The sequence below is a fragment of the Pseudoxanthomonas sp. SL93 genome (genome assembly GCF_026625825.1).
Taxonomy (GTDB): Bacteria; Pseudomonadota; Gammaproteobacteria; order Xanthomonadales; family Xanthomonadaceae; genus Pseudoxanthomonas_A.
The window spans coordinates 2885582-2998468 of the sequence record NZ_CP113065.1; the positions used below are offsets into that span (position 1 = coordinate 2885582).

105 protein-coding genes (2 of these 105 only partly in view) are annotated in these 112887 nt (G+C 67.9%); 53 read left to right on the forward strand and 52 right to left on the reverse strand.

Features of this window, described 5'->3' with window-relative positions:
* The 3 genes from aceK to OVA13_RS13535 all read left to right on the forward strand — a co-directional run.
* Window positions 1-1596: the 3' portion of a bifunctional isocitrate dehydrogenase kinase/phosphatase gene (gene aceK / locus OVA13_RS13525; RefSeq protein ID WP_267790988.1), read on the forward strand. The gene continues 135 nt to the left of window position 1, outside the view; 1596 of the gene's 1731 nt are visible here — the last part of the coding sequence; the start codon falls outside the window, past its left edge; it ends in the stop codon at window positions 1594-1596.
* Window positions 1597-1677: 81 nt separating this feature from the next.
* On the forward strand, window positions 1678-4383 hold the full coding sequence (locus OVA13_RS13530) for a bifunctional acetate--CoA ligase family protein/GNAT family N-acetyltransferase (protein WP_267790989.1): 2706 nt from the start codon (window positions 1678-1680) through the stop codon (window positions 4381-4383).
* Window positions 4380-5273 carry a hypothetical protein gene (locus OVA13_RS13535; protein ID WP_267790990.1) on the forward strand — a complete coding sequence of 298 codons (894 nt, stop codon included), beginning with the start codon at window positions 4380-4382 and terminating at the stop codon, window positions 5271-5273. Before OVA13_RS13530 ends, OVA13_RS13535 begins: the two co-directional genes overlap by 4 nt.
* Before the next feature lie 26 nt (window positions 5274-5299).
* Here the strand turns inward: OVA13_RS13535 and OVA13_RS13540 are convergent, their stop codons facing one another.
* The gene (locus tag OVA13_RS13540) at window positions 5300-6322 is read right to left on the reverse strand and encodes an NADPH-dependent curcumin/dihydrocurcumin reductase (RefSeq protein WP_324288290.1); all 1023 of its coding nucleotides are present in this window, start codon (window positions 6320-6322) and stop codon (window positions 5300-5302) included.
* 188 nt (window positions 6323-6510) lie between these two features.
* On the opposite strand from OVA13_RS13540, the gene OVA13_RS13545 reads away from it, so the two are divergent.
* The 4 genes from OVA13_RS13545 to OVA13_RS13560 all read left to right on the forward strand — a co-directional run bounded on the left by OVA13_RS13545 (window position 6511) and on the right by OVA13_RS13560 (window position 9742).
* The gene (locus tag OVA13_RS13545) at window positions 6511-7371 is read left to right on the forward strand and encodes a class I SAM-dependent methyltransferase (RefSeq protein ID WP_267790992.1); all 861 of its coding nucleotides are present in this window, start codon (window positions 6511-6513) and stop codon (window positions 7369-7371) included.
* 45 nt (window positions 7372-7416) lie between these two features.
* On the forward strand, window positions 7417-8517 hold the full coding sequence (locus OVA13_RS13550; protein WP_267790993.1) for a catalase family peroxidase: 1101 nt from the start codon (window positions 7417-7419) through the stop codon (window positions 8515-8517).
* Complete coding sequence (locus OVA13_RS13555; RefSeq protein ID WP_267790994.1) at window positions 8514-9110, forward strand: cytochrome b; 597 nt, start codon at window positions 8514-8516, stop codon at window positions 9108-9110. The genes OVA13_RS13550 and OVA13_RS13555 overlap by 4 nt, the downstream gene beginning before the upstream one ends.
* Before the next feature lie 95 nt (window positions 9111-9205).
* On the forward strand, window positions 9206-9742 hold the full coding sequence (locus tag OVA13_RS13560; protein WP_267790995.1) for a pseudouridine synthase: 537 nt from the start codon (window positions 9206-9208) through the stop codon (window positions 9740-9742).
* Between the two features lie 119 nt (window positions 9743-9861).
* Here OVA13_RS13560 and OVA13_RS13565 read toward each other — a convergent pair whose 3' ends face one another.
* Window positions 9862-10251, reverse strand: a complete 390-nt coding sequence (locus tag OVA13_RS13565) for a hypothetical protein (protein ID WP_267790996.1) — start codon at window positions 10249-10251, stop codon at window positions 9862-9864.
* Between the two features lie 110 nt (window positions 10252-10361).
* Between OVA13_RS13565 and OVA13_RS13570 the strand changes: the two genes are divergently transcribed.
* Complete coding sequence (locus OVA13_RS13570; protein WP_267790997.1) at window positions 10362-11021, forward strand: Fe2+-dependent dioxygenase; 660 nt, start codon at window positions 10362-10364, stop codon at window positions 11019-11021.
* 15 nt (window positions 11022-11036) lie between these two features.
* Here OVA13_RS13570 and OVA13_RS13575 read toward each other — a convergent pair whose 3' ends face one another.
* Window positions 11037-12050, reverse strand: a complete 1014-nt coding sequence (locus OVA13_RS13575; protein ID WP_267790998.1) for a sulfotransferase family protein — start codon at window positions 12048-12050, stop codon at window positions 11037-11039.
* 289 nt (window positions 12051-12339) lie between these two features.
* A complete protein-coding gene (hrpB, locus tag OVA13_RS13580) occupies window positions 12340-14826 on the reverse strand; it encodes an ATP-dependent helicase HrpB (protein ID WP_267790999.1) in 2487 nt (828 codons plus the stop codon).
* Window positions 14827-14977: 151 nt separating this feature from the next.
* On the opposite strand from hrpB, the gene OVA13_RS13585 reads away from it, so the two are divergent.
* Complete coding sequence (locus OVA13_RS13585; RefSeq protein ID WP_267791000.1) at window positions 14978-15790, forward strand: TatD family hydrolase; 813 nt, start codon at window positions 14978-14980, stop codon at window positions 15788-15790.
* Window positions 15791-15833: 43 nt separating this feature from the next.
* On the opposite strand, the gene OVA13_RS13590 is transcribed toward OVA13_RS13585, so the two are convergent.
* Window positions 15834-17108, reverse strand: a complete 1275-nt coding sequence (locus OVA13_RS13590; RefSeq protein ID WP_267791001.1) for a vanadium-dependent haloperoxidase — start codon at window positions 17106-17108, stop codon at window positions 15834-15836.
* 105 nt (window positions 17109-17213) lie between these two features.
* The gene (locus tag OVA13_RS13595) at window positions 17214-17540 is read right to left on the reverse strand and encodes a hypothetical protein (RefSeq protein ID WP_267791002.1); all 327 of its coding nucleotides are present in this window, start codon (window positions 17538-17540) and stop codon (window positions 17214-17216) included.
* Between the two features lie 182 nt (window positions 17541-17722).
* Here OVA13_RS13595 and OVA13_RS13600 point away from each other — a divergent pair, with 182 nt between their 5' ends.
* Complete coding sequence (locus tag OVA13_RS13600) at window positions 17723-19714, forward strand: winged helix-turn-helix domain-containing protein (protein ID WP_267791003.1); 1992 nt, start codon at window positions 17723-17725, stop codon at window positions 19712-19714.
* A 6-nt stretch (window positions 19715-19720) separates the two neighbouring features.
* Here the strand turns inward: OVA13_RS13600 and OVA13_RS13605 are convergent, their stop codons facing one another.
* From OVA13_RS13605 to OVA13_RS13620, 4 genes are all read right to left on the reverse strand, one after another.
* Window positions 19721-20236: a hypothetical protein gene (locus OVA13_RS13605; RefSeq protein ID WP_267791004.1), complete on the reverse strand. Its 516-nt coding sequence runs from the start codon at window positions 20234-20236 to the stop codon at window positions 19721-19723.
* A 78-nt stretch (window positions 20237-20314) separates the two neighbouring features.
* The gene (gene panE, locus OVA13_RS13610) at window positions 20315-21253 is read right to left on the reverse strand and encodes a 2-dehydropantoate 2-reductase (RefSeq protein WP_267793536.1); all 939 of its coding nucleotides are present in this window, start codon (window positions 21251-21253) and stop codon (window positions 20315-20317) included.
* Window positions 21253-22062, reverse strand: coding sequence for an ABC transporter permease (locus OVA13_RS13615; RefSeq protein ID WP_267791005.1), 810 nt, complete (start codon window positions 22060-22062; stop codon window positions 21253-21255). Before OVA13_RS13615 ends, panE begins: the two co-directional genes overlap by 1 nt.
* Window positions 22059-23030: an ABC transporter ATP-binding protein gene (locus tag OVA13_RS13620; protein ID WP_267791006.1), complete on the reverse strand. Its 972-nt coding sequence runs from the start codon at window positions 23028-23030 to the stop codon at window positions 22059-22061. The genes OVA13_RS13615 and OVA13_RS13620 overlap by 4 nt, the downstream gene beginning before the upstream one ends.
* A gap of 36 nt (window positions 23031-23066) precedes the next feature.
* Between OVA13_RS13620 and OVA13_RS13625 the strand changes: the two genes are divergently transcribed.
* The 4 genes from OVA13_RS13625 (at window position 23067) to OVA13_RS13640 (ending at window position 27470) form a co-directional block, all read left to right on the forward strand.
* The gene (locus OVA13_RS13625) at window positions 23067-23888 is read left to right on the forward strand and encodes a ferredoxin--NADP reductase (protein WP_267791007.1); all 822 of its coding nucleotides are present in this window, start codon (window positions 23067-23069) and stop codon (window positions 23886-23888) included.
* A gap of 96 nt (window positions 23889-23984) precedes the next feature.
* The gene (locus tag OVA13_RS13630; protein WP_267791008.1) at window positions 23985-25490 is read left to right on the forward strand and encodes an alpha/beta hydrolase; all 1506 of its coding nucleotides are present in this window, start codon (window positions 23985-23987) and stop codon (window positions 25488-25490) included.
* Between the two features lie 55 nt (window positions 25491-25545).
* Window positions 25546-26292, forward strand: coding sequence for an ABC transporter ATP-binding protein (locus OVA13_RS13635; protein ID WP_267791010.1), 747 nt, complete (start codon window positions 25546-25548; stop codon window positions 26290-26292).
* A complete protein-coding gene (locus tag OVA13_RS13640) occupies window positions 26289-27470 on the forward strand; it encodes an ABC transporter permease (protein ID WP_267791011.1) in 1182 nt (393 codons plus the stop codon). The genes OVA13_RS13635 and OVA13_RS13640 overlap by 4 nt, the downstream gene beginning before the upstream one ends.
* Before the next feature lie 59 nt (window positions 27471-27529).
* Here OVA13_RS13640 and OVA13_RS13645 read toward each other — a convergent pair whose 3' ends face one another.
* The 6 genes from OVA13_RS13645 to rpmH form a co-directional block, all read right to left on the reverse strand.
* Window positions 27530-27847 (reverse strand): hypothetical protein, encoded by a 318-nt coding sequence (locus tag OVA13_RS13645; protein ID WP_267791012.1) that lies wholly within the window; start codon window positions 27845-27847, stop codon window positions 27530-27532.
* 459 nt (window positions 27848-28306) lie between these two features.
* Window positions 28307-29311: an energy transducer TonB gene (locus OVA13_RS13650; RefSeq protein ID WP_267791013.1), complete on the reverse strand. Its 1005-nt coding sequence runs from the start codon at window positions 29309-29311 to the stop codon at window positions 28307-28309.
* A gap of 330 nt (window positions 29312-29641) precedes the next feature.
* Window positions 29642-30985, reverse strand: coding sequence for a tRNA uridine-5-carboxymethylaminomethyl(34) synthesis GTPase MnmE (gene mnmE / locus OVA13_RS13655; protein WP_267791014.1), 1344 nt, complete (start codon window positions 30983-30985; stop codon window positions 29642-29644).
* A gap of 87 nt (window positions 30986-31072) precedes the next feature.
* Window positions 31073-32782 carry a membrane protein insertase YidC gene (gene yidC, locus OVA13_RS13660; protein ID WP_267791015.1) on the reverse strand — a complete coding sequence of 570 codons (1710 nt, stop codon included), beginning with the start codon at window positions 32780-32782 and terminating at the stop codon, window positions 31073-31075.
* Window positions 32783-32795: 13 nt separating this feature from the next.
* Window positions 32796-33236, reverse strand: coding sequence for a ribonuclease P protein component (gene rnpA, locus OVA13_RS13665; protein WP_267791016.1), 441 nt, complete (start codon window positions 33234-33236; stop codon window positions 32796-32798).
* Between the two features lie 88 nt (window positions 33237-33324).
* A complete protein-coding gene (gene rpmH / locus OVA13_RS13670) occupies window positions 33325-33465 on the reverse strand; it encodes a 50S ribosomal protein L34 (RefSeq protein ID WP_097123437.1) in 141 nt (46 codons plus the stop codon).
* A 273-nt stretch (window positions 33466-33738) separates the two neighbouring features.
* On the opposite strand from rpmH, the gene dnaA reads away from it, so the two are divergent.
* The 12 genes from dnaA to OVA13_RS13730 all read left to right on the forward strand — a co-directional run bounded on the left by dnaA (window position 33739) and on the right by OVA13_RS13730 (window position 46658).
* Entirely contained in the window at window positions 33739-35067 is a 1329-nt protein-coding gene (dnaA, locus tag OVA13_RS13675) for a chromosomal replication initiator protein DnaA (RefSeq protein WP_267791017.1), read from the forward strand.
* A 455-nt stretch (window positions 35068-35522) separates the two neighbouring features.
* Entirely contained in the window at window positions 35523-36623 is a 1101-nt protein-coding gene (dnaN, locus tag OVA13_RS13680; RefSeq protein WP_267791018.1) for a DNA polymerase III subunit beta, read from the forward strand.
* A 183-nt stretch (window positions 36624-36806) separates the two neighbouring features.
* Window positions 36807-37922 (forward strand): DNA replication/repair protein RecF, encoded by a 1116-nt coding sequence (gene recF, locus OVA13_RS13685; RefSeq protein ID WP_267791019.1) that lies wholly within the window; start codon window positions 36807-36809, stop codon window positions 37920-37922.
* Between the two features lie 127 nt (window positions 37923-38049).
* A complete protein-coding gene (gyrB, locus tag OVA13_RS13690) occupies window positions 38050-40488 on the forward strand; it encodes a DNA topoisomerase (ATP-hydrolyzing) subunit B (protein ID WP_267791020.1) in 2439 nt (812 codons plus the stop codon).
* 10 nt (window positions 40489-40498) lie between these two features.
* On the forward strand, window positions 40499-41332 hold the full coding sequence (locus tag OVA13_RS13695) for a CPBP family intramembrane glutamic endopeptidase (protein ID WP_267791021.1): 834 nt from the start codon (window positions 40499-40501) through the stop codon (window positions 41330-41332).
* Window positions 41333-41403: 71 nt separating this feature from the next.
* The gene (locus OVA13_RS13700) at window positions 41404-42210 is read left to right on the forward strand and encodes a M48 family metallopeptidase (RefSeq protein WP_267791022.1); all 807 of its coding nucleotides are present in this window, start codon (window positions 41404-41406) and stop codon (window positions 42208-42210) included.
* Between the two features lie 133 nt (window positions 42211-42343).
* Window positions 42344-43534 (forward strand): heme biosynthesis protein HemY, encoded by a 1191-nt coding sequence (locus tag OVA13_RS13705; protein WP_267791023.1) that lies wholly within the window; start codon window positions 42344-42346, stop codon window positions 43532-43534.
* A 159-nt stretch (window positions 43535-43693) separates the two neighbouring features.
* Window positions 43694-44368, forward strand: a complete 675-nt coding sequence (locus OVA13_RS13710; protein ID WP_267791024.1) for an energy transducer TonB — start codon at window positions 43694-43696, stop codon at window positions 44366-44368.
* Window positions 44369-44447: 79 nt separating this feature from the next.
* Window positions 44448-45203 carry a TonB-system energizer ExbB gene (exbB, locus tag OVA13_RS13715; RefSeq protein WP_267791025.1) on the forward strand — a complete coding sequence of 252 codons (756 nt, stop codon included), beginning with the start codon at window positions 44448-44450 and terminating at the stop codon, window positions 45201-45203.
* 46 nt (window positions 45204-45249) lie between these two features.
* Complete coding sequence (locus OVA13_RS13720) at window positions 45250-45675, forward strand: ExbD/TolR family protein (protein WP_267791026.1); 426 nt, start codon at window positions 45250-45252, stop codon at window positions 45673-45675.
* A gap of 3 nt (window positions 45676-45678) precedes the next feature.
* Complete coding sequence (locus tag OVA13_RS13725; RefSeq protein WP_267791027.1) at window positions 45679-46089, forward strand: ExbD/TolR family protein; 411 nt, start codon at window positions 45679-45681, stop codon at window positions 46087-46089.
* A 173-nt stretch (window positions 46090-46262) separates the two neighbouring features.
* Window positions 46263-46658: an ExbD/TolR family protein gene (locus OVA13_RS13730; RefSeq protein WP_267791028.1), complete on the forward strand. Its 396-nt coding sequence runs from the start codon at window positions 46263-46265 to the stop codon at window positions 46656-46658.
* Window positions 46659-46664: 6 nt separating this feature from the next.
* On the opposite strand, the gene OVA13_RS13735 is transcribed toward OVA13_RS13730, so the two are convergent.
* From OVA13_RS13735 to cls, 3 genes are all read right to left on the reverse strand, one after another.
* The gene (locus OVA13_RS13735) at window positions 46665-47447 is read right to left on the reverse strand and encodes a pyridoxine 5'-phosphate synthase (protein WP_267791029.1); all 783 of its coding nucleotides are present in this window, start codon (window positions 47445-47447) and stop codon (window positions 46665-46667) included.
* A 22-nt stretch (window positions 47448-47469) separates the two neighbouring features.
* Window positions 47470-47733: a hypothetical protein gene (locus OVA13_RS13740; protein ID WP_267791030.1), complete on the reverse strand. Its 264-nt coding sequence runs from the start codon at window positions 47731-47733 to the stop codon at window positions 47470-47472.
* 66 nt (window positions 47734-47799) lie between these two features.
* Window positions 47800-49254: a cardiolipin synthase gene (cls, locus tag OVA13_RS13745; RefSeq protein ID WP_267791031.1), complete on the reverse strand. Its 1455-nt coding sequence runs from the start codon at window positions 49252-49254 to the stop codon at window positions 47800-47802.
* A gap of 56 nt (window positions 49255-49310) precedes the next feature.
* Here cls and OVA13_RS13750 point away from each other — a divergent pair, with 56 nt between their 5' ends.
* Window positions 49311-50399, forward strand: coding sequence for a PA0069 family radical SAM protein (locus OVA13_RS13750; protein WP_267791032.1), 1089 nt, complete (start codon window positions 49311-49313; stop codon window positions 50397-50399).
* A 10-nt stretch (window positions 50400-50409) separates the two neighbouring features.
* Here OVA13_RS13750 and OVA13_RS13755 read toward each other — a convergent pair whose 3' ends face one another.
* Together OVA13_RS13755 and OVA13_RS13760 are read right to left on the reverse strand one after the other, a co-directional pair.
* Window positions 50410-51123 carry a 2OG-Fe(II) oxygenase gene (locus OVA13_RS13755; protein WP_267791033.1) on the reverse strand — a complete coding sequence of 238 codons (714 nt, stop codon included), beginning with the start codon at window positions 51121-51123 and terminating at the stop codon, window positions 50410-50412.
* A 34-nt stretch (window positions 51124-51157) separates the two neighbouring features.
* On the reverse strand, window positions 51158-52189 hold the full coding sequence (locus OVA13_RS13760) for a class 1 fructose-bisphosphatase (RefSeq protein ID WP_267791034.1): 1032 nt from the start codon (window positions 52187-52189) through the stop codon (window positions 51158-51160).
* Between the two features lie 96 nt (window positions 52190-52285).
* On the opposite strand from OVA13_RS13760, the gene OVA13_RS13765 reads away from it, so the two are divergent.
* On the forward strand, window positions 52286-53518 hold the full coding sequence (locus OVA13_RS13765) for an MgtC/SapB family protein (protein WP_267791035.1): 1233 nt from the start codon (window positions 52286-52288) through the stop codon (window positions 53516-53518).
* A gap of 171 nt (window positions 53519-53689) precedes the next feature.
* Here the strand turns inward: OVA13_RS13765 and OVA13_RS13770 are convergent, their stop codons facing one another.
* The 9 genes from OVA13_RS13770 to phhA form a co-directional block, all read right to left on the reverse strand.
* A complete protein-coding gene (locus OVA13_RS13770) occupies window positions 53690-54319 on the reverse strand; it encodes a response regulator transcription factor (RefSeq protein ID WP_267791036.1) in 630 nt (209 codons plus the stop codon).
* A complete protein-coding gene (locus OVA13_RS13775; RefSeq protein WP_267791037.1) occupies window positions 54316-55422 on the reverse strand; it encodes a sensor histidine kinase in 1107 nt (368 codons plus the stop codon). Before OVA13_RS13775 ends, OVA13_RS13770 begins: the two co-directional genes overlap by 4 nt.
* A gap of 84 nt (window positions 55423-55506) precedes the next feature.
* Entirely contained in the window at window positions 55507-56700 is a 1194-nt protein-coding gene (gene prpF, locus OVA13_RS13780; RefSeq protein WP_267791038.1) for a 2-methylaconitate cis-trans isomerase PrpF, read from the reverse strand.
* 14 nt (window positions 56701-56714) lie between these two features.
* Window positions 56715-57356 (reverse strand): hypothetical protein, encoded by a 642-nt coding sequence (locus tag OVA13_RS13785; RefSeq protein WP_267791039.1) that lies wholly within the window; start codon window positions 57354-57356, stop codon window positions 56715-56717.
* Entirely contained in the window at window positions 57353-57817 is a 465-nt protein-coding gene (locus tag OVA13_RS13790; protein ID WP_267791040.1) for an SRPBCC family protein, read from the reverse strand. Before OVA13_RS13790 ends, OVA13_RS13785 begins: the two co-directional genes overlap by 4 nt.
* A gap of 43 nt (window positions 57818-57860) precedes the next feature.
* Window positions 57861-60476: a Fe/S-dependent 2-methylisocitrate dehydratase AcnD gene (gene acnD / locus OVA13_RS13795; protein WP_267791041.1), complete on the reverse strand. Its 2616-nt coding sequence runs from the start codon at window positions 60474-60476 to the stop codon at window positions 57861-57863.
* Window positions 60477-60600: 124 nt separating this feature from the next.
* On the reverse strand, window positions 60601-62694 hold the full coding sequence (locus tag OVA13_RS13800; protein ID WP_267793537.1) for a TonB-dependent receptor domain-containing protein: 2094 nt from the start codon (window positions 62692-62694) through the stop codon (window positions 60601-60603).
* 29 nt (window positions 62695-62723) lie between these two features.
* The gene (azu, locus tag OVA13_RS13805; protein ID WP_267791042.1) at window positions 62724-63179 is read right to left on the reverse strand and encodes an azurin; all 456 of its coding nucleotides are present in this window, start codon (window positions 63177-63179) and stop codon (window positions 62724-62726) included.
* Between the two features lie 85 nt (window positions 63180-63264).
* Window positions 63265-64149: a phenylalanine 4-monooxygenase gene (phhA, locus tag OVA13_RS13810; RefSeq protein WP_267791043.1), complete on the reverse strand. Its 885-nt coding sequence runs from the start codon at window positions 64147-64149 to the stop codon at window positions 63265-63267.
* Between the two features lie 127 nt (window positions 64150-64276).
* On the opposite strand from phhA, the gene OVA13_RS13815 reads away from it, so the two are divergent.
* From OVA13_RS13815 to OVA13_RS13835, 5 genes are all read left to right on the forward strand, one after another.
* On the forward strand, window positions 64277-64756 hold the full coding sequence (locus OVA13_RS13815) for an Lrp/AsnC family transcriptional regulator (RefSeq protein WP_267791044.1): 480 nt from the start codon (window positions 64277-64279) through the stop codon (window positions 64754-64756).
* Between the two features lie 83 nt (window positions 64757-64839).
* Window positions 64840-65241, forward strand: coding sequence for a GFA family protein (locus tag OVA13_RS13820; protein WP_267791045.1), 402 nt, complete (start codon window positions 64840-64842; stop codon window positions 65239-65241).
* A gap of 1 nt (window position 65242) precedes the next feature.
* A complete protein-coding gene (locus tag OVA13_RS13825; protein WP_267791046.1) occupies window positions 65243-65638 on the forward strand; it encodes a putative quinol monooxygenase in 396 nt (131 codons plus the stop codon).
* A gap of 154 nt (window positions 65639-65792) precedes the next feature.
* Window positions 65793-66404 (forward strand): HD domain-containing protein, encoded by a 612-nt coding sequence (locus tag OVA13_RS13830; RefSeq protein WP_267791047.1) that lies wholly within the window; start codon window positions 65793-65795, stop codon window positions 66402-66404.
* A complete protein-coding gene (locus tag OVA13_RS13835) occupies window positions 66401-66847 on the forward strand; it encodes a hypothetical protein (protein WP_267791048.1) in 447 nt (148 codons plus the stop codon). The genes OVA13_RS13830 and OVA13_RS13835 overlap by 4 nt, the downstream gene beginning before the upstream one ends.
* 7 nt (window positions 66848-66854) lie before the next feature.
* Here the strand turns inward: OVA13_RS13835 and OVA13_RS13840 are convergent, their stop codons facing one another.
* Entirely contained in the window at window positions 66855-67889 is a 1035-nt protein-coding gene (locus OVA13_RS13840) for a patatin-like phospholipase family protein (RefSeq protein ID WP_267791049.1), read from the reverse strand.
* A 73-nt stretch (window positions 67890-67962) separates the two neighbouring features.
* Window positions 67963-68889 carry an AraC family transcriptional regulator gene (locus tag OVA13_RS13845; protein WP_267791050.1) on the reverse strand — a complete coding sequence of 309 codons (927 nt, stop codon included), beginning with the start codon at window positions 68887-68889 and terminating at the stop codon, window positions 67963-67965.
* A gap of 206 nt (window positions 68890-69095) precedes the next feature.
* Between OVA13_RS13845 and OVA13_RS13850 the strand changes: the two genes are divergently transcribed.
* Genes OVA13_RS13850 through OVA13_RS13865 form a run of 4 tightly spaced genes read left to right on the forward strand, consistent with a single transcriptional unit; the run spans window position 69096 to window position 71514 of the window.
* Window positions 69096-69398, forward strand: coding sequence for a BufA2 family periplasmic bufferin-type metallophore (locus OVA13_RS13850; RefSeq protein ID WP_267791051.1), 303 nt, complete (start codon window positions 69096-69098; stop codon window positions 69396-69398).
* A gap of 22 nt (window positions 69399-69420) precedes the next feature.
* Complete coding sequence (locus tag OVA13_RS13855; protein ID WP_267791052.1) at window positions 69421-70266, forward strand: MNIO family bufferin maturase; 846 nt, start codon at window positions 69421-69423, stop codon at window positions 70264-70266.
* Entirely contained in the window at window positions 70263-71033 is a 771-nt protein-coding gene (locus OVA13_RS13860) for an HvfC/BufC N-terminal domain-containing protein (protein WP_267791053.1), read from the forward strand. The genes OVA13_RS13855 and OVA13_RS13860 overlap by 4 nt, the downstream gene beginning before the upstream one ends.
* Before the next feature lie 19 nt (window positions 71034-71052).
* Window positions 71053-71514 (forward strand): DoxX family protein, encoded by a 462-nt coding sequence (locus OVA13_RS13865; RefSeq protein WP_267791054.1) that lies wholly within the window; start codon window positions 71053-71055, stop codon window positions 71512-71514.
* Window positions 71515-71552: 38 nt separating this feature from the next.
* On the opposite strand, the gene OVA13_RS13870 is transcribed toward OVA13_RS13865, so the two are convergent.
* The gene (locus OVA13_RS13870) at window positions 71553-72572 is read right to left on the reverse strand and encodes a TIGR00266 family protein (RefSeq protein WP_267791055.1); all 1020 of its coding nucleotides are present in this window, start codon (window positions 72570-72572) and stop codon (window positions 71553-71555) included.
* 262 nt (window positions 72573-72834) lie between these two features.
* Between OVA13_RS13870 and OVA13_RS13875 the strand changes: the two genes are divergently transcribed.
* Window positions 72835-75123 carry a TonB-dependent receptor gene (locus tag OVA13_RS13875; RefSeq protein WP_267791056.1) on the forward strand — a complete coding sequence of 763 codons (2289 nt, stop codon included), beginning with the start codon at window positions 72835-72837 and terminating at the stop codon, window positions 75121-75123.
* Window positions 75124-75271: 148 nt separating this feature from the next.
* Here the strand turns inward: OVA13_RS13875 and OVA13_RS13880 are convergent, their stop codons facing one another.
* Complete coding sequence (locus tag OVA13_RS13880; RefSeq protein ID WP_267791057.1) at window positions 75272-76057, reverse strand: rhomboid family intramembrane serine protease; 786 nt, start codon at window positions 76055-76057, stop codon at window positions 75272-75274.
* A gap of 90 nt (window positions 76058-76147) precedes the next feature.
* Window positions 76148-77107: a TerC family protein gene (locus OVA13_RS13885; RefSeq protein ID WP_267791058.1), complete on the reverse strand. Its 960-nt coding sequence runs from the start codon at window positions 77105-77107 to the stop codon at window positions 76148-76150.
* A gap of 241 nt (window positions 77108-77348) precedes the next feature.
* On the opposite strand from OVA13_RS13885, the gene OVA13_RS13890 reads away from it, so the two are divergent.
* Together OVA13_RS13890 and OVA13_RS13895 are read left to right on the forward strand one after the other, a co-directional pair.
* A complete protein-coding gene (locus tag OVA13_RS13890) occupies window positions 77349-78518 on the forward strand; it encodes a class I SAM-dependent rRNA methyltransferase (protein WP_267791059.1) in 1170 nt (389 codons plus the stop codon).
* Between the two features lie 2 nt (window positions 78519-78520).
* Window positions 78521-79210: a 3-keto-disaccharide hydrolase gene (locus OVA13_RS13895; RefSeq protein WP_267791060.1), complete on the forward strand. Its 690-nt coding sequence runs from the start codon at window positions 78521-78523 to the stop codon at window positions 79208-79210.
* Between the two features lie 186 nt (window positions 79211-79396).
* Here OVA13_RS13895 and fabV read toward each other — a convergent pair whose 3' ends face one another.
* The 3 genes from fabV to OVA13_RS13910 form a co-directional block, all read right to left on the reverse strand.
* Entirely contained in the window at window positions 79397-80614 is a 1218-nt protein-coding gene (gene fabV / locus OVA13_RS13900) for an enoyl-ACP reductase FabV (protein WP_267791061.1), read from the reverse strand.
* Window positions 80615-80781: 167 nt separating this feature from the next.
* Window positions 80782-82218 carry an amino acid permease gene (locus OVA13_RS13905; protein WP_267791062.1) on the reverse strand — a complete coding sequence of 479 codons (1437 nt, stop codon included), beginning with the start codon at window positions 82216-82218 and terminating at the stop codon, window positions 80782-80784.
* A 163-nt stretch (window positions 82219-82381) separates the two neighbouring features.
* Complete coding sequence (locus OVA13_RS13910; RefSeq protein ID WP_267791063.1) at window positions 82382-83038, reverse strand: suppressor of fused domain protein; 657 nt, start codon at window positions 83036-83038, stop codon at window positions 82382-82384.
* A 172-nt stretch (window positions 83039-83210) separates the two neighbouring features.
* On the opposite strand from OVA13_RS13910, the gene rmuC reads away from it, so the two are divergent.
* Window positions 83211-84554: a DNA recombination protein RmuC gene (rmuC, locus tag OVA13_RS13915; protein WP_267791064.1), complete on the forward strand. Its 1344-nt coding sequence runs from the start codon at window positions 83211-83213 to the stop codon at window positions 84552-84554.
* 148 nt (window positions 84555-84702) lie between these two features.
* On the opposite strand, the gene OVA13_RS13920 is transcribed toward rmuC, so the two are convergent.
* Genes OVA13_RS13920 through OVA13_RS13945 form a run of 6 tightly spaced genes read right to left on the reverse strand, consistent with a single transcriptional unit; the run spans window position 84703 to window position 88830 of the window.
* Entirely contained in the window at window positions 84703-85749 is a 1047-nt protein-coding gene (locus tag OVA13_RS13920) for an MlaA family lipoprotein (protein ID WP_267791065.1), read from the reverse strand.
* A gap of 37 nt (window positions 85750-85786) precedes the next feature.
* Entirely contained in the window at window positions 85787-86089 is a 303-nt protein-coding gene (locus OVA13_RS13925; RefSeq protein ID WP_267791066.1) for an STAS domain-containing protein, read from the reverse strand.
* Window positions 86073-86732 carry an MlaC/ttg2D family ABC transporter substrate-binding protein gene (locus OVA13_RS13930; RefSeq protein ID WP_267791067.1) on the reverse strand — a complete coding sequence of 220 codons (660 nt, stop codon included), beginning with the start codon at window positions 86730-86732 and terminating at the stop codon, window positions 86073-86075. The genes OVA13_RS13925 and OVA13_RS13930 overlap by 17 nt, the downstream gene beginning before the upstream one ends.
* Before the next feature lie 8 nt (window positions 86733-86740).
* Window positions 86741-87286: an outer membrane lipid asymmetry maintenance protein MlaD gene (gene mlaD, locus OVA13_RS13935; RefSeq protein WP_267791068.1), complete on the reverse strand. Its 546-nt coding sequence runs from the start codon at window positions 87284-87286 to the stop codon at window positions 86741-86743.
* Window positions 87287-87289: 3 nt separating this feature from the next.
* On the reverse strand, window positions 87290-88042 hold the full coding sequence (locus OVA13_RS13940; protein WP_055938560.1) for an MlaE family lipid ABC transporter permease subunit: 753 nt from the start codon (window positions 88040-88042) through the stop codon (window positions 87290-87292).
* Window positions 88042-88830 (reverse strand): ABC transporter ATP-binding protein, encoded by a 789-nt coding sequence (locus OVA13_RS13945; RefSeq protein ID WP_267791069.1) that lies wholly within the window; start codon window positions 88828-88830, stop codon window positions 88042-88044. Before OVA13_RS13945 ends, OVA13_RS13940 begins: the two co-directional genes overlap by 1 nt.
* A 311-nt stretch (window positions 88831-89141) precedes the next feature.
* Here OVA13_RS13945 and recC point away from each other — a divergent pair, with 311 nt between their 5' ends.
* The 3 genes from recC to recD are packed head-to-tail and all read left to right on the forward strand — an operon-like array spanning window position 89142 to window position 98028.
* On the forward strand, window positions 89142-92456 hold the full coding sequence (recC, locus tag OVA13_RS13950; protein WP_267791070.1) for an exodeoxyribonuclease V subunit gamma: 3315 nt from the start codon (window positions 89142-89144) through the stop codon (window positions 92454-92456).
* Window positions 92453-96103, forward strand: a complete 3651-nt coding sequence (locus OVA13_RS13955; protein WP_267791071.1) for a UvrD-helicase domain-containing protein — start codon at window positions 92453-92455, stop codon at window positions 96101-96103. The genes recC and OVA13_RS13955 overlap by 4 nt, the downstream gene beginning before the upstream one ends.
* A gap of 5 nt (window positions 96104-96108) precedes the next feature.
* Window positions 96109-98028, forward strand: a complete 1920-nt coding sequence (gene recD, locus OVA13_RS13960) for an exodeoxyribonuclease V subunit alpha (protein ID WP_267793538.1) — start codon at window positions 96109-96111, stop codon at window positions 98026-98028.
* A 219-nt stretch (window positions 98029-98247) separates the two neighbouring features.
* On the opposite strand, the gene OVA13_RS13965 is transcribed toward recD, so the two are convergent.
* Window positions 98248-99030 carry an autotransporter outer membrane beta-barrel domain-containing protein gene (locus OVA13_RS13965; protein WP_324288215.1) on the reverse strand — a complete coding sequence of 261 codons (783 nt, stop codon included), beginning with the start codon at window positions 99028-99030 and terminating at the stop codon, window positions 98248-98250.
* 439 nt (window positions 99031-99469) lie between these two features.
* Window positions 99470-99853 carry a MerR family transcriptional regulator gene (locus OVA13_RS13970; RefSeq protein WP_267791073.1) on the reverse strand — a complete coding sequence of 128 codons (384 nt, stop codon included), beginning with the start codon at window positions 99851-99853 and terminating at the stop codon, window positions 99470-99472.
* A gap of 74 nt (window positions 99854-99927) precedes the next feature.
* Between OVA13_RS13970 and OVA13_RS13975 the strand changes: the two genes are divergently transcribed.
* Window positions 99928-100716: a glutaredoxin family protein gene (locus tag OVA13_RS13975; RefSeq protein ID WP_267791074.1), complete on the forward strand. Its 789-nt coding sequence runs from the start codon at window positions 99928-99930 to the stop codon at window positions 100714-100716.
* Window positions 100717-100777: 61 nt separating this feature from the next.
* Here OVA13_RS13975 and OVA13_RS13980 read toward each other — a convergent pair whose 3' ends face one another.
* Window positions 100778-101125, reverse strand: a complete 348-nt coding sequence (locus tag OVA13_RS13980; RefSeq protein ID WP_267791075.1) for a response regulator — start codon at window positions 101123-101125, stop codon at window positions 100778-100780.
* Between the two features lie 166 nt (window positions 101126-101291).
* On the opposite strand from OVA13_RS13980, the gene OVA13_RS13985 reads away from it, so the two are divergent.
* Complete coding sequence (locus OVA13_RS13985) at window positions 101292-104096, forward strand: PAS domain-containing hybrid sensor histidine kinase/response regulator (protein WP_267791076.1); 2805 nt, start codon at window positions 101292-101294, stop codon at window positions 104094-104096.
* Between the two features lie 450 nt (window positions 104097-104546).
* Here the strand turns inward: OVA13_RS13985 and OVA13_RS13990 are convergent, their stop codons facing one another.
* Complete coding sequence (locus OVA13_RS13990; protein WP_267791077.1) at window positions 104547-105698, reverse strand: NADH:flavin oxidoreductase; 1152 nt, start codon at window positions 105696-105698, stop codon at window positions 104547-104549.
* Window positions 105695-106093: a RidA family protein gene (locus tag OVA13_RS13995; protein ID WP_267791078.1), complete on the reverse strand. Its 399-nt coding sequence runs from the start codon at window positions 106091-106093 to the stop codon at window positions 105695-105697. The genes OVA13_RS13990 and OVA13_RS13995 overlap by 4 nt, the downstream gene beginning before the upstream one ends.
* Here OVA13_RS13995 and OVA13_RS14000 point away from each other — a divergent pair.
* The gene (locus OVA13_RS14000; RefSeq protein ID WP_267791079.1) at window positions 106092-107123 is read left to right on the forward strand and encodes a LysR substrate-binding domain-containing protein; all 1032 of its coding nucleotides are present in this window, start codon (window positions 106092-106094) and stop codon (window positions 107121-107123) included. The two genes, OVA13_RS13995 and OVA13_RS14000, sit on opposite strands and share 2 nt — an antisense overlap.
* Before the next feature lie 188 nt (window positions 107124-107311).
* Here the strand turns inward: OVA13_RS14000 and OVA13_RS14005 are convergent, their stop codons facing one another.
* Both OVA13_RS14005 and OVA13_RS14010 read right to left on the reverse strand, forming a co-directional pair.
* Window positions 107312-108436 carry an alpha/beta hydrolase family protein gene (locus OVA13_RS14005; RefSeq protein WP_267791080.1) on the reverse strand — a complete coding sequence of 375 codons (1125 nt, stop codon included), beginning with the start codon at window positions 108434-108436 and terminating at the stop codon, window positions 107312-107314.
* Window positions 108437-108473: 37 nt separating this feature from the next.
* Window positions 108474-109022 (reverse strand): DUF2058 domain-containing protein, encoded by a 549-nt coding sequence (locus tag OVA13_RS14010; protein WP_267791081.1) that lies wholly within the window; start codon window positions 109020-109022, stop codon window positions 108474-108476.
* 75 nt (window positions 109023-109097) lie between these two features.
* On the opposite strand from OVA13_RS14010, the gene OVA13_RS14015 reads away from it, so the two are divergent.
* Window positions 109098-109598, forward strand: a complete 501-nt coding sequence (locus OVA13_RS14015) for a M48 metallopeptidase family protein (RefSeq protein WP_267791082.1) — start codon at window positions 109098-109100, stop codon at window positions 109596-109598.
* Window positions 109599-109644: 46 nt separating this feature from the next.
* Here the strand turns inward: OVA13_RS14015 and OVA13_RS14020 are convergent, their stop codons facing one another.
* Window positions 109645-110103: a LuxR family transcriptional regulator gene (locus tag OVA13_RS14020; protein WP_267793539.1), complete on the reverse strand. Its 459-nt coding sequence runs from the start codon at window positions 110101-110103 to the stop codon at window positions 109645-109647.
* Between the two features lie 209 nt (window positions 110104-110312).
* Here OVA13_RS14020 and OVA13_RS14025 point away from each other — a divergent pair, with 209 nt between their 5' ends.
* The 5 genes from OVA13_RS14025 to OVA13_RS14045 form a co-directional block, all read left to right on the forward strand.
* Entirely contained in the window at window positions 110313-110654 is a 342-nt protein-coding gene (locus OVA13_RS14025) for a cupin domain-containing protein (RefSeq protein WP_267791083.1), read from the forward strand.
* A 19-nt stretch (window positions 110655-110673) separates the two neighbouring features.
* Complete coding sequence (locus OVA13_RS14030; RefSeq protein ID WP_267791084.1) at window positions 110674-111168, forward strand: DUF421 domain-containing protein; 495 nt, start codon at window positions 110674-110676, stop codon at window positions 111166-111168.
* A gap of 62 nt (window positions 111169-111230) precedes the next feature.
* Window positions 111231-111779 (forward strand): YdeI/OmpD-associated family protein, encoded by a 549-nt coding sequence (locus tag OVA13_RS14035; protein WP_267791085.1) that lies wholly within the window; start codon window positions 111231-111233, stop codon window positions 111777-111779.
* Between the two features lie 197 nt (window positions 111780-111976).
* On the forward strand, window positions 111977-112582 hold the full coding sequence (gene folE / locus OVA13_RS14040; RefSeq protein ID WP_267791086.1) for a GTP cyclohydrolase I FolE: 606 nt from the start codon (window positions 111977-111979) through the stop codon (window positions 112580-112582).
* A gap of 143 nt (window positions 112583-112725) precedes the next feature.
* Window positions 112726-112887 carry the start of a YchJ family protein gene (locus tag OVA13_RS14045; protein ID WP_267791087.1) on the forward strand. Its footprint extends 222 nt past the window's final position, so only the first 162 of its 384 coding nucleotides appear in the window; its start codon is at window positions 112726-112728; its stop codon lies off the right edge, out of view.

Below are 112887 nucleotides of genomic sequence, written 5' to 3' on the forward strand. Positions count from 1 at the left end.
GCCGGCGCGCGCCAGGATGCGGTCGAACGCATCGCGCTGTACGACCAGTGCATCGCGGAGTGTGCGCTGCGCCTGCAGTCGGTGCTGCTGGAACACGCGCACGACCGCGCATTGTGGTCGCAGGTGCGCGACGGCTACGAGCGACTGCTGGGCGACCTGATCGACCGCGAGCTCTACAAGACCTTCTACAACACGCTCAGCCGCCGCTTCTTCAAGACCCGCGGCGTGGACCCGGCCATCGAGTTCGTCGCGCTGGACATCGAACCCACCGACGCCATCACCCATCCGGTGGCCCGGCACAGCTATGCCATCTCCGAACTCCGCCCCACCGACACGCTGGCGCGGATGCTGGGCGACTACCGCTTCGACATTCCCTACGCACACCGCACCCGCTGCGCGGCGTCCATCGTGGTGCGGCTGCAGGACGACCTGGCGCACTGGGGCGAGCATCCGGTGCGCTCCATCGAACTGCTGGACACGGTGTTCTACCGGGAACGCCGCGCCTACCTGGTGGGCCGGGTGTTCGGTGAGCATCGCTTCTCGCCCTGCGTCATCGCCCTGGTCAACGACAACGGCCAGCTGCGTGCGGAAGCGGTGCTGACGCGGCGCGCCGACGTGGCGCAGCTTTTCAGCTACGCCCGCAGCTACTTCCATGCCGACCTGTCCACGGTGGGCGACGCGGTCGTGTTCCTGCGCACGCTGATGCCGAACAAGCCGATCGACGAGCTCTACACGGTGCTGGGCCGTGCCAAGCAGGGCAAGACCGAGCGCTACCGCACCTTCTTCCGCCACTTCGCCGCGCACGCGGACGAACAACTGGTGCACGCGGAAGGCACGCCCGGCATGGTGATGGCGGTGTTCACGCTGCCCAGCTACCCGCTGGTGTTCAAGGTGATCCGCGACACGTTCGCCTACCCCAAGCAGATGAGCCGGCAGGACGTCGAGGACAAGTACGCGCTGGTGTTCCAGCTCGACCGCGTGGGCCGGTTGCTCGATGCACAGCCGTACCGCTCGCTGCGTTTCCCGCGGGCACGCTTTTCGCCCGCGCTGCTGCAGGAACTGACGACCGGCTGCACGCGGAGCATCACCGAGGAAGGCGACGACATCATCGTGCAGCTCTGCTACGTGCAGCGCCGGCTGCGCCCGCTGAACCTGTACCTGCGGGAACAGAAGCCGGAGGCGGCGCGGGCGGCGGCCATCGACTACGGGCAGGCGATCAAGGACATGGCGCGCAACAACATCTTTCCCGGCGACATGCTGCTGAAGAACTTCGGCATGTCGCGCCACGGGCGCGCGGTGTTCTACGACTACGACGAACTCTGCCTGGTAACCGACTGCCAGTTCCGCGATTACCCCGTGCCCGAATCCCACGAGGACATGCTGTCCGATGGGCCGTGGTTCCATGTGGGGCCCAAGGATGTCTTTCCGGAACGCTTCCCGCAGTTCCTCGGCCTGCCGGAGCCACTGGCGAAGGCCTTGAAGGCGCTACACGGCGACCTGTTCCGCGCGTCGTGGTGGCGCGACCTGCAGCAGCGGCTGGCCGAGGGCGACTACCCGGACACGCCGCCGTATCCGGATGCACTGAAGCTGGCCTAGGCGGAACGCGGCGCGCAACGATCACGCGTTGCCGCCACCCACACGCTACCCTAGGCACGCCATGAACGCGCCCTCGCCAGCATGAGCACCTATCGTCTCGGTTCCATCTTCCAGCCGCGGTCCGTGGCGGTGGTGGGCAGCCAGTCGCGTCCGCGTTCGGTCGGGCGCGCGGTGGTCGGGAATCTGCTGGCGGCGTCGTTCCCCGGGCCCATCGGCCTGGTCAACCGGCACCCGGCGCCGTGGGACGGCGTCACCACCGTTCGCCACCTGCGCGACCTGCCGTGGACGCCGGACCTGGTGGTGATCGCGACGCCGGCGGAATCGGTGCCGCAGCTGGCCGCGGAAGCCGCCGAGAAAGGCGCCGGTGCCGTGGTCGTGCTGACCGCGGCGATGGGACAGGGGCCGGGATCGCCGGCCGAGCGGCTGCACGCCCTGACGCGCGAGAAAGGCCTGCGCGTGCTGGGCCCGAACTGCCTGGGCGTGATCGCGCCGCATGCGCACCTCAACGCCAGCCTGGCCAGCCGCTTCCCGAAAGCGGGCGACCTGGCGCTGATCTCGCAGTCGGGTGCCATCTCCGGCGGGCTGGTGGAATGGAGCATGACCCAGCCGGTCGGCTTTTCCGCCGTGGTGTCGCTGGGCGATGCGCTGGACGTGGATTTCGCCGACCTGCTGGACTACTTCGCCACCGACCACCGCACGCGCGCGATCCTGCTGTACGTGGAAGCGATCCGCGACGCGCGCAAGTTCATGTCGGCGGCACGGGCGGCGGCGCGCACCAAGCCGGTCGTGGTGGTGAAGTCGGGCCACGGTGGCGCGGCATCGGTGACGCCGGCGGGCAGCACGCACACGCAGAACCTTGCCCGCCCCAATGCCGTGTACGGCGCCGCGTTCCGACGTGCCGGGCTGCTGCGCGTGCGGTCGCTGGACGAACTGTTCGCCGCCGCGCGCACGCTGGGGCAGGTGCGCCCGTTCGATGGACGCCGCCTGGCCATCCTCACCAACGGCGGCGGCGTGGGCGCCTTGTCGGTCGACCACCTGCATCTGCTCGGCGGCACGCTGGCCGCGCTGTCGGACGAGACCCGGCAAGCCCTTGATCGCACGCTGCCGGTGGGCTGGTCGCGCACCAACCCGGTCGATCTGCTCACCGACATCGACGCCGGACGTTACGCAGCCACCATCGAAACCCTGTTGGACGACCCCGCGAACGACGCCCTGCTGGCGGTCAATGTGCCCACCGTGCTGTCGTCCTCCGTCGAAGCCGCCGAAGCGGTGGCCGACGTGCTGCGGCGCCGGCCCGCGCATGCGCCGCGCAAGCCGGTGTTCTCGGTCTGGCTGGGCAACGACCCCAGCGCGGAGGCCGTGCTGGATGCGGCGCACGTGCCGCGCTACCCCAACGAATCGGAGGCGGTGGCCGGCTTCATGCACCTGGTCCGGCACCGCGAAGTGCAGGCGGCACTGAGGGAGACGCCGCCCAGCCTGCCCGAGGACTTCAGCGCCGATGTCGTCACCGCACGCGCGCTGGTCGGCGCTGCGCTGGAGGCGGGCCAGACCTGGCTGGACCCGCTGGCCACCACGCAGCTGCTGGCGGCGTACGGCATCCCGATGGCACCGCTGTGGCGTGCCGACGATGCGGAACACGCGGTGCAGCTGGCCGCTCCGCTGCTGGCGGAAGGCGCCACCGTCGCGGTGAAGATCCTGTCGCCCGACATTCCGCACAAGTCGGATGTCGATGGCGTGCGCCTCAACCTGCCGCATGCGAACGCGGTGCGCGAAGCGGCGGCCGGCATCCTGCAGCGCGCGCGCGAACGCCGCCCCGATGCGCGCATCGAAGGCGTGCTGGTGCAACCCACCCTGCAGCGCCCGAAGGCACGCGAGCTGATCGCCGGCATCGCCGACGATCCGGTCTTCGGCCCTGTCATCGCCTTCGGCCGCGGGGGTACCGCGGTGGAAGTCATCAACGACCAGGCCGTGGCGCTGCCGCCGCTGGACCTGCGCCTGGCGCACGAACTGATCGCGCGCACCCGTGTTTCGCGCGTGCTCAAGGCTTATCGCGACGTGCCCGCGGCCGATGAGCGTGCGGTGGCGCTGGTGCTGGTCAAGCTGGCGCAGCTGGCGGCCGACATTCCGGAAATCCTGCAGCTGGACATCAACCCCCTGCTGGCCGACCGCGACGGCGTCATCGCGGTGGATGCGCGCATCGCGGTGGCGCGGGACCGTCGCCTGCACAAGGGCCGCGGCCATCCCCGGTTCGCGATCTTCCCGTATCCGACCGAGTGGGAGCGGACCATCGAGCTGGCGGACGGCCAGCGCGTGCTGGTGCGCCCGGTGCGGCCCGAGGACGATGCGATGTTCCGCGAGTTCTTCACCCACGTCACCGACGAAGACCTGCGCCTGCGTTTCTTCCAGTCCGTGCGCCACTTCAGCCACGAGTTCATCGCCCGCCTTACCCAGCTGGACTACGCGCGCTCCATCGCACTGGTCGCGGTGCATCCCGACAGCCACGACATGCTCGGCGCGGTGCGGCTGCACGCGGATGCCAATTACGAGACCGGCGAGTACGGCATCCTGGTGCGCTCGGACCTGAAAGGGCACGGGATCGGCTGGAAGCTAATGCAGATCATGATCGAGTACGCACGCTGGCAGGGCCTGAAGCGGATCGAAGGCCAGGTGCTGCGCGAGAACCGCACGATGCTGGTGATGTGCGAGAACCTCGGGTTCCGGGTGAAGCCGGACCCCGACGACGCGACCGTGGTGAACGTCAGCCTGCCCGTGCTGCCGACGGCATGACGCGCCATGTCGCCGTCTTCGCAGCAGTGCTTGCATCGCTGGTACTGGTGGGCCTCATCGCTTGGCAGCGCACGAGGCGCGAGCCCGCTCCCGTCGCGCACATTCCTGCAGGGGCGACGCTGCTGCAGATGCCGCACTACCGTGTGCACAGCACCGCCACGCCGGCACAGACGCAGCAGGTCGGGGACGCCGCGGAAAGCCTGCATGCGGCCTACAGGAAGCTGTTCCCCGCCGAGATCAGCGGTTCCACCCCGCCGCTGACGCTGGTGCTGTACGCCAGTCGGGAGGAGTTCCAGCGCAACAACCGCAGCCGGCCGTGGGCCGAGGCGTACTATCTGCAGCCCGCGAGCTACGCGTACTACAGAGACGGAGCCAATACGTACCACTGGATGCTGCACGAGGTCGTGCATCACCTGAATACCGAAGTCGCCGGCTGGCGACTGCCCACCTGGGCCAACGAAGGGGTCGCCAGCTATCTGGGCGCGAGCTGGCTCGAGGACGGCGTGCTGACACCGGGACGCAGCGACCCCAACGCCTACCCGATCTGGTGGCTGTCGCGCATGCAGCTGACAGGGAACCGGCAGGCGGACATCGCCGCCGGTCGGCTCATCCCCCTGCGAGACCTGCTCGAAGGCCGTGGGCCGGACATCAACAGGCACGTCAATCTCTACTATCTGCACTACTGGAGCCTGTCGCACTTCCTGTTCCACTACCAGGATGGCAAGTACGCGGCGGGCTACAAGCAGTTGCTCGCACGTGGCGCTTCAACCCCCGACTTCGAGCGTCTGATCGGCCCGGTCGAGGACGTCGAGGCCGCGTGGTACACGTACCTGGTGGAGGCCATGAAGAGGATGCAACGGTACGACGCGGACAACGGCAGCGAGCGCTGAGCGCGCGTCTATCAGGGCTTCACCCCTCAGAGTTTCACCACCACCTTGCCGAAGTTCTCGCCTTTCAACAGCCCGATCAGTGCCGCCGGAGCGTTTTCCAGGCCGTCTACTTGATCTTCGCGGTACTTGATGCGGCCTTCCTGCAGCCAGCCGCCCATCTCGCGCAGGAACTGCGGATAGAGCTGGATGAAGTCATGCTGGATGAAGCCGCGCACCGTCAGGTGCCGGGTCAGGATGTGGCTGAGCAGCATCGGCAGGCGGTCCGGGCCGGCGGGCAATGCGCGGTCGTTGTAGTGCGCCACCAGTCCGCACACCGGAATGCGGGCGAAGTCGTTGAGCAGCGGCAGCACGGCGTCGAACACGGCGCCACCGACGTTCTCGAAATACACATCGATGCCCTGCGGGCATGCAGCGCGCAGCTGTGCGGCGAAGTCCGGCGCACGATGGTCCAGCACGACGTCGAAGCCCAGTTCGTCCTGCAGGTAGGCGCGCTTGCGCTCGCCACCGGCGATGCCGACCGTGCGCGCACCCTGCAGCCTGGCGATCTGCCCGACCGTGGCGCCGACCGGCCCGCTGGCGGCAGCCACGACGACGGTTTCGCCGGGTTGCGGCTTGCCGATCTCATGCAGGCCCACGTAGGCGGTGAAACCGGGCATGCCGTACACGCCCAGCGCCGTCGTCAACGGCGCGATGCCCGCATCCAGCTTCCGCTTCAGCGCGCGCCCGTCGGCGATGGCATGCGTCTGCCAGCCGCCGTGTGCCAGCACCATGTCCCCCGGCGTGAGGTCGGGGTGGCGGGATTCGATCACCTCCGACACGGTGCCACCGTCCATCACCTCGCCGATCTCGACCGGCTTGGCATAGGAACGGCCCGCATTCATCCGCCCGCGCATGTACGGGTCCAGCGACAGGTAGTGGTTGCGCAGCAGCACCTGGCCTTCGCCGGGCGAGGGCATCGGGACTTGCTCGAGGCGGAAGTTGTCAGCGGTCGGTTCGCCCTGCGGGCGCGCGGCCAGCACGATGCGGGTCAGCGTGGAAGACAGCGGAATGTTCATGCGCGTACCCGGGCGGTGCCGCTGCGACGGCAGTGGCGGATGCGCAGCATAGTCGCTGCCCGGTGAAGCCTTCGCCACGGCCCGGCGCAGCAACGGCTCGTGCTGGCGTGGGGTGGCGGGTGCGCGATGCGGCGTGAACAGGCTGCGTGGTAGGCTCCGGCCACCTTTCTGGAGGCAATCCCATGACCCGTATCTCCCTGTGCCTGGCCGTCGTCACCGCCCTGGCCGCCTCGCAGCCGTTGCTGGCGGAGACCGCCGCCAAGACCGATCGCGCCGTCGCCACCCTGTCGGCCGCCGATACCGCTTCGCTGGATGCCGTCCTGAAAGGCGCGTGGCGCGACCCGAAGAATGCGGCGCGCGACCGCTACCGCCACCCGAAGGAAACGCTGACGTTCTTCGGCGTGACGCCCGACAAGACCGTCATCGAGATCACCCCCGGCGGCGGCTGGTATTCCGAGGTGCTGGCGCCCTACCTGCGCGAGCGCGGCGAATACATCGCGGCCGTGGTGGACCCGATGTCCCGGCCCGAAGGCGGCAGCCGCGACTATTACCAGCGTGGCGTGGATGGCCTGTCGAAGAAGTTCGCCGGCGCCGCCGCGCAGTACGACAAGGCCACGGTGGTGAAGTACGACCCGACCGCGCCGGTGTTCGGTGCGGCCAATTCGGCCGACGTGGTGCTGACCTTCCGCAACGTGCACAACTGGCGCAAGGACAAGCAGGCCGCGGGCATGTTCAAGGGCTTCTTCAACGTGCTCAAGCCCGGCGGCGTGCTGGGCGTGGTGGAACACCGGGCGGCCACCGACGTGCCAGAGGATGACGGCAGCGGCTACGTGGGCGAAGCACAGGTGATCGCGATGGCGGAAGCCGCCGGCTTCCGCCTGGCCGGCAAGAGCGAGGTCAATGCCAACCCGAAGGACACCAAGGACCACCCCAACGGCGTATGGACGCTGCCGCCGGTGGGTCGCCACGATGCCGCCGAAGCCGCCAAGTACCAGGCCATCGGCGAAAGCGACCGCATGACGCTGCGCTTCGTGAAGCCATGACGCTAGGCGTCGCCGGCGTCCTTCCGTTCTTGCAGGCGCATGCAGATGACCCTTCCCCCGGACGACGCGCCTCCTTCGCCTTCCCGGCGTAACGGGCCGGCACTGCTTGGCATCGCCGCGATCGTGGCGGTGGCTGCCGTCGCCTTCGCCTGGGTGGCCGGGTGGATCGGGCCGACCATGCGCCTGACCGCGCCGCGGCTGGTGGACGACATCGAGAACGGCAAGCCGTATCCCGGCTTCCGTCGCGCACACAGCAAGGGCGTCTGCGTGGCCGGCTACTTCGAGCCGAGCACGCAGGCCGCGGCGCTGTCGCGCGCGCGCGTTTTCCGCCAGCCGCGCACACCGGTGCAGGGTCGCCTTTCGATCGGCGGCGCCGATCCCCATGGCCCCGAAGCACAGGCCCGCGTGCGCAGTCTGGCGCTGTCGCTGCGGACGGACGATGGGCAGGAGTGGCGGATGGCGATGAACAGCTTCCCGTTCTTCGCGGTGGCCACGCCGGCGGGTTTCCACGCGCAGCTGCTGGCATCGCGACCCGACCCGGCCACCGGCAAGCCCGATCCGGCGAAGATGGCCGCCTTCCTTGCACAGTATCCGGAGGCGGCACGGTTCCAGGCGTGGGCGAAGTCCGCGCCCTGGTCGAGCAGCTGGGCGAATACCGAATACAACGGCGTGAACAGCTTCCGCTTCATCGATGCGCAAGGCCGGTCGCGGTTCGTGCGCTGGTCGATGCAACCGCAGGCGCCGTTCCAGCCAGTGGCGGAAACGACGCGCCAGCAGGCCGAGGCGGACTACCTGCAACGCGAACTGCAGGCCAGGCTGGCGCAGGGGCCGCTGCGTTGGGACCTGGTGGTGACCGAAGCCGCGCCCGGGGATCCGGTCGACGATCCGTCGCAGCGCTGGCCGGCATCGCGGCCCCGGCACGTGGCCGGGACGCTGGTGCTGGATCGCAGCCAGGCGCAGGCCTCCGGCGCCTGCCGGGACGTGAACTACGATCCCACGGTGGTGCCGGACGGCATCGCGCTGTCCAACGATCCCATCCTGGCGGCGCGGGCCGCCGCGTACGCGGTGTCGTTCAACCGCCGCGAACGCGAGACCGCGCGTGCAGCCACGCCGCCGGCCAGCGACGACCGTGAGGCCACGCCATGAACGGCGATGGGCACTTCGACGGATTCGCGCGCCTGCTGCACTGGAGCATGGCCGTGCTGATCCTGGCGATGCTGTTCATCGGCGTGGGCATGGTGGCCTCGCTGTCGTTGCGGCCGGTGTTGCTGGATATCCACCGCCCCCTCGGCATCGCCCTGCTGCTGCTGGCGCTGGTCAGGCTGTTCCACCGCTGGCGGCATCCGCCGCCGCCCTTGCCGCCCGACCTGCCGCGTCTACAGGCGGTGGCAGCGAAGGCATCGCACGTGGTGCTGTATGCGCTGATGCTGGTGATGCCATTGCTGGGCTGGTCGATGCTGTCGGCCGCCGGCTATCCCGTGCGCATCACCGCGTCGCTCCATCTGCCGGCCATCGTGCCGCACGATCCCGCGCTGTACGCCTGGCTGCGCGGGGCGCACGGCACACTGGGTTACGCCTTGTTCGCGCTGGTGCTGGTGCACCTGGCAGCGGCCCTGCACCACGCCTGGATACGGCGCGACGGCGTGTTCGATGCCATGGCGCGCAGCGGGCGACCGCATCGCGACGCGAATGACACGGGCGCCGGCGCGGTGCTGCCGACAGTGCCACCGCAGGACTGATCCCCGCCGGCGTCCGGCATGCCGCCACCGCGCTGGACGCCCTGTGGCGATCCGTGTGCAATGCAGGGTCCGTCCGCTGTCCAGGATCCGCCGGCGTGCTGATCGCCTTCAACAAGCCCTTCAACGTGTTGTGCCAGTTCACCGATCGCAGCGTGCCGCCACGGCGCACGCTGGCGGAGTTCGGGCTGCCGCCCGACGTTTACGCAGCCGGCAGGCTGGACTACGACAGCGAGGGCCTGCTGCTGCTCACCGATGACGGCACACTGGCGAACCGCCTGACCGACCCGCGCCACAAGCAACCCAAGACGTATTGGGCGCAGGTGGAGGGCGTGCCGGACGAGGCCAGGCTTGCAGAGTTGAGCGGCGGCGTTCTGTTGAACGATGGACCCACGCGACCGGCACAGGTCTCTTTGCTGGACATGCCGCCCAAGCTCTGGCCGCGTGATCCGCCTGTGCGCTTCCGCAAGACCGTGCCGGATGCATGGATCGAACTGGTCATCACCGAGGGCCGCAACCGCCAGGTGCGGCGGATGACGGCGGCGGTGGGGTTGCCGACACTGCGGCTGGTGCGCGTCGCGATGGGCGCCGTGCGACTGGACGGGCTGGCGCCCGGCCAGTGGCGCGCCTGTTGACGCGGCTGCGTCTCGTGGGAGCGACGCGGGTTGCGACTGCAGAGGAGAGAGATGCAGTGCGGTCGAGACCCACGTCGCTCCCACAACAACGCCGGGGCGGTGTTGCCCCGGCAAAGCGATCAGCTTTCGGCGGAAGAACTGCTCGTCGTCGTGCTGCGCGGCTTGCGCGGCGCGGCGCGCTTGCTGGCGGTGGTCTTGGTGCCGCTGCCATTGACCTTGCGCGCTTCGATGCGGCGGGACTTGCCTTCGATCGGTGCGCCCGCTTCATCGCGCTTGCGCTTGCGGTAGGCGGCGAAGGCCAGCAGGCCGACGCCCGCCGCGGTGGCAATGGCCACCGCCGGATTGCGACGCACGAACGCCAGCGCCACCTTGCCACCGGTCTTCGCTATGCCCAGCGCGGCACCTGTCTGCAGCAGCTTGTCGGCGCTCGGCACCGCGTGCTTGAGGCTGCTGCCGGCCTGGCTGGCCAGCTCCATCGCGCGGTCGGTGATGATGGTCAACTTGCTCATGTTCATTACCCCAGGGGTTGTCTACGGGGTCAGTGTCACCGCGCTGATGTTCACGCGATGTCATTCCGTGCGCCAGTTGCCGACCGCAAGCTGAACGGCGATCATGGCGCATGATCCACGTGCTGCCGAACATCCTCAACGCGGGCGAGCTGGCCATGGTGCGGGAGCTCATCCCGCAGGTGCGGTTTGCCGATGGCCGCATCACCAACCAGGCCTCGGCGGTGAAGCGCAACCTGCAGGCACCGCTCGAAGACCCTGCCAATGCCCGCATCGCCGAGATCGCCCGCAATGCGCTGGTGCGCCATGCCGATGTGCGCCTGTTCGGGCAGCCGCGGCAGATGGCGCGCACCACCGTGGTCCGCTACGAGCCGGGCATGACCTACGGCTGGCACGTGGACGAGGCATTGTTCCCTTCCACGCCGCCGATGCGCAGCGACCTGTCGTGCACGGTCTTCCTCAATTCACCGACGGAATACCAGGGCGGCGAGCTGACCATCCAGCTCGGTTCGCAGGAACTGAGCTACAAGCTGCAGGCCGGCGACGCGCTGCTGTATCCGTCGACGACCGTGCACCAGGTGGCGCCGGTGACGCAGGGCATCCGCATCGCGGCCATCACCTGGCTGCAGAGCTGGGTGGCGGACGTGTCGCGCCGCGAGCTGCTGGCGCAGATCGAGGAAGCACGCTCGTTGGCCGATCCCGGCAACGCGCGCCAACTGGTGCTGCTGGAATCGCTGCGCACCAACCTGTTCCGCATGTGGGCCGATACCTGATCTGCGCTGCACGCCTCACGCCAGCGACGGATGCCGCTGCTGCAACGTGCTGACGAAAGCTTCCGCGTCCATGATGGCTTGCTCGTGCAGGCCGAACGAACGCGCCAGGTCATGGCGACGGTCCTCCACGCTGTAGCCATGCTGCTGCGCCTTGGAATAACGTCCCCACGCGGATGAGGCCTTCGCTGCAGCGACCCAGGCTGTATCCCAGCCGAGGTGTGCGGCCACCGCCGCCAGCGTCGATTCCGGAGACTCCAGCAGGCGTTCGAAGTCCACGTGCAGCACCCGGTCGCCTTCCGCACTTGTCTGCAATGCCTTGCGACGCGCGTGCTCGGCCAGCCACACCATCGCGCATTGCTGCGGCAGCGTCAGGCGGTGCAGATGCAGCGACGCATCCTCCCCCACCTGCTCGCGCAGCCATGCCAGGCGCGCGGGCGCCGTCGTTACCGCATCGCGCACGGAGTCCGGCGATTTCAGCAGCGTGGCCAGATAGGGACGCAGCGGCATGTCCATGAAGATCGCGCGGGCTGCAGGAAACGCCGCCAGCAATGGCCGCACCAGCCCGTTGCAGCTGCTGGTCGCCTTGATGACGCTGCGCCGGTCCGGCGCCAACGGTCGCGCCAGCCTGCCCACGGTATCGTGCAGCAGCGTCTGCCACGCTTCCCGTGAAAATCGCCCTTGCGGCAGGCCTGCATCGACCTGGTGTTCCGCCAGCGTGCGCAACGTCAGCGGTTCACGCAGCACCTGTGTCTGCGGGTGTTCGGCCAGCAGCTGGCTGAGCAGGGTGGAGCCGCAATGGCCGATGTGGAACAGGAAGTGGCATTCGGCCGGCGTCTCGGTCCAGGGCGGCAAAGTCTCCAGCGCCACCCAGCCGCCCTGCGAGTTCCCGGCCAGCACGCGTTCGTCCAGGAAGGCCGCCTTCGCGCGTTGCGTGCGGTCCAGCTGCACGAACAACATGCGCCTGCCCACGGCATCCAGCCGGAACGGCATGAAGGCAGGATCGTGCAGCATCGGGACGGGAGCAGTCATGGCAACACGCGATGTCGGAAGCGCACGAGTCTAAGCGTTCCAGGTGCCGCGCGGCTTGGCGCGATGCGTGGCTTGGGCACTCCAGGGATCGTCGGGCCGCGCCGAGTGGAACCGGCTACCCACGCACTGCATGAGCCGCCGCCGCGGCAGGCGGTATCGAGCCGCTAGGTACCGCGCGGCTTGGCGCGATGCGTTGCCTGTGCACTCCAGGGATCGTCAGGCCGCGCCGAGTGGAACCGGCCACCCACGCACTGCATGAGCCGCCGCCGCGGCAGGCGGTATCGAGCCGCTAGGTACCGCGCGGCTTGGCGCGATGCGTTGCCTGGGCGCTCCAGGGATCATCCGGCCACGGATGCTTCGGATACCGCCCCTTCATTTCCTTCTTCACTTCGGCGTAGGTGGAATTCCAGAAGTTGCGCAGGTCCGAGGTCACCTGCAGCGGCTTGCCACCCGGCGACAGCAGGTGCAGCAGCACCGGCACGCGCCCGTCGGCCACGCGCGGCGTGTCCGCCATGCCGAACAGTTCCTGCAGCTTCACCGCCAGCACTGGCGGCTGGCCGTGCGCGTATTCGATGCGGCGCTCCATGCCCGATGGCACCACGATGCGCACCGGCGCGAGCTGGTCGATGCGCTGGCGCAGTCCCCAGTCCAGGCCGGACTTCAATGCACTGGACAGATCTTCCTCATCCAGCGCATCGAGCCGCGTCTTGCCGGCGAAGGCGGGTTTCAGCCAGTCGTCCAGCGTGTCCATCAGCGCATCGTCGGACAGGTCCGGCAGTTCCAGGTCCGGCATCCAGTCGCGCAGGCAGCGCACGCGCTCGCGCCATTGCTGCAGCGACTCGGGCCAGGGCAGCGCCTCGAGTCCCAGTTCGCGCACCGCGTCGGTCAACGCCGCGGCGGCGAGCGCCGGATCGACGCGGCCGGCGGGGCGCGCATCGATGATGATCTGGTCGAAGCGCGACTCGCGCTGTGCCACCAGCGCGCGACGCAACGCATCCCAGCGCACGGTGTCTTCGGTGACGAAGCGGTCGGCGAATTCGGCGCGCAGCCGCTTCTCGTCGACGGGCGCGCCGCGCTGGATCAGCGCATCGCGCGCTTCGTGCCGGAGTTCGCTGACCACGATCCAGGGTTCGCCGAACAGCGCGCTGTCGTCGAACAGACGCGCGGTGCGGCCATTCGCCAACTGGTAGCGCCGTGCATCCTGTGGATGCTGGGTGCCGATACGGTCAGGGAACGCATGCATCAGCACGTCGCCCAGCTGGTGCGCTTCGATGGTGGAAGGGGCGGTGGCGGTTTCGCGGAGGCGCCCCCGCCACTGCTTGGCGGCCGCGTCGATGGCAGCCAGGCCGGCGCGATTGGCGTCGTGCGGCGCGCGCCCGGCACGGAACGCGGCCAGCGCACGCCAGCGCGCGGCCAGGGCGTCGCCGCCCATGCGCAGGGGATCGCGCGCCTCCACCAGGGCGGCCAGGTCGCAGGCCACCGCGCGGTCAGCGCTTCCTGTGGCCGACAGCAGCATGGCTGCCAGCCGCGGATGCGTGCCCAGCGCCAGCATGCGCCTGCCCAGCGGGGTGATGGCATGGGACGCGGTCAGGGCACCCAGGCGACGCAGGAGATCACGCGCCGCGCCCAGCGCACCGGGCGGCGGCGGATCGACGAAGCGCAGCGCGTCGCTCCCCCACGCTGCCAATTCCAGCGCCAGCGATGCCAGTTCCACCATCGCTATCTCGGGACGACGCTGCGGATCGAGCCGTTGCGACTGCGGCCACAGCCGGTACGCCCATCCCTCCGCCACGCGGCCGGCGCGGCCGGCGCGCTGGTCGGCGGACGCTTGCGAGATGTTCGCCACTTCCAGTCGCGAGAAGCCGCTGTTCGGATCGTACGAGGGCTCGCGCGCCAGTCCGCTGTCGACCACCACGCGCACGCCGGGCAGGGTCACCGAGGATTCGGCCACGTTGGTGGCCAGCACCACGCGCCGCCGGCCCTGCGGATCGGCCTGCAGTGCTTCGGATTGCTTCTCGACCGGAAGCTCGCCGTGCAGCGCGAGCACGACGATGTCGTGCGCCAGCACCTCGGCCAGCATCGCCTGCACGCGTGCGATCTCGCGCTGGCCCGGCAGGAACACCAGCACGTCACCGGGATGCGATTGCACGGCGTGCTCCACGGCGCGGCGGACCTGCACTTCCAGCGATTCCTCGCGCCGTGCCGGGAAGTGCGCGACCTGCACGGCAAACCCTCGGCCTTCGCTGCTCAACCGGGGAGCGTCGAGGAAACGCGCCAGCTTCTCGCCGTCCAGCGTGGCCGACATCACCACCAGCCGCAGGTCCTCGCGCAGCTGCGCCTGCACGTCCAGCGCCAGCGCCAGCCCCAGGTCGCCGGCAAGGTGGCGCTCGTGGAATTCGTCGAACAGGATCGCACCGACGCCCTCCAGCATCGGATCGTCCTGGATCATCCGGGTCAGGATGCCTTCGGTGACCACTTCCACCCGGGTGCGTGCGGACACCGCGTTCTCGAAGCGGATGCGGTAGCCGACGGTCTCGCCCACCGGTTCGCCCCGCTGCCTGGCCATGAAGCCAGCGGCCGCACGCGCGGCCACGCGGCGCGGCTCCAGCATCACGATCTTCTTGCCCGCCAGCCACGGCTGTTCCAGCAGCGCCAGCGGCACCTGCGTGGTCTTGCCGGCGCCGGGCGGCGCTTCCAGCACCAGCCGCGGATGGTCCGACAGGCGGCGGACGATGTCCGGCAGCAGCGGGGTGATGGGGAAGGTGGGCGATGGCATGCGGCGCAAAGGATACGGCTTCCTGCCGCAACTCACGCAGGCATTTGTGGGAGCGACATCAGTCGCGATGGACTGCCGCGGAGGCCTCATCGCGACTGACGTCGCTCCCACAGACCTCAACTCACCGCCTCCAACGACTAAAATGTCCACCATGGATCTCATCGACATCGGCGCCAACCTCACCCACGAGAGCTTCGACCACGACCGCAACGCGGTGCTGCAGCGGGCGCGTGAAGCCGGCGTGGTCCAGCAGGTCATCACCGGCGCCAGCCGCGAGCATTCGCCGATGGCCCTGCGCCTGGCGCAGGCGCACCCGGGCGAGCTGTTCGCCACCGCCGGCGTGCACCCGCACCACGCCACCGAGTACACCGACGAGTGCGATGCGGAGATGCGCGCGCTGCATGCGCACCCGGAAGTGGTGGCGGTCGGCGAATGCGGGCTGGATTACTTCCGCGACTTCTCGCCGCGTCCCGCGCAGCGCAGGGCCTTCGAGCGGCAGTTGCAGATCGCGGCCGACATGGAGGTCGATGGCGTGGGCAAGCCGCTCTTCCTGCACCAGCGCGACGCCCACGACGACTTCATGGCGATGATGAAGAACTTCGACGGCAGGCTGGGGCCGGCCGTGGTGCACTGCTTCACCGGGACGAAGAAGGAACTCTTCGACTACCTGGACCAGGACTGGCACATCGGCATCACCGGCTGGCTGTGTGACGAACGCCGCGGCCTGCACCTGCGCGAGCTGGTGCCGTCGATCCCCGCCAACCGCCTGATGATCGAAACCGACTCCCCCTACCTGCTGCCACGCACCGTGAAGCCGCAGCCCTCGCATCGGCGCAACGAGCCGATGTACCTGGCCCACATCGTGGCCGAGCTGGCGCGTGACCGTGGCGAAGACGTCGACGCAACGGGCGCCGCCACCACCGCGACGGCGCGCGCGTTCTTCCGGTTGCCTGCCCTGGCGTGAGGCGCCACGACCGGGCGCCTCATCGTGCGCGGACATGCCGCGCTCAACGTCCCCGACGCGGCCGCAGGTAGTGGCGCACCACGTAGTTGCCGATCTTGTTGCCCTGCTTCAGGCCGTCCATGCACGCGGTGCGGAAGTGGATGCCGGCATATACGCGCGACATCGCCGCCTCGTATTCGGCCTGTGACAGCGTGTCGAAATGACGCTCGATGCCGGCGGCCGTGTAGGTGTACGGCAAGGCGTCCGTGCCCAATACCCGGCGCAGCACTTCCGTCGCGCTGCCGGTCAGCGCCGACAGGCCGCTGGCATAGTCCGGGTACGGTGGATTGACCAGGTACGACGTCCACTGGGTGTCGCCCGCCGCATGGATCGCGGTGATCGGCCGCCAGAAGTTGTATCTGTATTTGCTGCTGAACACGCCGAAGGAGGCATCCGCCTGTGCCATGTTCATCAGCGCGAACAGGCGGGCATGCTGCCACAGGTCCAGGCCGCGTCCGTTGACGATGCGCTGGGCGATGGCGTTGGCATTGGCGCCTCCGCCTGCCCAGTAGCGCGCACTGCGGCTTTCCGCCGACTCGACGTTCTGCGGGGCACCCCGCACCGCCGCGCTCCCGACCGCCAGGACCTCCTGGTAGTCGCGTCGATAGGTGCCACTGGAGCGGACCAGCAGCGGCGACGGACCTGCACGGAACTGGGTGACGTTGTTGAGCGCGAACGGCTTCACGTTGCCCCAGTTGCCGAACTGGGGTGCGGTGAAGCTGGGCGGGGTGGGTTGATAGACGCCGGGCAGCGCGGGTGCGGCGTAAGGCGCGTGTGGCGTGGCGGCACCGTCGTTGGCACGCCGTTGCAGGATGGCTTGCGCGGCCAGCATGCCTACGGCGATCCCGTCGTCGAGGCAGTCAGGGTGCGCGGGCGGGCACGACAACCCAGCCAGGTAGTTGTCGTAGGTGGTTTCCAGCGCGGCCGCCTGCGCAGGCACCGTCACCGACAGCGTCATGTAGGCGGCGGTGGCGACGGCAGCATCGGGTGATGCGCCGGGGGCGGCCGGGTGGCGGCGTGCATAGGTGTCGTAGCGTGGATCGATGGAATTCAGCGCGTCATGGATCGCCAGGTGGGTGATCGCATTGATGCGCGTCTGCAGCGGCGGGGCGCCCGCGGTCACGGCGGTCTGCCAGGCAATGGTGTTCCAGTCGATGACGGCATCGGCCTGGGCCAGACCGGGTATCGACGCCGCCAGCAGCATGCCGGCCAAGCGGCTTCGCAGCCGGGGGGATCGGGGCAGGGCCCGCGCGATCATCGTGGAGGTAGGCAGGTTCATGGTGGGCTCCATTGCGTAACGAAGGGTGCCGCCAGCAGGGCGGCCGGAGGTAACCCGGGCAACCGGAGGGGATCGGCCGCGCGGGAATACTGGTGCCGCTGCGCTTCAGCGCTCGCGCCGGTTGTCGGCCATGCGCTGTTCCGGCGACGGACGGGCGGGTGTCGGTTCGAAGGCGACCTGCCGCACCGTGGATGGGCCACGCCGGCATGCGCGTCTTGCTTCGGCCATCAGCGCGGCGCGGCTTGCGTACACCTGGCCGAGGTTGTGCTGGTCGAGCAGTGCGCCGACTTCATGCTGGGCAGGCAGCCGGGGCCGCGCGCAGTCGATGACGATGCGGGCCGGTGCCGGTTCGCCCGGGGATTGGCCCATGGCCGGTGCCATGCCGGCGCCTGCCAGGCCTGCGGCAACCGCGATGCGGGCGAGCGTGTTCATGATGTTTTCCTGGACGACGGCCGGGGATCGGGCCTGTCGCCAGCGTCGTCGCGTTCGCCCGGCCGGTCTTGAGGACCGGCTGAGGAAACCGCACGGGCATGGCGGAAAAGCTTGGGAAATCCTTAGGCCGACGCCGTCGCCGCGCTGCGTTGAAGGAATACCAGCCCGGGTTGTGAGCCGCCATGTCCTCGCCCGCCCCACCCTGCCACTTCGAAGACACCGTCATCGACTTCGCAGGCCGCCGTCTGTGGCGGGCAGGCGCCGAACAACCGCTGGAACCGAAGGCGTTCGCCGTACTCGCACTGCTGGCGGGCGAGCCGGGCCGCGTATTCACCCGCGACGAGATCCTGGATGCCGTCTGGGGACACCGGCATGTCACGCCCGGGGTGCTCAACCGCATCATCACCCTGTTGCGCCACGCACTGGCCGAAGACGCGCACCATCCCCGCCTGCTGCATACCGTGCATGGCGTCGGCTATCGCTTCGATCTGCCCACCACCACCGCCGGACCGGAGGCACCACCGCTCGCCGCGCTGTCTCCGCCCGATGCGACGGACGACGGCCTGCCGGTGGCGTTACTGGAACCAGCGACCACCGCCGTCGCGGTCCCGCACCGCCCGACGCCCCGGTGGCGCTGGCTGGCGCTCGGTCTGGCCGGTATCGTCGCGGCCGTCGTCGGGTGGTGGCCGCGCGACACCACGACATCGCCATCCGCACCCGCGACCGTGGCGGCCCGACGGGCGACACCTACCCTGGTGGTGATGCCGCTGAAGCCCATCGGCAGCGGCGACAGCGTGCGGATCATCGCCGACGGCCTGGGCGAAGAACTGATCTGCAGCCTGGCGCAGGTGGAAGGCCTGCGGGTGATCGCACGCGATTCCACCCGGCTGGCCACCGATGCTTCGGCCGACCCGGCCACGCTGGTGCAGCGGCTCGGCATCACCCATGCACTGGAAGGCAACCTGCAGCAGGCGGGGCAGTCGCTCCGCGTGCGCTTGCGCCTGGTCGACGCGCAGGGCGGCGGCACGTTGTGGACGCGGGATTTCGATCGCGACGCGTCCGAGGTGCTGCTGCTGCAGCGGGACATCGCGGAGACCGTCGCCGGCTCGCTGGCGCTGCGTCTGGGCCTGACCGACGCGCCGTCGCGCAGCGGCGATGCCGAATTCCTGCGCCGCTATCACATCGCCCGCGCGCTGGTCAGCCTGCGGGACCTGCCGCCCGAGACATCGACCGAGCGTGCGGAGCGGGAATTCCGCGTGCTGCTCCGCGAGCGACCGGACGACGCCCGCGCCCACGCCGGCCTCGCCCTGGCCCTCGAGGTTCGTGCGCAACGGCGGCCGACGCTCGCCGCCACCCTGCGCGAGGAAGCCATCCGCGAGGCGACACTGGCCCAGCGCCTGGACGCGACCCTCGCCGAACCGTACTTCGTGCTCGCCGCCAATGCCTGCATCGCCGACGACTGGGAGCGCTGCCTGTCCCTCCAGGAGCGGGCGTTGCGCGTGAACCCCAGCAATGCGGAGATGGCGTATGGGATGACGCTCTCGCTCGCCAGGCTGGGCTACCTCGATCGTGCGGAAGCCGGGGCGCGCGACCTGCAGGCGCGCGATCCCCTGGGCCGCAACGGCGGCTTCATGCTGGCACGCGTGCTGGATACCCAGGGACGGCACGACGAAGCACACCGCCTGCTGGAGCCCCTTCCCGCCTACGCGGCCTATGCGCGCTGGTTCAATGCCGTCTGGCGCAAGGACTACGCAGGCGCCTTGCGGATCGCGAAGGTGGACATCGACGGATCGAACCACCCCGATGCGTATGCGAAGCAACTCGCGCCCGGATACATCGCCACGTCGGAGGCCTTGATCGATCCTTCCCGATGGCCGCGCGCCATCGCCGAATTCGATGCGTACGAAAAAGCCACCGGCATGGGCAACTTCTCGCGCGTACTGGCACCGACCGCGCCCGCAAACGCTGCGTCTCTGATCGACGACCTCAACCAGGTACGCCAGCGCGGCTATTCCACCTGGGACCTGCTGCTGTGGACGAAGGACCTGGCCTACCTTCGGCGCGATCCCGCGTTCCAGGCCTTTCTGCGCGACAACGGCATCCTGGCGTACTGGCGCAAGCACGGGTTCCCGCCCCAGTGTCGTGCCCGTGGCGATGTCGTGTCCTGCGATTGACCGCGGCTAGTCGACCTTGCGGTCTTCCGACTTCGCCTGCGCCATCGCTTCGGGCTCCAGCTCCTCCGCACTGCGGTTGAGCCGCACGAACACGCCCCACGCCACCAGCAGCAGCGCGGCCGAGCCGCCGATCGCGGCGACGTAGGGCAGCTGCGTGGCGTCTTCGTGCATCAGTTCGAAAGTGGCGACCAGCGTTTCGATGGCCATGGCGATGACGATGACCACCAGGAAGCGCGACAGGTAGCGGCGCACCCGCGTGGGCCCGCTGACTTTCACGTCGCGCTGCACTTCTTCTTCGAACACGGTCTGCGCCAGTTCCAGCGCGACCAGCCCGATGGTGAGCATGCCGATGCTCTCCAGGATGTTGTCGAAGCGGTTGCGCAGGCCGGCATCGCCGCCCGCCATCAAAACGCCATGCCACAGCTCGCTGGCGGCCAGCACGATCAGCGCGATGGCGCACAGGAAGAACAGCGCGATGATCGCCAGGTGGCCGGCGAGGAAGAGCTTCTGCAGGTGTTTCATCGTACGTTTCGGTGCTCGGGACGGCACAGCATGGCGGCGCGGCGCGTAAGCCGCGCGTGAAGCCATCCGACGGGTGGTTCACGCCGGACGTTGCGTCTCGTAGGCCTGCAGGTGCACCCACGCCGCCTGCAGCCGGGGCACGGCGATGCCATGCGCTTCGGCACGGTGCACCATGTCGCCGACGATGTGTGCGGCCTCGACGCGCTGACCGGACTCGAGGTCGCGCAGCATGGAGGCCTTCAGCGGCGAGCCGGCCTGGGTCAGGGTCTCCAGCGCGGTGGCCTGCGCGGCGGCGGCAATGGGGTGTCCGGCCGCGGCCGCGACCGCGACGCATTCCGCATACAGCGCGGTGACGAACGCGCGCCCGCCTTCGCCCGCCATGACAACGCCGATGGGGGCCCGCATGACGCAGGTGGCGGCGGCCAATGCGGTGAGGAAGCTGTACTTCACCCACTGCGCCTGCGCGATGCGGTCGGTGTACGCATGGTCGATGCCGGCGCCTGCACACAGGCGCGCGAGCTGCTGCAGGCGGTCGCTGGCGGGTTGACCCTCGCGTTCGCCGAACGTCATCGACGCCGGCGTGCCCAGATGGCGGATCTCGCCCGCGCTGCCGAGCACCACGCTGATGAAGCACAGCCCGCCCGCCACGCGGTCGGCACCGAAACGCGCATCCAGCAGGCCGTAGTGGCGCAGTCCGTTGAGCAGCGGAAGTACGTCGGCCCCCGCGTCCATCGCCGGCGCGATGCTGTCCATCGCGCTGTCCAGGTCGTACGCCTTGCAACTCAGCAGGACCAGGTCGAAGGGCGCCTGCGCCACGCGCGCCGGCAGTTCCTCCGCGGTGACGGTGTCGACCCGCAACGTGGCGTCGCCCAACGGACTGTCGATACGCAGCCCGTGCTCACGCAGCAGGGCGGCGCGCGCGGGCCGCACCAGGAAGGTCACGTCCGCGCCCGACTGTGCCAGGCGGCCACCGAAATAGCCGCCGGTGCCGCCGGCGCCGAGCACCAGCACGCGCATCAGCTGCGCAGCCCCACGCCCTTCTTCAGCAGCCACAGGCCCAGCGCAGCCAGCGCGACGACGAAGCCGATCATCAGCGCGTACGCCACCCACAGCGGCACGTCGCTGGTGCCCAGCAGGCCGTAGCGGAAGGCGTTGACCATGTAGAAGATCGGATTGGCGTGCGTCAGCGCCTCGGCCCACGGCGGCAGCAGCTTGACCGAGTAGAACACACCGCCCAGGTAGGTCAGCGGGGTCAGGATGAAGGTCGGCACGATGGCGATGTCGTCGAACTTCTTCGCGTACGCCGCGTTGACGAAACCGGCCAGCGAGAAGATCGTCGCGCCCAGCAGTACGGTGGTGATGGTCACCAGCGGATGCGGTATGCGGACCTTGGTGAAGAACATCGCGATCACCAGCACGATGGTGCCCACCATCAGGCCGCGCAGCACCGCGCCGGCCACGTAGCCCAGCAGGATCACCCAGTTGGGCATCGGGCTGACCAGCAGCTCTTCCACGTGGCGGCCGAACTTGGCGCCGAAGAAGCTGGAGCTGATGTTGCCGTAGCTGTTCTGGATGATGCTCATCATCACCAGGCCGGGCACGATGAACTCCATGTAGCTGTAGCCGCCCATGTCGCCGATGCGGCTGCCGATCAGGCCGCCGAAGATCAGGAAGTACAGCGTCATGGTGATGGCCGGCGGCACCAGGGTCTGGCCCCAGATGCGCAGGATGCGGTTGACTTCGCGGCGCACGATGGTGCCCAGCGCGACGAAGTTCTTCTGCAGCGGCGTGGTCTGGCTGGTTTCCTGCGGATGGAGGGCGCTCATGCGGCCTGCTCCCGCTTGGCGGCGGCTTCGTCGCCGGTCAGGCGCACGAACAGCTCTTCCAGCCGGTTGCTCTTGGTGCGCATGGAGCGCACGCGGATGCCGGCGTCGCCCAGCGCGGCGAACACGCGGTTGAGGTCCATCGCGCGCGGCATGTCCAGGTCAAGCGTGTGGCCGTCGGTGGCGACCATCGTGGTGCCCTCGATGACCGGTAGCTGCGCCGGCAGTTCGCCATCGATGTCGAACAGGAAGCCTTCCACGTCCAGCTTGGCCAGCAGCTGGCGCATCGGGCCCTGTTCGACGATGGTGCCGCGGTCGATGATGGCCAGGTTGCGGCAGAGGCTTTCGGCCTCTTCCAGGTAGTGCGTGGTCAGGATGATGGTGGTGCTGGCGGCGTTGATGTCCTTCAGCGTCTTCCACATGCCGCGGCGGATCTCGATGTCCACGCCGGCGGTGGGCTCGTCCAGGATCAGCAGGCGCGGGCGCGTCATCATGGCGCGGGCGATCATCAGCCGGCGCTTCATGCCGCCGGACAGCGTGCGGCTCATGACGTTGGCCTTTTCCCACAGCTGGGCGCGCTTGAGCTCCTCTTCGGCCCGCACCAGCGCTTCGGCGCGCGGGATGCCGTAGAACCCTGCGTAGTTCACGCAGATGTCCAGCGGCTTCTCGAACATGTTGAAGTTGATCTCCTGCGGCACCAGGCCCAGCAGGCGCATCGCGCCGTCGCGGTCCTGGTCCAGGTCGGTGCCGAACACCTTCACCTGCCCGGCGCTCTTGTTGACCAGCGAACTGACGATGCCGATCAGCGTGGACTTGCCGGCGCCGTTGGGGCCCAGCAGGGCGAAGAAATCGCCGGGATCGACCTGCAGCGACACGCCCTTCAGGGCCTGCACGCCGGTGTCGTAGACCTTGCGCAGGTCGGTGATGGCCAGCGCGGGAGCCGAGGCCGGTACGGATGTTGCGGACGCCATGGGGTACCTTGTGGCGCCGCGAAGACGCCCGGGTGGATGCGAGCGCTTATTATAGGCGTCCCGCCGGGCCGGCCCCGGCACACACAGTGTTCCAGCCCGCCTCCCTTGGCCATCGTCCATTTCCCCTTGAAGCTCGTCGGGCGCCGCATGCTGGCCCCCAGCGTCGGTCACTACACCTTCGTCCGCGACGACGGCCAGCCACTGGATTTCATCCCGGGGCAGTTCATCCAGGTGCACTTCCAGTACGCCGATGGCACCAGCACCAAGCGCAGCTACTCGCTGGCGACCATCCACGACCACGCGATGGGGCCGGGCGAAGCGGTGGAGATCGCGGTCAGTTATGTACCCGGAGGCGCGGCGACGGCGCTGTTCGAGGGGTTGCCGGAAGGCGGCCATGTGGACGCCAGTGGCCCGTATGGCCGTTTCTGCCTGATGCCGGGCGACCAGAACCGGCGCTACCTGCTGATCGGCACCGGTACCGGCGTCACGCCCTACCGCGCCATGCTGCCGCAGCTGGAAACCCTGATGGCCGAGCGCGGCATCGAAGTCGTGCTGCTGTTCGGTGCGCGCACGCCTGCAGAACTGCTCTACGGCGATGAATTCCGCGCGTTCGCCGATCGCCACCCCGGCTTCCGTTTCGTGCCGTGTTTCTCCCGCGAACTGCCGGAAAACCCGCACGCCGACGTCCGCCACGGTTACGTGCAGCAGTTCCTGGACGAATTCGCACCGGATCCCGCCAACGACATCGCCTACCTGTGCGGCAACCCGAACATGGTGGACGCCTGCTTCGAGGCCCTGAAGACGCACGGCCTGCCGGTGCCTCAGATCCGCCGCGAGAAGTACGTCAGCAGCAAGTAGGCCGACGGCCCTTCCTTTTCGCCATCGCGTCGGTCACATCCGGCGCGCTGCCCCGTCATGGCATGCTGACGACAGCATTCATCCGGGACAGACACCATGGCACTACCCCTTCGTTCACCTGCCGCCGCGCTCGGCCTGCTGCTGCTGGCAAGCTGCAGTGGACCGGCGCAGGAGGCTGGCCAGCAGGCCGTGCGCCACTACGGCGACATCGCGTTCAAGCCCTGCACGCTGACATCGCCCTACCTGACCACCAACGTGGAGGCGCAGTGCGCGACGCTCCCCGTGGCGGAAGATCCGGCCAGGCCGGACGGGCGCAAGGTGGATTTGAACATCGCCTGGCTGCCCGCGACCAATGAGGGCGGGGCCACCGACGATCCGGTGTTCTTCCTGGCGGGCGGCCCGGGCCAGTCGGCCGTGGAAGTATGGCCCGCCATCGACGGTGCCTTCCGCGAGGTGCGCAAGTCGCGCCACCTCATCCTGGTGGACCAGCGCGGCACCGGCGCCTCCAATCCACTCTCATGCAAGGACGACGAGGGCAGGAACGCCTACGGCGACGAACAGGCGCCTGGCGAAGCCGCTGCGATCGAGTTCGCGCGCCGTTGCGCCGCCTCGCTGAAGGCCGACCCGCGCTTCTACACCACCACCGATGCGGTGCGCGACCTGGACAGCGTGCGCGCCGCGCTGGGGGCGGAGAAGATCAACGTGGTGGGCGCGTCTTACGGCACCCGCGTGGCGCAGCAGTACGCGATGCGCCATCCGCAGCACACGCGCAGCGTGCTCATCGATGGCGTGGTGCCGAATGAACTGGCGCTGGGCAGCGAACATGCGCGCAACCTGGATGCCGCGCTGGCCCTGCAGTTCCAGCGTTGCCAGGCCACGCCGGCCTGCAGGGACAAGTTCGGCGGCGACCTGCGCGAGCAGTTGCGGAGCCTGATGGCGCGGCTGGCGGCGGCACCGGTGCAGACCGAGTACCGCGATCCGTCCACCGGCGAACTGGCCAGCGGGCAGGTCACGCCGGGCACGGTGGCCAGCATCACCCGCATGTATTCGTACTACCCGCAGGGGGCGGCCCTGCTGCCGCTGGTGTTGAACGAGGCCAACCAGGGCCGCTACGGCTCCCTGATGTCGCTGGCGAAAGTGCTGGAGACGCAGATGGGCGACCAGTTCATGCATGGCATGCAGCTGTCGGTGATCTGCGCGGAGGATGCCGACCTGCTGCAACCCAATCCCGACGACAGCGACACGGTGCTGGGCAACACGCTGGGCGACTACCTGAAAGTGCAGTGCTCGGCATGGCCCACGGGCAAACGGCCTGCGGACTTCCACACGCCGTGGGCATCGGACCTGCCGGCCCTGCTGCTGTCCGGCGAACTCGACCCGGTCACTCCGCCCCGCTATGGCGAACAGATCGTGCGCAACCTGCCCAACGGCCGCCATCTGGTGCTGAAGGGCCAAGGCCACGGCACCTTCAGCATCGGCTGCATGCCCAAGCTGCTGGCGCGCTTCCTGGAGAGCGCGGATGCGAAGGGACTGGATGCGAAATGCCTGGACTCGCTGGATTACGTACCGCCCTTCACCAGTTTCAACGGCTGGGAACCATGAGTCGCCCCGCGCGCGGCTTCCCGGATTCCCTTCCTTCCCGACGAGATACCACCCCATGATCATCGCCAACGACTTGCACAAGTCATTCAAGACCAAGACCGGACTGGTCACCGCGGTGGGCGGCGTCAGTTTCACCGCCCACGACGGACAGATCACCGGGCTGCTGGGTCCCAACGGGGCCGGCAAGACCACCACCATGCGCATGCTGTACACGCTGATGACGCCCGACCGCGGGCAGGTCACCGTGGACGGCATCGACGCCGCGCGCGACCCGGTCGCGGTGCGCCGCGCCCTGGGGGTGCTGCCCGACGCACGCGGCGTCTACAAGCGGCTGACCGCGCGCGAGAACATCGCCTACTTCGGCGAGCTGCACGGGCTTTCGTCGAAGCAGATCGCCGAGCGCACGAAGGCATTGTCCGACGCACTGGACATGGGCGACATCCTCGATCGCCAGACCGAAGGCTTCAGCCAGGGCCAGCGCACCAAGACCGCCATCGCGCGCGCGCTGGTGCATGACCCGCGCAACGTCATCCTCGACGAACCGACCAACGGCCTGGACGTGATGACCACGCGCGCGATGCGTGGCTTCCTCAGGCAGCTGCGTGATGAAGGACGCTGCGTGATCTTCTCCAGCCACATCATGCAGGAGGTCGCCGCGCTGTGTGACCGCATCATCATCATCGCCAAGGGCACGGTGGTCGCCGCCGGTACCGCCGACGAACTGCGTGCGCAGGCGGGCGAGGACAACCTGGAGGACGCCTTCGTCAAGGTGATCGGCTCCGAGGAGGGCCTGCTGGCATGAGCATTCTTTCGACCGTTTCCACGGTGATGCGCAAGGAACTGCGCGACCTGTCGCGCGACCGCCGGACGCTGGCGCTCGCCCTGTTCCTGGGCCCGCTGCTGTATCCCGCGCTGATGCTGGGCATGGGCTACCTGACCGAGAACCGCATCCGTACCCAGGTGGACAAGACGCTGGAAGTCCCGGTGATGGGCGCGGAGCACGCGCCCAACCTGGTGAAGTTCCTGGCCACCAACGGCATCACCGCGACCAAGCCGCCAGCCAACCTGGATGCGGCGATCCGCTCGCAGGAAATCGACGTCGCCCTGCGCATCAGCCCCGACTACGCCAGCGACTGGCGCAATGGACGGCCGGCGCTGGTGGAGATCATCCGCGACAGCACGCGTCGCGACGCCGACATTCCCACGCAACGGCTGCAGGCCGCGCTGGGCGGCTACAGCCAGCAGGTCGGCGCACTGCGACTGTTCGCCCGCGGCGTGGATGCCTCGGTGGCACGTCCGGTGAACATCGGCCTGCAGGACCTGGCCACGCCGGAAGCCAAGCAGGGCGTACTGCTGTCGGTGCTGTTGCCCTACCTGCTGATCCTGACGTCCTTCATCGGTGGCGCTTACCTGATCCTGGATGCCACGGCCGGCGAGCGCGAGCGGCAATCTCTGGAACCGCTGCTGGCGACCCCGGCACCACGAGGTGCCGTGGTCAGCGGCAAGATCGCCGCCGCCTGCGTGATCGGCCTGGGCACGCTGCTGCTGACACTGCTGGCATTCAAGTTCAGCGCGCAGTTCGCCGGCACGCTGGGACGTCAGTTGAACGTGTCGTTCCTGGCGATGGGCAAGATGCTGCTGATCCTGGTGCCGATGCTGTTCGTCGGCACCTCGCTGCTGACTTACCTTGCGGCCTCGGCCAAAAGCATGAAGGAAGCGCAGAGCCACATGACCTGGCTGATGCTGCTGCCGATGATCCCCACGTTCGCATTGATGGCCAACCCGCTGAAGAGCCAGCCGTGGCAGTTCGCGGTGCCGTTCCTGGCGCAGAACCAGATGCTGCTGAAGGTGATCCGCAACGAGTACATCGGGCCGCAGACGTGGGCCATCTACCTGGCGGCGGGTTTCGGCGTCGCCGCCGTGCTGTGGTTCGCCGCGGTGCGCCGTTACCACCAGGAGAAACTGGCTGTCGCGGGATAAGCGGCTTCCGGTGAGTGCTGCACCAGAGAACGGCCACCTGCAGGTGGCCGTTCTTTTTTTTAGGAATGCGTCGGCGACCTGGGCGCCACCCGCGTCAGAACCGGTCCTCGTAACCCGACGTCAGCGCCTGTGCCTTCACGTCGGCATTGAACAGGTCGCCCTCGGTCGTAGTCGTAGTTCAGGCTCAGACCGTTGTGGTGGTCGAAGTCGTAGCCCACGCCCACGCAAGGCTGGGTGGAACGTTCGCGAAGACGGTAGCCGCCGGCGCTGAACTTGGTGTTGACGCTCTGCACGCATGCGCGTCCGGCAATGAAGAAGCCGGTGTTGCCGGCACCGAAGTTCTTCTTGCCGACCACGCCCACGCCAGCGGCATCCATGTCGCAGGACGCGCCTTCAAGCGAACGGTCGCCGAGGATCGAGCAGAAACCTTCCACCGCGAAGCTGGGTGGAAATGATGGCCCGCGCGCAGGCCACAGGCGGTGTCGGTGTCATCGATGCGCTGGCCACCGGCGCTGGGTTACAGGTCGCTGGGGCCGGCCTCGACGCGGCCGTACCCCTGGCCGGCTTCCGTCGCCGTGGCGGGTGCCGACAGGACGGCAAAGAAAGTGTGAAGGGAACAGGCAGATGCGTCATGTAATCCTTCCTTGGACATGAGTTCGTCGGTCGCCCGCGATGCGGGCGGCGCACGGTAAACAGCGGTGTCGCTTGTCTACGGCAACGCACCACCTCGCATCGAGGTGCGACGACGCGCATGCCGTCCACATGCTTCCCCTTCTTCTCCGCCATGAAAAAAGCCGGCGCATGGCCGGCTCTTTTTTTCGCGCTTTGTCGCGGTATCAGCCCGGGCTGAAGCCGATGGTGCGACGCGTGGTGACCGGCGAGTCCAACGGTTCGAACTTCCAGCGACGCACGGCGTTGAGTGCTTCGCGATCGAACACGCGCGCAGGCGTGGCGCGCACGACGCGGGCGTTGGTGACCGAACCATCGGTGCCCACGGTGATTTCCACCAGCACTTCGCCGCTGGTGCCCGAACGCAGTGCTTCCGGCGGGTAGCGCGGGGCGGGCGTGCTGACCGCACGCAGCGACTGCGCCGCGGTTGCGGAGGCAGCGGCCGGCGCGGCGGAACGGGTGGCGGCGGCGGCGCGTTCGGCGGCTTCGCGTTGCGCAGCGGCCGTGCGTTCGGCGGCCGCACGACGTTCGGCTTCCTGTCGGGCGGCTTCCTGCTGCTGCGCGAGCTGCTGCGCGGCGGCGGCTTCGGTTGCCTTCTGCTGCTCGGCTACCTGGGCCAGGCGCTGCTGTTCCTTCAGGCGCGCTTCTTCCTGTTCCTTGGTCTTGGCCTCGGTATCCACGGCGCGCTGCGCCACGGCTTCCTGCGAGGTCGCGATGCTCTGCTTCAGGCGCGGCAACGCCGGCGCCTTCGGGTCGGCCTTCTCGATGATCGCGGACAGGCGCTGCGCTTCGGTGAACTCTTCGCGGGCGATGCTCTGTTCGGCGGCGATCAGCGTGTAGGGCAGCAGGTCGGTCAGCGCGCTGGTCACGCCCGGATCATTGGGCAGCTTGTCGCGCAGGGCCAGGTAGTACTCCATGGCGTTGTCGCCACCGGGTGCGTAGATGCGGTTCTCGCGCAGCGCCTTGGTGGCGGCTTCGCGCAGCGCGTCGGCGTCCATCGCCTGCACCTGGGCGGAGACCGCCGGTGGTGGTGGCGTGGCGACGGCGGGCGTGGCAGCAGTGCCCGCGGCGGGCGCAGCCGCATCTTCCTTCTTGGAACAGGCCGCCACGGCGACCACCAGCAACAACGGCGCAACGAGGCGCGCGCGCCGGGACATAAAGACTAAGGACATCGTTTCAACTCCCCCAAAAGCTCTTCGAATGATGACGGCATTCCCCAATGCGCGTAGAACGCGTCATCCGGGCGCTTTTGTCAACCATGGCATGCACTTGCGATGTCGCCCGCCGTGCGGGCACGCCATTGCAACTGCCTTCCCGGCTGGCGCCAGCCTGACCTTCGTGATGCCGGCCCGAGGCGGACATCCGCCCGTGCGCCGACCGGGTACCCCTACCCGGGCACCAGAGTACGCCGGCCACGAACCACAATCTTTTGATGTTGGTCACAGTTTTGCGTCGGTGCGCGCCGGCGCGCGACGATCGGCGATGCGGTCGGCGTCGGAGCCCTACTTGCCGATGCAGAACGTGGAGAAGATGTGGCCCAGCATGTCGTCCGGAGAAAGCCGGCCGGTGATCTCGCCCAGTGCGTCGTGCGACAGCCGGAGCTCTTCGGCGGCCAGCTCCAGGTGCTCGTGTTCCAGCTGGGCGGCGGCGTGCCCGGCATGCTCGAGCGCGCGCTGCAGGGCTTCGACATGGCGCGCGCGCGCCGAGAATTCGCCGTCGCTGCCCTCGCCCGCGTGGTCGCCTGCCAACGCCCGCAAGCGGTCGTGCAGTCGGTCCAGGCCGAGGCCGTGCGCTGCGGAGACATGGACCACGTGCGGGGTGTCGTCCGGCGGGACGGGCAGCAGGTCGACCTTGTTGTGGATCCAGAGCACGGTGGGCACGCGCGCGATCTCCGCGGCCACGGCGGCACGGCCGGCGTCCTGGTCGCGCGCGTCCACCACGACCAGCGCGACGTCGGCGCGCTCCAGCTCCGCGCGGGCACGCCGCATGCCTTCGCGCTCGATGGCGTCGCCACCGTCGCGCAGCCCGGCAGTGTCGACCAGATGCAGCTCCAACCCGTCCAGGCGGATGGTCTCGCGCAGCGTGTCGCGGGTGGTGCCGGCCACGTCGGTGACGATGGCGCGGTCGCTGCCGGCGAGCGCATTCAACAGCGAACTCTTGCCGGCGTTCGGTGGACCCACGATGACCGCATGCAATCCGTCCCGCAGCTTGCGGCCACGCTCGGCTTCCTGCAGCAGTTGCGCAAGCTGGGCCTGTACGGCGGCAAGCCGGTCGCGCACCTGGCGTCCGCCCAGCGTGTCCAGCGATTCATCCGCGAAATCGATGGCGGCTTCGACATGCACGCGCAGCGCGATGAGCTGTGCGCCGATCGCATCCACCCGACGGGAAAACACGCCGTCCAGCGATCGCCGCGCCGCGCGCGCGGCACGCGTATCGGCCGCCGCGATCAGGTCGGCGATGGCTTCGGCCTGGGCCAGGTCGAGCTTGCCGTTGAGGAAGGCACGTTCGGAAAATTCACCGGGGCGCGCGGGCCGCGCACCCAGTGCACAGGCACGCGCGACCAGGTGTTGCAGCACGACGGGGCTGCCATGCGCCTGCAGTTCCACCACGTCTTCGCCGGTGAAGCTTCGCGGCGCAGGGAACGCCAGCACGATGCCGTCATCGATGATGCGCTCGTCGGCGTCATGGAACCGCACATGGTGTGCGTGGCGCGGGGTCAGTGCCGCGCGCGCGCACAGCGTGCGTGCGATGCGCAGCGCCGCGGGGCCGGACAGCCGCACGATGCCCACGCCACCGGCTCCCGGTGCGCTGGCGATCGCGGCGATGGTGTCCTGAGCGACGGTCATGGCGTGCGGTGGAAGGAAGGGACGCTAGCGTACCGGAAACACGAAGCCCGCCTGGCGGCGGGCTTCGTGGCGTTGCGGGGAGCGGGATTACTTCGCCACGCTGGTCTTCGGCGTGGCCGGCTCGCCGTGGCGCTTGGTCATCCACCACTGCTGCAGCAGGCCCAGCGCGCCGTTGGTGACCCAGTACAGCACCAGACCGGACGGGAAGAACGCCATCATCACGCCGAACACCAGCGGCATGAACTGCATCATCTTCTGCTGCATCGGGTCCATGCCCGGCGCCGGCGTCATCTTCTGCGTCAGCCACATGACCAGCATGTTGAGGATCGGCAGGATGAAGTACGGGTCGCGCGCGGTCAGGTCCTGGATCCACGCGAACCACGGCGCCTGCCGCAGCTCGACGGTTTCCACCAGCACCCAGTACAGCGCCAGGAACACCGGCATCTGCACGAGGATCGGCAGGCAGCCGCCCATCGGGTTGATCTTCTCTTTCTTGTAGAGCTCCATCATGGCGACCTGGAACTTCTGCTTGTCGTCGCCGTAACGCTCCTTCAGCTGCTGGATGCGCGGCTGGAACTTGCGCATCTTGGCGAAGCTCTTGTACTGCGCCGCCGACAGCGGATACAGCACCAGCTTGACCAGGATCACCAGGCCGATGATCGACCAGCCCCAGTTGCCGATGAAGCCGTGCAGGAAGTTCAGCACCCAGAACAGGCCCTGGCCCAGCAGCGCGAGGATCGCGAACTGGCTGTAATCGACCACGCGGTCGATGCCGGGCGCGTTGATCGCCTGGATCTTGTCGACCAGCTTGGGACCCACCCACAGGCGCGCGGTGGTGGTGGCTTGTTGGCCGGGGCCGACGTTGACGCCAGGGCCCATCTCGCGGATCAGCGCGCGCGCGCCATTGTTCGGGTTGTCCAGCGAAATGACGGTGGTGTCGTCGGTGCTGGGAATCCACGCACTGAAGAAGTGGTGCTGCAGGATCGCGATCCAGCCACCCTTCACCTGCTGGTCCACGCGCCCGTCTTCCACATAGTCTTCGTCGAACTTGCGGCGCTGGTACTTGCCGTCCTTGTCCCACCAGGTGGCGCCGTTGAAGCTGAAGGATTCCGGATTGGTCATGCCGCTCTTGATCTGCGGCGGCGTGCGCAGCAGCTGGCGGTAGACGGTGCCCTGCCAGGTGCCCGCGCCGGCGTTGACGACCTGGTCCTGGACCGTGATCTCGTAGCTGGCGCGCTTGAAGGTGTACGTGCGGCGGATGGTCACGCCGTCGGGACCCTGCCACACGAAGGGCACGCTGACGCTGTCCGCGCCGTCGGGCAGCACCACGTCGCCGGCGCCGTTCTCGGGCCTGAAGGCATGGTGATCGGGCGCCTTCGCGGCGTTGCTGACCCAGCCGCTCTCGGCGGTATAGAAATGCTGCGGGTCTTCGCTGAAGAGACGGACGGGGCCGCTGCCCGGCGTCCTGCTCTGGGGATAGTGCAGCAGGTCGGCTTCCAGCACGCTGCCGCCATCCAGCACCAGGCGCAGCACATCGGTTTTCACGGTGACCCGCGGTGCCACCGCGGCCTGGGCGGTAGCGGCCGGCATGGGCGCGACGGTCGGGGCACTCGGAACGCTGCCCGACGTCGCCGCGCTCGGCGTGGTCGCGGCGGGCACGGTGCTGCCGGGAGACACGCTTGTCTGGGCAGGCACCGCCGGCGCGGCGGGCGCTGCCTTCTCCTTGCCCCACTCCATCCACAGCAGGGTGGCCACCATCAGCCAGGCGAAGATCAGGAATACACGGGTCTGGTTCATCAGGCAGGCGGTCTCAACCGGCGTCGGATACCGGTTTGGTCGAAGAAGAAGGAGTGGGTGGCGGCGCGGGGGAATTCAAGCCCGGCGGCATTGTGCCGCCCGCCGCCGGTGGCGGCAATGCGCCGGCACGCGACAGCACGCGCACGAACGTGGCACGCAGCTGCGAGGCGGTGGCCTTGGCCGCCGGTGCGCGCGCGACGATGACGTAGTCGCCGCCGGGCAGCTGCGCACGCAGCTGGCGGAAGTGTTCGCGCAGCTGGCGTTTGATCCGGTTGCGCATGACGGCACGCGTATCCACCTTGCGCGACACCGCCAGGCCCAGGCGCGCGGGCGCGTCACCGGCGAGCCAGTGCAGGCTCATCAGCGGGTCGGAGGTGCGGCGGGCCTGTTCGAACACGCGCGCATAGTCGGCACGTGCCCGTACCCGCGCGTGACGCGGGAAACCGGTGCTCATTTCAGCAAGAAGCCCGCACGTGGACGCGCGGGCTCCTGGTGATGCAGTGAACGCATTGAAGCTTTGGCCGCGGAGAGCGGCCAAGCCATCAGGCGGTCAGGCGCTTGCGGCCCTTGGCGCGGCGACGCGACAGGATCTTGCGGCCGTCGGCGGTCTTCATGCGGGCACGGAAACCGTGGTCGCGCTTGCGCTTCAGATTGCTGGGTTGGTAAGTGCGCTTGGTGGCCATGGGGCCCTCGGGCGTGTTGGCGGGTGGAAAGAACCGGAAATTCTATAGGAACCCGCGGGTTACGGTCAACTGGGATGTGGCAGGGGCGACAAACGCCCCGGATTCACACGCGCCGCCGCTGCGCCTTCCCCATTCATCCACATGTTATGCACAGGATCATTGGCGGGTCCCGGCCGCGGTGGTAGGCTGGCCGACCCCATAACACCCGGCCCGCGATGTCATCGACACCGCGCGGCGGCCTGTTCCACCCCCATACGCGAGTTGCTTCACCTGATGGATGCCTGGCCCCGTTGCCTTGAACGCCTTGAAGCCGAATTGCCGGCCGAGGATGTACACACCTGGTTGAAGCCGTTGCAGGCCGAACAGCGCAGCAACGCCATGGTGTTGTACGCACCCAATGCGTTCATCGTCGAACAGGTGCGCGAACGCTACCTGGGCCGCATCCGCGAACTGCTGGACTACTTCGCCGGCCACGATGACGTGTCGCTGGAGATCGGTTCGCGCAGCAAGCCCACCGAGACCCTGGTGCCCGCCGCCACGAATGGCGCCGTGGGCACCTCCGCCTACGTGGAGCCGTTCGCCGGCAACCTGGACACGCACTACACCTTCGACAACTTCGTCGAGGGCCGCAGCAACCAGCTGGGCCGCGCGGCGGCCTGGCAGGCGGCGCAGAAGCCGGGCGACCGTTCGCACAACCCGCTGCTGCTGTACGGCGGCACCGGCCTGGGCAAGACGCACCTGATGTTCGCCGCCGGCAACGAAATGCGCCGGCAGAATCCCAATGCCCGCGTGCTGTACCTGCGCAGCGAGCAGTTCTTCAGCGCTATGACCAAGGCGCTGATCGAAAAGTCGATGGACCAGTTCAAGCGCCGCTTCCAGCAGGTGGACGCGCTGCTGATCGACGACATCCAGTTCTTCGCCGGCAAGGACCGCACGCAGGAGGAGTTCTTCCACACCTTCAACGCGCTGTTCGACGGCCGCCAGCAGATCATCCTGACCTGCGACCGTTACCCGCGCGAAGTGGAAGGCCTGGAGCCGCGGCTGAAGTCGCGCCTGGCCTGGGGCCTGAGCGTGGCGATCGATCCGCCGGACTTCGAGACCCGTGCGGCCATCGTGCTGGCCAAGGCGCATGAGCGCGGCGCGCAGATTCCGGATGACGTGGCCTTCCTGCTGGCCAAGAAGATGCGCAGCAACGTGCGCGACCTGGAAGGCGCGCTCAACACGCTGGCCGCCCGCGCCAACTTCACCGGCCGCGCCATCACCACCGAATTCGCGCAGGAAACCCTGCGCGACCTGCTGCGCGCGCAGCAGCAGGCCATCAGCATCCCCAATATCCAGAAGACCGTGGCAGACTACTACGGTCTGCAAGTCAAGGACCTGCTGTCCAAGCGGCGCACGCGTTCACTGGCGCGTCCGCGGCAGGTGGCGATGGCCTTGGCCAAGGAACTGACCGAACACAGCCTGCCGGAAATCGGCGACGCGTTCGCCGGTCGCGACCACACGACCGTGCTGCACGCCTGCCGACAGATCCGCACCCTGATGGAAGCGGATGGCAAGCTGCGCGAGGACTGGGACAAGCTGATCCGTAAGCTCAGCGAGTAATCGCGGATCGCCCCGTTGCGTTTCCGCGTTCACGCGGTCTTCGGGTCCTGGCGTTCACGTTGTCCGGCAAGGGAGGGTGATCCGTGCGTGCGCGCCAAAGGGGTTCCTGCTTCGCCCGCGTCGCCGGTTTCCTCATCGGGGTCGGGGTTGTTGCTTCAGGCCGCCGCCGCACCTTGTGGCGATACTGTAGGCAGGGCCGCGAACCGGGGCAACGCATAACATCGTGGACAAGCAGGCCTGCCTTCTGTGGATAAGATGTGCGTGGATTCGGGCCGGAAAGTTGTCCACAGGTTTCTGCATAGGCACACCCGACCCTGTCCACCGGGTTGCGGGAAGAGAAAATCAAACGAATTCATAAGGTTATGTAGGTTTTCCCGGATTTCGGGCCCTACCATCACCACCAGCTTTTAAGCTTTTAGTCTTTAAAAATCCAAAGCGAAGGGGCCCCAACACTCATGCGTTTCAGTCTGCAGCGCGAAGCTTTCCTCAAGCCCTTGGCCCAGGTGGTCAACGTGGTCGAACGCCGGCAGACCCTGCCGGTACTGGCGAATTTCCTGGTGCAGGTGCAAAACGGGCAGCTCTCGCTGACCGGCACCGATCTGGAAGTCGAGATGATCGCGCGCAGTGCGATCGAAGATGCTCAGGATGGCGAGACCACCATCCCTGCCCGCAAGCTGTTCGACATCATTCGCGCGCTGCCGGACGGCAGCAAGGTGACCGTCAGCCAGACCGGCGACAAGGTCACGGTGCAGGCCGGCCGCAGCCGCTTCACCTTGGCCACCCTGCCCGCCAACGATTTCCCGTCCGTGGACGAAGTGGAAGCGACCGAGCGGATCGAAGTGCCGGAAGCGACGCTGAAGGAACTGATCGAGCGCACCTCGTTCGCCATGGCCCAGCAGGACGTGCGCTACTACCTCAACGGCCTGCTGTTCGACCTGGCTGACCGCACGCTGCGCTGCGTGGCCACCGACGGCCATCGCCTGGCCCTGTGCGAAGCGCAGCTGGAAGGCGCCGCGGCATCCAAGCGGCAGATCATCGTGCCGCGCAAGGGCGTCACCGAACTGCAGCGCCTGCTGGAGGGCGGCGACCGTTCGCTGGAACTGGAAGTCGGCCGTAGCCACATCCGCGTGAAGCGCGACGATGTCACCTTCACCTCCAAGCTGATCGACGGCCGTTTCCCCGACTACGCCGCCGTGATCCCGATCGGTGCGGACCGCGAGGTGAAGCTGGACCGCGAAGTGCTGCGCGCCGCGCTGCAGCGTGCCGCCATCCTGTCCAACGAGAAGTACCGCGGCGTGCGCGTGGAAGTTTCCCCAGGCCAGCTGAAGATCAGCGCGCACAATCCCGAACAGGAAGAGGCGCAGGAAGAGATCGAGGCGGATACCAAGGTTGATGGCCTGGCAATCGGCTTCAACGTGAACTACCTGCTCGACGCGCTCTCCGCGCTGCGTGACGAACACATCGTCATCCAGCTGCGCGACGCGAACTCGTCGGCGCTCGTGCGCGAGGCCAGCAGCGAGAAATCGCGTCACGTGGTGATGCCGCTCCGCCTCTGATCGGATCCTGTTCCACGTGGAACACGTCTTTCGCCCGGCCCCGCGCCGGGCGAACTCGTTTCAGGGCTCGGGATAACCGTGTCCGTCCAGCAAAGCGGGATAAAATCCCTGCATGTTTCCCCTCTGCCCTTGCCACGACATCCCGTCCCTTGCCGATCGTCCCGTGCTGAAGGACCGTGATCCGTGCAGGTGACCCGCCTTGGCGTGGCAGGACTGCGCCGGTTCCAGCAGATCGAGATGGCTCCCGGTCCCGGGCTCAATCTGGTGACGGGCGACAACGGGGCCGGCAAGACCAGCCTGTTGGAAGCCCTGCACCTGATGGCCTACGGGCGCAGTTTCCGGGGCCGCGTCCGTGACGGACTGGTCAGCACGGGGCGGGATGCGGTCGAGATCTTCGTGGAATGGCAGGAACAGACGCTCACCGGCACCCCCTCCCTCCGTACCCGCAAGGCGGGTCTGCGACATACAGGCCAGACCTGGACGGGGCGGCTGGATGGGGAAAATGTTCCCCAGCTGGGCGATCTGTGTGCCGCGCTGGCCGTCGTCAGCTTCGAGCCCGGCAGCCATGCGCTGGTGACTGGAGGTGGCGAGCCGCGACGCCGGTTCGTGGATTGGGGCTTGTTCCACGTGGAACGTGAGGCCGAGGGCGGTGATTTCCTCCGGTTGTGGCGCCGTTATGCGCGCGCCCTGAAGCAGCGCAATGCCTTGCTGAAGTCGCGGACAGGTGGTAGCCAGCTGGATGCCTGGGATCATGAGCTCGCCGAAGCCGGGGAGCCGCTGACCGAGCGGCGACAGGCCTATCTCGACCAGCTGCAAGTGGGCCTGGGGGACGTGGCCACCGAGCTCGTGCCCATGCTGGGGCAGGCCACGTTGGAGTTCCAGCCAGGCTGGCGCCGCCACGAGGTTTCGCTGGCCGACGCCCTGCTGCTCGCCCGCGAACGTGACCGTGCGGCAGGCTACACGTCGGTGGGTCCGCATCGCGCCGACTGGCGGATCGATTACACGGCCACTCCGCAGCGTGAAACCCTGTCGCGTGGCCAAGCCAAGCTGACTGCCCTCACCTGCCTGCTGGCGCAGGCCCGCGACTTTGCCTCACGCCGGGGCGAATGGCCGGTGATCGCACTGGACGACCTGGCATCGGAACTGGACCGCAACCATCAGCGGCGGGTACTGGAGCGCCTGCTGGCTAGCGGCGCACAAGTGTTCGTCACCGGGACGGAACCCCCCGCAGGCATGGCGGGCATGGAGGCGCCCCTTACGCTGTTCCACGTGGAACAGGGGGCCATCCGCCCCCTGTAGCGGACGTCCGGCCTTCAGGGGCTGCCTCGGGCGCGGTGCTATAATTCGAACCCGAACCCAATAGCAAATGCGCGGCGCCGGCCACCCTGGCCGCACCGCCCGGGGCTATGCAGCCGACCAGAAGCGAATGACCGACGAAACGATTCCTGTACCGAACGGCAACTACGACTCGAGCAAGATCACCGTCCTGCGTGGCCTGGAAGCGGTCCGCAAGCGTCCGGGCATGTACATCGGCGACGTGCATGACGGCACCGGCCTGCACCACATGGTGTTCGAAGTCGTCGACAACTCCATCGACGAAGCCCTCGCCGGCCATGCCGACGATGTGGTGGTGAAGATCCACGAAGACGGTTCGGTCTCGGTCTCGGACAACGGGCGCGGCATTCCGGTTGACATCCACAAGGAAGAAGGCGTTTCCGCGGCCGAGGTCATCCTCACCGTGCTGCACGCCGGCGGCAAGTTCGACGACAACAGCTACAAGGTTTCCGGCGGCCTGCATGGCGTGGGCGTCTCGGTGGTCAATGCCCTGTCCGAGCACCTGTGGCTCAACATCTGGCGCGACGGCCACCACTACCAGCAGGAATACGCGCTGGGTGAGCCGCTCTACCCGCTCAAGCAGCTCGAGGCGTCCGACAAGCGCGGCACCACGCTGCGCTTCAAGCCGGCGGTGGAGATCTTCAGCGACGTGGAGTTCCACTACGACATCCTGGCGCGCCGCCTGCGCGAGCTGTCGTTCCTCAATTCCGGCGTCAAGATCACCCTGATCGACGAGCGCGGCGAAGGCCGCCAGGACATCTTCGAATACGAGGGCGGCATCCGCAGCTTCGTCGAGCACCTGGCGCAGCTGAAGACCCCGCTGCACCCCAACGTCATCTCGGTCACCGGCGAAGCCAGTGGCATCGTGGTGGATGTCGCCCTGCAGTGGACCGACGCCTACCAGGAAACGATGTTCTGCTTCACCAACAACATCCCGCAGAAGGATGGCGGCACCCACCTGATCGGTTTCCGTGCCGCGCTCACGCGCACGTTGACCAACTACATCGAACAGAACGGCATCGCCAAGCAGGCCAAGGTCAACCTGTCCGGCGACGACATGCGCGAAGGCATGATTGCGGTGCTGTCGGTGAAGGTGCCGGACCCCAGCTTCTCCTCGCAGACCAAGGAGAAACTGGTCAGTTCCGAGGTCAGGCCGGCTGTTGAGAGCACGTTCGGTGCACGTTTGGAGGAGTTCCTGCAGGAACACCCCCATGAAGCCCGCGCCATCGCCAGCAAGATCGTCGACGCCGCCCGTGCCCGTGAAGCCGCGCGCAAGGCCCGCGACCTGACCCGCCGCAAGGGTGCGCTGGATATCGCCGGCTTGCCCGGCAAGCTGGCCGACTGCCAGGAGAAGGATCCGGCGCTGTCCGAACTCTTCATCGTCGAGGGCGACTCCGCAGGCGGTTCCGCCAAGCAGGGCCGCAACCGCAAGAACCAGGCCGTGCTGCCCTTGAGGGGAAAAATCCTCAACGTGGAACGCGCGCGCTTCGACCGCATGCTGGCCAGCGCCGAAGTCGGCACGCTGATCACCGCGCTGGGCACGGGCATCGGCAAGGACGAGTACAACCCGGACAAGCTGCGCTACCACCGCATCATCATCATGACCGACGCCGACGTCGACGGTTCGCACATCCGCACGCTGCTGCTGACGTTCTTCTACCGTCAGATGCCGGAGCTCATCGAGCGCGGCCACATCTACATCGGCCTGCCCCCGCTCTACAAGCTGAAACAGGGCAAGCAGGAGCTGTACATGAAGGATGATGCGGCGCTCAACGTCTACTTGGCGAGCAACGCGGTGGAAGGTGCGTCGCTGATTCCCGCCACTGGCGAACCGCCGATTTCCGGCGAGGCCCTGGAGAAGCTGCTGCTGGTGTTCACCACCGCCCGCGACACCATCGCCCGCAATGCGCACCGCTACGATCCCATCCTGCTCGAGTCGCTGATCGACTTCACGCCGCTGGATGCCGCGCACCTGCAGCAGAACATCGACGAACGCCACGAACTGGATGCACTGGAAGCCAAGCTCAACCGCGGCAGCCTGGGCAGTGCGCGTTATGCCTTGACCCTGCAGGCCGCCACCGAGCAACGCCCCGCCGCGCTGCTGTCCACGCGCAAGCACATGGGCGAGGAGCTGGTGCAGGTGCTGTCGCTGTCGGCGTTCGAAACCGGCGAACTGCGCCCGCTGCGCGAAGCCGCCGCCCTGCTGCATGGCCTGATCCGCGAAGGCGCGCAGGTCATCCGAGGCAACAAGGCGCAGGCCGTGGCCAGCTTTGCCGATGCGCAGGCGTGGTTGCTCGAAGAAGCCAAGAAGGGCCGCAGCATCCAGCGCTTCAAGGGCCTGGGTGAAATGAACCCCGAACAGCTGTGGGACACCACCGTGAATCCGGAGACGCGTCGCCTGCTGCAGGTGCGCATCGAGGACGCCGTCGCCGCCGACCAGATCTTCAGCACGCTGATGGGTGACGTGGTGGAGCCGCGACGTGAATTCATCGAAGACAACGCGCTGAAGGTTTCCAACCTCGACGTGTGACGCCGCGCGAATGAGCGAGGTGCGCCCCCTGCCCGACGCCATCGACGCGGCGCCGGCCGCCCTGCCCCTGCGCAGCGTGCTGCCGGCCTTCGTCCTCGACGTGGTGCTGGCCATCACGCTGTCGTTCTCGATGCTGATGCTGGGTCTGTTCGGTTGGGCAGCTTGGCAGGGAGTGCAGCTCGCGCAGCGGAATGGCGGCGCACTGGATGCGCAGGCCCTGCAGGCGCAGCTCGGTGCGCCACCGGTTCTGTTCCTGATCGTCATGACGCTGGTCAGTACCGGCGGCACGGCGCTGTTGCTGTATGTCTGGCGACGACGCGCGACTCCGGTCGAGCGGCGAGCGTCCTTCAACCGACTGCGACACCACCGTACATGGGTGTGGGCGCTGGTGGCGGGGCTGGCGACGTTCCTCTTCAGTTCGCTGATGAGTGCCGCAGGGCGTGCACTCGGCCTGGATCTCGAACCCAGCAACCTGGACCTGATCCGGGAGGGATTTGCGCGGTATCCCGTGTTCCTGACGCTGTTCGCCGTGATGCTGGCGCCGTTGTACGAGGAACTTCTGTTCCGGCGCGTCCTGTTCGGACGGCTCTGGCAGGCCGGCTGGCCGGTGTTGGGCCTGGTGCTGAGCAGCCTGGTCTTCGCGCTGGTCCACGAGCTCCCCGGCCTCAACGGCAAACCCATGGCCAGCACGGTGTTCCTCATCCTGGTCTACGCCGGCATGGGCGGGATGTTTGCGTGGGTCTATCGCCGGACGCAGACGCTGTGGGCGCCGATCGCAGCCCATATCCTGAACAATGCGATAGCGCTGGCTGTCTTGCAGGTTTACGGCAGCGCGCCGGTTTAATGTGATTGACGAAAGTTTAAGATCGTCTTGCCCACACTGGCTGCGTACTCAAGACGCCTAAGGGGGCAGGCATGAAACCCATGATTCTCGCGACAGCCATTGCGCTGGGCCTGACCGCCTGTGCCACCACCACGTCGCCCACCGGGCGCACGCAGATGGTGGGCGGCGTGTCGCAGGCACAGCTCGACCAGCTGGGTGCGCAGGCCTTCGCCGAGACCAAGGCCAAGGAAACCCTCAACCGCGACGCACGCCAGAATGCGTACGTCACCTGCGTGGTCAATGCGCTGGTGCGCCAGCTGCCGCCGGAACAACGCAACGTGGCTTGGGAAACGGCGGTTTTCACCGACAACGAACCCAATGCCTTCGCGCTTCCGGGGGGCAAGGTCGGCGTCAACACCGGCATCTTCACCGTGGCGAAGAACCAGGACCAGTTGGCGGCCGTGATCGGCCATGAGATCGGCCATGTGATCGCGCGCCACCATGAGGAGCGCATCACCCGCCAGATGGGTGCGCAGGCAGGCCTTGGCGTACTGGGTGCCTTGGCAGGTGCGCGTTACGGCGAAGGCGCCGCCAGTACCGTGAACCAGCTCGGTGGCATGACCGCGCAGGCGGCGTTTCTGCTGCCCGGATCCCGCACCCAGGAAAGCGAAGCGGATGTGGTCGGACAGCGTCTGATGGCACAAGCCGGCTTTGACCCCCGCCAGGCGGTCGGCCTGTGGCAGAACATGATGGCTGCCAGCGGCGGACGCTCGCCACAATGGCTGTCGACGCACCCGGATCCCGCAAATCGCATCCGTGAGCTCGATCGCGACGCCCCCTCCCTCGTCCCCACCTACGAGGCGGCCCGCAGGGCCGGAAACACCCCGAAATGCGGCTGACACACGCCCCGGTATTGTTGCTTCGCAACACCTGAAACTGTATCCGCCGACCGTTGGTTTCTGTTAGTTTTGCCGGCCCCGCACGCAGGCGGGTTGGACCGTCATCCCCCCGGATGGCCTGATGAGGTTAGACATGAAGCTTTCCATGCAGAAAAAGACCGTACTCAGCCTGATGCTGCTGGCCGCCTTCGGCGGTGGCATCGTCGCCGACGCCGTGGCGTTCGACGCCCGTTCGCCGGACCGCAGCTCGCGCAACAAGAGCCAGAAGGCGGAAGTGCGCTACCCCGACGCCACCCGTGAGGAGCCCAAGACCAAGGCGTCCACGAAGATGCAGGGCAAGCTGAGCAAGCTCTTCAAGGCTTACGAGAAAGAAAACAACGACGCCGAGACGCTGGCCCTGGCCCAGGACCTGCTGGCCGATGCGGGCGCCAACGAATACGACAAGGGCATGGCCGCCCAGCTGGGCGCGCAGGCCGCGTACAACCTGGACGACACCGCGACCGCGAAGAAACTGCTGCAGCAGGTCGTCGAGCTCAACAGCCTCGACAACAACGCGCACTACCAGGCCATGCTGATGCTGGCCCAGCTGCAGCTGCAGGACGACGAGTTCGTGCCGGGCATGGCCATGCTGGACCGCTACCTGGCCGAGACCAAGTCGACCAAGCCGGAAGACCTGATCCAGAAGGGCCAGGCGCTGTACCAGATGGAAAAGTACGCCGAGGCCATCCCGGTGCTGCAGCAGGCCATCGCCGCCACCCCGGAGCCGAAGGACAGCTGGTACAGCCTGCTGCTGGCGTCCTACGCCGGCGCGGACCAGCCGGGCGAGGCGGTCAAGATCGCCGAGCAGCTGGCCGCCAAGAATCCCGCCGACAAGAAAGCCCAGTTGAACCTGGTGGCCACGTACCAGCAGGCCGACCAGTTCGACAAGGCCGCCGCCGCACTCGAGAAGATGCGGGCCGCCGGCCAGATGACGGAAGAGAAGGAGTACCGCCAGCTCTACGTCACCTACGCCAACATGGACGGCAAGGAGAAGGAAGTCATCTCCGTCGTCAACGAAGGTCTGCAGAAGGGCGTCCTGAAGCCGGACTACCAGACCCAGCTGGCACTGGCGCAGGCCTACTACTACTCCGAGCAGATCGCGCCGGCCATTGACGCCTGGCAGAAGGCGGCCCCGCTGGCCCCCAACGGTGACACCTACCTCAACCTCGCCCGCGTGCTGTGGCAGGAAGGTCGCGTGCCGGAAGCCAAGGTGGCCGCCCGTGCCGCCCTGGACAAGGGTCTGAAGAAGCCGGAAGACGCGAAGAAGATCATCGCCCTGCCCTGATCCGATCCATGACACCGTAGGCCAAAATCACAACAGATGATGGTGCAGCGGGGCCTGATTGGTATAAGCTGGGGATTCCGCCGACAAAAAGCTCGTCGGCGGGTTCCGAATCAAACGTGGTGCCCAGGCACCCGTATCCAACCTTGAGTTAATTGGCGCATGGCTGAACAACTGGTCATCAACAGGTACAGGGACGAGGAAGAGGACACGAGCCTCAACTGGCCCCGTATCATCGGTATTGCCTTCGTGATCGCGTTGCATGCAGCCGCGCTGCTTGCCTTGTTGATCCCGGCTGTCGCCCCGCCGGCGGAGAAGGAGCAGGAGCGCCGTACGTCGGTCGTCATCGTCGACGCGCCGCCGCCGCCTCCCCCGCCGCCGCCGCCGCCGCCGCCGCAAGACACCCCGCCGCCGCCGGTGAAGAACCTGGCGCCGCCGAAGACCACGCCGTTGCCGCCGCCGCCGGAAGCCCCGCCGGTCGACATCGCCGAGCCGCGTCCGACCGATATCGTGACGCCGCCGTCGCCGCCCGCACCGCCTGCGCCGTCGCCGGACATCGGCGCCAGCGTCGACATCTCGTCCAAGAACATGAACCCGCCCCGTTACCCGCCGGCAGCCGCCCGCGCCGGTATCGAAGGCACGGTCATCCTGATCATCGACGTTGATGCCAATGGCAACGTGACCAACGTGTCGGTGGAAAAATCCAGCCGCAACCGCGATCTCGACCGCGCGGCCATGGATGCTGCACGCAAGTGGCGCTTCAATCCGTCCATCTCCAATGGCCAGAAGGCTGCGGGCCGTGTCCGCGTCCCGGTGGACTTCAACATGGGTGGCTGATGCCGGCACCCGGCATCAACCCCGTTCCATTCCGTAATCCGCAACACTCTCAATCAACACACATATAAAGGTAAGCGTCATGCTGCAGGAAACCATCATTGCCGCCGCAGCGGGGGGCAACAACGCCGCGAACGCCCTCTCGCAGATGGGCTTTGAACACATGATCAGCGAGATGACCAGCAAGCCCGGCGAATTCGTCGTGTCTTGGGTCGTCCTGCTCACGCTGGTGATCATGTCGGCCATGTCCTGGTACTGGACGGTCATCAACGCGCTGAAGAGCACCCGCCTGAAGGGCCAGGCCGACCGCGTCACCAGCACGTTCTGGGAAACCCCGAACGCGCAGGACGCCATCCGCCTGATGGAAGAGCAGCCCAAGAACGAGCCGTTCTCCAAGATCGCGCTCGACGCTGCCATGGCCGCCGCCCACCACCAGCGCCAGGAAGGCTCCAGCCTCGCCGAATCGCTGAGCCGTTCGGAATTCGTGGACCGCGCCCTGCGTCAGGCCGTGACCCGTGAATCCTCGAAGCTGCAGACGGGCATGACCCTGCTGGCCACCGTGGGTGCGACCGCCCCGTTCGTGGGTCTGCTGGGTACGGTGTGGGGCATCTACGGCGCGCTGATTCGCATCGGTGCCACCGGCCAGGCCTCCATCGACGCCGTTGCCGGCCCGGTGGGTGAAGCGCTGATCATGACCGCCATCGGTCTGTTCGTCGCCATCCCGGCCGTGTTCGCCTACAACTTCTTCAGCAAGATCAACAGCTCGACGATCGCGAAGTTCGACACGTTCGCTCACGATCTGCACGACTTCTTCGCCACCGGCTCGCGCGTTCGCTGAGCCGGCGGTAGCAAGCAGTCAACGCAACGTTTAGACGGAGCCTGTTATGGCGTTCAGTAGTGGTAATAGCAGTGGCCCGATGGCCGAGATCAACGTCACGCCCCTCGTGGACGTGATGTTGGTGCTGCTGATCATCTTCATCATCACCGCGCCGCTGATGTCGCACAAGGTGAAGATCGAGCTGCCCGAGGCGAACCTTGTGCAGAAGGATGATCCAGAAGCGCCGAAGACGCCGCCCATCACCATTTCGGTGAAGGAAGACGGTTCCCTGTACTGGGGCGACGAGCCCGTCAGCAAGGAAATCCTGGAATCGCGTCTGTCCAGTGCGGCCCAGCTGCAACCGCAGCCGAAGTTGAACCTGCGTGGCGACAAGACGACCAAGATGGGCACCATCCAGGAAGTCACCAAGATCGCGCAGGGCCAGGGCATGCTGGACATCGGCTACGTGGCCACGAAAGTGAAGGGGCAGTAAGCCATGGCATTCAGTAGTGGTGGAAGCAAGGGCCCGATGGCCGACATCAACGTCACGCCCCTGGTGGACGTGATGCTGGTGCTGCTGATCATCTTCATCGTGACCGCGCCGATCATGACCTATCCGATCGAAGTGGCCCTGCCGCAGCGCGTGATCAACCCGCCGCCGCAGGTGCGCGAACCGCCGCCGCCGATCGACCTGCGCATCGACGCTGCCGGTTCCGTGTACTGGAACAACAGCCCGGTGAACGTCAACGATCTGCAGCAGCGCATGGAAGACGAAGTCCAGCGCGATCCGACCAACCAGCCGGAGCTGCGCATCGAAGCCAACTCGGAAGCGCAGTACGACATCATGGCCAAGGTACTGGCCGCGGCGAAGAACGCGCAGATGATGAAGATCGGTTTCGTGCAGTAAACCTGACGCTTCAGCAAGACCTTGAGACGCCGCCCGGAAGGGCGGCGTTTTCTTTTGCGTCATCCTCGTCGGGATGGCGCCACGGCTATCCCACCAAGCCGCTGCGGGGGCTTGCGGACCCTGCAGCGCAGGCGTAGCGTCGGCAGCGACGGTACCCACAGAAGGAGTCCGCAATGGCTTTCTCCGCCCCTGCTTCCCGTTCCGCCCTGGCCGACATCAACATCACGCCGTTGGTCGACGTGATGCTGGTGTTGCTGGTGATCTTCATGGTCACGGCACCGATGCTGTCGCGACCGCTCAACCTGGTGCTGCCGCAGCCCACCGACAGACAGGTCGCGGTACCTCCCACGCAGTTGCTGCTGCAGGTGGACCTGGACGGTGGTTATCGCCTGGACGATCGCCCGACAACGCTGGCGCAGCTGCGCACGCAGCTGGAAGAGGCGCGCATCTCCGATCCGCGCACGGTGCTGCAGGTACAGGCCGCCGAAGGCGCGGAGTACCAGCGCATGGTCGAGGCCATGGCCGTGGTGGAAGCCAGCGGCTTCCCGCAGATCACCCTGCGGCAATAGGCGGGATCAGCCGGTCCGCCCGGAAGGGCGGGCCGCGGCGGCTTGGTCGAGGATGGCCAGGTAGTTCTGCACCGTCCGCTGCAGGCCGGCATAGAGGGCCTCGCCGATCAGTGCGTGGCCGATGGAGACTTCCAGTACGCCCGGCACGGCTTCCAGGAACTCCTCCAGGTTCGCCTGGCTCAGGTCGTGCCCCGCATTGACGCCCAGCCCGAGTGAACGCGCCTGGCCTGCCGTCGCGGCGCAACGCGCAAGTTCCGCATCCGCGTTGCCGCGTGCAAGTGCCTCGGCGAAGGGACCGGTATAGATCTCGATGCGGTCGGCCCCGATCGCGGCTGCCTGATCCAGACCCTCGCAACCGGCATCGACGAACAGGCTGACCCGGCAGCCCATCGCCCTGAGTTCGCCGACGAGGGGACGCAGGCGTTCGGCATCACGGCTGAAATCGAACCCATGGTCAGAGGTGATCTGGCCGTCGCCATCGGGCACCAGCGTGGCCTGTGCCGGACGGACCTGGTCGCACAGCGCCAGGAAGCCCGGGTATCCGTCCCGCGGCGGTGCGAATGGATTGCCTTCCAGGTTGAATTCCACGCCGCTTTCCCGCGTCAGCACCGACAGCGCCAGCACGTCATCGGTGCGGATGTGGCGCTGGTCGGGCCGGGGGTGAACGGTGATGCCGTGCGCGCCGGCATACAGGCAGGTGCGGGCAGCCCGCACCACGTCCGGTTCGCTGCCACCACGCGAATTGCGCAGCACCGCGATCTTGTTGACGTTGACGCTGAGCAGGGTCACCGCACCGTCCCTGGAAAATGCCTCACAGCGGCGGCGGCTCGCCCGGCGGGGTCGTGGCGTTGCGGCGCGCCTCGGCGATCTCGCGCAGGCGGCGCAACTCGGCGGGGTCGATCATCTGCACGTCGTTGCGGCTGCTGTCGCCCACGCGCTGCGAGTACCAGCCGACGATCCACAGCACGAACAGCGCCAGCGACGCCAGCAGGCAGACCACCATCAGCGCCATCGACGCGGTCCGCATCGCGATGAACAGCGACCCTATGCCAAGCAGCAGGAATAACCAGTGCATCGTCCGTTCCCCGGGGAATCTGGCCGCATCTTACCGCTTCCCCGGGCCGCCAAAAACGGTCGCGGTTCACAGCAATGGCGACATCAGCCGGGCCAGCGCCTCGGGCAGGCGGTGGCGCCAGAGGGAGCGGTCGCGTTGCGGGTGGACCTGCGACGAGGCGGCGATTTCCCCTTCCAGCAGCTGGGCAAGCGTGCCGGCCACGCCGCGGTCGCGGAACATCATCGAGATCTCGAAATTCAACCGGAAGCTCCGGTGGTCGAAGTTGGCGCTGCCGATGATGGCCAGCCCGTCGTCGCACAGCAGGGCCTTGCTGTGCATCATGCGCGGCCCGTATTCGTAGACCTTGACCCCGGCCGCAAGCAGTTCGTCGAAGTAGGACCGGGCGGCCAGCGTCACCAGCCGGGAATCGCTGGTCTTCGGCACCACCAGCCGTACGTCCAGCCCGCCCAGCGCCGCCGACGTCAATGCCATGCGGGCTGCCTCGCCGGGAACGAAATACGGCGTCACCAGCCAGACCCGCTTGCGCGCCTCGTGGATGGCAGCCACCTTCAACCGGTGGATCGGTTCCCAGGCCGAGTCCGGGCCGGAGATCAACGTCTGGGTAACGATGCCCCCCTGGACGTTCGCCTCGGTGGCGCTCCACAACCGCGTGCCCTGGAAATCCTTGCGCTGCTGGCCGGTGGCATACACCCAGTCCTCCACGAACACCTGCTGCACGCTGCGCACCACTTCACCCTCCATGCGCAGGTGCAGGTCGCGGTACGCATCGTCGCGCAACGACTCGTCTTCCTCGTCGGTGACGTTGATGCCACCGGTGAAGGCGACCACGCCGTCGACGACCACGATCTTGCGGTGGGTGCGCAGGTTGAGCCAAGGCCGGGTGAACGGGCGCAGACGCGTGGGATGGAACCACGCCTGTTCGCCGCCCGCGTCCAGGAGCTGTTGAAGGGTGCGACGCTTCAGGCTGCCCGAGCCCACCGCGTCCAGCAGCAACCGCACCTTCACGCCGGCGCGCGCGCGTTCGGCCAATGCTTCCAGCACACGCTGGCCGGTGCGGTCGCCATTGAAGATGTAGTACTCCACGTGCACGTGGTTCTGCGCACCGGCGATCGCATCCAGCAGCGCCTGGTAGGTGGCACAGCCGTCCACCAGCAATTGCACGGAGGTCGCGGTGGACGGGGGCAGCCCGGTGATCTTCTGCGCCAGCATCGGCAGTTCCGCGCTGTTGCCGTCGGAGGGCGCGAACACCTCGTACGTGTCCAGGCCCGCGCGCGAGCGCGAGCGGCGCAACTGCTGCCGCTTGATCTTCTGCGGCCCCAGCAGGAAGTACACCAGATAGCCCAGGTAAGGCAGCATGGCCAACGACAGCAGCCAGCTGAGGGTGGCGACCGGCTCGCGCTTCTGCAGCACGATCCACGCGCACAACGGCACCAGGTAGAGCAGCCAGGCCGCGGTGAGCCAGAGCTTGAGATGGGGGATCGACCAGAGACTGGTCCAGAGATCGTGCAGGGTCTGCAGCATGCGGCAATTCTAGCCGTGTCGCCGCCCATGCGACGGCGCGGGCGTACCCTTGCGCCATGGGCGCGCCAAAGCAACCAGGCATCAAGGGACGGGGTTCGACCGGTTATCTGCCGGGGCGCTATGCCGTCACCACGCCCGAGGCCGTCGACGATGGCTGGCACGATACCGATCACGAAGGCGACATCGCCTCGTCGCCCCGCACGGAAGTCCGCGAGGAAGCCGCACGCAGCATCATCAGCCGCAACCAGTCGCCGGACATTCCATTCTCGCAGTCGCTCAACCCGTACCGTGGTTGCGAGCACGGATGTTCCTACTGCTTCGCACGGCCCTCGCATGCCTACCTGGACCTGTCACCGGGACTGGATTTCGAAACCCGGATCTTCGCCAAGACCAATGCGCCCGACGTGCTGCGCCGCGAACTGGCCAGGCCCGGTTACCAGGTCAGCCCGATCTCGCTGGGCATCAACACCGATGCCTACCAGCCCACCGAGCGCAGACTGCAGCTGACACGGCGCATCATCGAAGTGTTGGCCGAAACCCGGCATCCTTTTTCACTGATTACCAAGAACGCGCTGGTCGAACGCGACCTGGACCTGCTCGCACCGCTGGCACGCGAGCATCTGGTGCATGTCTATTTCTCCATCACCACGCTGGACAACGGCTTGTCGTCGCGCCTGGAGCCGCGGGCTTCCGCGCCGCATGCGCGGCTGCGGGCGGTCCGCCGGCTGAGCGAGGCGGGCGTGCCGGTTGGCGTGATGTTCGCGCCGGTCATCCCCTGGGTGAACGACCACGAGCTGGAAGCGGTGCTCGAAGCGGCGCGGGATGCCGGCGCAACGGCGGCCGGTTATGTATTGCTGCGTCTGCCACACGAAGTCGCGCCGTTGTTCCGCGACTGGCTGCAGACGCACCACCCGCAACGCGCGGAGCATGTGATGAGCACCGTCCAGCAGCTGCGCGGTGGCAAGGACTACGATGCCCGCTTCGGCAGCCGCATGCGCGGCGAGGGCGTCTACGCCGACCTGCTGGCCAGGCGTTTTGCGCTGGCGCGCAAACGCTTCGGCTACGCGGGCAGGCGGCATCCCCCGCTGGCGTGCGACCTGTTCGTGCCGCCGCGCAAACCTTCGCCGCAGGGCGAACTGTTCTGAGGCGTCGGCGTCAGCGGTTGCCGTACAACCGTTCCGCGCGCTGGAACAGGATCCAGCTGGTCGCGATGTACTTGTCGCCGCCGACCGGCCGGTTGCCGCGATGCGTGTGGGTGAAGGCGGTGGGTGCGATCAGCAGGCTGCCGGTGCGCGGCACGATCTTGCGCTGCTGGTGGAAGAACTCGGTTTCCCCTTGCTCGAACCCGTCGTTGAGGTAGAGCGTCCACAGCACGTGGCGGTGCAGCGACTCCGCATCCGGGCCCTTCGGGAACAGCTCGCAGTGCCAGTACGGGTAGCCGCCTTCCCCGGCGGGATAGCGCTGCAGGTTGATCCGCCCCGGCACGAACACCGCCATCACCAGGCGCATCAGCGCCTCGTCGTCCATGCTGGCGACGTCCTCGTAACCCAGGCGATGCAGCTGCCCGTCGGCGCCTGGCTGCTGCAGCATCAGCGGCGCGATCAGGCTGAAGGGATAGGTGCGCAGGTACTGCTTCAGGCCGGCGAGCACGGCCAGGTTGAGGCGCTGTTCCACGTCGCGCCAGTCGGCCAGTCCGCTGATGCTGATGTCGCGGCTGTGCTTGAGCTCGGGATGGTGCCCACCCCCGACCTGCCCCGGCTGGTCCTGCCGGCTGGCATCGAAGCGTTCCACGATGGCGCGGCACGTCGCCGCGTCCAGCGCATCGTGATAGACCTCGATGAAGTCTGCGGGATGGGGATTCGACGTCATGGCCGGATTCTAGCCGCCCGCCTGCGCAGGGTGGTCAGGCCGCCGCGGTGTCGTGCGCGCGGTGGTATGCGACTGCCGCCTCGACTTCGTGCTTCGAGCCCAGGAATACCGGCACGCGCTGGTGCAATTGCGTGGGTTGCAGCGACAGGATGTCCTCGCGCCCGGTGCTGGCGGCGCCGCCGGCCTGTTCGACCAGCATGCCCATCGGGTTGGCCTCGTACATCAGGCGCAGCTTGCCGGCCTTGCCCGGGTCCTTGCGGTCCCACGGATAGATGAAGATGCCGCCGCGGGTCAGGATGCGGTGCACGTCGGCCACCATGCTGGCGATCCAGCGCATGTTGAAATCCTTCCCGCGCGGGCCTTCCCTGCCGGCGAGCAGATCGCTGACGTAGCCCTGCATCGGCGCTTCCCAGTGGCGCTGGTTCGACATGTTGATGGCGAACTCCTTCGTCTCCTCCGGGATGCGCATGTCGCGCTGGGTCAGCACGAACGCACCCTGCTCGCGGTCCAGCGTGAACGCATGGGTGCCGTTGCCCGTGGTCAGCACCAGCATCGTGCTCGGGCCATAGATGCAGTAGCCGGCGGCGACCTGGTCGCGTCCGGGCTGCAGGAAATGCTCGTCGCCCGGCGTGGTCACGCCGTCCGGGCTGCGCAGCACGGAGAAGATGGTGCCGACGGAGACGTTGACGTCGATGTTCGAGCTGCCGTCCAGCGGATCGAACAGCAGCAGAAAGCCGCCACGCGGATACGCATCCGGGATCGGCTGGCTGTGGTCCATTTCCTCCGAGGCGCACGCGGCCAGATGACCGCCCCAGGCGTTGGCTTCCAGCAGGATGTCGTTGCTCAGCACGTCCAGCTTCTTCTGCGCCTCGCCCTGCACGTTGCCGGTGCCGGCGTCGCCCAGCACGCCGCCCAGCGCACCCTTGCTGACCGCAATGGAGATGCTGGTGCAGGCACGGGCCACCACCGCGATCAGCTGGCGAAGGTCGGCGCTGATGCGGCCGGCGCGCTGTTCCTCGATCAGGTAGCGGCTCAGCGAGACGGCGGATGGAGCGGAAGCGGGCATGATGGGATCCACGGCGAACGGTGCGCGCATTGTCCGGGTTGATGGGACCAATGCAAGACCATTCGCTATGCTCACCGTTCGGACAGGAACGACGCGATGGACGACACAACCCCGGAAACCTGGCTGGCGCTGTCCTCGGCGCTGGGCCTGGGCCTGCTGATCGGTCTGGTGCGCGAGCGCAGCCAAGGGCACGCGCACGGCATCGCCGGCCTGCGCACGCATGCACTGGTGGCGCTGGGCGCGGCGGTGGCGGCCTGGTTGGGCCTGCCGGTGCTGCTGGTGGGGCTGGGGGTGACCGGCGTGCTGGCGGCCATGGGCTACCGGGCCACGCGCCGTGACGACCCGGGCCTGACCAGTGAGGTCACGCTGGTGCTGACCTACCTGCTGGGCGCGATGGCCATGCGTGCCCCGGCGCTGGCCGCGGGGCTGGCGGTGGTGGTGGCGGTGCTGCTGTACGCCAAGGAACCGCTGCATGAACTCACCCGCGAGACCTTCAGCGAGCGCGAGGTGTTCGACGGCCTGCTGCTGCTGGCGTCCGCGCTGGTCATCCTGCCGATCCTGCCGGACCGGCCGATCGGGCCATTCGAAGCGATCAACCTGGCGACCATCTGGAAACTGGTGGTGCTGGTGATGGCGGTCAGTGCGCTGGGGCATGTGGTGCTGCGCCTGGTCGGCAACCGCTGGGGGCTGGCAGCGGCCGGGTTCTTCGCCGGCTACGTGTCGTCCACTGCCGCGACCATCGGTTTTGGCCAGCGGGCGAAGGAAACGCCGGCCCTGATGCGTTCCGCGGTGGCCGCCGCGCTGCTGGCAAACCTGGCGTCGCTGAGCCTGTGCGTGCCCATCCTGTGGGCCGTGTCGCCGGCACTGGTGCGTGACCTGCTGCCGGAACTCTGCGCCATCGGCGCCGTGCTGCTGGCCGGGGGACTGCTGGGCCTGCGTGCGGGCCGCGAGGAAACGGTGAAGCCGCCGACCTCGGAAAGCCGCATGTTCCGCTTCGGCCAGGCGCTCGGCTTTGCCTTGCTGGTCGCGGCACTGAGCTTCATCGCGGCCGCGCTGGCCGCGTGGATCGGCCCACGCGGCGCGATGGCCGCCGCGGCCCTGTCGGCGATGGCCGAACTGCATGCCGCCGTCGCCACGCTGGCCAACCAGTTTTCGCGCGGCGGCCTGGCAGCGGCGGAAGCGCGCTGGTGGATGCTGGCCTTGCTCGGCGCCAGCCTGGTCGCGAAATCGGTGATCGCCTGGGTCAGCGGCGGGGCCGCTTATGGCATGCGGGTGTCGGCGGGCCTGCTGGTGGCGCTGGCTGCGGGCGCGGCGATGGTGGTGTTCTGAGCCTGGCTTTTCTGTAGGAGCGACGTGAGTCGCGACCGGGGCACCGAATCGCCGTGGAACACGACACCTTCGCGAGAAGGGATTGCCGATCCGTTCCGTGTCACTGAAAGAACCGGGTGATGGTGAGCGTGCGGTCGCGACTCACGTCGCTCCTACAAACACCCAGCGGACTCAGATGATCCGTAGCGTGATCGCCTTCAGCACGGCGCGCGTGCGATCGCGCGTGCCGAGTTTGTCCAGGATGGTGGAGACATAGTTCTTCACCGTGCCTTCGGCCAGGAACAGCGTGCGCGCGATTTCCTTGTTCGAATATCCACCCGCCAACAGCCTCAGGATCGCCACCTCGCGTTCACTGAAGGTATCGCTGGGCGGCGCTTCGTCGCGGAAGCGGAAGCGTGCGCGCACGGGATCGGTGCTGACCGGCTGCAGCAGCGTCTCGCCTGCGGCCACGCGCCGGATGGCGTCGTGCAGGTCTTCCGGAGCGGCATCCTTCAGCAGGAAACCCTGCGCACCGGCTTCCGTCGCGCGCAGCAGCAGGTCGCTGTCGTCGAACGTGGTCAGCAGCAGCACCGGGGTGCGGTCCCCCCGCTCGCGCAGCCTGATCAGGGCGTCGATGCCGTCGACGCCGGGCATGCGGATGTCGCTCAGCACCACGTCCACCGGCTGTGCCTCCAGCTTGGCGAGCAGGTCCGCGCCGTCGTCGGCCTCGAACACCACGTCCACCCGCTGCGCCTTCAACAACGCGCGCAGGCCGGCGCGCACCAGGGCCTGGTCATCGGCCAGGGCGACCCGCACGCTCATGCGGGCAGCCTCACGTCCAGGCGCAGGCCGCCGGTAGGGCTGTTGCCCAGGCGAAGGTCGCCGCCCAGCGCCGCGACGCGCTCGCGGATGCCGGCCAAGCCGTTGCCTTCGCGCATGCCGCCCTTGAGCCTGCCATCGTCCTCGATGCGCACGCGCATGTGGGTGTCCTCGTTGCTAAGCCAGACGGTCAACGTCTCCGCATTGGCGTGCCGTGCGGCATTGGTCAGGCACTCCTGCACGATGCGCAGCAGCGACTCCGCCACGGCCGGATCGGCGATGCGGATGTCTTCCCCAATACGCAGATCCAGCACAGGCCGTGGCAACGGCGCGGCGAGGGCACGGATCGCGGTCTGCAGATCCAGCCCGCGCGAATCGCGCAGGGCCTGCACGACGTTGCGGATATCGTCCAGCAACTCGGTGGACAACTGCTGCGCGATGCGGACTTCATCGCGGACGGCGAACACGGGGTCGCTGGCCAGCGCCCGCAGGTTGAGCTTCATCGCCGTGAGCTTGTGGCCGGCCACGTCGTGCAGCTCGCGTGCCACGCGCAGGCGTTCGGCATCACGCGCGCTGTCGGCCAGCAGCGCCCGCGTGGCCAGCAGGTCCGCATTCACCAGTGCCAACTGGTCGCGGGATTCCTCGGAGCGACGCGCGTAGTGCACGCACAGGCCGGCGAGCGCCTGGAAGCCGACGTTGATCAGCGTCATCGTCAGCGGCGCGTCGAACCCGTGGTGCACCATCAGCGTGTAGAACGCCACGTTCAGCACCAGCGCGGCGCCGATGACCGCGCGTGGCGACAGCACGTTGACCGCGCATGCCACCCAGACCACCAGCAGCACCTGCGCGGTGCCCACGCGCGGCGTCAGCCATGCCAGCAGCAGGGCGAGTCCGGCCATCGCCACCAGGGCGATCCGCCGCTGCCGCTCCCAGCTGTCCGGTGCCAGGGCGAACAGCAGGAATCCCAGCGCATACGCCCCGAGAGCGGCGGCCGCGGCCGGCATCACTTCCGGCGGCAGGAAGCGCAGGCCCAGGCTCACCGCGCCGAGCGTGAACACGCCCGCCAGCGTCATCGGTTCGCGAAATCGGTTCAGGGTCTGCCACATGCCCCCATGCTGTCGCGCGCGGCGTGCAGAGGCAATGGGTAGGGCGAAAGTGGTGACTTCCGGCAGGTCAGTGCTGCGTCGCCGTCAGAAAGCATCACCCGGCACGCGCACCGCGCCTTCCATCAGCACCCGCGCGCTGCGGCTCATGATGGCCTTGGTGGCGGACCACTGACCATCCACCTGCCTGAGCTCCGCCCCGACCCGCAGCGTGCCCGACGGATGGCCGAACACCACCACCTCGCGCGTGCCGCCGCCCGCCGCGGCATTGACCACGGTGCCGGGCACGGCAGCCGCGGCGGCGATGGCGACCGACGCGGTGCCCATCATCGCGTGGTGCAGCTTGCCCATCGACATGGCGCGCGCCAGCAGGTCGATGCCGGTCGCATGGACCGGCTTGCCGCTCGACGACAGGTAATCCTTCGGTGGCGCGACGAAAGCCACCTTCGGCGTCAGTGGGCGCTTGGCCGCGGCGGCGACGTCGGCGACCAGGCCCATGCGGACCGCGGCGTGCGCGCGGATCGCCTCCAGCCTGGCGAGTGCGGCGTTGTCTTCGTTGATCGCGCCCTGCAGCTCGGTGCCGTCGTAACCCAGCGCCGCCGCTTCGACGAACACCACCGGTACGCCCGCATTGATCATCGTGGCCTTGAACACGCCTACGCCGGGCACCTCAAGGTCGTCGACGAGATGGCCGGTGGGGAACATCGCACCACCGCCATCGCCTTCGCCCTCGTCGGCCGGATCGATGAACTCCAGCTGCACTTCCGCGGCCGGGAAGGTCACGCCGTCCAGTTCGAAATCGCCGGTTTCCTGCACCTCGCCACCGCTGACCTGTACGTGGGCGATGATGGTCTTCTGGATGTTGGCCTGCCAGATGCGCACGGTGCACAGTCCATCGCGCGGCACGCGTGCCGGGTCGACCATGCCGTTCGCGATCGCGAATGGTCCGACCGCCGACGACAGGTTGCCGCAGTTGCCGCTCCAGTCGATGAAGGCCTCGTTGATCGGCACCTGCCCGTACAGGTAATCCACGTCATGGTCCGGCTGCGTGCTCGGCGAGACGATCACCACCTTGCTGGTGCTCGACGTCGCCCCGCCCATGCCGTCGGTGTGCTTGCCATACGGATCGGGCGAGCCGATCACGCGGCTCAGCAGCGCATCGCGCGCCGGCCCCGGCGCCTGTGCGCGCTCTGGCAGGTCCTGCAGGCGGAAGAACACGCCTTTCGACGTGCCGCCGCGCATGTAGGTGGCGGGGATGCGGGTCTGGGGAACTGAGTTCATTTGAAAATACCTAATCAGATGTTTGTATCTGTTGAGAACAAAGCGCCCTGGAAAACACGACCACGCTCGGGCTCCAGCACCCAACGACCGAGGGTTTCGTAAGCGTATGGGCGCCCACCTCCGACGACCAGTTCGATCTCATCGATAGACCATGGGATCGTCCTGAAATGTAGGTCACGGGCAAGTGGAGTCGCGCCTCCATAACAAATTGAAATGTGCGGACTGTGACCACCGCCTGCCGGTAGTCCCGCAGCGACCAACGCTGAATTCAAATGGGAGACAACAGGGACCAGATGTTCACGCTGCGAGTTCGGGCCGCGGATTTCCCAGTGGGCGTCGACGTCCTTACCGGAACAATGAATGCGGTCAAGATGTAACAGGACCGACTCTGCTTTCAATTTGTTCCCAGCTTCCATCATTGCGTGCCGGGCATAGGGTGTGTCGCGATAGCGATCCGAGACGGATTGATGACGTAGAGCTTCAGGGACGATATGTCTTCCCAAACGTCCAGACAGCTCGTACTGACTAGTCTCAAACTCAAACAACCGTCTCGGCTCGCCGAGGAACCTAGCGAGAAATAGCAGGCGGCTCTTTCCCGCATCTCTGATGGGGTCCCAAAAGAATTCATCCCCAAACTGTTCGCCTGCGTAGATCATGCCCCGTCCGGAATCTCCGACTCCACCAGCTTCGCCAGCATCTCCAACGATTCCTGCCAGCCCTGGTAACAGAAGTCGACCGGGATCGCGGCGGGAATGCCTTCCTGTACGACATTCAACTCGGTGCCGGCGATGCTCTTCTTCAGCGTCACCGTCACGTGCATCTGGCCGGGCAGGCCGGGGTTGTCGAACTGGTCGGTGTAGCGCAGCAGTTCATTCTCCACCAGCTCCACGTAGGTGCCGCCGAACGAATGGCTGGAACCGGTGCCGAAGTTGGTGAACGACATGGTGTAGCCGCCACCCACGCGCGCGTCCATCGAATGGACCTTGCCGGTGAAGCCATGCGGCGGAAGCCACTTCACCATCGCATCCGGGTCCAGGAACGCGCGGTAGACGCGCTCGGGCGGTGCGCGCAGCACGCGGTGCAGGCGGACGGTACCGGTAGGGCTGTTCTCGGACATGATCGGACTCCTGTGCGTTGGGTGTACCGATACGACGAACGGGTCAGGCCGCTTTCGACGCGTCCAGGAAATCCTGGGCGAACCGCTGCAGCACGCCGCCGGCCTCGTAGATGCTGACCTCTTCATCGGAGTCCAGGCGGCAGGTGACCGGCACCTGCACGGTCTCGCCGTCGCGACGGTGGATCACCAGCGTCAGCTCGGCGCGGGGCCTGCGTTCGCCGATGACGTCGAAGGTCTCGGTGCCGTCGATGCCGTAGGTCGTGCGGGTGTCGCCCGGCTTGAACTCCAGCGGCAGCACGCCCATGCCGATCAGGTTGGTGCGGTGGATGCGTTCGAAGCCCTCGGCCACGATGGCTTCCACGCCGGCCAGGCGCACGCCCTTCGCGGCCCAGTCGCGGGAACTGCCCTGTCCATAGTCCGCGCCGGCGATGATGATCAGCGGCTGCTTGCGCGCCATGTAGGTTTCGATGGCTTCCCACATCCGCGTCACCTGGCCATCGGGTTCGATGCGGGCCAGCGATCCCTTCTTCACCTCGCCCTCCACCACGGCCATTTCGTTGACCAGCTGCGGGTTGGCAAAGGTCGCGCGCTGCGCGGTGAGATGGTCGCCGCGATGCGTGGCGTAGGAATTGAAGTCCTCTTCCGGCAGGCCCATCTTGGTCAGGTACTCGCCTGCGGCGCTGGTGGCGAGGATCGCGTTCGACGGCGACAGGTGGTCGGTGGTGATGTTGTCGCCCAGCACCGCGAGGGGGCGCATGCCGCGCAGCGTACGCTCGCCGGCCAGGGCGCCTTCCCAGTAGGGCGGGCGGCGGATGTAGGTGCTCTGCGGGCGCCAGGCGTACAGGGGTTCGACCTTGCCGCCGTGTTCGACGCGCACGTTGAACATCGGCCCGTAGACCTTGCGGAACTGCTCGGGTTTCACGCTCGCCTTGACGATGGCGTCGATCTCCTCGTCGCTCGGCCAGATGTCCTTCAACGTCACCGGCTTCCCGTCTGCATCGACGCCCAGCGCATCCTTTTCGATGTCGAAGCGCACGGTGCCGGCGATGGCGTAGGCGATCACCAGCGGCGGTGACGCCAGGAAGGCCTGCTTGGCGTACGGGTGGATGCGGCCGTCGAAGTTGCGGTTGCCCGACAGCACGGCGGTGGCATACAGGTCGCGATCGACGATCTCCTGCTGGATCGCCGGATCCAGCGCGCCGCTCATGCCGTTGCAGGTGGTGCAGGCGAACGCGACGATGCCGAAGCCCAGCTGCTCAAGCTCCGGCAGCAGCCCGGCTTCTTCCAGGTACAGCTGCACGGCCTTCGAGCCCGGCGCCAGCGAGGTCTTCACCCACGGCTTGCGCACCAGCCCCCGGGCATTGGCATTGCGCGCCAGCAGCGCGGCGGCGATGACGTTGCGTGGGTTGCTGGTGTTGGTGCAGCTGGTGATGGCGGCGATGATCACCGCGCCGTCGGGCATCAGGCCTTCGGCTTCCTGGGCCTTGCCGGACGCAAGCTTGGCTTCGTCCGCGATGCCGCGTTCGGCCAGCGCGGACGTCGGCAGCCGCTTGTGCGGGTTCGACGGTCCGGCCATGTTGCGCACCACCGTCGACAGGTCGAAATGCAGGGTGCGTTCGTACTGCGCGGTCGCCAGCGCATCGGCCCACAGCCCGGTGGTCTTCGCGTAGTTCTCCACCAGCGCGACCTGCTCGTCACTGCGACCGGTCAGGCGCAGGTAATCCAGGGTCATGTCGTCGATGAAGAACATCGCCGCGGTTGCACCGTATTCCGGCGCCATGTTGGAAATCGTCGCGCGGTCGCCGACCGTCAGTGCTGCCGCGCCTTCGCCACGGAATTCCAGGTACGCGCCGACCACCTTCGACTGGCGCAGGAACTCGGTCAGCGCCAGCACGACATCCGTCGCGGTGATGCCGGGCTGCGGCCTGCCGCTGAGTTCCACGCCGATGATGTCGGGCAGGCGCATCCACGACGCGCGCCCCAGCATGACGTTCTCCGCCTCCAGGCCGCCGACGCCGATGGCGATGACGCCCAGCGCGTCCACATGCGGCGTGTGGCTGTCGGTACCCACGCAGGTATCCGGGAAGGCCACCCCATCCTGCACGTAGATCACCGGCGACATCTTCTCCAGGTTGATCTGATGCATGATGCCGTTGCCGGGCGGGATGACATCGACGTTCTTGAACGCATGCTTGGTCCACTCGATGAAGTGGAAGCGATCTTCGTTGCGGCGGTCCTCGATGGCGCGGTTCTTGGCGAACGCGTCCGGGTCGTAGCCACCGCATTCCACCGCCAGCGAGTGGTCGACGATCAGCTGCACCGGCACCACCGGGTTCACCTGCGCCGGATCGCCACCCATGTCGGCGATGGCGTCGCGCAGGCCGGCCAGGTCGACCAGCGCGGTCTGGCCAAGGATGTCGTGGCAGACCACGCGCGCGGGGAACCAGGGGAAATCCAGGTCGCGGCGGCGTTCGATCAACTGCTTGAGCGAATCGATCAACGTATCCGGATCGCAGCGCCGCACCAGGTTCTCGGCATGCACGCGCGCGGTGTAGGGCAGGCCATCCCAGGCGCCGGACTGGATCGATTCCACCGCGGCGCGCGCGTCGAAATAGTCGAGCGCGGTGCCCGGGAGCGGTTTGCGGAAGTTCGTATTCATGGCGTCTGCTGTGAAAGGCCTGCGCAACGGCCGCGATGCCGTGCAGTGCATTGCGTATGCTACCAATCCTGTACCGCCCGCGGTCTGCGACATTCGGACAACGGGGCGTTTCAGCGCCCGCTGGTCAGCGCAGGTTCCACTCCAGGCCCAGCAGGAAGGTCCGATCCGGGCCGGGTTCGTAGAAGCGGCCGTTGCCCTCGTTGACGATCACCGAGCCGATGTAGCGCTGGTCCAGTGCGTTGTCGATGCGGGCGAAGCCACGCAGGCCGCCATCGCGCAGCGTCCAGCGCCGCGACAGTTCCAGATGCAGCAGGGCGTAGCCCGGCGCCGAACCGGTGCCCAGGTCGTTGACGCTGACGTCGCCGACGGCGACGGCTTCGGCCGCCGCGCGCCACTGCGCCCACGGCCATTCCGCGCGGGCGAAGAACTGGTCGCGCGCCACGCCCGGTATCCGGGTGCCTGCGGCCACCGGCGTGTCCGGCGTCGCGCACCCCGTGCGCGCGCAGACCAGGAAGCCATCGCGGAACTCGGCCTGCAGGCGCGTGTAGGCGAGCTGCAGCTGCCCCTGCCCGCCCATCGTCGTCTGGAACATCGCCTCGACGCCCTGGCGGCGCGCGCGGCCGACATTGCGGAACGTGCTGCGGCCGCCCACATTGCTGGCCACGGCCAGTTCGTCATCCGTGTCGGCGCGGAACAGTGCCATCTCCAGCCGTGTGCCGGCATCCGTGCGCCACTTCAGGCCCGCTTCCACATTGCGGCTGACGGCGGGCTGCAGGTCCAGCGCCAGCCCGGCGCCGCCATCGGCGCGGTAGCCCAGCTCGTTGAAGGTCGGCGTCTCGAAACCGCGTCCCGCGGACAGGTAAAGACGCAGGTCGTCATCGGCATGGAACGTCACACCCGCCACCGGCGTCGTTTCGCCATACCGCATGCGACCGCTGTCGTCGGGATTGGCGGCGGTGACGTAGTGATCCTGCGAGCGGAAGCGCACGTCACTGCGGCGGGCGCCCGCCAGCAGCGACCAGCGCGGTGCAAGTTGCCACCAGGCCTGGACGTACTGGTCGACGTTCTCCACCCGGTTGCGCTCATCGCGCCGCAGCGCACCCCGCACGCCAAGCGCGCCGCCTGCATGGTTCTCGTAGCCCCGCCGGTGCTGGCGCAGGCGTGCGGTGTCCGCACCCATCGTCCACTCGGCGGGCCGTCCCGCCCACTCGCCCTGCCAGGCCCAGCGCAGGTCGGCGCCGGCGTATTCGTTGCCCAGGTCGATCACGCCACCGGAATTCAACGGATTGGCCTGCGCCGCCACGGGCAGCGCCAGGAACTGCTCCACCTCGCGCTCGCCGGCATGCGCCGACAGCGTGATGGCGTGCGCCGGTGCGGGTCGCCACGCATACACGGCGCCCACCTGGTCCTGGCCGACCGACTTGCGCGTGTTGAACTGCCGCGCCACCGAGACCGCCTGGCGCGGGTCCTCCGCCACCTGCACGCGCGTCAGGCCCAGCGGATCCTGTGCGTCCGGAATGTCCAGGTGGTTGAACACCAGCGTCAGCCCGTCGTCGCCACGGGTATCGATGTCGATGCGGGCGTTGGCCGACTCGCGCCGCGCGGCACTGTGTTCGCGATAACCGTGGGTATCGAACAGCGACGCCGCGATGTTGGCGCGCACCTTGCCCGCGGTGCCCAGCCAGCGCGCCGACGCGGCGTAGCTGTCGTGGCTGCCGGCGGTGACGCGTGCATCCCACTGCGGTGACGCGGTTCCCTCGGCGCTGATGATCTGCACCACGCCACCGGACGAGTTTCCGTACAGCGCGGAGAAAGGCCCGCGCATCACTTCGATGCGGTCGCCCGCGGCAAGGGTGAAGTGCGACAGCTGGCCCTGTCCGTCGGGCTGCGTGGCCGGGATGCCGTCGGCATACAGGCGCACGCCGCGCACGCCGAACGTCGAGCGCGCACCGAAGCCGCGGATCGACAGTTGCGTGTCCTGCGCGTAGTTCTGCCGTTCGCGCGCAAGCAGGCCGGGAATGCCGCCAAGCACCTCCGACGCCTGCACGCCCTGTCCGCTGCGGTCATCGCCCAGCGACACCGTCGTCACCGACGCCGGGGTGTCGAAGGCGCTGACGTTGCGCAGGCGCGTGGCGTCCACGACGACGCGGTCCAGCGTGATGGCTTCGCCATCGGGCGGTGTCTGCGCCGCGGCGGCCTGCCCCGTCAGCGCCAGCATCAGCATCGAAGCAAGGCGAACGCCCGCCATCAGTCGAACACCAGCGTGCCCTTCATCATGCTCCAGTGGCCAGGGAACGAGCAGAAATAGGTGTAGTTGCCCCCCTTGCGCAGGCGGGCCGTGGGGAATACCACGTCCACCGACTGGCCGCCGCCGATCACCGGCGTATGGGCGATCACGCGGGGATCGTTGCGTGGCAGGTAGGCGTCGGCCAGCTTCATGCGGCCACCGGCCAGTCCCACGTCACGATGATCGCGGCTCTCCGTCAGCACCCAGTTGTGCCCCATCGCCTGTGCCGGCATGCGGCCGACATGCTTCAGCGTCACCCGCAGCTGCACGCAGTCGCCCGGCACGCGGATGGTTTTCAGGTTGAACGTCATCAGGTCATCGGCTTCGATGGTGATGGCGCAGTTGCGGGCCAGTGCGGAGGAAGAAAGCGACAGCAGCGCGAGCAGCGCCAGGAGGACGGGAAGGCGTCGTGTCATCGGGGGGACATGCAGGACGTGGAGGCAGCCGTGATTCTAGAGCACGCACGCAACGCACGCCGTGCGGCGCGCGCGCAGGCGCCGGTCAGACGTCGCCGTCGGCCGCCCAGCCTTCACCGGTGCCGCGGGTGAACACCGTGTCCGCTTCGCGCACATCGCCTGCGGGAATCGCGTCCTGCGTGGCCAGCCGGGCATAGATCGGGGTGAAGTCCGGCGCGGTGGCGTTCATCAGCTGCTCGAAGCTGTCGATGACGAAGTAGGTCTTCTGGAACGTGTCGATGCGATAGCGCGTGCGCATGATCCGCTCCAGGTCGAAGCCGATGCGGTTGGGCGCGGCGGATTCCAGCGAGTACAGCGACTCGCCCTTCGACGACACGATGCCGGCGCCGTAGATGCGCAGGCCGTCCTTGGTCTTGATCAGGCCGAATTCCACCGTGTACCAGTACAGGCGCGTCAGGTACTGCAGCGCGTCGGCGTTGATGCCGTGCGCCTTCACGCCACCCTTGCCGTACGCCTCCATGTAGTCGGCGAACACCGGGTTCATCAGCAGCGGTACGTGGCCGAACAGGTCGTGGAACAGGTCCGGTTCGGCGATGTAGTCGATCTGGTCGGGCCGGCGGATCCACCACGTGACCGGGAAGCGGCGATGGGCCAGGTGGTCGAAGAATTCCAGTTCCGGCAACAGCCCTTCCACGCCGATCAGCTGCCAGCCCGTGGCATGGCGCAGCACCTCGTTCAATTCCTCGAAGCGGGGAATCCGGTCGGGGCTCATGCCCATCGCGTCCTGGGCCTGCAGGAACTCGTCGCAGGCGCGGCCCACCAGCAGCGCGCGCTGGCGCTCATAGAGCTTGCCCCAGGTGTCGTGATCCGCCGCCGGGTAATCGGCGGGCTGATCGACGACCGCGGTCGTGTAAACCGGCACATAGCCCTTGTCGGTCTGCTGGTGCTCGACGCGGCGCGGCTCGTTCATGGGCGACTCCCGACCTTGGCTGATGCCACGATGCTAGCGGCTCACCGACGCAACAGGGTTGCAAAGTTGCACGCATATCGCCGCTTGGCGCAATAATGTTGCGTCATAAAGCCGAAGCGAGCAGCAAATGGCCGAAATCGCCCCGCTCGACCGCACCGACCTGCGCCTGCTGGCCCTGCTGCAGCGCGAGGGGCGGGCCGCCAACACGGATATCGCCGCCCAGGTGAACCTGTCGCCGTCGGCCTGCCTGCGCCGCATCCAGCGGCTGGAAGCCGCCGGCGTGATCGCCGGCTATTCCGCCCGGGTCGAACCCAAGGCGGTGGGCCTGGGCCTGCAGGCCTTCGTGCGGGTGCAGCTGGAGAAACATGGCCAGACCAGCATCGACCACTTCGGCGACAGCGTGCAGGCGTGGGACGAAGTGGTGGCCTGCTATGCGCTGACCGGCGACATGGACTACCTGCTGCACGTGGTGGTGCAGGACCTGGAGCACTTCTCGCAGTTCCTGCTGGACAAGCTGCTCAATGCCAGCGGGGTGGCCGACGTCAATTCCAGTTTCGTGCTGCGCGCGGTGAAGACGTTCGGCGGCCTGCCGCTGCCGAAAGGCTGATCGTGGCCACCCGCGCAGGACGAGGACAGGATGTGGTCGCGTGCCGTGCTACAACGCGCTCCTTCTTGCCCCTCTCGCGCGCCATGATCAGACAGGTCGGTCCTACCCCCATCCAGCCGAAGCATCGGGCGAGCTGCCACTGCGGTGCCGTGGTGCTTGAACTGGACCTGCCGGATGGCATCGTCGACCCGCGCCGTTGCGACTGCTCGATGTGCCGTCGCCGTGGAGCGGTGGTGGCGTCGGTGCCGCTGTCGGGGATCACCCTTCTCGCCGGTCGCGACGTGCTGGGGCGCTATACGTTCAACACCCACACCGCGCAGCATTTCTTCTGCACGCGGTGCGGCATCTACACCCACCACCAGCGACGCTCCAACCCGCAGCAGTACGGCTACAACGTGGGCTGCCTGGAAGGCGTCAATCCGTTCGACCTGGGCGACGTGCCCACCCGCGACGGCGTGCATCACCCGGCAGACCGCGTGGCCTGATGTGGATGCCGCGCGCCGCCATCTGCTGGCGACCTTCGGCATGGCGGGTATCGCCGTCTTCCTGCCTGTCGCCGCCCAACCCGAGGAGAATCCCCGCATGTATGGACTGATTGGAAAAATGAGGGCCACGCCAGGCCAGCGCGACGCGTTGATTGCGATCCTGCTCGATGGCGTGGGCGGCATGCCGGGCTGCCTGAGCTACATCGTCGCGCAGGATCCCGCCGACGCCGACGCCATCTGGATCACCGAAGCCTGGACCGATGCCGCCAGCCACAAGGCGTCGCTGTCGTTGCCCGCCGTGCAGCAGGCCATCGCGAAAGCGCGCCCACTGATCGCCGGTTTCGACAGTCATGTCGAGACGGTGCCGGTGGGCGGGCATGGACTGCCGAAGGCGTGAAACGGGCAACGCGGGTCCTGTGGGAGCGACGTCAGTCGCGACGCGGAACCCGAACGAGCCCGCGGCTGTTGCCGTCAGTCACCGAGCTTAGCCGTCGCGACTGACGTCGCTCCCACCCGTTACTCCGACCGATGCTTTCGGCCTAGACTGCGTCATGGATGCTTTCGAATCTTCCTGGCAACGCGCATGGACCGGCATCGGTGCGGTGGGTGAGGGTGGTGCGCTGTTCGCGCAGCTGAAGGCCGCGTATGCCGAGCCCCAGCGCCACTACCACACGCAGCAGCACCTTGTTGAATGCCTGTCGGCGTTCGATGATGCGCGTGCGTTGGCGGAATACCCACACGAGGTCGAACTGGCCTTGTGGTTCCACGACGCCATCTACGACGTCAAGGGCCATGACAACGAGCAGCGCAGCGCCGACTGGGCGCGCACGGCATTGCTTGCGACCGGCGTCGATGTGGCCGCGGCCGACCGCGTGCATGCGCTGGTGATGGCCACGCGACATACCGCCGTGCCGTCGGGCCGCGACGAACAACTGCTGGTCGACATCGACCTGTCCATCCTCGGCGCGGAGCGCACGCGATTCGACGAGTACGAGCAGCAGATCCGCAAGGAATACGCGTACGTGCCGGGCTTCCTGTTCCGGCGCAAGCGACGCGAGATCCTGCGGGGCTTCCTGCAGCGTCCGCGCATCTACAGCACCGCCCGGTTCCACGACGCACTGGAAACACGCGCGCGCGACAACCTGCAGCGGGTGGCCGCATGAACCGCGCCGATGGGCTCGCGCTGGCGGGGCAGGGCGTGGGCGTGCTGGCCCTGGGGGCCTGGGCGGGGCATGCCGCCGCACCGATGATGGAAGGCAGTGCGGTCTACGGCGCCTGCCTCCTGCTGGCGGCGCTGGTGTGCGGGCACGCCGCCGCACGCACGCTGGCGGTGACGTTGCTGGCGCCGGTGGCCGCGGCGCAGCTGGTCCAGCGCATGCGTCAGCCGCAACCGGATCCGCGTGCACAGACACGTGGCGAGCGCTGGTTGGACCTGGGCCTGACCCTGGTGGCCGTGCTGGTGTTCATCGCGACCGCGCTGGTGGCAGGACTGATGATGTGGGCGTGGGGCGAGGGTGTTTCCCTGGTTGGCGCCTTGTTGCGTTTCGGTGCCGCGTCGGTCCTGCTGTCGCCGTTGATGCCGCGTACGCTGCGCGCGCTCGGTTGAACGCCCGTTACGGTGCCTTCACCGGCTGGCCGCTGGCGTCGCACTTCACGTCGCGGCCGAACAGGCGTCCCAGGCGCGAAGGCTCCTCCAGGCAGCGCGGGTCGGGCTTCGGCGGCGCATGTCGGGCCGCATGCGCGGCGTTGCGCGTGCGCTGCAGTTCGGCCAGCTTCGCCTTGATCTGCGGCATGGCGGCCAGCGCGGCGCGTTCGCCCTCGAGGATGGCGTTGTTCTTCTGCTCGAAATCGGCCGGCCCGATGTCGTTGACCTTCGGCCGGATGACGATGTCGGCGCGCGCGAGTTCCTGTTCGCCCAGGCGCTGGCCCATGATGCCGATGGACTGGTTGACGATGCCCAGCATGCTGCCCGGCTTGGTGCCCGGCGCCTTGGTGGAGATGTCCACGGCGATGACGAAATCCGCACCCAGCTGGCGTGCGGCATCCACCGGCACCGGGCTCACCACGCCGCCGTCCACGTAGCTCGCCTTGCCGATCACCACCGGTTCGAACACGCCGGGGATGCTGCTGGACGCACGCACCGCCTGGCCCGTGTTACCGCGCACGAACACCGTGCGCTCACCGGTTTCCAGTTGCGTGGCCACGGCGGCGAAGGGTTTAGCCAACTGCTGGATGTTGCGCTTGCCGACCAGGCCGTTGACGTAGTCCTGCAGCTTCAGCCCCTGCACCAGTCCACCGGAGAACAGCCGCACGTCGCGGATCTTCGCCTCGTCCAGCGCGAACGCCTGCTTCTGCATCTGGAAGGGGTCCATGCCGCTGGCGTACAGCGCGCCCACCACGCTGCCGGCGCTGGTGCCGGAGACCACCACCGGCTCGATGCCGTTGGCTTCCAGCATCTTGATGACGCCGATGTGCGCGAACCCCTTCGCCGCGCCGCCACCCAGCGCGATGCCGACCTTGGGCTTCGGCGCCGCCGGCACCGGCTTCACCACCGCGGCGGGCGGCGCGGGGCGCACGTTGTCGCCACCACAGGCGGCAAGGAACAGGGTACCGAGCAGAAGGGTGGGCAGGCGAAGGGGAGGGCGCATGGCGGTGCACGAAGCGGAAGTGGCGCGCAGGATAGCGCCCCTTGCCGCAACCGCGGCCAACGACGTCGATCGGTCAGCGCGACCGATCGTCTCCGGAGCGGCGTCGCGCACTGCCGGGTCCGACCCCTTCGACGCGCTTGAAGAACCGACGGAAGGCCGCCTCGCTGCTGTATCCGAGCATTTCGGCGATGGCGGCCACAGAGAATCGGCGGTTCTTCAGTAGCCGGCGCGCCTCGGTCGCCCGCCAGTGGGCCAGGTACTGGATAGGGGGCGAACCGACCGTGGCCGTGAACAGCTCGGCGAAGGCGGTGCGCGACATGCCGGCTTCCCGGGCCATCGACTGGATGGTCCAATCCGCCCCGGGCTGTGCGTGGATCGCGGAAAGCGCCCGCGACAGACGCGCATCGGTGAGGGCGGCGAGCAGGCCGCGGGGCTGCTCGGCTTGGCGCACGTATTCGCACACCGCCATGGTGAACAGTGAATCGGCCAGCTTGTTCTGCACCAGCTGGCGCCCCCAGCGACGTTCGCGGCTGGTCTCGGCCAGCATCTGCGCCAGTTGCCGGAAGCCGGCGCTGCTGTCCTGCCCGCGGATCACGAACCAGCGCGGCAGGGCGGCGAAGATCGGGTTGTGCGCGCCGGTGATGAATTCAAGTTCGCCGCACAGCATGCTGGTGTCGCCTGCGTCGGAGGTGTCGGCCAGATGAGGGTCCGGCGAAGACGAAAGGATATGCCGCACGCCCGCGGGAAACACGATCAGGTCGCCGCGCTCCAGCAATACAGGTTCATCGACGGCCTCGCCGCTGATCCAGCACCGGCCGTGCGTGACCAGGTGGAACTGGCCATGGTGTGTCGCCGGCTCGCTGTCGTACCAGGTGCCGCAGTAGCGCACATCGGCCGTGATCTCCACGCGCATGCGGTATGCCCCCAACACCGTCTCGAGCACGGCGTCGCGGTCATCGTCTTCGGCCAGGCCGAACGCAGGGGCGTGTGTTGCATCCATGCCGCCATCCTAGGCCACGGGGTGCACGCGGGCCATGACCGTGCGTCCGCCGTTCATGCGCAGGCGTCCGCCACAGCCCGTGCCCGGACGATGGGCTATATCGCCGGAACGCGGAGGAATAGTCGTTCGGCGCACGCAACGCTGGAATGGCAAGGCGTCCTGCGGTCTGTCGAAGACGCCTTCCCCAACCCCAAAGAGGTCTTGTCATGAACACCACCAAGCTTTCCGGTCTTTCCGTCGCGGTTGCCGCTGCCGCCCTGTTCCTCGGTGCACCGATGGCCCATGCTGCCGAGTCCGGATCGGCGAAGGTCGGCCATTGCGTCGGCGCCAATGCCTGCAAGGGACAGGGCGCGTGCAAGAGCGCGTCCAACGCGTGCAAGGGCCAGAACGCGTGCAAGGGCCACGGTTTCACCGAGTCCACCGCCGAGACCTGCAAGACGGCCGGCGGCAAGTTCGAAGCGCCCAAGCCGCAGAAGAAGGCGGCTGACGCGAAGAAAGCCAACAGCTGACACGCCACCGCGACGCGACGCCATGAGCACGTCCCTGCACGGCTTCGGCCTGGGTCTGCGCCCACAGCACTATGACGCGCTGCTGGCTGGCGACGCGCGCGTGGACTGGCTGGAGATCCTCAGCGAGAACTACCTGGTCGACGGTGGCCGGCCACTGTGGATGCTGGACCGCATGGCCGAACGCTGGCCGGTGGCGATGCATGGCGTCTCGCTCAACATCGGTGGCAGCGATCCACTGGATCGCGGGTACCTGTGCGCGCTGGGCCGCCTGGCCCGGCGCGTGCGGCCGAGGATCGTGTCCGATCACCTGTGCTGGACCCGCCATGGTGGCGTCCAGTTCCACGACCTGCTGCCGCTGCCGCAGAACGACGATACGGTGCGCCACGTCGCCGCACGCGTCCGCCAGGTGCAGGATGCCCTCGGCATGCCGCTGGTGCTGGAGAACGTGTCCAGCTACCTGCGTTTCGCCGACGACACGCTGGACGAGGCACAGTTCCTGTCCGCTGTCGTGGCCGAGAGCGGGTGCGGGCTGTTGCTGGATGTGAACAACATCTTCGTCAACGCGCACAACCATGGCTTCGATGCGGTCGCCTTCCTCGACCGCCTGCCGCGTAGCGCAGTCCGCCAGCTCCACCTGGCCGGGCACAGCGTGGACGTCCAAGGCAGTGGCCTGCTGATCGACACGCACGACGCGCCGGTGCCCGATGGCGTGTGGTCGCTGTACGCAGAGGCCGTGCGGCGGTTCGGTCCGATCCCGGCGATGATCGAGCGCGACGACCACATTCCACCGCTTGGCGACATGCTGGCGGAGCTGGACATCGCGCGCCGGGTCGCGGCGGAAGCGGAGCGCTTGAAGGAGGCCGCATGAAGGGCGCCGTGCCACTTCCCGCCCGGCAGCAGCGGTTTGCGCAGTGGTTGCTTCGTGGCGACGGGCGCGACGCTCCCGCGATCCGCGCGTTGGATGCACGCGACGGCACCACGCGGCTGCGCGTGTACGCCGACGGCTACCGCTGGCGGTTGGTCGAGGTGCTGGGCAACGACTACCCCGTGTTGCGTGCGTCGCTTGGTCCGGATCGTTTCGATGCGCTTGCGGCGCGCTACCTCGAAGCGTGTCCCTCGCGGCATCCTTCGGTCCGCCACGTGGGCGCACGCTTCCCGCGCTGGCTGGCGACGTACGCAGGCGAGGATCGTGCGCTGTCCGATCTGGCCCGCCTGGAGTGGCGGCAGGGCGAGGCATTCGATGCGGCCGACGCCTGCCCTTGCACGCTCGACGACCTGCTGACGGTGGCGCACGAACGATGGCCGCGGCTGCGCGTGACGCTGCACCCCGCCGTGCGTCGCCTAGGCCTGCGCAGCAATGCGGTTGTGCTGCTCGATGCGCATGCGCGGGGCATCCCGTTGCCGCGCCTGGCCGCGGAACCGGCAACGGCCTGGCTGCTGTGGCGGCATGACTTCGATGTGCACTGGCGGCGCCTGCCGCGCGACGAAGCGATGGCGCTGGCCGCCGTCGCGCGTGGCGACGTCTTCGCGGACTGGTGCGTGCGACTGCCGGGTACCTCGCCGGCGCTGCGTGCCGCCGGCCTGCTCAAACGCTGGTTGACGGACGGTCTGGTGACCGGTCTGTCGACTTCATGACATCCCGTAGGAGATTCCCATGCAATCCGCTCCCCTGCACGACCGCGTGCTCGCTTTCCTCAACCGCCATGGCTGGATCGGCCCGCTGCTGCTGCGGCTGGTGTTCGGATATTTCTGGCTGGAGACCGGCTGGGCCAAGTTGAACAACCTGGCGTTCTTCACCGAGCGCTTCATCGAATGGGGTATCCCGTGGCCGGCGCTCAGCGCCACGGTATGCGCCGGCACGGAATTCGTCGGCGGTGCGCTGATCATGCTCGGGCTGGCCACCCGCCTGACCATGCTGCCGATGATCTTCAACATGCTGGTGGCGCTGGCCGTCGTGGTCCTGCCCGGCATCTCCACGCTGGATGAATTCGTCGAGCTGGACGAAGTGCTGTACGTGGCCGTGTTCGTCTGGCTGCTGTTCGCCGGTCCGGGGCGCGCGAGCCTGGACCATCTGATCGCGCGCCGCGCCGGCACCGCAGCACTCGCTGCGGCCTGAGGGAGGTAGGCGGAACGCCATGCTTTCCGCCCCCCAGCTTAAAAGCTGTTGTCGCCGTCCAGGATGCGGCCCAGCCCGCCCAGCACCGAACCTTCGCCCCGGGCCTGCCCGCCGGCCTGCGGTGCGGCCTGCAGCATGCGGCCGGCCAGGCGCGAGAACGGCAGCGACTGCATCCACACCTTGCCCGGCCCGGTCAGCGTGGCGAGGAACACGCCCTCGCCGCCGAAGAACATGCTCTTGATGCCGCTGACCGGGCGCACGTCCATGTTGACGCTGGCGTGGTACGCCACCACGCAGCCGGTATCCACGTCGATGCGTTCGCCCGCCTGCAGCTCGCGCTCCACCACGGTGCCGCCGGCGTGCACGAACACCCAGCCGTCGCCTTCCAGCTTCTGCATGATGAAACCCTCGCCGCCGAACAGGCCGGTCAGGATCTTGCGTTGCAGGTGGATGCCGACGGTGACGCCCCGGGCGCCGGCCAGGAAGCTGTCCTTCTGGCAGATCAGGCGGCCGCCGTGGTCGTCCAGCTTCATCGCCAGCACGGTGCCGGGGTAGGGCGCCGCGAAGGCCACCTTGGCCTTGCCCTGGCCGGTATGCGTGTACAGCGTGGTGAACAGGCTCTCGCCGGTCAGCACGCGCTTGCCCGCCGAGAACAGCTTGTCCATGAAGCCGCCGCCTTGGCCGCTGTGCGAGCCGTCGCCGAACACCGTGTCCATCTGCACGCTGCTGTCCTTGAACATCAGCGCGCCGGCTTCGGCGATGGCGCTTTCGCCGGGGTCCAGCTCAACCTCGACGAACTGCATGTCGCCGCCGACGATGCGGAAGTCGATCTCGTCGGCGGCCTTGCGCCCACCGGCGCCCGGCAGGGGCGGCAGGTGGGGCGGCGGGGTGGCGCCGGCGGCCAGTTCGGGCAGGTCGCGCACCGGCTTCCATTCGCGCATGCCCTCGCGCCAGCCCAGGGCGCCGGGATTGCGCTGCGCGTAGGCGCGGGCGGCGTCTTCGTCCAGCGGACCGGTGCGGTCGGCGCTGCCGGGGAGATTGAAGAACCAGTGCGTCATGGGGGCCATCCTGAGGGCGGAAGAGGGCGCCGAGTCTAGCCCGGCGCCCTGCCCGGGCGTCATCTGCCCAAGGTCATCCCGGTGCTGGAACGTACGTCGCGAAGGCCGGAGGTATGGTGGACGCCGCCGCGCGGGCTGAATCGCCGTTACCTTCGTCGCGAACGGGACTTCCGGCCATTGCCCCGCCTGTTGCTGTAATGCAACATTCGCGTGCTAGCGCCGCCGCGCGCCCATCCCACCACCCATCCGGATAGCCACCGCCATGTCCCGAGTACGTCCTGCCGCCGCCAGGCCGCATCGCCTTGCCTTTGCCATCGCCGCGCTGCTGCCCTTCGGCACCGCCCTCGCCCAGGAAACCCCCGCCCCGGTCGCCACCGAAGCCTCCACGCTGGACACGGTGGAAGTCACGGCGCAGCGCAAGGTCGAGAACATCCAGGACGTGCCGGTCTCCATCAGCACCATCAACGGCGAGCAGCTCGGCGTGCTGGCCTCGGGCGGCACCGATATCCGCTTCCTGTCCGGCCGCGTGCCCAGCCTGAACATCGAGTCCTCGTTCGGCCGCGCGTTCCCGCGTTTCTACATCCGCGGCTACGGCAACACCGACTTCCGCCTCAACACCTCGCAGCCGGTCTCGCTGGTGTACGACGACGTGGTGCAGGAAAACCCGATCCTGAAGGGCTTCCCGCTGTTCGACCTGGAGCAGATCGAAGTGCTGCGCGGCCCGCAGGGCTCGCTGTTCGGCCGCAACACCCCGGCCGGCGTGGTGAAGTTCGAATCCGCCAAGCCCTCGCAGGAGACCAGCGGCTACGGCAAGGTCGGCGTGGGCAGCGACAACATGTGGAACGTGGAAGGCGCCGTCGGCGGTGCGCTCAGCGAGCGCTGGTCGGCACGCGCGTCGATGCTGTACCAGCGTCGCGAGGATTGGGTGGAGAACACCTATCCCGGCCCCAGCGACGGCTTCGAGGGCTATGACGAGTCCGCCGGCCGCGTGCAGTTCCTCTATGAAGGCGATGCCTTCGAAGCGCTGCTCAACGCGCACGCGCGCAAGTTGAACGGCACCGCGCGCCTGTTCCGCGCCAACATCATCGAGCCGGGCACCAACAACTTCGTCCCCGGCTTCGACGAGGACAAGGTCTCGCAGGACGGCCTGAACTACTCCGAGCTGGAATCGCAGGGCGCCAGCGCACGCCTGCGCTGGGAGCTGGGCGACTACACGCTGCACTCGATCACCGGCTACGAGAGCGTCGAGACGATCAACCGCGGCGACATCGACGGCGGCTACGGCGCGGTGTTCCTGCCCGATTCCGGCCCCGGCGTGATCCCGTTCGCGTCGGAAACCGCCGACGGCATCCCCGACCACTCGCAGTGGACCCAGGAGCTGCGCATCGAGTCGGCCTTCGACGGTCCGTGGAACTGGCAGGCCGGCGTCTTCTACTTCAAGGAAGACTACCGTGTCGAAAGCTTCAGCTACGACTCGCTCAACAACAGCGCGCAGGACGGCTACCAGCGCATCCGCCAGACCAACGACGCCTGGGCCGTGTTCGGCGCGGTGACCTGGCAGGCCACCGACAGGCTGGAACTGCGCGGCGGCCTGCGCTACACCGTCGACGAGAAGGAACTGACGGTCGAGGATTACTGGAACACCGGCTTCGCCCCCTGCGTGCTGGCCGGCAAGTGCACGCTGGCGCAGCTGACCGCGCTGGAGCCGGACGGCGACCTGTCGGCTTCGCCCGAAGACAAGAAGTTCAACTGGGACCTGGCCGCGACCTATGCGGTGAATGACGATGTGAACCTGTACGCGCGCGCCGCCACCGGCTTCCGTGGCAGCAGCATCCAGAGCGCGGGTGCGTTCAACGCCAAGTCGGTGGCGGGTCCCGAGACCGTCACCTCGTTCGAAACCGGCGTGAAGGCCGACCTGTGGGACAAGCGCGCGCGCCTCAGCGCGGGCGTCTTCTACTACCGCGTCAAGGATCAGCAGCTCACCGCTGTCGGCGGCGCCGCCAACGCCAACATCCTGCTCAATGCGGAAGAGTCGGTGGGCCAGGGTTTCGAACTGGACCTGCAGGCCTACGTGACCGACAACCTGCTGGTCACTCTGGGCAGCAGCTACAACGACACCGAGATCAAGGACGACGACCTGGCCGTCGCCGTCTGCGCCGCCTGCACCGTGACCGATCCGCGCAACGCCGGCGGCCTGGCGTTGATCGACGGCAACCGCCTGCCGCAGGCACCGGAGTGGGTGCACAACCTGACGGCGCGCTACGGTTTCGCCGTGGGTGAAGGCAGCGAGCTGTATGTCTACACCGACTGGGCATACCGCAGCGAGGTGAACTTCTTCCTGTACGACTCCGTCGAGTTCACCGGCAAGTCGTCGCTGGAAGGCGGCCTGCGCGTCGGCTACGGCTGGGGCTACGGTGACTACGAAGTGGCCCTGTTCGGACGCAACATCACCGACCAGCGTCGCATCGTGGGCGGCATCGACTTCAACAACCTGACCGGCTTCATCAACGAGCCGCGCACGGTGGGCGTGGAGTTCAGCGCGAAGTTCTGACGCACGACGCTCCTGTGGGAGCGACGTCAGTCGCGACAGGGGCAGACATCAGCCGGACAAAGAAAGGCAGGCCATGACGGCCTGCCTTTTCTTTTTCCCTCGATGCACCGGCATCCCGTCGCGACTTACGTCGCTCCCACAGGAACGATCATGAGGTGGGCGGCTCGCGTGGCGGGAAATGCAGCACCACGCCACGCTTCTCCTCTTCCGGCGAATCCGGGCGCACCCACAGCAGCGGCACTTCGCGCGGCGCGGGCAGTTCCAGTTCGTCGTCGCTGCGCGCGGCGGCTTCTTCCTCTTCGATTTCCCAGCTGTATTTCTTGCGCGGCAGCGCCGGGTCCAAGCGACGGAACAGGAAGGCGGCGACCAGGCCCGCCACCGCGCCCCCCATGTGCGCCTGCCAGGACACGCCGGGTTCGCGCGGCAGGACGGTCAGCACCATGCCGCCGTAGAACAGGAACGCGATCATGCCCGCGGCGATCGCGGCGCGGTCGCGTCGCAGCAGGCCCAGCATGAAGATCATGAACATCAGGCCGTGGGTGAGGCCGCTGGCACCCAGGTGGTGCGAGCCGGGTTCACCCAGCAACCACGGACCCAGGCCCGCGCCCAGCCACACCAGCGGAATGGCCCACAGCGTGGCGCGCGGATACACGCTGCCGGCCAGCGTGCCGAGGATCAGCAGCGCGGAGGCATTCGCGGCGATGTGTTCCAGCGAGCCGTGCAGCAGCGGTGCGGTCAGGATACCCAGCAGGCCTTCACCCGACAGGGGCGCGATGGTGAACGCGCGCACGTCGAAGCTGCCCTGCGCCGAATACACCATCGCCAGCAGCAGCACGAAAGCCAGGCTCAGGTTCAGCGCACGCAGCAGCCGCTTGCGGTCATGCCGCTGTTGGGTTTCCGGGTCGAACGCCGGATCGTCGGGGTGCAGGTCCATGGTCCAGTTCTGGCGACGGCCCGGACGAATGCAAGGCCGGGCCGGGATGGACAGACCATCCCGCACGCGGGATGGTCTGCCAGGACCCCGTCAGGCCGCGCTGTCGGCCTTCTGCGGGCGCGCCAGGCTCAGCGCCACCGTCACGCCCAGGATCGCCGCCACCGTGCCCAGCGCCCACGGCACCGGGATCTTGTAGACGTCGATCAGCAGCATCTTGGTACCGATGAAGCCCAGCACCACCGCCAGTCCGTACGGCAGCAGGTGGAAGCGGTCGGCCATGCCCGCCAGCAGGAAGAACATCGCGCGCAGGCCCAGCACCGCGAACACGTTCGAGGTCAACACGATGAACGGGTCCGAGGTGATCGCGAAGATCGCCGGGATGCTGTCCACCGCGAAGATCACGTCGGTCACGCCGATCAGCACCAGCACCACGAACAGCGGCGTGTACCAGCGCACGCCGTTCTCGCGCACGCTGAGCTTGTCGCCGCGGTAACCATCGGTCAGCTTCAGGTGGTTGCGCATCCAGCGCAGCGCGGGGTTCTTCTCCAGGTCCGGCTCCTTGCCGGCGGCGAACCACATCTTGATGCCGGTCAGCAGCAGGAATGCACCGAAGAAATAGAGCAGCCAGTGGAACTTCGCCAGCAGCGCCGCACCGGCGAAGATCAGGATGCTGCGCAGGACGATGGCGCCCAGGATGCCGATCACCAGCACGCGCTGGCGCTGCTCCTCGGGCACGGCGAAATACGTCATCACCATCAGGAAGACGAAGATGTTGTCGACCGCCAGCGCCTTCTCGACCAGGTAACCGGTCAGGAACTCCAGGCCCACGCGGTTGGCTTCGACCAGCCCCGCCGTCTCGTTGACGTACCACCACAGCGCGCCGTTGAAGACCATGGCCAGGGCCACCCAGCCCAGGCTCCACCACGTCGCTTCCTTGAACGTCACCTTGTGCGCGCCGCCATGGCGCATCAGCACCAGGTCGACGAGCAGCGCGATCACCACCAGGCCGCCGAAGCCGGCCCATAACCAGGGGTTGCCAATCGTTTCCATCGAGATTCCCGAAAAAAAGTGGAGGACGGCCGCGGGCGCGGACATCTCGGAACCGGGAAACGGGAATCCGGGGGTGCCTTCGCCTTCGCGGCGAAGGTCTCGCTCACAGCCCGGTGGGCTGCCGTGGGACCGGAGCACGGATGCTCGAAATGACGGCCTGCACGTTGGGAGCTACTCCCCTTCTGCGGCCGATTGTCCGGGGATGCCCGGCCCGGTCAACCGCACGGGTAAAATGGCGTTCATGAATACCCCCAACCCGACCGTACACCTGAAGAACGCCTGGCGTTCAAGCCACCCGTGGATCTTCCAGAAACTGGTCGAGAAACCGGCCACCAAGCCCAAGCCCGGCAGCATCGTCGAGGTGGTGGGCGTGGACGGCGAGTGGATCGGCCGCGGCTTCTACAACGGCCACTCGCGCATCGCCGTGCGCATCCTGGAAACGCATCCGGACATTCCGGTGGACGCGGGCTGGTTCTCGCGGAAGATCGCCGACGCCGTCGCGCTGCGCCGCGACGTGCTGAAACTGGATGCCGTCAGCGATGCCTGGCGCGTGGTGCACGCCGAGGGCGACGGCCTGTCCGGCCTGGTGGTGGACCGCTACGGCGACCTGATCGTGGTGGAGTTCTTCGCCGCCGGCATGTTCCGCCACCGCGAATGGATCTACGAGGCGCTGCGCGAGCAGTTCCCCGGCTGCCGCTTCCACAGCTTCGCCGACGAGCACGTGCAGAAGCAGGAAAGCTTCGACTTCCACGGCAACACCACGACCGAAGCCGAGGTCATCACCGAATACGGCGTGAAGTTCCGCGCCGATCCCGCCGGCGCGCACAAGACCGGCTTCTTCGCCGACCAGCGCGAGAACCGCGAGTGGCTGAGCCAGCAGGTGGAAGGCAAGACCGTGCTGGACCTGTGCTGCAACACCGGCGGTTTCGCGGTGTATGCCGCGGCACGCGGTGCGGCCGAGGTGGTCGGCGTGGACATCGACCAGGACGTCATCCAGATCGCCAAGGGCAACGCCAAGCTCAACAACGTGCGGCCGAAGTTCGTGCAGGCCGACATCTTCCCGTACCTGCGCGATGCTGCGAACCGCGGCGAGCAGTACGACGTGGTGATCCTGGACCCGGCCAAGATGACGCGCGACCGCGAGCAGGTGATCGCCGCGCTGAAGAAATACCTGGACATGAACAAGCTGGCCCTGGGCGTGGTGAAGCCCGGCGGTTTGTTCGCGACGTTCTCGTGCACCGGCCTGGTCAGCGAGGAACAATTCCTCGACATGCTGCGCCGCGCCGCGTATTTCTCCGGCCGCACCATCCAGATCCTCAAGGTCGCCGGCGCCGGCCCCGACCATCCCTTCATGGCGCACGTGCAGGAATCGCGCTACCTGAAGGCGGTGTTCTGCCGCGTGGTGGATTGAGGGTGCACCGCACGCATAGCCAGCGGATCGTCGCGGTCCTGCTGGCCGTGCTGTGCGCCGGCTGCGCCTCCACGCCCGACGCACCTTGGCAGTCGCTGGCCGATACCACGCAATGGCGCAATGTGGGTGCGTCCACGCTGGATGCGCGCTGGCAGGTACGCGACGGCGAACTCGCACTGACGTCTGCGGGCGGCGGTGACATCATCAGCGTCGGCACTTACGGCGACTTTGAACTGGAAGTGGAATGGCGCCTGCCGGCAGGCGGCAACAGCGGGCTGTTCTATCGCGCGCCTGATGCCCAACCGGTCTGGGCGCGGGCGGTCGAATACCAGCTGCTGGACGATCGTGAGGCCGAAGACCGCATCGTACCCAGCCATCGTGCCGGTGCGGTGTACGACCTTGTCGCACCTGCCCAAGACGTGTTGCGTCCGATCCAGGCCTACAACCACGCCCGCATCGTTGCCTGCGGTCCGCGCGTGGAGCACTGGCTCAATGGCGTGCGCGTCGCTGCATACGATGCGGAGAGCGAAGACTGGTCCCGGCGCGTGGCCGCCAGCAAGTTCGCCGGCCAGCCGGAATTCGCCAAGGCGCGGCGCGGGCATCTAGGCCTGCAGGATCATGGCAATGCGGTGTATCTGCGCAACATGCGGATCCGCGCGCTGGGCCGGGACTGCAAACCAGCTTCACTGTAGGAGCGACGTCAGTCGCGACCGCACGCCGACAGGGATCGATTGCGCCGGATGACGCATCCCGGCGCGCCACCGCTTTCTGATGATGTACCTGCTGTCGGGTCGTGCGGTCGCGACTGACGTCGCTCCTACAAAGAGCGAAAAAAAGGCGGGCCGAAGCCCGCCTTTTTCATGCGCCACGCAAGGCGCTCAGCCTTCCGGCGACAGCTCGATGCAGTCGAACTTCACGTCCGGGTCCGCGTCGGCGTCGTAATCCACGTCACTGCGCTCGAAGCCGAACAGCTTCAGGAACTCGTGCTTGTAGTTGGCGTAGTCGGTCAGCTGGAACAGGTTTTCCGTCGTCACCTGCGGCCACAGCGCCTTCGCGGCGGCCTGCACGTCCGCGCGGAGTTCCCAGTCATCCAGGCGCAGGCGGTTCTCGTCGTCGGTGGCGGGCGGCGCGCCGTCGGCGCGGTACATGCGGTCGCGGAACAGCCGGTCCAGCTGCTCGATGGTGCCCTCGTGCAGGCCCAGCTCCTTCATCACCTTGAACACGATGCTGATGTACAGCGGCATCACCGGGATGGCGGAACTGGCCTGCGTCACCACCGACTTGAGCACCGCCACATTCGCCGTGCCGCCGGTGGACTTCAGGCGCTGGTCCAGTCGCTGCGCGGTGTGGTCCAGGTCGACCTTGGCGCGGCCGAGCGCGCCATGCCAGTAGATCGGCCAGGTGATGTCGGTGCCGATGTAGCTGAAAGCGACCGTGCGCGCACCGTCGGCCAGCACGCCAGCCTTGTCCAGCGCATCGATCCACAGTTCCCAGTCCTGCCCGCCCATCACCGTGACGGTGTCTTCGATCTCCTGCTCGGTGGCCGGCTCGATCGTCGCCTGGGTGATCTGGTCCTTGTTGGTGTCGATGGCGGTGGACGTGTACGGCGCACCGATGGGCTTCAGCGCCGAGCGCTTCACTTCACCGGTGGTCGGCAGCCTGCGCACCGGCGACGCGAGCGAGTAGACCACCAGGTCGACCTGGCCACCCATTTCCGCCTTGATCAGCTCGATCACCTTGGCGCGCGCTTCGTCGGAGAACGCATCGCCGTTGATCGACTTGCTGTACAGGCCGGCTTCCTTCGCGAACCTGTCGAACGCGGCCGAGTTGTACCAGCCGGCCGTGCCGGGCTTCTTCTCGCTGCCGGGCTTCTCGAAGAACACGCCCAGCGTGTCCGCGGCGAAGCCGAACGCCGCGCTGATGCGCGCCGCCAGGCCGTAGCCGCTGGAGGCGCCGATCACCAGCACCTTCTTCGGTCCGTCGGTGCGCACGCCCTGTGCGCGGGTCGCGGCGATCTGGTCACGCACGTTGAGCTCGCAACCGAGCGGATGGGTGGTGGTGCAGATGAAGCCGCGGACTTTGGGATGGATGATCAACGTCGTAACCCGGGGGATGGTGTGCCTGCGCGGCATCTTAGTGCCGCAGGCGCCGGGAATGAAGCGCCGACACTGCACACGCAGGCGTATGGACGTAGCGTGCGCCGCGCGCACGACCACAGGATCCTCACTCAATCCAGGTCGTGCGCCCGGCGCACGCTACGCGATCAGGCGTCGCCGCCCTTCGCCAGCATGCTGTTGCGGCGGCTGTAGGCCAGGTAGACCACGATGCCGACCGCGTTCCACAGCAGGAACCACAGCTGCGTCCGCTGCGGCAGGCTCCAGAACAGGTACAGGCAGCCGAGGATCGCGACCGGGCCGACCACCCACGCCAGCGGCGTGCGGAACACGCGCTTGCGCTCCGGTTCGCGCGCGCGCAGCACCAGCAGGCACACGCCCACCGCGACGAAGGCCGCCAGCGTGCCGGCATTGGCGAGCGCGGCGATTTCGTCCAGGCGCGCCACGCCCGCCAGCGCCGCCACCAGCACCGCGGTGAACACGGTGATGGCCACCGGCGTGCCGGTGCGCGCATTGACCTTCGACAGGCTGCGCGGCAGCAGGCCGTCGCGCGACATGACGAAGAAGATGCGGCTCTGCCCGTAGAAGAACGCCAGCAGCACCGTCGGCAGCGCGATGATCGCCACCACGCCGATGACCAGCGCCGCCGTGCCGTGGCCCAGTTCGCGCATGATCAGCGCCAGCGGTTCGGCGCTCTGGCCGAAGACCGTGTAGCTCAGGGCGCCCACCGCGGCCACCGCCACCACCAGGTAGATCAGCGTGCAGCCCACCATCGAACCGATGATGCCGATGGACAGGTCACGGCCGGGATTCTTGGTTTCCTCGGCCGCGGTGGAGATGGCATCGAAGCCGTAGAACGCGAAGAAGATGATCGCCGCCGCCGCCATCACGCCGCGTTCGACGCCATCGGGCCCGATCGATTTCGGAAAGCCGTACGGCATGAAGGGCTGCAGGTTGTCCGCGTTGAACGCCGGTAGGGCGACCGCGATGAACACCGCCAGCGCGATCAGCTTGAGCACCACCAAGATCGCGTTGAGCGTGGCGCTCTCGCGCGTGCCGGCGATCAGCATGCCGGCGACCAGGAAGGTGATGACGATGGCGGGCAGGTTGATGACGCCACCGGCATGCGGGCCGGCCGACAGCGCCGCGGGCAGGGTGACGTTCCACCCGAAGTTCTGCTGCACCCACTCAAGGAAGCCGACGAAGTAGCCGGACCAGCCCACGGCCACCGTGCTGACGACCAGCGAGTACTCCAGGATCAGGCTCCAGCCGACGATCCACGCGATGGCTTCGCCCAGCACGCCGTAGCTGTAGGTGTAGGCGCTGCCGGCGGCAGGCATCATGGTGGAGAGCTCGGCGTAGGCCAGGGCCGCGCAGGCGCAGACCACGCCGGCCACGACGAACGACAGCAGGACCGCCGGGCCCGCCTTTTCCGCCCCCACGCCGATCAGCGTATAGATGCCCGTACCGACGATGGCCCCGATGCCCAGCGCCACCAGGTGCGGCCAGCTCAGCGTGGGCACCAGCCGGCGCCCTTCCTCGTGCTCGGTGATCCGGTCGATGGATTTGCGCCGTAGCCAGGTCATGGAAACTCCTCGTGTGCGTCAACGGGACTGCACGCCGGCGACAGGCCGGCGCAGGAAGGGGTGAGGGGGAGGGCCCGCGGCGCTTGCCCGCCCCGGGACCGCCAGCAGCCTAAGCGCGCACGGCACCGCTGGCAATCGGCGCTGCACCACGCCCGTTGCCGGATCAGAGATACGACGGTCGCGCGGGATCGAACACCAGCGGGTAGCGGTGCACGTCCAGCAGGTCCAGGAAGATGTCCAGGCCCTCGTCCGAACGCACCAGGTCATATTCGGCGTCCGAGAGCAGGTGCACGACCAGTGTCTCGATGCCGTGGCCGTCATGGGCCAGGTTGTCGAACAGGTGGCGGTCACCGGCGACCACCGGGGGCAGCAGCAGGAAGATGCTGAAGTCGGTGGACTCCAGCGGGGGCCGCGGTGCCGGCACGGTGTGGCCGTAGCCCAGCCAGCTGCCTTCGGCGAACGGCAGCTTGGCCAGCCAGCGCAGCTGCGCGAAGTAGTCCGGATGCAGGTCGCGCACGTACCAGATCAGTTCGCGCGCGGCGGATTCGTCGCCGTCGTAGCCGGCCGGCAGCGTCATCAGCCGGTCGCTCATGCCGCTGGTGACCAGCACGTAGCCCTCGTCATCGGGCGACGCAGTGTCGCAGGCTTCGATGAAGTTGCGGCCGAAGGCATGGATGTCCACGCGATGCGCCGCGTCGCGGTCGCGGTCGATCCGTTCGGGTTCGCCCAGTGCATCGCGCAGCGCATCGGCACGTGCCTGCGCAAGCGCGGGCAGCGGATCGGGCGCGGCGCCCATCCATGTCTTCAGTCGTTGCAGCATGCCGGCTTCCCCAAGCGGTCGTGCGCGCCGACTGTGCGCCGCGCCGCCAAGGGGGTCAAGCACGCCATGCCGGCACCGTGACGCGCCACCCGCTTGAACCGGGACGTTGCTCGCGCCGCGCGCGCGGCCATGCCGCCTCAGCCGGTGAGACCGCAGCCGCTACACTGTTCGCATGGAATCCCAGACCCTGCTCATCCTGTTGCTGATCCTGGTGGCCGTGGCCATCGTGCTGCTGGCGTTGCTGCTGCTGCGCCGCCCCGAGGCACGCATAGGCGCGCTGCTGGAGCGTGCGCTGCGCGAGGAACAGCGCGAGGGCCGCAGTGAACTCCGCGAACAGCTGGAAGGACTTTCCCGCGCGCAGGAAGTCCGTATCGACGGTTTCGGCCGCAACCTGGCCGACCTCGGCGTGCGCACCGACCAGCGACTGGACGTATTGCGTGACACGCTGACCGAAGACGCACGCAAGGGACGTCTGGAAGCCGGCGAATCGCAGCAGCGCTTCGCCGACGCGCTGGGCCTGCGCCTCAACGAACTCACCCAGCGCAACGAGCAGCGCATCGGCGAGATGCGTGCCACGCTGGAGGCGCGGCTGAAGGAACTGCAGGCCGACAACGCCGCCAGGCTGGAACAGATGCGGCAGACGGTGGATGAAAAGCTGCACGCCACGCTGGAAACCCGCCTGACCGAAAGCTTCGGCAACGTCACCCGGATGCTCGCCCAGGTGCACCAGGGGCTGGGCGACATGAACAAGCTGGCGGCCGATGTCGGCGGCCTGCAGCGCGTGCTGACCAACGTCAAGAGCCGGGGCGTGTTCGGCGAAGTGCAGCTGGCCGGGCTGCTGGAGCAGGTGTTCGCGCCTGACCAGTACGCCGGCAACGTGGCCACCGTGCCCGGCAGCAGCGAACGCGTCGAGTTCGCCGTGCGCTTCCCCGGTTCCACCGGCGATGCGGTGGTCTGGCTGCCGATCGACGCCAAGTTCCCGCGCGAGGACTACGAGCGCCTGCTGGATGCGCAGGAGCGGGTGGATGCCGATGCGGTGAAGCAGGCCGGCGACGCGCTGGAGCGCGCGGTGCGCAAGCAGGCGCAGGAGATCCGCAAGTACATCGCGGTGCCGCACACCACCGAGTTCGCCATCATGTTCCTGCCCACCGAAGGGCTGTATGCGGAAGTGCTGCGGCGCCCGGGGCTGTTCGAAGCGATCCAGCGCGACCAGCGGATCACCATCGCCGGGCCGACCACGCTGCTGGCGCTGCTGACCAGCCTGCAGGTGGGCTTCCGCACGGTGGCCATCGAGAAGCGGTCGGCCGAGGTCTGGAACATCCTGGCCAGCGCCAAGCGCGAGTTCGGCAAGTTCGGCGACGTGATGGACTCGGTGAAGACCAAGCTCGACCAGGCCAGCAAGCAGATCGACCAGACCGGCGTGCGCACGCGCGCCATCGAGCGCAGCCTGCGGGACGTCGAATCCCTGCCCAGCGCCGGCGAGCAGAAGCGGTTGGCGGACGACGAGGCCGAGTAGGCGCCGCGTAGCTGCCGCTGGCCACGCGACAACGCATCCTTCTCCGCGCAAACGGGGACAGGACATCCACCCGCAGGATGATGGCCCGACGGCACAAAGAAGAACGGCGCCCGTGGGCGCCGTTCCTGCTTCCATCGCCAGGCGTGGATCAACCGCCCGGCGTGATCTCCGGCATCGGCATGGCGTCCACCGGCACGGTCGGGTCGGTCTCGTCCTGCAGGTATTCCGGCAACTTTTCGTCCGGCGTGCCCTGCCTGCTGTCGCCTTCGATCTGGTAGTTGCGGCGCGCCAGCCACGAGTCGCGGACCAGCGCGTAGTCGTCGACCGCACCCTCGCGCAGCGTGTCCAGCGACAGCAGCTGCGACCGCGTGTCCACCAGGTTCAGGCCCTGCAGCAAGATGCGCGTGCGGTCGTTCTCGATCTGCCGTACCGGGCTGAGCGGCATGTCGCCCGCCAGTCCCAGCACGTCGCGCACGGTGCGCGGGCCGAAGAACGGCAGCTCCACATAGCGCGAGCGTCGCCAGCCCCAGACACCCAGCGTCTGCCCGAAATCCTCGCTGCGGCGCTTCATCTTCAGGTCGCTGGCGGGGTCGAAGATGCCGCCGATGCCCAGCGTGGAGTTGATGACGAACCGGCCCAGGGTCTGCCCCGCGTCGCGCGGGCGTCCCTGCAGCAGCTGGTTGACCATGGTCAGCGGCTGCCGCAGGTTGTCGAAGAAGTTGCTCACGCCCAGCCGCACCGGTCGCGGCAGGACGCTGGTGTAGGCGCGGGCCAACGGCCGGGCGATCGCGCGATCCACCGCGTTGTTGAACGCATGCACCTTGCGGTTGAACTTTTCCCACGGGTCGTAGGACGGCGCGGTCTGGACGGCGGCCGGCAGGGTGGGGTCGGCGACGGGGTTGTACTCGTCCTGCCCGTAGATGGCGGCGAAATCGTCTTCGGCGGCGGTGCTGCCGGCAGGCGGTGGGGTCGCCATCGCGGCGTCGACGCTGGCGACGTCGATGGGCGGTTCGGAAGGCAACGCCGGCGTGGTCGCGCCATCGACAGCGGCGCTGTCGGAAGGCGCGCTTGCGGCAGGCGTGCCATCCACCACGACCTGGGCAGGCGGGACGTCGGCGGCGGATTTCGGCGCCGACGCGCAGGCCGAAGCCAGTGCGGCCAGCAGGACGACAATGCTGAGTCGGAACAGGTTCATCCCGCTTCCTTGGGTGTGGCGTGGGGGTGGGGTGGCGCTACGCCGGAAAATCCAGTTCCGGCGTCAAACGGTATGCGGCCTGCAGGTCGGCGAGACCGGCAGGGTGTCCTTCGAAACGGAGGGTGGTGCCGCTGGCGCGCGCACGCGCGGCCAGCTCGGACAACAATGCCAGCCCGGCACTGTCCACGGTAGTGACATTGGTCAGGACGATGCGTTGCACGCCCGCCAGCTGAGACGAGGCCTGCGGCCACAACGCCGCGGCCGCGGCGCGGTCCAGCGCACCCGTGAAGACCAGTGCGTCGGCGTCCCGGCCCAGCCGGGCGTCACTTGCCGCTGCCATTCCCGCCGACCTGCATCTTGCCGGTGCGCAACTCGGCGGCGACCTGCGGGATGGACTTCTGCCGCAGCGGCGCATCGAACTGATTGCGGAAGGTCTGCACGAACGACACGCCTTCGACCATCACGTCGAACACCTTCCACTGTCCACCGACCTGACGCACCAGGTAGTCCACCGGGATCGGGTCGCCGTCCGGGCGCAGCATCTCGCTGGCCACCTTCACGCCGCGGCCGCCGGGCAACGCCGTCTCGGACTTCACGCGCACGCGCAGCTTGGTGTTGAAGTCCAGCAGCGCCGAGCCGTAGCGCGACATCAGGCTGTCGCCCAAGGCATCCGCGAACAGCTTGATGTCGCCCTCGGCGGCACCGCGCGCGTGCACGCCCAGCACCAGCCGGGCCGCGTAGTCGCGGTCGAACAGGGTGTTGAATTCGCTGTTCACGTACTGCTTCAGCGCGGCCGGGTTGCCCTTGAACTCGGCGCGACGCTTCTCCAGCGTGGTGAGGATGCGGGTGCTGCTGCTCAGCACCAGCTGGCTGGCGGCGCTGGGCGCGGGCTTGGTGGCCGTGGCCGCCTGGGCGAACACCGTGGCCGGTGCCGCGGCGAGCAGGGCCGAGGACAGCACGACGGTCAGGAGGGAGCGCTTCATCGAAATCTTCATGGCTGGGGTTCTTCCGTAGCAGGGGGGGCGGCGGATTCACCGCTGGTCGGGGCATCGCCCGCGGGCGCGGCACTGGCACCACCGGTGCCGCCGCTGAACATGTATTTGCCGGCCAGCTGCAGCAGGTCCACGGCAGGCTGGGTGAAGGCGATCTCGTCGCCGGGCTTCAACGGTTCCGGATCACCGCCGGGCGACAGGCCGATGTAGTTCTCGCCCAGCAGGCCACTGGTGAAGATGCCCGCGGCGGTGTCGCCGGGCAGGTCCTTGAACTTCTCGTCGATGGACAGGGTGACCACGGAGTCGAACTTGACCGGGTCCAGCTGAATGTCGGCCACCTGCCCGATCACCACGCCGCCGATCTTGACCGGGGCCTGCTTGCGCAGCTGGCCCAGGTTGGTGAAGCGCGCGGTCAGCTCATAGCTGCCGCCGCCCACGCCGAAGCGCTTGTTGGTGGAGGCCAGTGCCAGCACCAGCAGGGACGCCAGCGCCAGCAGCAGGAAGGCGCCGACGGCGAACTCGAGACGGGGTCCACGGACGGACATGGGTCAGCTCCTGAAAAGCAATGCAGACATTACGAAATTGAACATGAGCACCAGCAGCGAGGCGTTCACCACCGCACGGGTGGTGGCCACGGAAGTGCCCTCGATGGTCGGCTCGGCGTGGAAGCCCACGTAGGCCGCGACCAGGGCGGCCGTACCGCCGAAGACCGCCGACTTCAGCAATGCCACGCCGAAGTCGTCCCAGAAATCCACGCTGTTCTGCAGCGCGGACCAGAACGTGCCGTTGTCCAGGCCGAGCACGTGCACGGCCTCGAAATAACTCGCGCTGATCGCCAGCGAGCAGAAGAAGCCGGTCAGCAGCGGCACCGTCAGCACCGCCGCCCAGAAGCGCGGCGCCACGGCCTTGGCCACCGGATCGATGGCCATCAGCTCCAGCGCCTTGATCTGGTCGGTGGCGCGCATCAGGCCCAGCTCGGCGGCGATGGAACTGCCGGCGCGGCCGATGAACAGCAGCGCGGTCAGCACCGGGCCCAGCTCGCGGTACAGCGACAGGCCCAGCAGCGTGGACAGCGCGTCGCTGGCGCCGAACGTGGTCAGCGTGCGGTAGCCCTGCAGCGTCAGCACCAGGCCCACGAACGCGCCGCCCACGGCGATGATCGGCAGCGAGCGGCCGCCGATCTTGTAGATCTCGCGGGTCAGCTCGGCGAAGAAGTCGCGGGTCGGCTTGGAGGCGCGGAACACCGACAGCGAGAACAGGCCGGCGCGGCCCAGCGAACGGGTGGCGGCGACGAAGGGCATCAGGCGGCCTCCCCGCGCTTGACCGTATCGAATGCGATCGGGCCGTCCGGCTCGCCGCGCAGGAACTGCTTCACCAGCGGGTCGGATGTCGCTTCCAGTTCCGCCGGCGTGCCGGAGAACACCAGCCCGCCGTTGGCGATCACCACCGCCTGGTCGGCGATCGGCAGGGTTTCGTGCACATGGTGGGTCACGATGATGCTGGTCAGCCCCAGGGTGTCGTTGAGGCGCTGGATCAGGCTCATGATCACGCCGCTGGCGATCGGGTCCAGCCCCGTCAGCGGTTCGTCGTAGATCATCAGCGGCGGGTCCAGCGCCAGCGCGCGGGCCAGTGCCACGCGGCGGGCCATGCCGCCGGACAGCTCGCGCGGGAAGGCATCGGCCGCGGCGCGCAGGCCGACCGCATTCAACTTGAAGTCGACCAGCCGGCGGATCAGTGCGTCGGGCAGCTTCGTGTGCGTGCGCAGCGGCAGCGCCACGTTGTCCGCCACGGTCAGGTCGGTCAGCAGGCCGTTGCCCTGCAGCAGCACGCCGATGCCCTTGCGCATCTCCAGCAGCGCACGGCTGCGGTGCGGTACCGGCTGGCCGAACACCTCCACCGTGCCGGCGGTCGGCGGCAGTTCCCCGGTCAGCGCCGCCAGCAGCGTCGACTTGCCGCTGCCCGACGGGCCCAGCACGGCGGTGATGCTGCCGGTGGGGACGGACAGGTCGATGCCGCGCAGGATCGTCCGGCCACCGCGATCCAGGCGGAGGTCGGACAGGCGCACGGCAGTGGCGGCGGCAGTCGTCATGGCGTCGTCGGCGGATCCGGTGGCAGGGAGGGACGCGGGATCCGGCAGGGGCCCCGCGTTAACGGAAAAACAACGGTGTAGCTTCGCGGCCGGCGGCTGAACATAAACCGTACCGCGCAGTTTGATTATTGTGGCATCGCACGGCGTCCTCGCGCACGGGCGTGCGCGGATCCGCCAGGCAGGCATGGAATCGTCGCAATCGACCGCGCCATCGGGACATGCTGGCTGGAACGCTTTAAGAAGGTCTTAAGCCACCGGCGGCGACGCCCCGTGTCTCGGCATTCGCGACGGCGCTGCGGCAAGATGGCGCGATGCCCGCCGACTTCACGTCCGACTTCCGCCTGTACCCGTCCAACGCCCTGGAGCTGCTGGCCGCGCTGCTGGCGGACGAACTGCGCCGGCCGGTGCCGGGCCAGGGCCTGCTGGCGCCGGACACCGTGCTCATTCCGCAGGTGGCCATGCGCCGCTGGCTGCAGGCCACGCTGGCGGCCCGCTACGGCATCGCCGCCAACCTGGAATTCCTCACCCCCGGCGAATTCGTCGCGCGCGCCTTGGACGCCAACCTGGGCAAGGCACCGGACGACCTGGACATGGCGGCGCTGCAGTGGCGCCTGTATGGCGAGCTGGGCCAGCCGGTGGTACGCGCGCATCCGGCGTTGGCGGCCATCGATGCCTGGCTGGACGATGGCGATCCCCTCAAGCCCTGGACGCTGGCGGGCGAACTGGCGGGCGTGTTCGAGAAGTACCAGGCCTGGCGTCGCGACTGGCTGTTGCGCTGGGAAGCCGGCGCGGACCCCGACGATCCGCAGGCCCGCCTGTGGCGCGCCGTCGCCGCCGGACGGCAGTACCGCGCGCGCCGCATCCACGATTACCTGACGCGCTTCGGCCGCGCCGACGGCCCCCTGCCGCAGGGCCTGCCCGGGCGGCTGCTGGTCTTCGCCACCCTCAACGTGTCGCCGGACGTGCTGCGCGTGCTGGCCACGCAGGCCCGCGTGGGCACGCTGCATTTCTATCTGCCCACGCCCGCACGCGGGTACTGGGGCGACCTGCAGACCCTGCGCGAACGCCGTGGCACTGGCGACAGCGACCTGTTCGCCGACGAGGTGCAGGAAAACCCGCTCCTGCAGGCTTGGGGCACGGCCGGCCGCGACTTCATGGCATTGCTCGGCGATTACGAAGTGGTGCACCCGCGCGCCGAGATCGACGTGTATGCCGATCCGCTGCCGGAGCAAGGTCCGGCCACGTTGCTGCGCCAGCTGCAGTCCGACCTGTTCCATCGCCGTGCGCCGGCAGTGCCACCGCCACGCGCGACCCTCGACCTGGCCGACCCCAGCCTGCAGGTGCATGCCTGCCACACACGCCTGCGCGAACTGCAGGTGCTGCACGACCAGCTGCGCGCGCTGCTGGACGACCCCCGCTTCGATCCTCCGCTGCAGCCGCGCGAGATCGCGGTGCTGGCGCCGGACATCGATCCGTACGTTCCCTACCTGGACACCGTGTTCGGCGGCGCCGGCCACGACGATGCGCTGCCGTGGGCGCTGGCCGACACCAGCCCGCTGGCCAGCGAACCGCTGGCGGAGGTGTTCCTGCGGCTGCTCGACCTGCCGGTCTCGCGATTCGGCCTGGACGAGATCCTCGATCTGCTGGCCAGCGCGCCCATCGCCGAGGTATCCGGGCTGGACGCCGACGCCATCACCCGCCTGCATGGCTGGCTGCGCGCGGCGGGCGCGCGCTGGGCCCTGGATGCCGCGCACCGCGCTGCCTCGGACGCACCGGACGACGACGCCTACACCTGGCAGTTCGCGCTGGACCGCCTGTTGCTGGGCCATGCCAGCGGCAGCGACGACGACATCGCCGGCGTTGCCCCCTGGCCCGAACTGGAAGGCGGCGCGCTGGATGCGCTCGACATGCTGGTGCGCCTGCTGCGCGAACTCGCCCGTCAGCGTCGTGCGCTCGGAGACGCGCAGACGCCTGCGCAGTGGCGCGAACGCCTGCTGCACCTGCTCGATGCCCTGTTGCCGGAACGCCCCGCCGCGCCGCGCGCGCAGCGTGCCCTCGACCGCCTGCGCACCCTGGTCGACCGGTTCGCCCGTGATGCGGAAGCGGCAGGCTTCACCGGCACCGTGCCTGCCGAGGTCGTGCGTGCGCATTTCGCCGATCTGCTGTCGCAGGCCGACACGCGCGCGCCGTTGCTCACCGGCGGCATCAGCATCGGCCGCATGGTGCCCATGCGCCTGCTGCCGTTCCGCGTGATCTGCCTGTTGGGCATGAACGACGGTGACTTCCCCCGGCGCGATCCCGCCGCCGGCCTCAACCGGCTCACCGCCGAACTCGGCACCGACCGCCGCCGGCCCGGCGACCGCTCCACCCGCGAGGACGACCGCTTCCTGTTCCTGCAGCTGTTCGCCGCGGCGCAGGACGTGTTCTACCTGAGCTACCTCGGCGCCGATCCGCGCGACGGCAGCGCGCGCGAGCCCTCCGTGCTGGTCAGCGAGCTGCTGGACGTGGCCGCGCAGTACCACGCTGATGCGGGCGCAAGGGACGCGCTCATCGTCCGCCACACACTGCAGCCGTTCGCGCCCGCGGCGTTCGGCGATGCCGACGAACCGCGCCGCTTCAGTTACCGCGCCGCATGGCGTCCGGCCGCCGACCGGCTGGGCGGTGTACGCCGTGCGCTGCCGCCGTGGCTGGCGGCGCCGCTGCCGGCCGCTGACGAATCCGAACCCGACGTGTCACTGGATACGCTGCGCCGCTTCTTCACCGATCCGCACGGCCGCTTCCTGAGCCAGCGGCTGGGTCTGCGCCTGCCGGAACCGGTCGAACAGACCGAGGATGTCGAACCGCTGGTGCTGCCCGGGCGCGGCCTTGAACGCATGCAGCTGCAGCAGGCGGTGGTGGAAGCGCTCGATGGCGGGCACGAGGCCGGCCTGCGGCAACGCCTGCGCGCACGCGCGCTGCTGCCGTCCGGTGCGCTGGGCGAACGCCAGTTCGAGGCGCTGCTTGCACAGGCGCGTCCGTTCGCGCAGGCACGCCGCGACTGGCTGGCGGGCGAAGCCACGATGTCCGACCGCTTCCAGGTGGACATCGACGGCCAGCAGCTGCACGGTCGCGTCGCCGACTTGCACCCGCGCGGCCTGGTGCGGTTGCGCGCCGATGCCGTCAACGGCAATGCCGCCCTGCGCTGGGGCCTGGACTGGCTGCTCGCCAACGCCGCCGGCGCGGGCGTTCCACTGGTGCAGTTCCATGACGGTGGGGACGGGCCGGGCCCCCATGTGATCGACGCGCTGGACCCAGCGCAGGCACGCGACGCGCTGCGCCAGCTGCTTGTGTTGTATGCCGACGGGCAACGCGAACCGCTGCCGTTCGCGCCCTATACCGGCTGGGACATCTGGAACGCGGAGCCCGGAAAGCGCCGCGCCGCCGGCTGGAAACGCTGGCATGGCGACGGCAACGGCGGCTGGGCCGAAGGCGATAGTGAAGCGATCCGCCTGGCGTGGCGCGGTCGCGATCCGTTCGCCAGCGACGTTGACTACGCCGCACTCGAGCACACCAGCCTGCACATCTACGATCTGGTGCGCCACGGCCGGCTGCGTGCGCACGACGCCACGGAGGGCGCCGCCGCATGAGCGCGCTCGTTCCGGAAAACGAACCCTATCTGACCCGTCCGCTGGACGGCGTGCAGCTGATCGAGGCCAGCGCCGGCACCGGCAAGACCTACACGCTGGCCACGCTGTTCACGCGCCTGATCGTAGAGCAGCGCCTGCGCATGGGCGAGGTGCTCGCCGTCACCTACACCGAAGCCGCCACGCAGGAACTGCGCAAGCGCATCCGCGAGCGGCTCTCGCTCGCGGCCGAGGTCATCGGCACGCCGGCGCGCGAGGAAGACCGCCACGACATCGCACTGACACGCTTCATCCTGCAGCGCCACCTGGCGTGCGGCGAGGAAACGGCGGCACAGCTTGCCCGACGCCTGCGCACCGCGGCGGAGGAAACCGATCTCGCCTCCATCTTCACCATCCACGGCTTCTGCGCGCGCGTGCTGCGCGAGCACGTGCTGGAAGGCGGGCAGGGCTTCGATGCCGGCGAGCTGCTCGGCAATGCGCGTGCGCTGTACGCGGAACTGGCGGCCGATCTCTGGCGCGTATACGCGGCCGATCCCGCGACCGTCGATGCGCTGGCCGGCCTGTGGAAGGATCCCGACGCGCTGGCCGAAGACCTGCCGGCGCTGTGTGGACCGCTGCCGCTGTATCCGCAGGCACGGGCCGAGCAGGATCCGGAACGCCACATCGCCGTACAGGCCACGCGTGCCGGTCGCGCTGCGCACCTGATCGACGCCATCGGCCTGCATCGCACAGACGCGCGCGCGGCCATCGCGGCGGCCTTCGACGGCAAGGTCTTCGACGGCCGCCGCGCCCGTCGCCCCAGTTTCGACAAGGCGCTCGACGAACTGCAGGCCGGCGTCGCACTCGCCGACTGGCCACGTACCGACAAGACGCACCTGCAGAAGCTGCTGCCGGATGCGCTGCGCGGTTTCGCCAAGGAAGGGCAGGAAGCCCGCGTGCCGGCATCCCCCCTGTTCGACGCGCTGCGCGACTGGTGCGAGGCCGACGATGCGTGGCAGCAGCAGCTGTTCCACCAGCGCGTCGCATTGCTGCACCACCTGCGCAGTGAATCACGCCGGCGCCTTGAAGCGCTCAAGCGCACCCGTCGCGTGCAGACCTACGACGACCTGATCGAACGCGTCGCCGGCGCACTGGACGACACGCAGGACGACACGCGCCGGCGTGCGCTGGTGGCACGGCTGCGCGCGCAGTACCGCGTCGCGCTGGTGGACGAGTTCCAGGACACCGATGTGCGCCAGTGGCAGATCTTCGCGCGCGTGTTCGGCGACTCCGACGATGTGCGCGCCCTCGGCGAGGTGCCGGCGCTGTTCCTGATCGGCGATCCCAAACAGGCCATCTACGGGTTCCGCGGCGGCGACGTGGCGACCTACCTGCTCGCGCGGCGGGTGGCCGACGAAGCGCCTCGCCTGCGCCACAATTTCCGCTCGCGTCCCGCCGTGCTGCGCGCCCTGCAGGCGCTCTACGACGGCGCCGGCCAGGACGCGTTCGCGCACCCGGATATCCGGTTCGAGCCGGTGCAGGCCGGCGACACGCGCGCTGACGAGGACTACACGCGCGGTCCGCTGCGCGCGCCCGCGCTGACCTTGCGCCTGCTGCGCAGCGAGGACGGCCGGCCGCTCGACGCGGAGGCCTCGCGCGCGGCGGCCACCGCCGCCTGCGTGGCCGACATCCATCGCGTGCTGTCCGATGCGCGCGACGGCCACGCACGGATCCACGGCCAGCCGGTGCGCCCCGGCGACATCGCCGTGCTGGTGCGCAACCACAGGGACGCCACCCGCATGCAGCAGGCACTGGCGCGTGCCGGCGTGCCGGCGGTCGCGGCCGGGCGCCAGAGCCTGTTCGAAAGCAGCGAAGCGGCCGAACTGCGCACGCTGCTGCTCGCGCTGCTGCAGCCGTCCGACAGCGGCCGCCTGCGCGCCGCACTGTCCACCGTGCTGCTGGGCGAGGATGCCGACGCCATCGCCGCGCTGGACGAAGACGGCGACGTGCAGCGCCAGCACCAGGCCCGCCTGCTGCACTGGCGCGAGCGCTGGCAGCGCGGCGGCCCGTTCGCGCTGGTGTCGGAGCTGTGTGCCGGCCAGGCCGACCGCCTGCTGGGCCTGCTCGACGGCGAACGCCGCCTGACCAACTACCTGCAGCTGGCCGAACACCTGCAGGAAGCCGCCGCACGCACGCTCGGCCTGCATGGCCTGCTCGACTGGCTGCAGGCCCGCATCGCCAGTGCCGATCCGAACGACGATGCGCAGCTGCTGCGGCTGGAATCCGATGCACGCCGCGTGCAGATCGTCACCCTGCACAAGAGCAAGGGCCTGGAATACCCGCTGGTGTACCTGCCGTTCGCCGGCCTCGGCACGCCGCGCCCCGACCACGGCCGCTATCGCGAAGTGCACGACGGCGACCGCCGCGTGCTGCACTGGAAGATCGACAAGGACGATCCGGCGTGGAAGGACGCCGGCGAAGCCCGGAAGCGCGATGCCCAGGCCGAAGACGCGCGCCTGCTGTACGTGGGCCTGACCCGCGCCGAGCACGCGCTGTGGATCGCCGCGGGCGATGTCGCCGACATGCCCAAGAGCCGCCTGGCGCCACTGTTGTCCGACCTTGCCGCGCTGACCGGGCACGCCGACCTGCAGATCGTCGAAGGCCCGCCCGAACCCCCGCCCCCGCGCCTGCCGGCCGAACATGACACCGCCATCGCGCCCGCGCGCATCGCCACGCGCCGCATCGCACCGGACTGGTGGGTCTACAGCTTCACCCAGCTGGCGCATGCCGAGGGCGGCGCCGATCCGCTGGCCGCCGCCACCCAGGCCGATCCCGGTGGCGAAGACGAAGCGCCCACCTCCGACGCCGACACCCCACCCGTCGACACCACCGCGCCGGTCGCCGCCGATCCGCGTTTCGCCGGCAGCCGCTTCGGCGTGGTGATGCATGCCGCGCTGGAAAACGCCGACTTCGCCGCCTGGCGCGACTGGCAGCCCGGCGCTCCCGCGCCCGCACGGCAGGCCGATGTCATCGTCGACGCGCTGCTTGAAGGCGGCTACGCCGACGCCGACATCGACGATGGCCTGGCCGTGCTGGTGCCGCTGGTGGGGCAGACGCTGTGCACCGCGTTGCCGGAAGGCGTGCGCCTGGCCGATCTTCCGCCCGATGCGCGCCGTGCCGAAATCGAATTCCACTTCGCCATGCAGCCCACCGGCGTACCGGCCCTGCTCGCGCTGCTGCACCACCACGGCCTGCTGCGCGCGCGCACCGCCTTCGGCACGCGGCCGCGGCTGGAAGGCCTGATGACCGGCCTGATCGATCTGACGTACTGCAGCGATGGCCGCTGGTACGTGCTCGACTACAAGTCCAACCAGCTGCCCGCCTACGACGCGGCCGCGATGCAGCAGGCGATGGCACACAGCGAATACGACCTGCAGGCGCTCATCTACACGCTGGCCCTGCACCGCTGGCTGCGCTTCCGCCTGGGCGACGCCTACGACTACGCGCGCGACTTCGGTGGCATCCGCTATCTGTTCTGCCGCGGCCTGGACATGGCACGACAGCCGTCGCCCGGCGTGCACGCGCAACGCTTCGCGCCGGAACTCGTGCACGCGCTCGATGCGCTGTTCGCCGGTGGCAGTGAAGGCACGCAATCCGGTGCACGGCCATGAGCACCCTGACCCTGCTCAACGACCTGTGGCTTGCCGGCCAGCTCCGCACGCTCGACCACGCGCTCGCACAGAGCCTGCGCCGGCTGGACCGCGACACGCCGGACGCCGTGCTCGCCGCGGCCGCGCTCGCGTCGCTGGCCGTCTCCAAGGGCCACGCCGGTGTGTGGCTGGCCGACCCGCAGCCGCTGCTCGACGGCGACGCCGTGATCGCCTGGCCGCCGGCGGACGCGTGGCAGGCGCAGCTCGCCGCCTCGCGCTGGGTCGCCACGCCGGACCATGCCGGCGACAGCGCCGACCCGCATGCGCCGCTGGTGCTGGAAGGCGGCCTGCTGTACCTGCGCCGTTACCGCGAATACGAACGCGCGCTGGCGCAGGGCCTGCAGCGGATCGCCGCGCAGCCGGTGCCGGCAACAGGCATCGAAGCCCTCGCACTGCTGTTCGCCACGCTGTTCCCGCACGCCACGCACGACGATCACCAGGCCCGCGCCGCCGCGCTCGCACTTCGCCACGCGCTGCTGCTGGTCACCGGTGGCCCCGGCACCGGCAAGACCACCACCACCGCGCGCCTGCTGGTGCTGCTGGCCGCACAGGCGCAGCAGGCCGGCATCCCACCGCCTCGCATCGCGCTGGCCGCGCCCACCGGCCGCGCCGCCGAACGCATGGCCGAAAGCGTGCGCCACGCCGTGCAGGCGCTGGCCGCTAGCGGCATCCCCGCGGACCTGCTGGCATCGCTGCCCACCACCGGCACCACGCTGCACCGTCTGCTCGGCACCGTTCCAGATTCGCCCCGCTTCCGCCATCACGCGGACAATCCGCTGCCGTTCGACGTGGTGGTGGTCGACGAAGCCTCCATGATCGACCTGCCACTGATGGCCAAGCTGGTCGATGCCGTCGCCGACGGCACGCGACTGGTGCTGCTGGGCGATCCCGACCAGCTGCCGTCGGTGGAAGCTGGCGACGTGCTGGCCGCCATCCTCGCGGCCGCGGGCGAAGGCGACCGCCTCGCCAGCGACGATGCCGCGGCGCTGTTTCCGCTGCTGGGCGATCTTCCAGACCGTCATCCCGGCGAACGCGAGTGTCCAGCGCCTTTACCCACGGAAATCGCAGCCCCCCAAGTCCACGACACCCCCGCGTTCGCCGGTGTCCGCGTGCACCTGCAGCGCGGCTGGCGCCAGAGCGAAGCACTGCAGCTGGCACCACTGGCGGCGGCGGTGCGCGAGGGCGATGCCGATACCGCGCTGTCGCTGCTGCGCGGCGGGTCGCTGTCCAACGTGCACTTCCACGAAAACCTCGCCGATCCGTTGCAGGCGCAGGGCGAAACACTGCTGGCGCATTGGCGCGCGCTGGGCCACGCATCGTCGCCGGCCGAGGCGCTGGCACTGTCCACGCGGCTGCGCATCCTCACCGCCGTGCGCGAAGGCCCGCAGGGCGCGCGCACGTTGAACGCGCGCATCGAGCGACTGCTGGCGGACAGCGGCGCCACTGGCCCGCAGCGCGCCGGCCCCGGGCATTTCCATGGCCAGCTGATCATCGTCACCGAGAACAGCTACCGGCACCGCCTGTTCAACGGCGACATCGGCCTTTGCCTGCGCGATGGGCAGGGCGCGCTGGTGGCCTGGTTCCCCGGCGACGATCCCGCACAACCGCGCGCGTTCCATCCGGCGGCATTGCCGGCGCACGAGTCCGCGTTCGCCATGACGGTGCACAAGGCGCAGGGTTCTGAATTCGACACGGTCTGGCTGCTGCTGCCCGCCCGCGGCAACCGCGTGCTGTCGCGGGAACTGGTCTACACCGGCATCACCCGCGCGCGGCGGGAGCTGCATGTGGCCGGCAGCGAGGCGGTGATCCGCGAAGCACTGGCGCGGCATGCGAGTCGCTGGTCCGGGTTGGGGTGGCGGTTGGGCTCTCGACACGCAAGGCGATGACCGCCTCCGACCCCGAGCGGCTATCCCCTGAGCGCACGCCATGCACGCTGCTGGGTCCGCTCATGCATCGGCTTGTCAGTCGCGTCAGTGGTTGACCTTGAGCTTTGGCTCTTGGCGCAACCTTCCGTGCAAACGGCGGTGAACCCGTACAGCTTGATCCTTGCTGCTGACGTCAGGCGTGGGCGGCGGGCACGTTGCCGTGCCCGCCGTCGGACGTTCTCAGAAGTCCCAGCGGCCGGTGATCGACAGCGGAACCGAGACGCGGCTGCCGGTGTCGTTGATGGCGGCCAGGCCGAGCCCGGCGATCGCGGAATCGTCGTCGGACAGATCGTCGATGTAGTTCACCCCTGCGGCCAGCCTCATGCTGAAGCGCTCGGTGAACGCGATCTGCGCACCGGCCTCGAGCCCGCCGCTCAGCGCCCAGCCCTTCTCGTAGAACGGCGCATCCGGAATCGTGATCGCGGCGTCGGGAATCTCGAAGGTGGCCCGGATGACGTCGGTTTCGGTGGCACCCAGTCGCGCCGCGACGAACGGCCTTACCCGGTCGCCGTCGCCAAAGAAGTGCCGGTAACCCACCTCCCACGTGTACGCGTCATAGCTCGAGAATTCGCCGAAGACGTCAAGTTCGGTATCGAGCGCCGGCACGTAGGCGGCACCGACGCGGACGCGACCCTCATCGGCGCTGGTCTCCTTGGCCTGGAGGAAGACTTCGCTCCGGTCACTCAGTCCATAGCCTACTTCCAGGCCATAAGACTTAGCGTTGCCGTAGATCTGATCGTGGCTGCGGGAGCGGATGCGCAACTCCGCGCTGACGCCTGCCAGTGCGGGATTCAACGGGCCGAGATCCGGCACCGGCGCCACGGCACCGGAGTGGACGTCGCCGCTGACCGGAAAGTCGACGCCGCCGAACACCGACATCGAGAATTTTCCCTGCTCGGGACCTGCCGCGAATGCCGGTCCTGCCGCCATCAGCAAGGCAGCGCCAAGAAGTTTGATCTGCATATACCTCTCCCATCAGAACCGGTGACGCCTACCCAGCGTAGGCAAGTGGTCTACGCAAGGGGGATGGAAGCGGATGCAACGAGACGAAGAACGTAAGCGCTCTTTCAGAGCTCATCACGCCGCGTCCACGTTGCTGTACGCATTTGCCCTCCGTCGGCAATGCCACGCTGGGCCGGGCCGCGGATCCGTCCTGGAAGATCAGGACATGGCAGGCGCGTCAGGGGTGGCCTCTCTGCTCAGGATCACCCTTGCGTCGGCACTGAACCACGCCGCCTGGCTTCAAGCGGAGCGGTGCTTGAAAGTTGAGGGATAGAGATGCGTTTGCTCAGGCAGGGCCATGCAACATGCCGGGGCGTCTGCTTCCGATCCGAAGCAGTCGTCGCATCTAAGGGCTTCCTCCTCAGCAGAACAATGATCGAGATGCTAAAGCGGGTGCAGCTTATCCATCGAAGGACGCTAGGATTGGGCATGGTCCGGACGCCTTAGCGGTGCACTGCCGGGCGAGCTTTTGCAGGTAATCCCGCGCCCGCTCCATCTCCACGATCTGTTTGTCGAGCTTGGCAATCCTGGCCAAGGCCAGTTCGCGCGCTCGTTGCCGATCCTGTCCTGAGTCGAGCGAGAGCAACTCCCGGATTTCTTCGAGTGTGAACCCGGCTCGTTGCGCCATGCGAACGAATCGCAGGCGGCGGACATCCGCTGCGTCGTAGTGACGGATGCCGTCGCCTTTCTCTGGCGAATTGAGGAGTCCCTTGCGCTGGTAGAAGCGGATGGTCTCCACGCCGACACCACCCGCTTCGGCGTACTTCTTGATCGACAGGTTCATAAGCTTGACTCCGTACTATGGTACGGACTTTAGGATAGCCGCCACTCGAGAACAAGTTCCCGCTGGAGGAAACCATGAATGCTCCAAGCCAACCGCACCGCAAGCGCGCAACGCTTTATCGAATGGTGATGGAGCAGCATGTCTGCCCATACGGCCTGAAAGCCAAGGATCTGCTGCGCCGCCAAGGTTTCGACGTCGACGACCGCTGGCTGACCACGCGCGAGGCGGTCGATGCCTTCAAGGCCGAGCATCAGGTGACGACCACCCCGCAAACTTTCATCGATGGCGAGCGCATCGGCGGCTACGACGACCTGCGCCGCCATTTCGGCAAGCCCGTGGCCGATCCCAAGGCGACGAGTTATCTGCCAGTGATCACACTGTTCGGCATGACCTTGCTGATGGCGCTTGCTGCGAGCCATGCGGTCCACGGCACGCCCTTTACACAGCGCGCCGGCGAATGGTTCATCGGTTTCAGCATGGCCGTTCTGGCGCTGCTCAAGCTACAGAACGTCGAATCCTTCGCAACGATGTTCCTGAACTACGATCTGCTCGCAAAACGCTGGGTGCCTTATTCATACCTCTATCCCTTCGCCGAGGGACTGGCGGGTCTTCTAATGATCGCCGGGGCGCTGACCTGGCTCTCGGTGCCAGTCGCGCTGTTCATCGGCACGGTCGGCGCAGTTTCGGTGTTCAAGGCGGTGTACATCGACCGCCGCGAACTGAAGTGCGCCTGCGTGGGCGGGGCGAGCAACGTGCCGCTTGGCCTCGTATCGCTGACCGAAAACCTGATGATGGTCGCCATGGCGCTCTGGATGGCGTTGGGCGCACTCAGCTTGCTGCCCGCCTGGGCACATGCGGTGTAGTTGCCAGAACGTCTGCTTCTGGCCGGAAGCCGACATAGCCTCAGCTCTGCGGAAACCGCACTCAGCGTGGCGTCAGGAGATCCAGCAGGAACGGAACGCTGAAGGGTTTTCTCAACAACATGGTGCCGGCAGGCAGATCCTGCATGTCCTCCTTGCGATGACCTGACACCACGCAAACCGTGGCGCCAGGATGCACGTTGCGCGCTTCCTGTACGACCTTGGCGCCGCTGACGCCCAGCATGTCGTAGTCGGTGACCACGCAGTCGTAACGTCCCCGCTGCAGCAGTTCCAGTGCCACGGTCGCGGTGGGCGCCTGGGTGACGGAATGGCCGGCATTGCCAAGGGCTTCGGCAACGATCTCGCGATGCTTGGCGTCGTCGTCGACGTAAAGGATGGTCAGGTTTGTCATGGCCGAACTTTGCCGCAGTGCCACGCGAAGTCGGCGTGAACGCTGAGGCACAACGAGGCGTGTGAAGGAGCGCACCTCGTATAGACTGCGCCGGTGGCTTGCAGGCGGCCTGGGTCTCGGCCCACATGCGCCCGCCCCGAGCCTGTCCGCCCCGAGGAAGAATTCGATGCCACATCGATCCGCCGACATTACGCCGGATACGCTGGACAGCGAGCGCGTCCGCGTTGCGCTGGCGGCCGGCGCCATCATCGGAACCTGGTTCTGGGACGTGAGGTCCGACACCGTCACGGTGGACCCCGCGCTGGAGCAGACCTTCGGTTTTGAACCGACAGGCGGACGCTGGAAGTTGCAGGATCTGATCCAGTCCGTCCACCCCGATGATCAGCCCGGTCTCGAAGCGGCCATCCGGAACGCGATGTCGTGCGGCGGACAGTATGTCCATCAGTATCGGACCCGGCGCGGAGCCAACGAGTGGCGCTGGGTCGAAGCGCGGGGATGGGTCCATCTGGATGCGAGCGGCGCGGCCATCAGCTTCCCTGGCGTACTGATCGACGTCAGCGAAAAGCGGCGTGTCGAAGAAGCCCGGGACCGGGCGGAGAGCATGCTCAACACGTTCGTGGAGGCCGTGCCCGGCGTCGTCTACGCGAAGGACCGGCAGGGTCGACTGCTGATCGGCAATCGCGGAACCACGGATCTGATCGGCAGACCACCCGAAGAGTATCTCGGTCGCACGGACGCCGAATTGCTCGACAACCCGGTACAGGCCGCGGCCATCATGGCAGCGGACGCACGCATCATGGCGTCAGGCCAGATCGAGCAGTTGGAAGAGGAGGTGAACTATCCCGACGGTAAAAGGGCCTTCTGGCTGTCGACGAAGGCGCCGCTGCGTGACGCGCAGGGACAGGTCGTAGGGCTGATCGGTGCCTCGCTCGACATCACCGACAGGAAAGCCGTCGAAGCCAGTCATCGTGAAATCGAAGAGCGCTACCGCCTTGCTGCACTCGCCACCAGCGACGCCATCTGGGATTGGCGGTTGGCTGATGGCCATGTGGTCTGGAACGAGGCGCTTGGCACACTGTTCGGCCACGACCGGCTGGAGAGCACTGCGCAGTGGTGGTTGGACCACATCCATCCCGATGACCGCGTTCGGGTCGGCGACAGCATCCATGCGGTGATCGATCACGCCGGACAAGCCTGGTCAGCGGAATACCGTTTCCGCCGGGCAGATGGCGGGTACGCCGACATCCTGGATCGCGGTACGGTGTTGCGCGGGCCTGACGGTGAACCCATTCGGATGATCGGGGCGATGCTCGACCTGAGTGTTCGGAAAGCGGCCCAAGCCGCCCTGGCGGAGAGCGAAGAACGCCTACGGCTGGCGACGGAAGCGTCCGACATCGGCTTCTGGGACGTGGATCTGGTCAACGACCTGCTCATCTGGCCTGCGCGGACGAAAGCCATGTTCGGTATCTCCCCGCATGTGCCTTGCTCGATGGCGGACTTCTACGCCGGCCTGCATCCGGAAGACCTGCAGAAGACCAGTGTGGCGTTCGCGGCTGCGGCCGACCCCGGGAAGCGTGCGCTCTACGATGTGGAGTACCGCACGATCGGCAAGGAAGACGGCGTCACACGCTGGGTCGCCGCCAAGGGCCGGGGCCTGTTTGATGGGAACCGCTGTACGCGAGTCGTGGGTGTCGCCATTGATGTCACCGCACGAAAGGCCGCGGAAACGCAGCTCAGGGAGCTCAACGAGCGCCTCGAGAGCCGCGTCGCTGAAGAGGTCGCCGAGCGTACACGCGTGGAAGATGCGCTTCGGCAGAGCCAGAAAATGGAGGCTGTCGGCCAGCTGACCGGCGGTATCGCGCACGATTTCAACAACATGCTGGCCGCGATCGTTGGCCCGCTCGACCTGTTGGTGGGCCGGCTGGATGCGGAGGATGCCCGCGCCAGGCGCTACGTGGACATTGCCATGGACGCGGCGCGCCGTGCCGCGCAGCTCACCCAAAGGTTGCTCGCATTCTCGCGCCAACAGCCGTTGCAGCCCGAATCGCTGGATGCGAACAAGCTTGTCGCAGGCATGTCGGACCTGCTGAGCCACTCGCTGGGTCGTGACGTGCGCCTCGAGACCGTGCTGGCAGGCGGTCTCTGGAGGATCCATGCCGATCCCAACCAGCTTGAGCACGTCATTCTCAACCTGGCGGTGAATGCACGCGATGCGATGCCAGGCGGTGGGCGCGTCACCGTGGAAACCGCCAACTGCCACCTTGACCATGGGTACACGGAGGGTCATCCGGGCATCGCACCGGGACAGTACGTCCTCATCGCGGTGTCCGACACGGGCGCTGGCATGCCGGCCGACGTCATCGCGAAGGCATTCGATCCGTTCTTCACGACGAAGGAAGTGGGGCGGGGGACCGGCCTGGGCCTGTCCCAGGTCTACGGTTTCGTGAAGCAGTCCGGCGGACACGTGAAGATCTATTCCGAAGTCGGCAGTGGTACCACGGTGAAGGTATATCTGCCACGCCAGCTCGGCGCAGATGCGCTGCCGGACATCACGGCCAGCGTGAATCCGGTTCCCCGCGGCGAGCTCCAGGAGGTCATCCTGGTCGTGGAGGACGAACCGGCAGTGCGGCAGTTCTCCGTGGAAGCGCTGACGGAACTGGGGTACCACGTTTTCTCCGCTGACAGTGCGGCGGCGGCGCTACGCATCCTCGAAGCCGAACCCTCCATCAGCCTGCTGTTCACCGACGTGGTGATGCCGGAAACAAACGGACGCAAGCTGGCCGACGAAGCCTGCAGGCGCTGGCCGAACCTGAGGGTGCTCTTCACCACCGGCTACAGCCGCAACGCCGTCGTCCACAACGGCGTGCTGGACCCTGGCGTCAACCTGATCGGAAAGCCTTTCACGCTTCAGGAGCTTGCTTCGCGCGTGCGCGAAGTGCTGGAAATGCCCGCGAAGAAAGACCTTCCCTAGTAAGTTGGGGTTTTGTCAGGCGATGTCCGCTTCCGCGATTAACTGAACCGATCGGCGAGACAATGTGTCGATGCCGTCCTGACAGCGCTTGGTAGTTGGCCGGATTGCATGACCGTCAGTTGATTCGAGAAACCACGGCACATCAGGTAATGGACCGCGTGAATCTTCTTTCATTCAGTACGTAAGTCTTGAGGGTGATGCGGCCATGCTGTCCTCCCATGCGCGCCCAAGGCGACGTGGCTTTCCGGCTGAATCCCGGGGACGGATGGGCGTCGGGCCGGCGCCCGCTAAGGCAGCCTCTTCTGGATGTACCGACGCGTCTGCTGGGCTCACCGCCTGAAGCCGCGGCCGACCTGTACAGGCACTCACTTCGGCGGGGCGATGACGGGCGCATCGTCGCCGGCCGCTTCCGACCGAAGCGGACATCGACTCAGTCCCTGCTTATCGCGGTCATCCGCTGACCGATTGAGCTCTGAGCGCCAGCTCCGACTGCTTTATGTCTGCGATCGGACCAAGAATGGCGTTGTCGAACTCGCGTAGCGGCAATCCTCTCTGAAGCAATCGCGGCATGTCCGGATTGACCAGCGCGCCGCGCCCCATGGCGACGATATCGGCACCGGCGTGGAGTGCAGCGCTCGCGCGGCCCTGTTCGTGCAGACTGCCGTTGACGATCAACGGCACTGCCGGTGCATGGCGCTTGGCCAGGTTCGCGAGTGTGGCCGTATTTCCTTCAAATGCGGGTTGCCATGCCTGGAACTCGGTGACGTGCAGGAAATCAACGCCAGCATCGGCGAGCGCCTCGAACACGACCTTGGCATCGCCCTCGCCACCGCCCCACTTCGCGTGGAAGTCGTTGACCTTGCCCTGTGAAATGCGGATGCCCACCGGCGCTCGGCCGGCCACGGCTTCCTTCACGCGCTGGACGACCGCCACCAGCAGCCTCGTACGCTCATTCACACCGCCCCCCCAATGGTCGGTGCGCTGGTTGGTGTCGGCGGTCAGGAACTGATCGAGCAGGTAGCCGTTGGCGCCGTGAATCTCGATGGCATCAAAGCCGGCGATTTCCACCGCGCGTCGGGCGCTCTGTGCGAAACCCGCGATGGCGTCCTCGATCTCTTCCTCGGTGATCTGCCGTGGCAGGGCATAGGCTCCCTGGCCGTAGTAGAACGCCATCTGTTGCCCCTTTGGCTGGATGGCCGAGGGTGCGACAGCATGGTCACGGAAGCGGTTGCCCTGGCGCAGTGCGCCGGCATGCATCAGCTGGGCGACCATCCGGGCGCCGTTCGCTTGAACGACGGCCGTGATGGGCGCCCAGGCACGGGCCTGGCGGTCATCAGCGAGGCCCGGCTGGTTGAGGTAGCCCTGCGCGAACGCGGTGTCGGTGTAGAGGCCTTCGCTGATCACCAGGCCGAAGCCACCCTTCGCGAAACCTTCGTAGTAGCGCGCCATCGCCTCGGTAGGGAAGCCATCCGGGGTCGCGGTGACGCGGGTCATCGGCGCTACGGCCAGGCGGTTGCGTAACGTGAGCTGGCCGAGCATATGAGGGGCCAGCAGCGCCTCCGCGTTGGGCGCGGTCTGCGGGGGGCGGTCAAGGACGCTCATGCCGGCGCCTTTCCCTGGGTGACCGCGGCAATCGCCTCGACCTCGATCATGGCCTTGGGGTCATACAGGGCCTTGATCTCGGCGATGGTGTCCGCCGGATACGGCGCGGAGAAGAACTCGCGCCGCAACTGCACCACGTCCTGGAAGTGCCCCATATCGGTGACGAAAATGGTGACCTTGATGACGTCATGCAGGCTCGAGCCGCCAGCCTCCAGTGCACGCGACAGATTGGCGAAGGCCTGGCGGCCCTGGGTCAGGAAGTCGCGGGAGACGATCTTCCCGTCCAGGCCCCCGGCGGCCTGGCCGGAGATGAAGAGCAGGTCGCCGAATCGGATGCCCTGGGAAAGCAGGTACGGGGCGTAGTGGTCGGGGTCGGTGGTGATGCGTTCGCGCATGGTCGGTTCCTTGGTGGCTGCTATCCGGGTGATGTGGATTCATCACTATCCCGGGGGCATGCATCTTGATCCGCGGAAAATATGCCGACAAACGATCATTCATCACGCGATAGATGATATTCATGCATCCATGACATCGCCTGCCCGCCGCCTGCCGCCCCTGTCCACGCTGCGCGCCTTCGAGGCGGCGGCGCGCCATGGCAGCTTCAAGCAGGCGGCGGCCGAGCTTGCGGTCACGCCCACGGCGGTGAGCCATCGGATCCGGGCGCTCGAGGACCATCTCGGGGTTCGGCTGTTCGATCGCCAGGTGAGGCAGGTATCGCTCACCCCTGCCGGTCTGCAGCTGTACCCGGTGCTCCAGCAGGGCTTTGACATGTTCGATGTCGCCATCCGCCGGCTGATGACGCCGGCCGAGCGCGAACGAGTCACCATTTCCGCGACCAATGCGTTCGTCGCGAAGTGGCTGGTGCCCCGCGTGGCGAGCTTCCGTGCCGAGCATCCGGACATCGATCTGCAGCTGCACGCCTCGGACGCCGTGGTGGACTTGGCAAGCCATGCATTCGACATCGCCATCCGCTACGGCAGGGGACCCTATCCCGGTAACCGCAGCGACGTCCTCTTCGCAGACACCTATATCCCGGTGATCAATCCGATGCTCCAGGTGCGCTCGTACCAGGACATGGCGGCGTACCCGCTGATTCATTTCGACTGGCAGAAAGCGTCCCCGGACAACCCAACCTGGACGAAGTGGCATGCAGAAGCCGGGATCGCGCTTCCCACGACCCAGGCTGAGTTGCGCTATTCCGATGAGAGCCATGCGATCCAAGCGGCGGTAGCGGGACAGGGCATCGCGCTGTTGAGCCAAGCACTTGTAGCCGATGAAATCGCCGCCGCGCGACTGATACAGCCTTTCGGGCCTGCGATTTCCGGTTACACCTATCACTTGGTGACGCGAGAGCAAAGCAGCCCCGGCGCCGCAGTGACCGCAGTGATGGATTGGCTTCGCCACTGCGTGCCGACGGAGCGATAGATTCAAATCCTGGCGACTGCTTCGGGCCGACCGCGGACATGCGGACAGCGCGCGCATGGGGCGGGGTGAGCGCAACGAACCCCAGCAACGCGGCGACCTGGTTGTCCCGATGCCGGGGTTCGCAGGCTGATCCACCTGTCGTGCTCACCCCGCTCACACCATTCCCGGTGGGCACTACCCGCCACCCTTCACTCCCCGCCCGGCCGCTTCCCCGAGACCACCCACGCCGTCAGCGTGCGGAACGCCTCGCCGATCTGCTGCGGTGAAAAGCCGCAATGCCCTTCGCCCGCATCGGGCAGCACCCGCGGTGCGATGACGCCCTCGCCCGGGCGTACCAGGCCCGCGTAGATCGCCTGCCACCGCGGCGTGATGGTCGGGTCGCCCGCGTTGTACTGGATGACCAGCGGCTTGCGCAGCTGCCCGTTCAGCGCCGGCGCGGTCGCCGCATAGGCCATCGCCGCCGCATCGCCCGCATGGCGCGGTGCGGCGGCGTTGAACGCCGCGTCATCGCCCAGCCCCACATACACCGTACGCGTGTTGTCCACCGGCATGCCGCCCGCACGGCGGCGCACGTCGTTGAACACCAGCGCATGCAGGCTGACGATGCCGGGCACGGCCTCGACCGGCACCTGCAGGTGCCTGGCCAGCGTCGCGGCGGCGTCCGCGTTGCCGGGCAGGGCGGCGGCGACGGCGTTCATGACCTCCATCTGGCCCAGTGCGGTTGCCCCCGGGCCGGACAGCCCGCCATCCGGCACCCCCGCCGCGCCGGGGAACAGGGTGTCGAACGCCACCAGCGTGGTGAACAGTTCTTCCGCCAGCACCGCGCCCGGCACGTTGGCGCCGCACAGCGACAGCGCGCCGTCGTACTGCGCCGGCTGCTGCTCGAGACTGGCCACCGCGATGCCGCCACCCATCGAGAAACCGACCAGCCAGCTGCGCCGCGGCAGGCCATGGCGCTGGACGAAATGCGCGCGCAGGCGCTCGGTGTCGGCGATGCCGTCGCGTACCGCCCAGCCCTGCGTGGCGAACCCGCTCTGCGCCACCGCGTACCCCTGCGACAGGAACACCGGCGTGGCCTCGTTCGCCGGCCACGGCGACGTGCGTGGCACACCGACCGGCTCGAAGCCGTGCACCAGCATGACCAGTTCGCCATTCCAGTCGGCGGGGATATCGATGCGGTACGGCGCGGCGGCCAGCGTGCCGGTGTCTTCCACCGGCGATGACACCGCCGTCGACGCGTCGATGGCGTGGGCCGGCGGCAACGCCAGCAACAGCGCGAATGGCAGGCAGGTCAGCAGGCGGTGCAGACGCATGAAGGAACTCCTTGTCGAAACGGTGCGGCCCGCGCCGTCACCACATCAGGTCGTCGGGTACCTGGAACTGCGCGTAGTACGCATCGTCTTCGGAAGTGGCGGCCTCGGTCCCGGTGCCCTGGCCGTGGTCGAGCACGATCATGCCGGCGTCGCGTTCGCGCACCTTGTCCGCGGCCACGCGCGGCAGCAGTTCGTAGCGGTCGTCCACCTGCACGATCACCAGCGCGCCGGCCGACAGCTTCCTGCGCAGGTCGTCGTTGACCAGCACGGTGCGGATGGCGCCGTGGGCGGTGAAGCGGTACTCGACCTCGCCCGTGCGCGGCACCTTGCGGTCTTCGATGATCTGCCGCGCCTGCGCGCGAAGTTCCGCGGCGCGTGCCTGCGCCTTGCGTTCGGCTTCGATGGCGCGGTCGCGTTCGGCCTTCTCGGCGCGTACCCGCTCGGCCTCGCGCTGGATCTCGTTGGGCGCGGCCGGTCCCTTGCCGTGGCGCGCCTTGTTCTGCTCGCGCGCGACTTCGGCCAGCTTGGACTTCTTGACCAGGCCGGCCTTGAGCAGTTGTTCCTGGAGCGGATTTCCCTTGGCCATGGCGCGGTGTCGTGCAGGAGGTTTACGGTCCATCATACCCGCCGTCCCCCCCGGTCACCTGCCGCCCCGCCCACGATGGATGCGCTGAAGTACCTCACCGGTTACCCGCCCGACCTGCAGGCGCGCGTGCGCGCGCTGATCGCGCAGGACCGGCTGGGCCCGATGCTGGCCGACAAATACGGCCAGCGCCACACCGTGCGCAGCGACGGCCAGCTGTACGACTACGTGCAGGCGCTCAAGGACCGGCACCTGCGGCGCGCGGTGCCGCTGGGCAAGGTGGTCTACGACAGCACGCTGCAGGTGATGAAGCACGCGCTGGGCACGCACACGGCCATCTCGCGCGTGCACGGTGGCCGGCTGAAGGCCAGCCGCGAGATCCGCATCGCCACCGTCTTCCGCGATGCACCGGCCGACTTCCTGGAGATGATCGTGGTGCACGAACTGGCACACCTGAAGGAAGCCGAACACAACAAGGCCTTCTACCAGCTGTGCACGCACATGGCGCCGGACTACCACCAGCTGGAGTTCGACCTGCGTCTTTACCTGACCCACCTGGAGATGGAGGCGGGCAGGTAGCGCGTGCCGCCTGCGTCCGCGGCGCGCAGGTGGACCGGATGACGCGTTACGGCAGCCGCGTGAACGTGGTCGTCTGCAGGAACGGGGTGCCGTCCTTGCGGAACGCCGCCTTGGTTTCGGTCAGCGTGCTGCCGTCTTCCGTCACCGAGTAGATGCGTGTCGAAGACGGCGTGCCCTGGTAGGCCAGCTGCAGCACCACCACGTTGGGCGCCGGCATCTTCGCCGTGCCCACGTCGGCCCAGTAGCTGCCGGTGATCCTGCCCGGCGTGCCGTCCAGCGCCAGCGTGGCGTCAGAATCCATCGTGCCGCCGTTCGGGTCGACGATCTCGATGTGGGTGCGCCATGTGCCGGCGTCGGGTTGTGCGAATTCCATCGTCACGCGCTGCGGGCGTGCTTCCGGTGGCATCGGCAGGGTGGCGACATCCAGCGACCAGCGACCCACCAGCGGCGACGCGGCGGGCGTCGCGGCCGTGGCGGGAGCGGCCTGCAGCACAAGGGCGGTCAGCAGCGCGACGAACATCGTCTTCATGGAACCTCCGTCTGAAAGGGACGCGGTAGCCGGGCAGGTGCGTGCCGGGTGCGAGGTGTCCTTATACCGCACGCCGTACGTGCGCCGTTCACCCGCGTGGCGCTGCGATGTGCGGGCGCGTTGACGATGCCTGCACGCATGGCAGCGGATGCTGGTGCGATGCAAGCACGCCTGCGAGACGTCCGATGAAATACCGCCACCTGCGCATGGGCATCGGCTTCCTGCCGCTGTTCGAGGCCAACGGCGTGCAGGCCGCACAGATGGTCATCCGGCCCGGCGGCAAGGAAGGCGGGCCGGACAACCGCCACCGCGGTGCGGACCAGTGGCTGTTCGTCGCGGCGGGCCAGGGCGTGGCCATCGTCGAAGGCACGCGCCGCCTGCTGAAACCCGGCAGCCTGCTGCTGATCGAACGCGGTGAGCGACACGAGATCCGCGCGACCGGACGCACGCCGCTGAAGACGGTCAATTTCTATTCACCACCCGCGTACACCGCAGGCGGCGACGAGAAGCCGGCCGGCAAACCCTGACAGACAACGAGGTGACGAGATGGAAAGCGTGGCGCGCAGCCTGTTCGAGCTGGGCATGCCGTGGTGGGAATTCGTGCTGCGCGCGGTCGCGGTGTACGTGGTGGTGCTGGTGCTGGTGCGCCTGAGCGGCAAGCGCACGGTGGGCCAGTTCACCCCGTTCGACCTGCTGGTGGTGGTGCTGCTGGGCACGGCCGTGCAGAACTCGCTGATCGGCGAAGACACTTCGCTGCTGGGCGGACTGATCCTGGCGGCGACGCTGCTGGCGCTCAACTGGAGCGTGGGCAAACTGTCGGCGCGCAGCCGGGGCTTCGACCGCGTGGTGGAGGGCAGGCCGGTGATCCTGGTGCGCCACGGCGAGCTGTTCCGCGACGAGCTGGCGCGGCAGTCGGTCAGCGAGCACGACTTCGCCATCGCACGCCGTTCCGCCGGCTACGCGACCCTGGCGGAGATCGAATTGGCGGTGCTGGAAACATCGGGGGAGATCAGCTTCATCGGCAGGAAGGGCGAGCACTGACGCCATCGCGGCGGCGTCCATTGGAAACGGCGCGATAACGGACTGGGTACTATCGTCCCGTCATGAGCCAAGCCACCCCCATCCGCTTCACCGCCACGCTGCGGCGCCCTGCCGAACCGAAGGGCGCGACGTGGTTGTTCCTGGTGCTGCCGAAGACGGCCAGCGGGAAACTGCCGGCGCGCAGCATGGTCACCGTGGACGGCACGCTGGCGGGCCAGGCGTTCCAGGCCACGCTGGAGCCCGATGGCGAAGGCAGCCACTGGTTGAAGGTGGAGAAGGCCGTGCACCAGGCGGCTGGAGTGGCGGCGGGCGACAGCGTCGAGCTGCAGGTCGCGCCGGTGGCGGAGGAACCCGAACCCTCCGTGCCGCCGGACGTCCGCAAGGCGCTTGCCGCGCGGCCGGATGCGAAAGCGGTGTGGGCCAGCCTGACGCCGGTGGCGCGACGCGACTGGATCCACTGGATCACCTCGGGCAAGAAGGCCGAAACACGGGTCAAGCGCATCGACACCGCCTGCGACAAGCTGGCCTCGGGGCAGCGCCGCGCGTGCTGCTTCGATCGATCCGGCATGTACAGCAAAGGCAACATGGGCCCGCCCGACGCGGCGGAGTAGCCATCGCGGCCGCACGCCGCCGCACCAGGCCATCGGCATCCGCCACCGGTTGCATCCGGAAAGCACCGTGCGCCGTATCCGGTCATGCCTGCGACGCCAGGCACCGCAAGCCTCTGTGGGTGTGTCCGGCAAGCCGCCCGCGGCAAGCGCGACAGCCCGATGGGTTACCATCCACGCCCCCCGAAGGAATCTTCGTGATGAGCACCTCCGACGACGACACCGGCAAGATCACCCAGGCCCAGGCGGAGGACGCCGTGCGCGTGCTGCTGCAATGGGCCGGCGAAGATCCGCAGCGCGAAGGCCTGCTAGACACGCCCAAGCGCGTGGCCAAGGCCTACCGCGACTGGTTCAGCGGCTACCAGATGGATCCGCGCGAATACCTGGCGCGCACGTTCGAGGAAGTCGCCGGCTACGACGAGATGATCGTGCTGCGCGACATCGAGTTCGAAAGCCATTGCGAACACCACATGGCGCCGATCATCGGCAAGGCGCACGTGGGCTACCTGCCCAACGGCAAGGTGGTGGGCATCAGCAAGCTGGCGCGCGTGGTGGATGTGTATGCGCGTCGCTTCCAGGTGCAGGAAAAACTGACCGCGCAGATCGCGCAGTGCATCCAGGACGTGCTGCATCCGAGGGGCGTGGCGGTGGTGATCGACGGCGCGCATGAATGCATGACCACGCGCGGCGTGCACAAGCGCGGCGTCAGCATGGTCACCAGCAAGATGCTGGGCGAGTTCCGCGAGGACGCCCGCACGCGCACCGAGTTCCTGCGCTTCATCGAGACCGGCAACGGGCGGCGTTGACGGCCGGGTGGTTGTAGGAGCGACGTGAGTCGCGACCGCATGGCGTCAGCGCACATCTGCTTTCCATACCCAGCGATGCCGACCTTCGTCTTGCCGGACGGTGCACGGTCGCGACTCACGTCGCTCCTACAAAGGGCGCCGCAATGAACCCCTGCCCCTGCGGCACCGGCCGCGACTACGCCGCCTGTTGCGGCCGCTACCACGCCGGTGAAGCCGCGCCGGATGCCGAAGCGCTGATGCGTTCACGCTACAGCGCGTTCGTGCTGCGCGATGCCGCTTACCTGCGCGCCAGCTGGCATCCGGAC

Bases quoted from the DNA above. Each gene is read 5' to 3' on its own strand.
- OVA13_RS13530 (WP_267790989.1), top strand. From the start codon at position 1,678: ATGAGCACCTATCGTCTCGGTTCCATCTTCCAGCCGCGGTCCGTGGCG.
- OVA13_RS13535 (WP_267790990.1), top strand. From the start codon at position 4,380: ATGACGCGCCATGTCGCCGTCTTCGCAGCAGTGCTTGCATCGCTGGTA.
- OVA13_RS13545 (WP_267790992.1), top strand. From the start codon at position 6,511: ATGACCCGTATCTCCCTGTGCCTGGCCGTCGTCACCGCCCTGGCCGCC.
- OVA13_RS13550 (WP_267790993.1), top strand. From the start codon at position 7,417: ATGACCCTTCCCCCGGACGACGCGCCTCCTTCGCCTTCCCGGCGTAAC.
- OVA13_RS13555 (WP_267790994.1), top strand. From the start codon at position 8,514: ATGAACGGCGATGGGCACTTCGACGGATTCGCGCGCCTGCTGCACTGG.
- OVA13_RS13565 (WP_267790996.1), bottom strand. From the start codon at position 10,251: ATGAGCAAGTTGACCATCATCACCGACCGCGCGATGGAGCTGGCCAGC.
- OVA13_RS13570 (WP_267790997.1), top strand. From the start codon at position 10,362: ATGATCCACGTGCTGCCGAACATCCTCAACGCGGGCGAGCTGGCCATG.
- OVA13_RS13575 (WP_267790998.1), bottom strand. From the start codon at position 12,050: ATGACTGCTCCCGTCCCGATGCTGCACGATCCTGCCTTCATGCCGTTC.
- hrpB (WP_267790999.1), bottom strand. From the start codon at position 14,826: ATGCCATCGCCCACCTTCCCCATCACCCCGCTGCTGCCGGACATCGTC.
- OVA13_RS13585 (WP_267791000.1), top strand. From the start codon at position 14,978: ATGGATCTCATCGACATCGGCGCCAACCTCACCCACGAGAGCTTCGAC.
- OVA13_RS13590 (WP_267791001.1), bottom strand. From the start codon at position 17,108: ATGAACCTGCCTACCTCCACGATGATCGCGCGGGCCCTGCCCCGATCC.
- OVA13_RS13595 (WP_267791002.1), bottom strand. From the start codon at position 17,540: ATGAACACGCTCGCCCGCATCGCGGTTGCCGCAGGCCTGGCAGGCGCC.
- OVA13_RS13600 (WP_267791003.1), top strand. From the start codon at position 17,723: ATGTCCTCGCCCGCCCCACCCTGCCACTTCGAAGACACCGTCATCGAC.
- OVA13_RS13605 (WP_267791004.1), bottom strand. From the start codon at position 20,236: ATGAAACACCTGCAGAAGCTCTTCCTCGCCGGCCACCTGGCGATCATC.
- panE (WP_267793536.1), bottom strand. From the start codon at position 21,253: ATGCGCGTGCTGGTGCTCGGCGCCGGCGGCACCGGCGGCTATTTCGGT.
- OVA13_RS13615 (WP_267791005.1), bottom strand. From the start codon at position 22,062: ATGAGCGCCCTCCATCCGCAGGAAACCAGCCAGACCACGCCGCTGCAG.
- OVA13_RS13620 (WP_267791006.1), bottom strand. From the start codon at position 23,030: ATGGCGTCCGCAACATCCGTACCGGCCTCGGCTCCCGCGCTGGCCATC.
- OVA13_RS13625 (WP_267791007.1), top strand. From the start codon at position 23,067: ATGCGAGCGCTTATTATAGGCGTCCCGCCGGGCCGGCCCCGGCACACA.
- OVA13_RS13630 (WP_267791008.1), top strand. From the start codon at position 23,985: ATGGCACTACCCCTTCGTTCACCTGCCGCCGCGCTCGGCCTGCTGCTG.
- OVA13_RS13635 (WP_267791010.1), top strand. From the start codon at position 25,546: ATGATCATCGCCAACGACTTGCACAAGTCATTCAAGACCAAGACCGGA.
- OVA13_RS13640 (WP_267791011.1), top strand. From the start codon at position 26,289: ATGAGCATTCTTTCGACCGTTTCCACGGTGATGCGCAAGGAACTGCGC.
- OVA13_RS13645 (WP_267791012.1), bottom strand. From the start codon at position 27,847: ATGGATGCCGCTGGCGTGGGCGTGGTCGGCAAGAAGAACTTCGGTGCC.
- OVA13_RS13650 (WP_267791013.1), bottom strand. From the start codon at position 29,311: ATGTCCTTAGTCTTTATGTCCCGGCGCGCGCGCCTCGTTGCGCCGTTG.
- mnmE (WP_267791014.1), bottom strand. From the start codon at position 30,985: ATGACCGTCGCTCAGGACACCATCGCCGCGATCGCCAGCGCACCGGGA.
- yidC (WP_267791015.1), bottom strand. From the start codon at position 32,782: ATGAACCAGACCCGTGTATTCCTGATCTTCGCCTGGCTGATGGTGGCC.
- rnpA (WP_267791016.1), bottom strand. From the start codon at position 33,236: ATGAGCACCGGTTTCCCGCGTCACGCGCGGGTACGGGCACGTGCCGAC.
- rpmH (WP_097123437.1), bottom strand. From the start codon at position 33,465: ATGGCCACCAAGCGCACTTACCAACCCAGCAATCTGAAGCGCAAGCGC.
- dnaA (WP_267791017.1), top strand. From the start codon at position 33,739: ATGGATGCCTGGCCCCGTTGCCTTGAACGCCTTGAAGCCGAATTGCCG.
- dnaN (WP_267791018.1), top strand. From the start codon at position 35,523: ATGCGTTTCAGTCTGCAGCGCGAAGCTTTCCTCAAGCCCTTGGCCCAG.
- gyrB (WP_267791020.1), top strand. From the start codon at position 38,050: ATGACCGACGAAACGATTCCTGTACCGAACGGCAACTACGACTCGAGC.
- OVA13_RS13695 (WP_267791021.1), top strand. From the start codon at position 40,499: ATGAGCGAGGTGCGCCCCCTGCCCGACGCCATCGACGCGGCGCCGGCC.
- OVA13_RS13700 (WP_267791022.1), top strand. From the start codon at position 41,404: ATGAAACCCATGATTCTCGCGACAGCCATTGCGCTGGGCCTGACCGCC.
- OVA13_RS13705 (WP_267791023.1), top strand. From the start codon at position 42,344: ATGAAGCTTTCCATGCAGAAAAAGACCGTACTCAGCCTGATGCTGCTG.
- OVA13_RS13710 (WP_267791024.1), top strand. From the start codon at position 43,694: ATGGCTGAACAACTGGTCATCAACAGGTACAGGGACGAGGAAGAGGAC.
- exbB (WP_267791025.1), top strand. From the start codon at position 44,448: ATGCTGCAGGAAACCATCATTGCCGCCGCAGCGGGGGGCAACAACGCC.
- OVA13_RS13720 (WP_267791026.1), top strand. From the start codon at position 45,250: ATGGCGTTCAGTAGTGGTAATAGCAGTGGCCCGATGGCCGAGATCAAC.
- OVA13_RS13725 (WP_267791027.1), top strand. From the start codon at position 45,679: ATGGCATTCAGTAGTGGTGGAAGCAAGGGCCCGATGGCCGACATCAAC.
- OVA13_RS13730 (WP_267791028.1), top strand. From the start codon at position 46,263: ATGGCTTTCTCCGCCCCTGCTTCCCGTTCCGCCCTGGCCGACATCAAC.
- OVA13_RS13740 (WP_267791030.1), bottom strand. From the start codon at position 47,733: ATGCACTGGTTATTCCTGCTGCTTGGCATAGGGTCGCTGTTCATCGCG.
- cls (WP_267791031.1), bottom strand. From the start codon at position 49,254: ATGCTGCAGACCCTGCACGATCTCTGGACCAGTCTCTGGTCGATCCCC.
- OVA13_RS13750 (WP_267791032.1), top strand. From the start codon at position 49,311: ATGGGCGCGCCAAAGCAACCAGGCATCAAGGGACGGGGTTCGACCGGT.
- OVA13_RS13755 (WP_267791033.1), bottom strand. From the start codon at position 51,123: ATGACGTCGAATCCCCATCCCGCAGACTTCATCGAGGTCTATCACGAT.
- OVA13_RS13760 (WP_267791034.1), bottom strand. From the start codon at position 52,189: ATGCCCGCTTCCGCTCCATCCGCCGTCTCGCTGAGCCGCTACCTGATC.
- OVA13_RS13765 (WP_267791035.1), top strand. From the start codon at position 52,286: ATGGACGACACAACCCCGGAAACCTGGCTGGCGCTGTCCTCGGCGCTG.
- OVA13_RS13770 (WP_267791036.1), bottom strand. From the start codon at position 54,319: ATGAGCGTGCGGGTCGCCCTGGCCGATGACCAGGCCCTGGTGCGCGCC.
- OVA13_RS13775 (WP_267791037.1), bottom strand. From the start codon at position 55,422: ATGTGGCAGACCCTGAACCGATTTCGCGAACCGATGACGCTGGCGGGC.
- prpF (WP_267791038.1), bottom strand. From the start codon at position 56,700: ATGAACTCAGTTCCCCAGACCCGCATCCCCGCCACCTACATGCGCGGC.
- OVA13_RS13785 (WP_267791039.1), bottom strand. From the start codon at position 57,356: ATGATCTACGCAGGCGAACAGTTTGGGGATGAATTCTTTTGGGACCCC.
- OVA13_RS13790 (WP_267791040.1), bottom strand. From the start codon at position 57,817: ATGTCCGAGAACAGCCCTACCGGTACCGTCCGCCTGCACCGCGTGCTG.
- acnD (WP_267791041.1), bottom strand. From the start codon at position 60,476: ATGAATACGAACTTCCGCAAACCGCTCCCGGGCACCGCGCTCGACTAT.
- OVA13_RS13800 (WP_267793537.1), bottom strand. From the start codon at position 62,694: ATGCTGGCGCTGACGGGGCAGGCCGCCGCGGCGCAGACACCGCCCGAT.
- azu (WP_267791042.1), bottom strand. From the start codon at position 63,179: ATGACACGACGCCTTCCCGTCCTCCTGGCGCTGCTCGCGCTGCTGTCG.
- phhA (WP_267791043.1), bottom strand. From the start codon at position 64,149: ATGAACGAGCCGCGCCGCGTCGAGCACCAGCAGACCGACAAGGGCTAT.
- OVA13_RS13815 (WP_267791044.1), top strand. From the start codon at position 64,277: ATGGCCGAAATCGCCCCGCTCGACCGCACCGACCTGCGCCTGCTGGCC.
- OVA13_RS13820 (WP_267791045.1), top strand. From the start codon at position 64,840: ATGATCAGACAGGTCGGTCCTACCCCCATCCAGCCGAAGCATCGGGCG.
- OVA13_RS13830 (WP_267791047.1), top strand. From the start codon at position 65,793: ATGGATGCTTTCGAATCTTCCTGGCAACGCGCATGGACCGGCATCGGT.
- OVA13_RS13835 (WP_267791048.1), top strand. From the start codon at position 66,401: ATGAACCGCGCCGATGGGCTCGCGCTGGCGGGGCAGGGCGTGGGCGTG.
- OVA13_RS13840 (WP_267791049.1), bottom strand. From the start codon at position 67,889: ATGCGCCCTCCCCTTCGCCTGCCCACCCTTCTGCTCGGTACCCTGTTC.
- OVA13_RS13845 (WP_267791050.1), bottom strand. From the start codon at position 68,889: ATGGATGCAACACACGCCCCTGCGTTCGGCCTGGCCGAAGACGATGAC.
- OVA13_RS13850 (WP_267791051.1), top strand. From the start codon at position 69,096: ATGAACACCACCAAGCTTTCCGGTCTTTCCGTCGCGGTTGCCGCTGCC.
- OVA13_RS13855 (WP_267791052.1), top strand. From the start codon at position 69,421: ATGAGCACGTCCCTGCACGGCTTCGGCCTGGGTCTGCGCCCACAGCAC.
- OVA13_RS13860 (WP_267791053.1), top strand. From the start codon at position 70,263: ATGAAGGGCGCCGTGCCACTTCCCGCCCGGCAGCAGCGGTTTGCGCAG.
- OVA13_RS13865 (WP_267791054.1), top strand. From the start codon at position 71,053: ATGCAATCCGCTCCCCTGCACGACCGCGTGCTCGCTTTCCTCAACCGC.
- OVA13_RS13870 (WP_267791055.1), bottom strand. From the start codon at position 72,572: ATGACGCACTGGTTCTTCAATCTCCCCGGCAGCGCCGACCGCACCGGT.
- OVA13_RS13875 (WP_267791056.1), top strand. From the start codon at position 72,835: ATGTCCCGAGTACGTCCTGCCGCCGCCAGGCCGCATCGCCTTGCCTTT.
- OVA13_RS13880 (WP_267791057.1), bottom strand. From the start codon at position 76,057: ATGGACCTGCACCCCGACGATCCGGCGTTCGACCCGGAAACCCAACAG.
- OVA13_RS13885 (WP_267791058.1), bottom strand. From the start codon at position 77,107: ATGGAAACGATTGGCAACCCCTGGTTATGGGCCGGCTTCGGCGGCCTG.
- OVA13_RS13890 (WP_267791059.1), top strand. From the start codon at position 77,349: ATGAATACCCCCAACCCGACCGTACACCTGAAGAACGCCTGGCGTTCA.
- OVA13_RS13905 (WP_267791062.1), bottom strand. From the start codon at position 82,218: ATGACCTGGCTACGGCGCAAATCCATCGACCGGATCACCGAGCACGAG.
- OVA13_RS13910 (WP_267791063.1), bottom strand. From the start codon at position 83,038: ATGCTGCAACGACTGAAGACATGGATGGGCGCCGCGCCCGATCCGCTG.
- rmuC (WP_267791064.1), top strand. From the start codon at position 83,211: ATGGAATCCCAGACCCTGCTCATCCTGTTGCTGATCCTGGTGGCCGTG.
- OVA13_RS13920 (WP_267791065.1), bottom strand. From the start codon at position 85,749: ATGAACCTGTTCCGACTCAGCATTGTCGTCCTGCTGGCCGCACTGGCT.
- OVA13_RS13925 (WP_267791066.1), bottom strand. From the start codon at position 86,089: ATGGCAGCGGCAAGTGACGCCCGGCTGGGCCGGGACGCCGACGCACTG.
- OVA13_RS13930 (WP_267791067.1), bottom strand. From the start codon at position 86,732: ATGAAGCGCTCCCTCCTGACCGTCGTGCTGTCCTCGGCCCTGCTCGCC.
- mlaD (WP_267791068.1), bottom strand. From the start codon at position 87,286: ATGTCCGTCCGTGGACCCCGTCTCGAGTTCGCCGTCGGCGCCTTCCTG.
- OVA13_RS13940 (WP_055938560.1), bottom strand. From the start codon at position 88,042: ATGCCCTTCGTCGCCGCCACCCGTTCGCTGGGCCGCGCCGGCCTGTTC.
- OVA13_RS13945 (WP_267791069.1), bottom strand. From the start codon at position 88,830: ATGACGACTGCCGCCGCCACTGCCGTGCGCCTGTCCGACCTCCGCCTG.
- recC (WP_267791070.1), top strand. From the start codon at position 89,142: ATGCCCGCCGACTTCACGTCCGACTTCCGCCTGTACCCGTCCAACGCC.
- OVA13_RS13955 (WP_267791071.1), top strand. From the start codon at position 92,453: ATGAGCGCGCTCGTTCCGGAAAACGAACCCTATCTGACCCGTCCGCTG.
- OVA13_RS13965 (WP_324288215.1), bottom strand. From the start codon at position 99,030: ATGCAGATCAAACTTCTTGGCGCTGCCTTGCTGATGGCGGCAGGACCG.
- OVA13_RS13970 (WP_267791073.1), bottom strand. From the start codon at position 99,853: ATGAACCTGTCGATCAAGAAGTACGCCGAAGCGGGTGGTGTCGGCGTG.
- OVA13_RS13975 (WP_267791074.1), top strand. From the start codon at position 99,928: ATGAATGCTCCAAGCCAACCGCACCGCAAGCGCGCAACGCTTTATCGA.
- OVA13_RS13980 (WP_267791075.1), bottom strand. From the start codon at position 101,125: ATGACAAACCTGACCATCCTTTACGTCGACGACGACGCCAAGCATCGC.
- OVA13_RS13985 (WP_267791076.1), top strand. From the start codon at position 101,292: ATGCCACATCGATCCGCCGACATTACGCCGGATACGCTGGACAGCGAG.
- OVA13_RS13990 (WP_267791077.1), bottom strand. From the start codon at position 105,698: ATGAGCGTCCTTGACCGCCCCCCGCAGACCGCGCCCAACGCGGAGGCG.
- OVA13_RS14000 (WP_267791079.1), top strand. From the start codon at position 106,092: ATGGTCGGTTCCTTGGTGGCTGCTATCCGGGTGATGTGGATTCATCAC.
- OVA13_RS13995 (WP_267791078.1), bottom strand. From the start codon at position 106,093: ATGCGCGAACGCATCACCACCGACCCCGACCACTACGCCCCGTACCTG.
- OVA13_RS14005 (WP_267791080.1), bottom strand. From the start codon at position 108,436: ATGCGTCTGCACCGCCTGCTGACCTGCCTGCCATTCGCGCTGTTGCTG.
- OVA13_RS14010 (WP_267791081.1), bottom strand. From the start codon at position 109,022: ATGGCCAAGGGAAATCCGCTCCAGGAACAACTGCTCAAGGCCGGCCTG.
- OVA13_RS14015 (WP_267791082.1), top strand. From the start codon at position 109,098: ATGGATGCGCTGAAGTACCTCACCGGTTACCCGCCCGACCTGCAGGCG.
- OVA13_RS14025 (WP_267791083.1), top strand. From the start codon at position 110,313: ATGAAATACCGCCACCTGCGCATGGGCATCGGCTTCCTGCCGCTGTTC.
- OVA13_RS14030 (WP_267791084.1), top strand. From the start codon at position 110,674: ATGGAAAGCGTGGCGCGCAGCCTGTTCGAGCTGGGCATGCCGTGGTGG.
- OVA13_RS14035 (WP_267791085.1), top strand. From the start codon at position 111,231: ATGAGCCAAGCCACCCCCATCCGCTTCACCGCCACGCTGCGGCGCCCT.
- folE (WP_267791086.1), top strand. From the start codon at position 111,977: ATGAGCACCTCCGACGACGACACCGGCAAGATCACCCAGGCCCAGGCG.